This window comes from Acinetobacter sp. ANC_7512, from assembly GCF_056779935.1.
Map to the genome: position 1 here is coordinate 1 of NZ_JBWYIX010000010.1, position 115,343 is coordinate 115,343.

111 protein-coding genes, 1 tRNA gene and 1 riboswitch (1 of these 113 running past the window's edge) are annotated in these 115,343 nt (G+C 38.4%); of the genes, 48 read left to right on the forward strand and 64 right to left on the reverse strand.

The genetic code is table 11. The annotated features are described in order from the left end of the window. The 7 genes from AC1M9H_RS10180 to AC1M9H_RS10210 form a co-directional block, all read right to left on the reverse strand. Window positions 1-1,859: GA-like domain-containing protein (locus tag AC1M9H_RS10180; protein WP_481613309.1), on the reverse strand; the 1,859-nt coding region annotated here is incomplete at its 3' end. 677 nt (window positions 1,860-2,536) lie between these two features. After that, window positions 2,537-3,010 carry a peptidoglycan-binding protein LysM gene (gene lysM / locus AC1M9H_RS10185; RefSeq protein ID WP_481613310.1) on the reverse strand — a complete coding sequence of 158 codons (474 nt, stop codon included), beginning with the start codon at window positions 3,008-3,010 and terminating at the stop codon, window positions 2,537-2,539. Window positions 3,011-3,207: 197 nt separating this feature from the next. Next, window positions 3,208-3,444 carry an acyl carrier protein gene (gene acpP, locus AC1M9H_RS10190; protein WP_035269198.1) on the reverse strand — a complete coding sequence of 79 codons (237 nt, stop codon included), beginning with the start codon at window positions 3,442-3,444 and terminating at the stop codon, window positions 3,208-3,210. An 84-nt stretch (window positions 3,445-3,528) separates the two neighbouring features. Further along, window positions 3,529-4,263, reverse strand: coding sequence for a 3-oxoacyl-ACP reductase FabG (gene fabG, locus AC1M9H_RS10195; protein ID WP_481613311.1), 735 nt, complete (start codon window positions 4,261-4,263; stop codon window positions 3,529-3,531). Continuing rightward, window positions 4,260-5,246, reverse strand: coding sequence for an ACP S-malonyltransferase (gene fabD, locus AC1M9H_RS10200; protein WP_481613312.1), 987 nt, complete (start codon window positions 5,244-5,246; stop codon window positions 4,260-4,262). The genes fabG and fabD overlap by 4 nt, the downstream gene beginning before the upstream one ends. A 213-nt stretch (window positions 5,247-5,459) precedes the next feature. Continuing rightward, window positions 5,460-5,645, reverse strand: coding sequence for a 50S ribosomal protein L32 (gene rpmF, locus AC1M9H_RS10205; RefSeq protein WP_035269206.1), 186 nt, complete (start codon window positions 5,643-5,645; stop codon window positions 5,460-5,462). A 77-nt stretch (window positions 5,646-5,722) separates the two neighbouring features. Further along, window positions 5,723-6,280 carry a YceD family protein gene (locus AC1M9H_RS10210; protein WP_179999015.1) on the reverse strand — a complete coding sequence of 186 codons (558 nt, stop codon included), beginning with the start codon at window positions 6,278-6,280 and terminating at the stop codon, window positions 5,723-5,725. Between the two features lie 97 nt (window positions 6,281-6,377). Between AC1M9H_RS10210 and AC1M9H_RS10215 the strand changes: the two genes are divergently transcribed. After that, entirely contained in the window at window positions 6,378-7,040 is a 663-nt protein-coding gene (locus AC1M9H_RS10215; RefSeq protein ID WP_180028321.1) for an elongation factor P hydroxylase, read from the forward strand. Window positions 7,041-7,121: 81 nt separating this feature from the next. After that, window positions 7,122-7,739: an L-threonylcarbamoyladenylate synthase gene (locus AC1M9H_RS10220; RefSeq protein WP_035269212.1), complete on the forward strand. Its 618-nt coding sequence runs from the start codon at window positions 7,122-7,124 to the stop codon at window positions 7,737-7,739. 32 nt (window positions 7,740-7,771) lie between these two features. Here the strand turns inward: AC1M9H_RS10220 and AC1M9H_RS10225 are convergent, their stop codons facing one another. Next, window positions 7,772-8,215, reverse strand: a complete 444-nt coding sequence (locus tag AC1M9H_RS10225; RefSeq protein WP_481613384.1) for a GNAT family N-acetyltransferase — start codon at window positions 8,213-8,215, stop codon at window positions 7,772-7,774. 18 nt (window positions 8,216-8,233) lie between these two features. Beyond that, complete coding sequence (locus tag AC1M9H_RS10230; protein WP_481613313.1) at window positions 8,234-8,503, reverse strand: hypothetical protein; 270 nt, start codon at window positions 8,501-8,503, stop codon at window positions 8,234-8,236. Window positions 8,504-8,784: 281 nt separating this feature from the next. Between AC1M9H_RS10230 and AC1M9H_RS10235 the strand changes: the two genes are divergently transcribed. The 3 genes from AC1M9H_RS10235 to rluB are packed head-to-tail and all read left to right on the forward strand — an operon-like array spanning window position 8,785 to window position 11,371. Then, window positions 8,785-9,576: a segregation and condensation protein A gene (locus AC1M9H_RS10235; protein ID WP_481597909.1), complete on the forward strand. Its 792-nt coding sequence runs from the start codon at window positions 8,785-8,787 to the stop codon at window positions 9,574-9,576. Then, window positions 9,573-10,163 (forward strand): SMC-Scp complex subunit ScpB, encoded by a 591-nt coding sequence (gene scpB / locus AC1M9H_RS10240; protein WP_035269219.1) that lies wholly within the window; start codon window positions 9,573-9,575, stop codon window positions 10,161-10,163. Before AC1M9H_RS10235 ends, scpB begins: the two co-directional genes overlap by 4 nt. Window positions 10,164-10,204: 41 nt before the next feature. Beyond that, window positions 10,205-11,371 carry a 23S rRNA pseudouridine(2605) synthase RluB gene (rluB, locus tag AC1M9H_RS10245; RefSeq protein ID WP_081403293.1) on the forward strand — a complete coding sequence of 389 codons (1,167 nt, stop codon included), beginning with the start codon at window positions 10,205-10,207 and terminating at the stop codon, window positions 11,369-11,371. Window positions 11,372-11,418: 47 nt separating this feature from the next. Here the strand turns inward: rluB and bioD are convergent, their stop codons facing one another. From bioD to ftn, 6 genes are all read right to left on the reverse strand, one after another. Next, window positions 11,419-12,063 (reverse strand): dethiobiotin synthase, encoded by a 645-nt coding sequence (bioD, locus tag AC1M9H_RS10250; RefSeq protein WP_481613314.1) that lies wholly within the window; start codon window positions 12,061-12,063, stop codon window positions 11,419-11,421. Further along, window positions 12,060-12,851 (reverse strand): malonyl-ACP O-methyltransferase BioC, encoded by a 792-nt coding sequence (bioC, locus tag AC1M9H_RS10255; protein ID WP_481613315.1) that lies wholly within the window; start codon window positions 12,849-12,851, stop codon window positions 12,060-12,062. The genes bioD and bioC overlap by 4 nt, the downstream gene beginning before the upstream one ends. Further along, the gene (locus AC1M9H_RS10260) at window positions 12,848-14,005 is read right to left on the reverse strand and encodes an 8-amino-7-oxononanoate synthase (protein ID WP_481613316.1); all 1,158 of its coding nucleotides are present in this window, start codon (window positions 14,003-14,005) and stop codon (window positions 12,848-12,850) included. Before AC1M9H_RS10260 ends, bioC begins: the two co-directional genes overlap by 4 nt. Further along, window positions 14,002-15,285: an adenosylmethionine--8-amino-7-oxononanoate transaminase gene (gene bioA, locus AC1M9H_RS10265; RefSeq protein ID WP_481613317.1), complete on the reverse strand. Its 1,284-nt coding sequence runs from the start codon at window positions 15,283-15,285 to the stop codon at window positions 14,002-14,004. Before bioA ends, AC1M9H_RS10260 begins: the two co-directional genes overlap by 4 nt. Before the next feature lie 82 nt (window positions 15,286-15,367). Next, window positions 15,368-16,093, reverse strand: a complete 726-nt coding sequence (locus AC1M9H_RS10270) for an alpha/beta hydrolase family protein (protein WP_481597917.1) — start codon at window positions 16,091-16,093, stop codon at window positions 15,368-15,370. A 163-nt stretch (window positions 16,094-16,256) separates the two neighbouring features. Beyond that, window positions 16,257-16,721: a heteropolymeric bacterioferritin subunit Ftn gene (gene ftn / locus AC1M9H_RS10275; protein ID WP_481587223.1), complete on the reverse strand. Its 465-nt coding sequence runs from the start codon at window positions 16,719-16,721 to the stop codon at window positions 16,257-16,259. A 321-nt stretch (window positions 16,722-17,042) separates the two neighbouring features. On the opposite strand from ftn, the gene AC1M9H_RS10280 reads away from it, so the two are divergent. Then, a complete protein-coding gene (locus AC1M9H_RS10280) occupies window positions 17,043-18,107 on the forward strand; it encodes an SDR family oxidoreductase (protein WP_481613385.1) in 1,065 nt (354 codons plus the stop codon). Window positions 18,108-18,168: 61 nt separating this feature from the next. On the opposite strand, the gene ligA is transcribed toward AC1M9H_RS10280, so the two are convergent. The 5 genes from ligA to AC1M9H_RS10305 form a co-directional block, all read right to left on the reverse strand. Beyond that, entirely contained in the window at window positions 18,169-20,214 is a 2,046-nt protein-coding gene (gene ligA / locus AC1M9H_RS10285) for an NAD-dependent DNA ligase LigA (RefSeq protein ID WP_035269246.1), read from the reverse strand. A gap of 96 nt (window positions 20,215-20,310) precedes the next feature. After that, the gene (locus AC1M9H_RS10290) at window positions 20,311-21,414 is read right to left on the reverse strand and encodes a cell division protein ZipA C-terminal FtsZ-binding domain-containing protein (protein WP_481613318.1); all 1,104 of its coding nucleotides are present in this window, start codon (window positions 21,412-21,414) and stop codon (window positions 20,311-20,313) included. Window position 21,415: 1 nt separating this feature from the next. Beyond that, window positions 21,416-24,868: a chromosome segregation protein SMC gene (gene smc, locus AC1M9H_RS10295; protein ID WP_481613319.1), complete on the reverse strand. Its 3,453-nt coding sequence runs from the start codon at window positions 24,866-24,868 to the stop codon at window positions 21,416-21,418. A gap of 10 nt (window positions 24,869-24,878) precedes the next feature. Then, complete coding sequence (locus AC1M9H_RS10300; protein ID WP_035269253.1) at window positions 24,879-25,574, reverse strand: GntR family transcriptional regulator; 696 nt, start codon at window positions 25,572-25,574, stop codon at window positions 24,879-24,881. A 162-nt stretch (window positions 25,575-25,736) separates the two neighbouring features. Further along, entirely contained in the window at window positions 25,737-26,537 is an 801-nt protein-coding gene (locus AC1M9H_RS10305; protein ID WP_035269256.1) for a sulfite exporter TauE/SafE family protein, read from the reverse strand. 27 nt (window positions 26,538-26,564) lie between these two features. Between AC1M9H_RS10305 and AC1M9H_RS10310 the strand changes: the two genes are divergently transcribed. The 3 genes from AC1M9H_RS10310 to AC1M9H_RS10320 all read left to right on the forward strand — a co-directional run bounded on the left by AC1M9H_RS10310 (window position 26,565) and on the right by AC1M9H_RS10320 (window position 28,654). Then, on the forward strand, window positions 26,565-27,317 hold the full coding sequence (locus tag AC1M9H_RS10310) for a biotin--[acetyl-CoA-carboxylase] ligase (RefSeq protein ID WP_092767469.1): 753 nt from the start codon (window positions 26,565-26,567) through the stop codon (window positions 27,315-27,317). Window positions 27,318-27,343: 26 nt separating this feature from the next. After that, window positions 27,344-28,084 carry a type III pantothenate kinase gene (locus AC1M9H_RS10315; RefSeq protein WP_035269271.1) on the forward strand — a complete coding sequence of 247 codons (741 nt, stop codon included), beginning with the start codon at window positions 27,344-27,346 and terminating at the stop codon, window positions 28,082-28,084. A 102-nt stretch (window positions 28,085-28,186) separates the two neighbouring features. Further along, window positions 28,187-28,654 (forward strand): hotdog fold domain-containing protein, encoded by a 468-nt coding sequence (locus AC1M9H_RS10320; protein WP_481613320.1) that lies wholly within the window; start codon window positions 28,187-28,189, stop codon window positions 28,652-28,654. 30 nt (window positions 28,655-28,684) lie between these two features. Here AC1M9H_RS10320 and AC1M9H_RS10325 read toward each other — a convergent pair whose 3' ends face one another. After that, window positions 28,685-29,239 carry an RBBP9/YdeN family alpha/beta hydrolase gene (locus AC1M9H_RS10325; RefSeq protein WP_179999002.1) on the reverse strand — a complete coding sequence of 185 codons (555 nt, stop codon included), beginning with the start codon at window positions 29,237-29,239 and terminating at the stop codon, window positions 28,685-28,687. A 123-nt stretch (window positions 29,240-29,362) separates the two neighbouring features. Continuing rightward, window positions 29,363-30,769 carry a signal recognition particle protein gene (gene ffh / locus AC1M9H_RS10330; protein ID WP_035269264.1) on the reverse strand — a complete coding sequence of 469 codons (1,407 nt, stop codon included), beginning with the start codon at window positions 30,767-30,769 and terminating at the stop codon, window positions 29,363-29,365. Window positions 30,770-30,912: 143 nt separating this feature from the next. On the opposite strand from ffh, the gene AC1M9H_RS10335 reads away from it, so the two are divergent. From AC1M9H_RS10335 to AC1M9H_RS10365, 7 genes are all read left to right on the forward strand, one after another. Next, complete coding sequence (locus AC1M9H_RS10335; protein WP_092767475.1) at window positions 30,913-31,722, forward strand: cytochrome C assembly family protein; 810 nt, start codon at window positions 30,913-30,915, stop codon at window positions 31,720-31,722. Between the two features lie 360 nt (window positions 31,723-32,082). Continuing rightward, entirely contained in the window at window positions 32,083-32,496 is a 414-nt protein-coding gene (locus AC1M9H_RS10340; RefSeq protein ID WP_481613321.1) for a type IV pilin protein, read from the forward strand. 1 nt (window position 32,497) lies between these two features. Then, window positions 32,498-33,025 (forward strand): pilus assembly FimT family protein, encoded by a 528-nt coding sequence (locus AC1M9H_RS10345; RefSeq protein WP_092767479.1) that lies wholly within the window; start codon window positions 32,498-32,500, stop codon window positions 33,023-33,025. Beyond that, window positions 32,997-33,443, forward strand: a complete 447-nt coding sequence (locus AC1M9H_RS10350; RefSeq protein ID WP_481613322.1) for a PulJ/GspJ family protein — start codon at window positions 32,997-32,999, stop codon at window positions 33,441-33,443. Before AC1M9H_RS10345 ends, AC1M9H_RS10350 begins: the two co-directional genes overlap by 29 nt. 3 nt (window positions 33,444-33,446) lie before the next feature. Continuing rightward, a complete protein-coding gene (locus AC1M9H_RS10355; protein ID WP_092767483.1) occupies window positions 33,447-34,109 on the forward strand; it encodes a PilW family protein in 663 nt (220 codons plus the stop codon). 41 nt (window positions 34,110-34,150) lie between these two features. Continuing rightward, window positions 34,151-36,898: a bactofilin family protein gene (locus AC1M9H_RS10360; RefSeq protein WP_481613323.1), complete on the forward strand. Its 2,748-nt coding sequence runs from the start codon at window positions 34,151-34,153 to the stop codon at window positions 36,896-36,898. Window positions 36,899-37,012: 114 nt separating this feature from the next. Then, the gene (locus AC1M9H_RS10365) at window positions 37,013-37,963 is read left to right on the forward strand and encodes a tRNA-dihydrouridine synthase (RefSeq protein WP_481609090.1); all 951 of its coding nucleotides are present in this window, start codon (window positions 37,013-37,015) and stop codon (window positions 37,961-37,963) included. A 10-nt stretch (window positions 37,964-37,973) separates the two neighbouring features. Here AC1M9H_RS10365 and AC1M9H_RS10370 read toward each other — a convergent pair whose 3' ends face one another. The 11 genes from AC1M9H_RS10370 to acnD all read right to left on the reverse strand — a co-directional run bounded on the left by AC1M9H_RS10370 (window position 37,974) and on the right by acnD (window position 47,118). Next, window positions 37,974-38,378, reverse strand: a complete 405-nt coding sequence (locus AC1M9H_RS10370) for an NUDIX hydrolase (protein ID WP_481609089.1) — start codon at window positions 38,376-38,378, stop codon at window positions 37,974-37,976. A gap of 72 nt (window positions 38,379-38,450) precedes the next feature. After that, window positions 38,451-38,915 (reverse strand): YybH family protein, encoded by a 465-nt coding sequence (locus AC1M9H_RS10375; protein ID WP_179998993.1) that lies wholly within the window; start codon window positions 38,913-38,915, stop codon window positions 38,451-38,453. A 233-nt stretch (window positions 38,916-39,148) separates the two neighbouring features. Next, on the reverse strand, window positions 39,149-39,487 hold the full coding sequence (locus tag AC1M9H_RS10380; RefSeq protein WP_035269853.1) for a zinc ribbon domain-containing protein YjdM: 339 nt from the start codon (window positions 39,485-39,487) through the stop codon (window positions 39,149-39,151). A 143-nt stretch (window positions 39,488-39,630) separates the two neighbouring features. After that, entirely contained in the window at window positions 39,631-40,011 is a 381-nt protein-coding gene (locus AC1M9H_RS10385; RefSeq protein WP_481613324.1) for a ribonuclease E inhibitor RraB, read from the reverse strand. Between the two features lie 166 nt (window positions 40,012-40,177). Next, a complete protein-coding gene (locus AC1M9H_RS10390) occupies window positions 40,178-40,843 on the reverse strand; it encodes an RluA family pseudouridine synthase (RefSeq protein WP_035269858.1) in 666 nt (221 codons plus the stop codon). Window positions 40,844-41,404: 561 nt separating this feature from the next. Further along, window positions 41,405-41,665 carry a hypothetical protein gene (locus AC1M9H_RS10395; RefSeq protein WP_481587208.1) on the reverse strand — a complete coding sequence of 87 codons (261 nt, stop codon included), beginning with the start codon at window positions 41,663-41,665 and terminating at the stop codon, window positions 41,405-41,407. Between the two features lie 72 nt (window positions 41,666-41,737). Beyond that, window positions 41,738-42,469, reverse strand: coding sequence for a hypothetical protein (locus AC1M9H_RS10400; RefSeq protein WP_481613325.1), 732 nt, complete (start codon window positions 42,467-42,469; stop codon window positions 41,738-41,740). Window positions 42,470-42,617: 148 nt separating this feature from the next. Beyond that, complete coding sequence (locus tag AC1M9H_RS10405) at window positions 42,618-43,160, reverse strand: DUF4126 domain-containing protein (RefSeq protein ID WP_481613326.1); 543 nt, start codon at window positions 43,158-43,160, stop codon at window positions 42,618-42,620. A gap of 118 nt (window positions 43,161-43,278) precedes the next feature. Then, on the reverse strand, window positions 43,279-43,485 hold the full coding sequence (locus AC1M9H_RS10410; protein ID WP_257227605.1) for a zinc ribbon-containing protein: 207 nt from the start codon (window positions 43,483-43,485) through the stop codon (window positions 43,279-43,281). Between the two features lie 435 nt (window positions 43,486-43,920). Continuing rightward, the gene (locus AC1M9H_RS10415) at window positions 43,921-44,430 is read right to left on the reverse strand and encodes a hypothetical protein (RefSeq protein ID WP_481613327.1); all 510 of its coding nucleotides are present in this window, start codon (window positions 44,428-44,430) and stop codon (window positions 43,921-43,923) included. Between the two features lie 69 nt (window positions 44,431-44,499). Beyond that, the gene (acnD, locus tag AC1M9H_RS10420) at window positions 44,500-47,118 is read right to left on the reverse strand and encodes a Fe/S-dependent 2-methylisocitrate dehydratase AcnD (RefSeq protein WP_481613328.1); all 2,619 of its coding nucleotides are present in this window, start codon (window positions 47,116-47,118) and stop codon (window positions 44,500-44,502) included. 272 nt (window positions 47,119-47,390) lie between these two features. Between acnD and ygfZ the strand changes: the two genes are divergently transcribed. Then, the gene (ygfZ, locus tag AC1M9H_RS10425) at window positions 47,391-48,113 is read left to right on the forward strand and encodes a CAF17-like 4Fe-4S cluster assembly/insertion protein YgfZ (RefSeq protein ID WP_481609080.1); all 723 of its coding nucleotides are present in this window, start codon (window positions 47,391-47,393) and stop codon (window positions 48,111-48,113) included. Window positions 48,114-48,150: 37 nt separating this feature from the next. On the opposite strand, the gene AC1M9H_RS10430 is transcribed toward ygfZ, so the two are convergent. The 3 genes from AC1M9H_RS10430 to AC1M9H_RS10440 form a co-directional block, all read right to left on the reverse strand. After that, on the reverse strand, window positions 48,151-49,332 hold the full coding sequence (locus AC1M9H_RS10430; protein WP_481613329.1) for an MFS transporter: 1,182 nt from the start codon (window positions 49,330-49,332) through the stop codon (window positions 48,151-48,153). Between the two features lie 27 nt (window positions 49,333-49,359). Next, window positions 49,360-49,923, reverse strand: coding sequence for a TetR/AcrR family transcriptional regulator (locus tag AC1M9H_RS10435; RefSeq protein WP_092767505.1), 564 nt, complete (start codon window positions 49,921-49,923; stop codon window positions 49,360-49,362). A 168-nt stretch (window positions 49,924-50,091) separates the two neighbouring features. Beyond that, entirely contained in the window at window positions 50,092-50,337 is a 246-nt protein-coding gene (locus tag AC1M9H_RS10440) for a hypothetical protein (RefSeq protein ID WP_092767507.1), read from the reverse strand. Window positions 50,338-50,627: 290 nt separating this feature from the next. Here AC1M9H_RS10440 and AC1M9H_RS10445 point away from each other — a divergent pair, with 290 nt between their 5' ends. Then, window positions 50,628-51,428 carry a tetratricopeptide repeat protein gene (locus AC1M9H_RS10445; protein ID WP_481613330.1) on the forward strand — a complete coding sequence of 267 codons (801 nt, stop codon included), beginning with the start codon at window positions 50,628-50,630 and terminating at the stop codon, window positions 51,426-51,428. 108 nt (window positions 51,429-51,536) lie between these two features. On the opposite strand, the gene AC1M9H_RS10450 is transcribed toward AC1M9H_RS10445, so the two are convergent. Further along, the gene (locus AC1M9H_RS10450; RefSeq protein ID WP_481613331.1) at window positions 51,537-52,460 is read right to left on the reverse strand and encodes an AEC family transporter; all 924 of its coding nucleotides are present in this window, start codon (window positions 52,458-52,460) and stop codon (window positions 51,537-51,539) included. Between the two features lie 97 nt (window positions 52,461-52,557). Further along, window positions 52,558-53,676 (reverse strand): NADH:flavin oxidoreductase/NADH oxidase, encoded by a 1,119-nt coding sequence (locus tag AC1M9H_RS10455; protein WP_481613332.1) that lies wholly within the window; start codon window positions 53,674-53,676, stop codon window positions 52,558-52,560. A gap of 247 nt (window positions 53,677-53,923) precedes the next feature. On the opposite strand from AC1M9H_RS10455, the gene mutM reads away from it, so the two are divergent. Next, on the forward strand, window positions 53,924-54,778 hold the full coding sequence (gene mutM / locus AC1M9H_RS10460; RefSeq protein ID WP_481609076.1) for a bifunctional DNA-formamidopyrimidine glycosylase/DNA-(apurinic or apyrimidinic site) lyase: 855 nt from the start codon (window positions 53,924-53,926) through the stop codon (window positions 54,776-54,778). After that, window positions 54,775-55,059: a peptidylprolyl isomerase gene (locus tag AC1M9H_RS10465; protein ID WP_180028291.1), complete on the forward strand. Its 285-nt coding sequence runs from the start codon at window positions 54,775-54,777 to the stop codon at window positions 55,057-55,059. Before mutM ends, AC1M9H_RS10465 begins: the two co-directional genes overlap by 4 nt. Window positions 55,060-55,231: 172 nt before the next feature. On the opposite strand, the gene mscL is transcribed toward AC1M9H_RS10465, so the two are convergent. Then, window positions 55,232-55,666 carry a large conductance mechanosensitive channel protein MscL gene (mscL, locus tag AC1M9H_RS10470; RefSeq protein WP_035270698.1) on the reverse strand — a complete coding sequence of 145 codons (435 nt, stop codon included), beginning with the start codon at window positions 55,664-55,666 and terminating at the stop codon, window positions 55,232-55,234. A 233-nt stretch (window positions 55,667-55,899) separates the two neighbouring features. Continuing rightward, complete coding sequence (typA, locus tag AC1M9H_RS10475; protein WP_035270590.1) at window positions 55,900-57,732, reverse strand: translational GTPase TypA; 1,833 nt, start codon at window positions 57,730-57,732, stop codon at window positions 55,900-55,902. A gap of 178 nt (window positions 57,733-57,910) precedes the next feature. Here typA and AC1M9H_RS10480 point away from each other — a divergent pair, with 178 nt between their 5' ends. The 3 genes from AC1M9H_RS10480 (at window position 57,911) to AC1M9H_RS10490 (ending at window position 61,827) form a co-directional block, all read left to right on the forward strand. Further along, entirely contained in the window at window positions 57,911-59,275 is a 1,365-nt protein-coding gene (locus AC1M9H_RS10480) for a uracil-xanthine permease family protein (RefSeq protein WP_035270592.1), read from the forward strand. 61 nt (window positions 59,276-59,336) lie between these two features. Beyond that, window positions 59,337-60,362 carry a methyltransferase gene (locus AC1M9H_RS10485; protein WP_481613333.1) on the forward strand — a complete coding sequence of 342 codons (1,026 nt, stop codon included), beginning with the start codon at window positions 59,337-59,339 and terminating at the stop codon, window positions 60,360-60,362. A 10-nt stretch (window positions 60,363-60,372) separates the two neighbouring features. Next, window positions 60,373-61,827, forward strand: coding sequence for an amino acid permease (locus AC1M9H_RS10490; RefSeq protein ID WP_481613334.1), 1,455 nt, complete (start codon window positions 60,373-60,375; stop codon window positions 61,825-61,827). Window positions 61,828-61,875: 48 nt separating this feature from the next. On the opposite strand, the gene AC1M9H_RS10495 is transcribed toward AC1M9H_RS10490, so the two are convergent. Further along, window positions 61,876-62,334 carry an OmpA family protein gene (locus AC1M9H_RS10495; RefSeq protein WP_481613335.1) on the reverse strand — a complete coding sequence of 153 codons (459 nt, stop codon included), beginning with the start codon at window positions 62,332-62,334 and terminating at the stop codon, window positions 61,876-61,878. A 109-nt stretch (window positions 62,335-62,443) separates the two neighbouring features. Further along, entirely contained in the window at window positions 62,444-63,490 is a 1,047-nt protein-coding gene (omp38, locus tag AC1M9H_RS10500; protein WP_481613336.1) for an outer membrane protein Omp38, read from the reverse strand. Window positions 63,491-63,862: 372 nt separating this feature from the next. Between omp38 and AC1M9H_RS10505 the strand changes: the two genes are divergently transcribed. Both AC1M9H_RS10505 and AC1M9H_RS10510 read left to right on the forward strand, forming a co-directional pair. Next, window positions 63,863-64,393, forward strand: coding sequence for a GspH/FimT family pseudopilin (locus tag AC1M9H_RS10505; RefSeq protein WP_481607921.1), 531 nt, complete (start codon window positions 63,863-63,865; stop codon window positions 64,391-64,393). A gap of 101 nt (window positions 64,394-64,494) precedes the next feature. Beyond that, on the forward strand, window positions 64,495-65,670 hold the full coding sequence (locus AC1M9H_RS10510) for a thiolase family protein (protein WP_481596048.1): 1,176 nt from the start codon (window positions 64,495-64,497) through the stop codon (window positions 65,668-65,670). Between the two features lie 164 nt (window positions 65,671-65,834). Here the strand turns inward: AC1M9H_RS10510 and AC1M9H_RS10515 are convergent, their stop codons facing one another. From AC1M9H_RS10515 to AC1M9H_RS10545, 7 genes are all read right to left on the reverse strand, one after another. Continuing rightward, on the reverse strand, window positions 65,835-66,821 hold the full coding sequence (locus AC1M9H_RS10515) for a diaminopimelate dehydrogenase (RefSeq protein WP_481610146.1): 987 nt from the start codon (window positions 66,819-66,821) through the stop codon (window positions 65,835-65,837). 401 nt (window positions 66,822-67,222) lie between these two features. Beyond that, entirely contained in the window at window positions 67,223-67,708 is a 486-nt protein-coding gene (locus tag AC1M9H_RS10520) for a DUF934 domain-containing protein (RefSeq protein ID WP_481587188.1), read from the reverse strand. After that, window positions 67,701-69,344 carry a nitrite/sulfite reductase gene (locus AC1M9H_RS10525; RefSeq protein WP_481613337.1) on the reverse strand — a complete coding sequence of 548 codons (1,644 nt, stop codon included), beginning with the start codon at window positions 69,342-69,344 and terminating at the stop codon, window positions 67,701-67,703. The genes AC1M9H_RS10520 and AC1M9H_RS10525 overlap by 8 nt, the downstream gene beginning before the upstream one ends. Before the next feature lie 230 nt (window positions 69,345-69,574). Continuing rightward, window positions 69,575-70,087: a DUF1543 domain-containing protein gene (locus AC1M9H_RS10530; protein ID WP_481613338.1), complete on the reverse strand. Its 513-nt coding sequence runs from the start codon at window positions 70,085-70,087 to the stop codon at window positions 69,575-69,577. 14 nt (window positions 70,088-70,101) lie between these two features. Further along, a complete protein-coding gene (locus tag AC1M9H_RS10535) occupies window positions 70,102-71,076 on the reverse strand; it encodes an FRG domain-containing protein (protein WP_481613339.1) in 975 nt (324 codons plus the stop codon). Window positions 71,077-71,146: 70 nt separating this feature from the next. Beyond that, window positions 71,147-72,391, reverse strand: a complete 1,245-nt coding sequence (trpB, locus tag AC1M9H_RS10540; protein ID WP_035265544.1) for a tryptophan synthase subunit beta — start codon at window positions 72,389-72,391, stop codon at window positions 71,147-71,149. Beyond that, window positions 72,372-73,016, reverse strand: a complete 645-nt coding sequence (locus tag AC1M9H_RS10545; RefSeq protein ID WP_481613340.1) for a phosphoribosylanthranilate isomerase — start codon at window positions 73,014-73,016, stop codon at window positions 72,372-72,374. The genes trpB and AC1M9H_RS10545 overlap by 20 nt, the downstream gene beginning before the upstream one ends. Before the next feature lie 142 nt (window positions 73,017-73,158). Beyond that, window positions 73,159-73,374, forward strand: a riboswitch (cobalamin riboswitch). Window positions 73,375-73,411: 37 nt separating this feature from the next. Between AC1M9H_RS10545 and AC1M9H_RS10550 the strand changes: the two genes are divergently transcribed. From AC1M9H_RS10550 to AC1M9H_RS10585, 8 genes are all read left to right on the forward strand, one after another. After that, window positions 73,412-75,250, forward strand: a complete 1,839-nt coding sequence (locus AC1M9H_RS10550) for a TonB-dependent receptor plug domain-containing protein (protein WP_481613341.1) — start codon at window positions 73,412-73,414, stop codon at window positions 75,248-75,250. A 96-nt stretch (window positions 75,251-75,346) separates the two neighbouring features. Beyond that, window positions 75,347-75,931 carry a cob(I)yrinic acid a,c-diamide adenosyltransferase gene (locus tag AC1M9H_RS10555; protein WP_481591709.1) on the forward strand — a complete coding sequence of 195 codons (585 nt, stop codon included), beginning with the start codon at window positions 75,347-75,349 and terminating at the stop codon, window positions 75,929-75,931. A 139-nt stretch (window positions 75,932-76,070) separates the two neighbouring features. Further along, window positions 76,071-76,784, forward strand: coding sequence for a glycerophosphodiester phosphodiesterase (locus AC1M9H_RS10560; protein WP_180028285.1), 714 nt, complete (start codon window positions 76,071-76,073; stop codon window positions 76,782-76,784). A 230-nt stretch (window positions 76,785-77,014) separates the two neighbouring features. Then, window positions 77,015-78,181: an acyl-CoA desaturase gene (locus AC1M9H_RS10565; RefSeq protein ID WP_035265557.1), complete on the forward strand. Its 1,167-nt coding sequence runs from the start codon at window positions 77,015-77,017 to the stop codon at window positions 78,179-78,181. Between the two features lie 148 nt (window positions 78,182-78,329). Then, window positions 78,330-79,775, forward strand: coding sequence for a protein adenylyltransferase SelO (locus tag AC1M9H_RS10570; protein ID WP_481613342.1), 1,446 nt, complete (start codon window positions 78,330-78,332; stop codon window positions 79,773-79,775). A 69-nt stretch (window positions 79,776-79,844) separates the two neighbouring features. Continuing rightward, window positions 79,845-80,213, forward strand: coding sequence for an MmcQ/YjbR family DNA-binding protein (locus AC1M9H_RS10575; RefSeq protein WP_481613343.1), 369 nt, complete (start codon window positions 79,845-79,847; stop codon window positions 80,211-80,213). A 218-nt stretch (window positions 80,214-80,431) separates the two neighbouring features. Next, window positions 80,432-80,740: a DUF6988 family protein gene (locus AC1M9H_RS10580; RefSeq protein WP_481613344.1), complete on the forward strand. Its 309-nt coding sequence runs from the start codon at window positions 80,432-80,434 to the stop codon at window positions 80,738-80,740. 16 nt (window positions 80,741-80,756) lie between these two features. Then, window positions 80,757-81,020: a DUF6988 family protein gene (locus AC1M9H_RS10585; RefSeq protein WP_481613345.1), complete on the forward strand. Its 264-nt coding sequence runs from the start codon at window positions 80,757-80,759 to the stop codon at window positions 81,018-81,020. Window positions 81,021-81,167: 147 nt separating this feature from the next. Here the strand turns inward: AC1M9H_RS10585 and AC1M9H_RS10590 are convergent, their stop codons facing one another. Together AC1M9H_RS10590 and baeS are read right to left on the reverse strand one after the other, a co-directional pair. Continuing rightward, entirely contained in the window at window positions 81,168-81,854 is a 687-nt protein-coding gene (locus AC1M9H_RS10590; RefSeq protein WP_092767563.1) for a response regulator, read from the reverse strand. Between the two features lie 18 nt (window positions 81,855-81,872). After that, window positions 81,873-83,534, reverse strand: a complete 1,662-nt coding sequence (gene baeS / locus AC1M9H_RS10595; protein ID WP_035265564.1) for a sensor histidine kinase efflux regulator BaeS — start codon at window positions 83,532-83,534, stop codon at window positions 81,873-81,875. Between the two features lie 133 nt (window positions 83,535-83,667). Here baeS and AC1M9H_RS10600 point away from each other — a divergent pair, with 133 nt between their 5' ends. The 4 genes from AC1M9H_RS10600 to AC1M9H_RS10615 all read left to right on the forward strand — a co-directional run bounded on the left by AC1M9H_RS10600 (window position 83,668) and on the right by AC1M9H_RS10615 (window position 89,018). After that, window positions 83,668-84,294 carry a hypothetical protein gene (locus tag AC1M9H_RS10600; protein WP_481609070.1) on the forward strand — a complete coding sequence of 209 codons (627 nt, stop codon included), beginning with the start codon at window positions 83,668-83,670 and terminating at the stop codon, window positions 84,292-84,294. 310 nt (window positions 84,295-84,604) lie between these two features. After that, window positions 84,605-86,407, forward strand: coding sequence for an acyl-CoA dehydrogenase C-terminal domain-containing protein (locus tag AC1M9H_RS10605; RefSeq protein ID WP_180028280.1), 1,803 nt, complete (start codon window positions 84,605-84,607; stop codon window positions 86,405-86,407). A 170-nt stretch (window positions 86,408-86,577) separates the two neighbouring features. Continuing rightward, window positions 86,578-88,359 (forward strand): acyl-CoA dehydrogenase C-terminal domain-containing protein, encoded by a 1,782-nt coding sequence (locus AC1M9H_RS10610; RefSeq protein WP_092767569.1) that lies wholly within the window; start codon window positions 86,578-86,580, stop codon window positions 88,357-88,359. A 161-nt stretch (window positions 88,360-88,520) separates the two neighbouring features. Then, window positions 88,521-89,018 (forward strand): phosphate-starvation-inducible protein PsiE, encoded by a 498-nt coding sequence (locus AC1M9H_RS10615; protein WP_035265636.1) that lies wholly within the window; start codon window positions 88,521-88,523, stop codon window positions 89,016-89,018. A 33-nt stretch (window positions 89,019-89,051) separates the two neighbouring features. On the opposite strand, the gene AC1M9H_RS10620 is transcribed toward AC1M9H_RS10615, so the two are convergent. After that, on the reverse strand, window positions 89,052-89,519 hold the full coding sequence (locus AC1M9H_RS10620) for an RcnB family protein (protein ID WP_481613346.1): 468 nt from the start codon (window positions 89,517-89,519) through the stop codon (window positions 89,052-89,054). Between the two features lie 199 nt (window positions 89,520-89,718). On the opposite strand from AC1M9H_RS10620, the gene AC1M9H_RS10625 reads away from it, so the two are divergent. Further along, window positions 89,719-90,165, forward strand: coding sequence for a hypothetical protein (locus tag AC1M9H_RS10625; protein WP_092767573.1), 447 nt, complete (start codon window positions 89,719-89,721; stop codon window positions 90,163-90,165). Window positions 90,166-90,196: 31 nt separating this feature from the next. Here the strand turns inward: AC1M9H_RS10625 and AC1M9H_RS10630 are convergent, their stop codons facing one another. Beyond that, entirely contained in the window at window positions 90,197-91,660 is a 1,464-nt protein-coding gene (locus AC1M9H_RS10630) for a phospholipase D family protein (protein ID WP_481613347.1), read from the reverse strand. An 87-nt stretch (window positions 91,661-91,747) separates the two neighbouring features. Then, window positions 91,748-93,895, reverse strand: coding sequence for a zinc piracy TonB-dependent receptor ZnuD (gene znuD, locus AC1M9H_RS10635; RefSeq protein WP_481613348.1), 2,148 nt, complete (start codon window positions 93,893-93,895; stop codon window positions 91,748-91,750). A 180-nt stretch (window positions 93,896-94,075) separates the two neighbouring features. Between znuD and AC1M9H_RS10640 the strand changes: the two genes are divergently transcribed. The 3 genes from AC1M9H_RS10640 to AC1M9H_RS10650 all read left to right on the forward strand — a co-directional run bounded on the left by AC1M9H_RS10640 (window position 94,076) and on the right by AC1M9H_RS10650 (window position 97,101). Beyond that, window positions 94,076-94,846 (forward strand): DUF4184 family protein, encoded by a 771-nt coding sequence (locus AC1M9H_RS10640; protein WP_481613349.1) that lies wholly within the window; start codon window positions 94,076-94,078, stop codon window positions 94,844-94,846. Window positions 94,847-94,993: 147 nt separating this feature from the next. Beyond that, complete coding sequence (gene aspS / locus AC1M9H_RS10645; protein ID WP_035265578.1) at window positions 94,994-96,778, forward strand: aspartate--tRNA ligase; 1,785 nt, start codon at window positions 94,994-94,996, stop codon at window positions 96,776-96,778. Between the two features lie 107 nt (window positions 96,779-96,885). Then, on the forward strand, window positions 96,886-97,101 hold the full coding sequence (locus AC1M9H_RS10650) for a hypothetical protein (protein WP_035265580.1): 216 nt from the start codon (window positions 96,886-96,888) through the stop codon (window positions 97,099-97,101). A gap of 114 nt (window positions 97,102-97,215) precedes the next feature. Here the strand turns inward: AC1M9H_RS10650 and AC1M9H_RS10655 are convergent, their stop codons facing one another. The 6 genes from AC1M9H_RS10655 to AC1M9H_RS10680 form a co-directional block, all read right to left on the reverse strand. Next, window positions 97,216-98,127, reverse strand: a complete 912-nt coding sequence (locus AC1M9H_RS10655) for a hypothetical protein (protein WP_481613350.1) — start codon at window positions 98,125-98,127, stop codon at window positions 97,216-97,218. 11 nt (window positions 98,128-98,138) lie between these two features. Continuing rightward, window positions 98,139-98,930: a glycosyltransferase family 25 protein gene (locus AC1M9H_RS10660; RefSeq protein ID WP_092767583.1), complete on the reverse strand. Its 792-nt coding sequence runs from the start codon at window positions 98,928-98,930 to the stop codon at window positions 98,139-98,141. A gap of 7 nt (window positions 98,931-98,937) precedes the next feature. After that, complete coding sequence (locus AC1M9H_RS10665) at window positions 98,938-99,702, reverse strand: glycosyltransferase family 25 protein (protein WP_481613351.1); 765 nt, start codon at window positions 99,700-99,702, stop codon at window positions 98,938-98,940. Window positions 99,703-99,936: 234 nt separating this feature from the next. Beyond that, window positions 99,937-100,911 (reverse strand): glycosyltransferase, encoded by a 975-nt coding sequence (locus AC1M9H_RS10670; protein WP_481587165.1) that lies wholly within the window; start codon window positions 100,909-100,911, stop codon window positions 99,937-99,939. Next, entirely contained in the window at window positions 100,908-102,518 is a 1,611-nt protein-coding gene (locus AC1M9H_RS10675) for a glycosyltransferase family 2 protein (RefSeq protein ID WP_481613386.1), read from the reverse strand. Before AC1M9H_RS10675 ends, AC1M9H_RS10670 begins: the two co-directional genes overlap by 4 nt. An 11-nt stretch (window positions 102,519-102,529) precedes the next feature. After that, window positions 102,530-103,300: a glycosyltransferase gene (locus AC1M9H_RS10680; RefSeq protein WP_481613352.1), complete on the reverse strand. Its 771-nt coding sequence runs from the start codon at window positions 103,298-103,300 to the stop codon at window positions 102,530-102,532. A gap of 168 nt (window positions 103,301-103,468) precedes the next feature. Between AC1M9H_RS10680 and AC1M9H_RS10685 the strand changes: the two genes are divergently transcribed. Continuing rightward, window positions 103,469-104,638 carry a nucleotide sugar dehydrogenase gene (locus tag AC1M9H_RS10685; RefSeq protein ID WP_481613353.1) on the forward strand — a complete coding sequence of 390 codons (1,170 nt, stop codon included), beginning with the start codon at window positions 103,469-103,471 and terminating at the stop codon, window positions 104,636-104,638. A 37-nt stretch (window positions 104,639-104,675) separates the two neighbouring features. On the opposite strand, the gene AC1M9H_RS10690 is transcribed toward AC1M9H_RS10685, so the two are convergent. The 4 genes from AC1M9H_RS10690 to AC1M9H_RS10705 all read right to left on the reverse strand — a co-directional run bounded on the left by AC1M9H_RS10690 (window position 104,676) and on the right by AC1M9H_RS10705 (window position 110,169). Next, the gene (locus AC1M9H_RS10690) at window positions 104,676-105,602 is read right to left on the reverse strand and encodes a branched-chain amino acid transaminase (protein ID WP_035265589.1); all 927 of its coding nucleotides are present in this window, start codon (window positions 105,600-105,602) and stop codon (window positions 104,676-104,678) included. 34 nt (window positions 105,603-105,636) lie between these two features. Next, window positions 105,637-108,378: a bifunctional [glutamate--ammonia ligase]-adenylyl-L-tyrosine phosphorylase/[glutamate--ammonia-ligase] adenylyltransferase gene (glnE, locus tag AC1M9H_RS10695; protein ID WP_481613354.1), complete on the reverse strand. Its 2,742-nt coding sequence runs from the start codon at window positions 108,376-108,378 to the stop codon at window positions 105,637-105,639. Window positions 108,379-108,443: 65 nt separating this feature from the next. Beyond that, on the reverse strand, window positions 108,444-109,724 hold the full coding sequence (locus tag AC1M9H_RS10700; RefSeq protein WP_035265593.1) for a sensor histidine kinase: 1,281 nt from the start codon (window positions 109,722-109,724) through the stop codon (window positions 108,444-108,446). A 358-nt stretch (window positions 109,725-110,082) separates the two neighbouring features. Continuing rightward, window positions 110,083-110,169, reverse strand: a tRNA-Leu gene (locus AC1M9H_RS10705). Window positions 110,170-110,351: 182 nt separating this feature from the next. Here AC1M9H_RS10705 and queA point away from each other — a divergent pair. The 6 genes from queA to secD form a co-directional block, all read left to right on the forward strand. Next, on the forward strand, window positions 110,352-111,389 hold the full coding sequence (gene queA, locus AC1M9H_RS10710) for a tRNA preQ1(34) S-adenosylmethionine ribosyltransferase-isomerase QueA (RefSeq protein WP_481613355.1): 1,038 nt from the start codon (window positions 110,352-110,354) through the stop codon (window positions 111,387-111,389). A 10-nt stretch (window positions 111,390-111,399) separates the two neighbouring features. After that, window positions 111,400-112,434 carry a hypothetical protein gene (locus AC1M9H_RS10715; protein WP_481613356.1) on the forward strand — a complete coding sequence of 345 codons (1,035 nt, stop codon included), beginning with the start codon at window positions 111,400-111,402 and terminating at the stop codon, window positions 112,432-112,434. Window positions 112,435-112,458: 24 nt separating this feature from the next. Next, on the forward strand, window positions 112,459-113,028 hold the full coding sequence (locus tag AC1M9H_RS10720) for a LemA family protein (RefSeq protein ID WP_228143115.1): 570 nt from the start codon (window positions 112,459-112,461) through the stop codon (window positions 113,026-113,028). 285 nt (window positions 113,029-113,313) lie between these two features. Further along, on the forward strand, window positions 113,314-114,444 hold the full coding sequence (gene tgt, locus AC1M9H_RS10725; protein WP_035265598.1) for a tRNA guanosine(34) transglycosylase Tgt: 1,131 nt from the start codon (window positions 113,314-113,316) through the stop codon (window positions 114,442-114,444). Between the two features lie 97 nt (window positions 114,445-114,541). Continuing rightward, on the forward strand, window positions 114,542-114,871 hold the full coding sequence (gene yajC / locus AC1M9H_RS10730) for a preprotein translocase subunit YajC (RefSeq protein WP_035265599.1): 330 nt from the start codon (window positions 114,542-114,544) through the stop codon (window positions 114,869-114,871). A 53-nt stretch (window positions 114,872-114,924) separates the two neighbouring features. Beyond that, window positions 114,925-115,343, forward strand: partial view of a protein translocase subunit SecD gene (gene secD, locus AC1M9H_RS10735; protein ID WP_481613357.1) — the beginning only. Its footprint extends 1,483 nt past the window's final position; only the first 419 of its 1,902 coding nucleotides appear in the window; the start codon lies at window positions 114,925-114,927; its stop codon lies beyond the right edge, outside the window.

The window sequence follows — 115,343 nt, forward strand, 5'->3', positions numbered from 1 at the left end:
ACTTTCGCTTGTGCATCTTCTTTAGCAGCAAGTGCATCATCACGTGCTTGAGTCAGCTCAGTAAGTTCTGTTGGCGTGATTAAACCATCTGCTTCGGCATCTGCTAGTGCTTGCTCTGCCTCAGCATATGCTGCTTCAGCCGCCTCTACTGCCTCTGTCGCTTCTTCAAGTGTAATATCTTCGCCGTCTGGTACGCCATCACCATCTGCATCATTGACTTCAGGTAAGTCAATATTTACAAGAGCATCTAGACGATCTTGTAAACCATCTTTAATCGCTCCATTTGGCAATACATTTACCTTATCTTGAGCAACTTCTTTTGCATCAAGTGCAGCCTGTACTTTCTGTTCAAGAATACTGAGTTCAAGCGGGTTAATTAAGCCATCTTTTTGAGCCAAAGCTAAATTATTAAGAGCTTCAGCATATTTAGCTTCAGCTTCTTCTACAGCTGACTGCGCTTCCTTAATCGCTTCTGGTAAGCCATCTACAATGCCATCACCATCTGCGTCATTTACTTCAGGCAAACTTATGTCAGTCAGATCATCTAATCGATCTTGAAAGGCATCTTTCTGCTCCTGAACAGATTCAGGTAGAGCATTTACTTTACTTTGAGCAGTTGACTTAGCAATTTGTGCCTGCTCTAAAGCATTCTGTAAAGCATTAAGCTCTGTTGGATTAATTAATCCATCACGATTTGCAACAGTTAAAGCATTTTCAGCAGCTGCATACTTTGCTTCAGCCTCCGCAACAGCCAACTCTGCTTCAATGAGTGCTTCAGCGATATCATCTACGATACCATCATCATTTTCATCATTAATTTCAGGTAGGATGATATCCACTAAATCTTCAAGACGTTCCTGCAAAGCATCTTTTTGAGATTGAACTGATTCTGGTAATAAATTTGTTTTAGTTTCTGCTAAGGCTTTGGCACTCTCGAAAGCCTCTTTAGCTTGATCTAATTCCGCTCTTTCAGCAGGTGTAATCAGGCCGTTTTCATTCTTCTCTAAAATTAAATCTTTTAATGCTTCGTACGCTTGTTCAGCATTGGCTACAGCTTCTTCAGCATCTAGTAAAGCTTGCTCGAGATCATCTGGTACACCATCACCATTTTGATCATTAATTGCTGGCAACTCTTCATCAACCAAATCATCTAGTCGATCTTGTAAATCAGATTTTGCCTCGCCATCTACCAAGTTATCGACTTTATCTTGAGCAGCATCTTTAGCATCCTTCGCATCTTGTAATGCTTCCTCTAATTCAGCTTTTTCCTCGGGAGTAATTAACCCATCATTTAATTTATCTTCAATCAAATCTTTAAGATCTTGATAAGCTTTCTCTGCATCATTAACGAGCTGTTTTGCTTCTTCTAATTCATCGTTAATTGGTGGTTCTGGTTCCGGCGATACAGAATTAGATTTTTTATCAGAATCACTCATATTATTTGCAATAGCAACTACTCCAGCAGCTAATCCCCCTGCAATTAACCATGGAGTTAACCCTGTCAAAGCTGTACTTGAGTTTCCAGCGATAAGTGCTGAAATATCATCAATTGGATAATATTTAATAGTCGAAGCTATTTCATTGGCAGCATCTGTGAACTCAACCCAATAAAGCTGACCATTGTCATTAAATAAAATATTATGACTATTTAAGGGATCGTCAAAATAACTTTCTACAACTAATTGTTCGCCATTTTTAAAATTAATAACTAAAGAATTTCCTTCTTTCTGAAAGTTTAAGACCTCTTCGATTGATGCATCAATTTTCACAATTGAGTTCTGGTTTAATACGATTTTATTAGCAGTAGTCTTTTCTAAAACCGCCCCATCGTTTTTTGATAATATTTCTAAATTTTTCATGACGTCACCCAGTATTATTAAGATATTCTTTAACCCTCTATTTTTTTAACAGATAGAAAATCAAAGTAAACGTCATAAAATGTCAGTCAAAATTTAACTAAATTAACAAATTTTTGTATTTACTCTTAATTCTTTATAAATATTTACAAGTATATGTTTTAAAAAGAAATAATATTTAGTGTTTTGTTCACCAAAAAATTACATTTGTTTGATTCATATCACAAATATAATAAATATTGTCAATATATTCTCGCTTATTAAATTTTAAGAGACTTTATAATTAATACAAAATTACTATAGTTTTTATTTAAAATTACAAAATAAAACCCCATGCAACATAAGTTTAATATCTGAAATATAAATATTATTGTTAATTATCAACAATTTAATTTTATAAATTTAAATATATTTCATAAAAATCATAAGCTTACCAGTTAATTTAAATTTAGATCATAATTAAGATTATTTGATATATTTTTATACAATTTCAATTTTGTTTTGATAAAAAAAAACATTGTCTAATTTTTCTTCATCATTTTTTTAATTTTTCTCCAATAAAATTTAAAACGAATTATATTTTTAGCTTCATTTTTAATAATTAAATTAAACTTAGTAATAAATTTTGGATCAAAAAAAGACCGAGATTTAAATCTCGGTCTTTTAGATTCATTGATATTTTAGTTTGGAATTCTTAAAACCTGTCCAGGGAAAATATCATCAGCATTTTTAAGTAATGGTCGGTTTGCTTCAAAAATTTTGTTGTACTGATTTGCATCACCATAAAACTCTTTAGAAATTTTTGAAAGATTATCCCCTGATTTTACTGTATAGAATTTACTTTCAGGCTCTGGAGCTGAAACAGTAAGTTGGTCATCGACTTGAGCAACATGATCAATATTTCCCACAGCCAAGATGATCTTTTCACGATCTGCTTGAGTTTGCACTTGTCCTTTTACAGTCGCTAAATCACTGCTTGCATTATAAGTTACAGACAGTCCTGTTACTGGTAAGCCAAGTGATTTAATATGCCCCAATAATTTATTCGCAACTTCTTGAGCAGATGGCTCTGCTGGCGTTGCTGGTGTAGCTTGTTGCTCAGCTGGTGCGGTATTCTTTTTCCCAATACCTTTCACAAAATCAAAAAGACCCATTGTTATTCTCCTATTGTTATTTCAGTTTGGTGATCAAATAATTTAGATCCCTTAATTTTTATACAGAAGAACTATACCTAACGCCGTTATCTTTCTTAAACTTAAGGTAACTTAATGTAATATTGCAATTTAATCCTTAATAAAAAAAAGCCACCATAAAGGTAGCTTTTAAGTTCGAAAAGAACTGAATCTGATGATTAAGCTAATTTCTTAGTTACATAATCGATAGCAGATTGAACAGTTGTAATTTCGTTAGAGTCTTCATCAGGAATAGTAATGTCGAAATCATTTTCGAAAGACATTACAAGCTCAACTAGATCTAGAGAGTCAGCACCTAAGTCATCCATGAAAGATGCTTCGTTTTTAATCTCTTCAGCTTTTAAGCCAAGTTGTTCAGCTACTGCTTGTTTGATACGTTGTTCGATATCGCTCACAGGAATTCTCCTCATTGCTTGTGGCGGCGTATAATGCCTATAGTTTAATTGAATCTTGATATATTTGAAAGTTTATACATCGCATTACGCCATGTATAAACCGCCATTCACGTGTAATACCGTACCAGTAATGTAACTTGCTTTATCAGAAGCAAGGAAACTTACTGCATTTGCGATATCTTGAGGCTGACCAAAACGGTTCAATGCCACTTGATCACTCATTTTTTTCTGAATTTCATCACTTAACTGTTCAGTCATCTCAGTTGCAATAAATCCAGGCGCGATACTATTGACAGTAATTTGACGACTGCCCATTTCTTTAGCCAAACTGCGGCTAAAAGCTTCAATCCCAGCCTTCGCAGCGGAATAATTTGCTTGACCTGGATTTGCAAAATGCGCAACGACAGAACTAATATTGATAATTCGTCCAAATCTCGCTTTCGTCATACCTTTCAATACACGTTTAGAGAGACGGAATACTGCTTTAAGATGAATATTTTGGATATCATCCCAATCATCTTCAGACATACGAAGCAGTAGATTATCTTTTGTGATACCTGCATTATTCACAAGAACAAGTACAGGGCCAAAACTTTGTTCAATATCTGTAATGAGTGCATCAATTGCAGCTCCATCACGAACATCAAGTACTTTTCCTGCACCATGTTCAGCAAATTGTATAGATAATTTTTTAGCACCAGACTCAGATGTAGCTGTTCCTACGACAAAAAAACCATCTTCGATCAGCTGTTGTGCAATCGCAGCACCAATACCACGGCTTGCACCTGTCACTAACGCGACTTTACGTTCCTGCGTCATGCAATTTTCCCTTCTGCAACTAATACAGTATTTAAAGCATCTTCTAAACGAGATTTAGTATCTAAAGGCAATGCTTTTTCAACATGTTCTAAACGTTTTGCTAAATTTGTTAATACATTCCCAGGACCACATTCAACAACATAGCTCACATCTTGATCAGCCAATACTTGAAGTGTTTTAGTCCATTGGACAGACTCATAAAGTTGTGATGTCAACGCTGTACGCAATTCATCAACACTGTCAGCCACTTGTGCATTGACATTTTGAATCACTGGAATGCGAGGTAATTGAATATCAACATCTGCTAAAGCTTTGGCAAACTCTGCTGCTGCTGGCTTCATTAATGAACAATGTGATGGTACTGATACTGGTAACGCAATTGCTTTTGCACCTTGCTCTTTTACCAAAGCCATTAACGCTTCAACTCGTGCAGTATCACCTGCCACCACAACTTGACCCTGTGCATTATAGTTTGCAGCTTCCACCGAACCCTCACCTTGAGCGGTGACTTGAGCACACAGTTCTACAACCTTAGCATCATCAAGACCAAGAATCGCAGCCATAGCACCTTGACCCTGAGGGACAGCATCTTGCATCAACTTACCGCGTAAGTTCACCAATTTAACTGCATCTTTTAAGCTTAAAGATTCTGCAGCAACCAATGCACTGTATTCACCCAGTGAATGTCCCGCTAAATATTTAGGAACGACACCACCAAGCTCTAGCCATACACGCCATAAAGCAATGCTTGCTGTGAGCAGTACTGGTTGTGTAAATTCAGTTTGGTTTAACCCTTCACCACTTTGCGCAATGTGCCATAAATCAAAGCCGAGTGCTTCAGAAGCTTCAGCAAACGTTTCTTGCACACTACTAAACTGTTCTGCAAGCTCCGCTAACATTCCTGCTTTTTGAGAACCCTGTCCAGGAAAAACAAATGCAGTTTTGGTCGCAAGAACGGCTTGCTCGAGGCGTTTAGCAGACATATAAAAATCCTTTATTCAGAGCTTGACTATTCAATTTTGATTCATTTCGATCATCTTGAACATCAAACTCAAGTCTTAACTGATTTGATTGAGCGAAATTTATCATTAAAAAAAAGCTTTGGTAATTGCCAAATACAACAAAAAATAGAAATAAAAAAAGGGAGCTTACGCTCCCATTTTTTCTACTAAGCTTGACGCTTAATACATCACCAATTATTCAGCATCAGCTGCTTTAGCGAATAATTGACGACCACGGTAGACACCATCTTTAGTTACGTGGTGACGACGGTGAGTTTCACCAGTCGTTTGGTCTACTGTTAATGCATTCTCGGTTAAAGCGTCATGTGAACGGCGCATGTCACGGCGAGAGCGACTTTTACGGTTTTGCTGAACGGCCATGATGGCTCCTTACAAAGATCGAAAAAATGGATCAGAACAAATTCGATTGTCTTATACCTAAGAGTATAACACAAAAATTAGTTAAGTTTACCCTTCAAAGCTGCCAAAACACCAAACGGATTATCTCGTTTTTCTTCAACAACTTCTTCTTGGGCAGGTTGATGCTTATGCTCACAAGACTCATGTCTTGGTGACAAAGGAATCAACAATAACAATTCATCTTCTATGAGAGAAAGTAAATCAGCGGTTGCAGGTGCATCAAATGAACCTTTTGTCGTTGCTTCACTCTCACCTAAGACGATGAAATCAGCATCCTCATCCAAGCGCTCTATCAGTGACTCATCATCGACTAAAGCCAGATGAAAGTCCAATTCGAGAGGTAATTCAACAGTATCCAAACAACGTTGGCATTCCATTGGAACCTTCGTTTCAACACTACCATCAAGCCAAACGATACGATGATACGCATCCATTGATAGCTTACAGTCTATGTTGATCAATTGATTATCAATTGACCCAACAGCTTCACGGGATATACGAACAAAGCGCGACAATGGCAGTGTACCTGACCATGTGAAGCCCTGTTCAGCCCATTTAAACGGCTCAATCTGTGCCGGAAAGGTATTTGCTGACATAATTAAGGCGGCAATTCTACAAATTCATAAGTACTCTGTCAAAGATTAAGATACAATTTTGCACTTATTCAGACAGATCATTTGGGTTAATCAAGTCATGCATCAGTTGCAGCCGCAACCTGAAGTCACAACTTCATTACAGTTACACTATCCTTCGACCTCAAATTTGACCGATCACTTAGACCGCGTGCAACTCGCACCTTGGGTAAATCTGCAAACAGAAGCTCAACAGGTAGACTGGCTTATCTTACACTTTAATCATTGGTTTTCCCACTTAAATGTCACATTAGTCAAAGGCGACTTTGAACCTGAATACTTCCCTGCCTCAGACCAACAACCCGCTCGCATCCAATTCGCACATGGATTTTTCAATAGTGCTTTACATGAAATAAGTCATTGGACAATCGCAGGAGATCATCGTCGCACTCTTCCTGATCTTGGCTACTGGTATGCACCAGATGGTCGAACCGCTGAACAACAAGCCCTATTTGAACAAGTCGAAATTAAACCTCAAGCAATAGAATGGATGTTTGCCACAGCCTTTGGTCGAAAATTCCGCGTTTCTCTGGACAATTTAACGGGTGAAGGTGGTGATGGACAGTCTTTTAAAGACAATGTTTATGCTCAAGTACAGCGCTATTTTTCAGGTGACGCTCAGCTTCCAAGAGATGCTCAACACTTTATTCAGTGCATCTGTAAGTGTCTCAGAAGTGGCAAAACATTACATTTGGATGAATTTTCTCGTGCATCGCTAGATTAAGTCTAGTAAATATATATTCATGACATTGAAGTGAATGTCTATGCACGCAATAATACGAAAAAATAATCAGGAGAAAATAAAATGCTTCATTTAAGAGTACATCCTGACAATCCACAATCTCGACTTATTACTCAAGCAGTAGAAAGAATACGTGCAGGCGATGTCGTGGTTTATCCAACAGATGCGGCCTATGCCATCGGATGCCAAATTGGTAATAAGCAAGCAATGGAACGAATTGCTCAAATCCGTGATCTTGGTGCTAAGCATCAATATGCGATCTTATGTGCGGATCTCTCAGATATTGCAACGTATGCAAAAGTGGATAATGCAACTTATCGTCTGCTTAAAAATAATACACCTGCGATTACCACCTTTATTTTGCAAGCGACAAGTGAAGTCCCTCGTCGCTTGATGCACCCCAAAAAGAAAACCATTGGTTTACGTGTACCGAGCAACCCAGTCTGTCAAATGCTTCTTAAAGAGCTGGGTGAGCCTTTACTCACCAGCACCCTGATTCTTCCAGGTCAAACTGAGCCTTTGGATGATCCATATGAAATAGAACAACAATTAAGTAAAAGAATTGATGTTTTTATTGATAGTGGACTTGGCACATTAACAACAACAAGTATTGTTGATCTCTCAGGAAGTCAACCTGAAATTATCCGCCGTGGCGTGGGTGATGTGAGTGCTTTTGAGTAAAATGCCTCACCATTCATCTCGCTTTATTTAATTTACGCTGATTTTTCTTTATAAATTACTTGGAGGGTCTTTATTTGTTGACCCTCTTGCGTAAAGTTGCTTGGTTCAAGCCAAGCTAAATAACTTTCTTTTAAAGTCAGCCACTCTTCATCCAACATTGAAAACCAAAGCGTGTTTCGGTTTCTTCCGTTGACCACTTTATGTTGTCTAAACATTCCTTCATATTGAAAACCGAATCGTAGCGCGGCTTTTTTGGAAGCTAAGTTCAACTCATGACACTTCCACTCTATACGCCTAAATCCTAAAGTAAAACACTCATTCAACAGTAAAAATAATACTTCTGTAGCAGCTCTAGACCGTTTTAAATCTGCTGAGAAGTATACATTCCCAATTTCAACCACTCCATCATCCAACCCGATATTCATCAATGCGATCCACCCCACTGGTTTTTTCGCTATGCGAATAACATAATAAATATTCCCTTGTGTACCAAATTACGATGAGAGTTTATATGACAAATCTTCAATCGAAGTTGGCGCATCGTAAGGCAAATAGGTAAAGCTTGAAATAAACTCATCTGCAATCTTAATCGGGAATAGATTTCTCGCAAGCTCTTCAATATTTTGAATTAAATTTAAGGGATATAAATTTACATACGTTCCACTCAACGCTTTGAATGAGTCTATAGGGTGAGTATATGAGTGAACTTTTATGCCTACACTTTGTTCATATACATTTTGTTCTACTTTTTGAAAATTATTCATACTCTTTTACTTCTCGTCGAATACACGCTAACAATGAATACCAGTTTACATTTATTAGATAAAACACTAAATATATCTATATAACCTTAAAAAATACTACCTATTTATTTCAAATTTTTTATCGTAAAACTGCGGATAAAGATATATTCAGCACTCGATTTAATTTAGAATACCCATATTGTTTTTATGCTATTCGAATCACTGTCCTTTTACTGATTTCGATATGTGATCTCCTGAATCGCCCAACATGCTTTTGAAAATTCGCGTGGCTAATAATTGTAATGACTCAAGCTATCCATAATCCCATGGACGCACTTCCACACATCCGTGTTTTAGATGAGTGGCAAGATACGATTCCTGAAGATTTATATATACCGCCTGCAGCATTCGAAATTCTATTAGAACATTTCGAAGGACCACTCGACTTTTTAATTTACCTCATCCAAAAAAACGGTTTCGATCTACTTCAGCTCGATATAGCTCCGATTGCAACGCAATATTTGTCATATATTGACAGTATGAAGTCACTCAATATTGAGTTAACCGCAGATTATATGGTGATGGCGGCATTATTAGCAGATTTAAAATCACGCTTACTGCTTCCTAAACCTAAATCAATTCAAATTGAAAAAGATCCAAAACAAGAATTAATAGATCGCTTAGAGACATATTTAAGGATCAAGCAAGCTGCTGAGCGTCTCGGTCAAATGCCAATTTTAGACCGTGATACTTTTCTACCCAACGTTAGTCTTGGACAAATTAATACAGTAAATGAAGGTTATGAAGCCTCTCTTCTGCGCGATGCAATGTTTTGTATTTTTAATCGCCCAGAGCCTGTTACACACCAGATTACTCAAGAACCTGTTTTGCTTGAAGAACGTATTGCCTATATTGAACAGATGACAAAATCAGGTGAAGTTTTGAAATTTGATCAACTTTTAAAACCAAGTCAAGGCCGTATGGGGTTAGTGGTGACGTTTATGGCAATATTAGAGCTAACACGTCAGCAAAAAGTTCAAATTATTGCATCAGGTATTGAAGCCCCGCTGGCAATTCAAGGGCTGATGATATGACCATTGATCAATCAAACTCCTTTCAAGTTGATGAGTTACACCACGAAGTGCTCATGCAGCTCGAAGCTATTATTTTTGCCAGTGAAGCGCCTGTTTCTATTGCACGCTTGAAAGAGGCATTTCAAAACCAATTTTCCAAACAACAACTGCGCGCATATTTGCAACAGCTTGCAGTGTTACAACACGGTCGTTCAATTGAGCTGACTGAAACAGCTCAAGGTTTTCGCTTTCAAGTTCGTGCTAAGTATCGACAAGTGATTGCACAAACTTGGCCAGAACGTCCAACTAAATTATCACCATCATTGTTAGAAACTCTAGCAGTGATTGCTTATCATCAGCCCGTTACCCGAGCCGATATTGAGCAAATTCGAGGAGTCACGAATAACAGTCAGCAACTCAGAACGTTATTCGATTGGAACTGGATTAAAGAGTCTGGTTTCCGGGAACTTCCAGGAAGACCCGCGTTGTTGGTTACAACGCCACAATTTTTAAATGCTTTTGGTTTAAGTGATTTAAATCAACTGCCTCCCCTACAGGATGCCAAGGAAGCTTTTATGGCATTGGATGCTCACGCACCCAAGTCGTAAATAGGTGAACTGTTGATGATTATTTCTAAGGTTATGCTGTTATGAGTGAAAAATTGCAAAAGGTATTGGCACGTGTAGGTTTGGGCTCTCGCCGCTATATGGAAGAAGTCATTGCTGCCGGTCGTGTTAGTGTCAACGGTCAAGTTGCTCAAGTAGGTGAACGTATCGAACCAACCGATGAGCTTCGTATCGATGGTCGTAAAGTACAGTTCCAAATTGAAGATGAAATCCGTCGTCGTGTATTGATTTACTACAAACCTGAAGGTGAAATCTGTTCACGTAACGACCCTGAAAATCGCCCAACTGTATTTGATCAATTACCATCAATTCCGGGTGATCGTTGGGTCATGGTTGGTCGTTTAGATATCAACTCAACAGGATTATTACTTTTCACAAACGATGGCGAGCTTGCAAACCGCTTAATGCATCCATCTAGTGAAATTGAACGCGAATACGCTGTACGTGTGATGGGTGAAGTGACCCCTCAACTGAAAAAGAACATGACAGATGGTGTCATGCTCGATGATGGTCCAGCAAAATTTGAGTCATTCTCTGAAATTGGTGGTGAAGGGATTAACCGTTGGTATCAAGTGGTTGTAAAAGAAGGACGTAACCGTGAAGTACGCCGCATCTTTGAATCACAAGGCTTGAAAGTCAGCCGTCTATTACGTACACGTTATGGTACAGTCATTCTGCCACGAGAATTACGTACAGGTCGTTGGATTGAACTTGATAAAAATGACATTGATAACTTAACTAAGTCTGTTGAGCTCAAACCACGTCAAGGTACTGGTCTTTACGGTATGGCGAAACGCCGCAATGAACGTATGCAAGAGAAACCACTTGCAGCACGTCGTGGTGGTTATTTACGCCAACAACGCCGTGACGAAGGCGAGCATCAAGAACCACGCCGTGACTTCCGTCAAGGTGGTGCTGATCAAAGCCGCAGTGATAATCGATTTAACAATCGCGCACCGCGTCAAGAAGGCTCAGAAAACCGTTTCAATGCACGTGCGCCACGTCAAGAAGGCTTTGAGAATCGATTCAACAATCGTGCCCCTCGCACTGAAAATCAGGATTTCCGCAATAAGCGTCCTGAAAACAAAGGTGAAGTAAACGGCAATTCTGTTGATTACAAACCACGTAATGAAAATAAATTTGGTCAACGCAAACCTTTTGGTATTAACAAAGGCTTTAAGAAGTTCTAATTTTTTAAATCCCTAAAAAAACCGCTCAATAGAGCGGTTTTTTTCATTTATTCAATAAAAGGAATATCAATCCATTTAGCAGATGGAAAATGTTGCGATAAATAATTTTTTAAGTAGGCAGATGTATCACGTGAAATAAGCTCATCGTTAGATTCAGCATTCAAATTATATGCTAGAGCATATAACTCAAGCCCACGATGCTTCAGTGCCTCTAAGCTCAACAAAGTATGGTTGATGCTTCCCAAACGCCCCGAACTCACCAAAATTATGGGATATTTTTTATCCACCAAATAATCAATGGTTAAATATTGTGTTGTTAGAGGGACCATCAAGCCACCCGCCCCTTCAAGTAAAACAACTTCATATGAAGAGGACAACTGTTGAGTCGCTTGTTCAATTTTAGCGAAATCAATACTTCGCCCATCTATACGTGTCGCTAAGTGAGGCGATGCAGGATAACTGAAAATTTCAGGCATAGTGAGTTTTTGAGTATCTTCCTCTAACCAACCACATCCCATAATTTCACGATGTTTTTCAATGTCTTCAGAAACATCCACATTACCCGTTTGAATTAATTTCTGAGTAATGACATTCCGCCCTTGTTCACGCCAAATTTTTGCCAAATAACCAGTGACGTATGTTTTTCCAATTCCAGTATCAATACCGCTCACAAAGTAGATTTGAGCACTCATGACTTACTCCGTGCGATAAAAAATATAGGGTGATACGTTAAAGGATATACAAGATTCTCTTGCTCATCAGTCGCAATAAATTGTCGGTAACCTAGATAAAACTGATTCAAACTTTCCTTCGTCCAACGAAACCCCTGTGAGGTTGCCGTCACACCTGTGGCCTGTAAATGTTTTAGGACCAATTTTGGGTGCGCGAAGTGTAATTGAGCCAATTGTTGCTCACAGTGCATCACTTCAAATCCGTTCTGCTCTAGTAAGCTTTTAATTTGGCTTTGATCAAAATATTTTAATCCTTGTCCAGTTAAGGATTTAATTTCTTTTAAGTTCTGAGGCCCATAAGTTGAAAAGCAAAAATAACCATTGGGCTTTAAAGCCGAATAAATTTTCTGTATCAATCTTTCAAACTCAGACATCCACTGTAATGCAGAGCTTGAGGCACATAAATCAAGGTCTTTGGGTAACTCAATTTTTTCGACATCACCAATACGCCACTCGACAGGCTGATGATGACTGATGGTATGCTCAACATCAGCATATAAATCATTCAAAATGACTTGATCCATTTTAAAATGATGAAGCATCTCTTGAGTTAGATTTCCAGTTCCACATCCAATTTCAAATACTTTAGTAAGCTCAGAAGATGAAACATAAAGATGCATCAGCTCGCTTAAATGCTTCGCTACATTTTGTTGAATACGTGCCTGATCTGCATAAGTCCAATGCGATTTTGCAAATCGAGTAGCAATCATTTCTTTTTGAATAAATTTGTTCAACATAGAGTCATTCATAATTGTTCTTTCAACCGCTCCAATTCATCTTGATTCAGCTGGGAATTCATACAAATTCTCAGGCGTGAACTTCCTTGTGGAACCGTTGGTGGCCGAACCGGCAAAATATAAAAACCAGATTGTTGTAATTGTTGTGCGCGCTCAAGTGCACGCTGAGAATCACCTAAAATTAAAGGAATAATCTGCGAGCTTGAAGGACATTCGTAACCTTGCTCAAGAATATATTGACGCAGTTGCAGACTCAAATCACTTAAATGAGCACGTTGCTCCTGCATTTTTTTCATTTTATTCCAAATAAAATGCGTCCAAGCCATGTTGATGGGTGGTTGTGCGGTACTAAAAATCAAAGAGCGCATTTTGTTGATTAAATAATCTTTTAAGATTGGATGACACACAATGTATCCACCAACAGAAGCGAGTGCTTTCCCAAATGTTCCTACCAAGAAATCGATATCATCTATGACAGCATATTGTTCAGCGCAACCGAGTCCTTGCTTTCCCCGAACACCAATAGCATGTGCTTCATCTACATATAACATGATTTTACTGAACTGATATTTCAGACTCACCAACGCAGTTAAATCAGTTTCATCACCATCCATACTAAAAATTGATTCAGTTACCACAATGATTCTTTGATACAAGGGATCATCATGATATTGCTCGATCAATTGCTTTAAATGAAGCAGATCATTATGTCGATAACGTATCAGCTTCGCTTTACTTAAGCGAATCCCATCAATCATGCTGGCGTGAATCAATTTATCCGAAAGAATTAAAGTTTGACTATCAGCAATCGCAGGCAGAATACCAATATTCATGTGATAGCCACTGTTGAATAACAGAACTGCCCTTTGATTGAATGATTGACTCATGTCATATTCAAATTGCTCATATTCAGGATAATTTCCTGTGAGTAACCTTGAAGATGAAGAGCTCATTCTTTTTGAATCTGCTGAACAGTGATCAAAAAATGCTTCTCTTATTTGTAGATCTGACGCAATCCCTAAATAATCATTACTCGATAGATTCAACATTCTTTGTTGCTGAAGCTCAACCCATTTTCCATACTGAACGATGGATTTAAACTGCCGAAAATTTCCAGTTTGTTTTAATGAGTCTAACTGCTCTGCGTAGTAGTCCAACAGATTCATCTCATTTCCTCTGCAAGTTCCATCACAACACTCACCAACTGCGTTAGTAACTCAGTAAGTTCGACATCTGAAATCACAAAAGGTGGCATGACATAAACTAATTTTCCAAAAGGACGAATCCACACGCCTCGTTCTACGAAACGCTGTTGCAGCGTTTTCATATCAACATTTTGTTTAAGCTCAACAACACCGATAGCACCGAGCACACGAACATCTTGAATATGCGCTTGATCATCTAATCTATGTAAATAATGTTTTAGAATTTGCTCTATTCTTTGAATATTGGACTGCCAATCTTGTGACAATAAAAGCTCAGTACTCTTTAAGGCGACAGCACAAGCCAAGGGGTTCGCCATAAATGTAGGTCCATGCATAAATACGCCAGCTTCACCAGAGCTGATCACTTCAGCGACATGTCGTGTGGTCAGTGTTGCAGATAAAGTCATATACCCACCGGTCAGCGCCTTACCAATACACATGATGTCTGGTTCAACTTGAGCGTGTTCCCAAGCAAATAATTTACCTGTTCGCCCAAACCCCGTGGCAATTTCATCAAATATCATTAACACCTGATATTGATCGCATAGCCTCTTGGCTTCGCGTAAATATTCAGGATGATAGAAACGCATGCCTCCAGCACCTTGCACAATCGGCTCAATAATCATGGCAGCGATAGCGGCATGATGGTTTTTTAAAGTTTCTGCCAATACAAGAGTATCTACTGGATTCCAATCTTCATCAAATCGAGTCTGCGGTGCAGGAACAAAATAACGAGAAGGCAAGCTAGAACCAAAGACCTGATGCATCCCTGTGACGGGATCACAAACTGACATTGCATTCCATGTATCACCATGATAACCAGAACGCGTCGTGATAAAACTGGTTTTATCTTTCTTATCTTGTGCGGTCCAATATTGAACTGCCATTTTCAATGCGACTTCAACGGCGACAGAACCTGAGTCCGCATAGAATATTTTATCTAATTGAGGTGGTGTAATTTTTAATAATGCCTTCCCTAATTCAATCGCAGCATCATGAGTAAGCCCACCAAACATAATGTGTGACATGTGCTGCAATTGATCCGACACAGCTTGATTAAGTTGAGGATGGTTATACCCGTGAATGGCACACCACCAAGATGACATACCATCAATGAGTTGACGACCATCTTCAAGTTCAATCATCACCCCTGTAGCCTTTTTCACTTTATATGTCGGCAGTGGGTTTAACATCGAAGTATAAGGGTGCCATAAGTGTGATAAATCGAATTCGTCAACCATCCTGGAAGAGTGTCCTTATTAATCTAGACAGAGCATAACGCGAATTATTTTTGTTATGAATTGCCTGATTAGACAATATTCATCAGGATTTCTCATTCTTTCTTAGATATTGAACGATTTTGTCACTTAGTTGTGTAGCTCTAAAAATTGAAAAGCAGTGAGAACCTGGGATAATTTCGAATTTAAAAAACTTTGCATCTATCTTTCGGATATTATCTAGAACTTTGTTACTAACTAATCCATCATCATCAGCAAATACATGTAATTGTTTTCCGACATAATTTTTCAATATCTCGACAGTATTAAGATGATATAGTAAATCCAAGCCCTGCTTTTTTAAATCTAGCTCTTCACTCGTAATTGAATTTTGCAAAGATTGCCAATCTTGTTTAGCAGTTTGGCTGCCCTGTGAGACCAGATAACAAAATCGCTTTAAAGTGGTCATGGGGTCATTTTCAAAAGATTCTCTAAAACTTTGAAAAGTAGAAAGCGGCATACCTGTAGACCAGCGTTCATTGGCAACAAAGCAAGGATTCGATGCTAAAGTAATTAACGTTTTTGCCTGACCTGAAAGCTCGAAAACCTTTTGGGTGAGCAACGTTGCTAATTGCCCGCCTAAAGACCACCCTATAATGACATCGACTTTTTTAGCTAACTCTACATGTTTAGATAATTCCACAGGATCGAGTGCATTAAAGATATTAATCAGATCGATTTGAAATCCTGCCATATCCAAAGTAGTTTTTAAGTTTTCAAGTGGTTTTGTTCCGAGTCCCCAACCGGTAATTAATAAGATTTTACTCATGATTGCCAATCCTTAGCTGATCGTTTTCGGTCAGTATATAAAGCCAAGCACAATAACTCATTGAGCAAATCATTCAATTTCACTTTGATTTTTAGATAATTATTAAAAATGATTCAATTCAGACAAAACTCAGGTATAAAAAAACCCAGCCTTGCTGGGTTTTAACTTACATTTGAGACTGAATATAGTTTTGTAAACCGATCAGTTCAATTAAGCGAAGCTGTTTTTCTAACCAATAGGTATGATCTTCTTCGGTATCCGACATTTGTTGACGCAACATATCACGTGTCACGTAATCGCCTTTTTCCTCGCAAAGCTTTACACCTTGCGCTAATTTTTCACGCACTTCGTACTCAAGCTTTAAATCTGCTTTTAAACATGAAACGACGTCTTCACCTACTTCAATATCATCACGATTCATATTCGGTGTGCCTTCTAGGAATAAGACACGGCGAATAATAGCATCAGCATGTTGTGCTTCTTCTTGCATTTCATGATCGATACGCTCAAAAATCTTAGTGAGACCCCAATCTTCATACATACGTGAATGAATGAGATATTGATCACGAGCAGCCAGTTCACCACCGATCAACATATTTAAGTAATCTACGACTTCTGGATTGCCACGCATTTCAATCACTCCATTCTTTAATAGCAACATTATGAACAATCAGAGCTTATTTTGCAAAAAATATAATGTGTAAGTTTATGATTTTTATATAATTAAAATGAGAAACATACGCATTTGCAGTTTGAATCACTTATTTTTTACTTAAAAAATAACCCCTTGCATACAGTTAAAAAAATTCGAGAGCAGTTTTAAACAAATTTTAGCTCTATTTAATTTTGTAACCAATCGAAGTGACTATCATTACATTTGAGTTGATGTTGAAAATGATCAAGGACAAATCCTTTTTTTAATTTTAGAATGAATCTATTTGACCATCAGGCAATAACAATGATGACGACTACTGCCCCGATTTTGGTGACAGGTGCAACTGGCTATATTGCTGGTTGGGTAATTAAACAATTATTAGAACAAGGATACACCGTTCACGCCACTGTACGAGACTTAACTAAAAGTTCAAGTTTTCAACATTTAGAACAAATCGCATCTCAAACTTCAGGCGCTTTAAAGTTATTTCAAGCAAATCTCTTAGAAGAAGGTTCGTTTGATGAAGCAATGAAAGACTGTGAAATTGTGATCCATATGGCGTCACCTTTTTTAGTGACTAACTTTAAAGATCCAATCACAGACTTGATTGACCCTGCATTAAAAGGTACGACCAATGTACTGAACAGTGTCAATCGTACAGATACAGTAAAACGTGTCGTTGTCACATCTAGTATTGCTTCAACTTATGGCGATGCAGTGGATATTTTGAAAACTGAGCAGAACCAGTTTGAAGAAAGCCATTGGAATACCACCAGTAGTGCCGAACACCAACCTTATTTTTACTCTAAAGTCGCAGCAGAACGCAAAGCATGGGATATGCAAAAGGCACAATCTCGATGGAATTTAGTGTGCATCAATCCCTCATTGGTTGTTGGACCATCACTCACACCTTCTACACAATCTGGAAGTGTTGAAGTCATTCAACAATTTGGAAATGGCATGACATTATTTGGTGTTCCTCCAATGTGGAATGGTTTAGTCGATGTTCGAGATGTCGCTCATGCGCATATCCAAGCATCACTTCACCCTAAAGCACATGGACGATATATTATTAATGCTAAAACGATGACCCTACTCGAAATGGGTAAAACATTACGACAACATTATGGTGGACGCTATCCTTTCCCACGAATGATTGCTCCCAAGTTTTTATTCAAATTACTCGCTCCTCTGTTTGGCTATACGCGAAAATTCGTTGACTTGAATGTGGGTTACCCCATTTACTTCAATGCTGAGCGTAGTAAGCAAGAATTAGGCATGCAATATCGTGACGTTGAGACAAGTATCGTAGAACATTTTCAACAGCTACTTGACGATGGCATTATCAAAAAACGTGGTTAATATCTAATTACTCGAGAAAAAAGGGCATCTATTGATGCCCTTCGTTATGTGCAAGATACACTTAAGACTCAGGTTCAGTGAGCTGACCATGCTGAATCATAAATGCAATAAACTCAGCCTCATTCATCACCGGAATACCTAGTTTTTCTGCTTTTTCAAGTTTGGAACCCGCCTTTTCACCAGCAACCAAGCATTTCGTTTTACTGGATACACTACCACTCACACGTGCACCTAATGCCTGTAAGAGTTGAGTCGCTTCATCTCGCCCCATACTGCTTAAAGTACCAGTCACCACCCAGCTCTCACCATTTAAAGGTTGTCGAGTCGGTGCTATCGGTGCATCCCAATGAATTCCAGCCTCAATTAATCGATTTAATACTTCAATATTATGTTCAGCTTTGAAAAAGTCTAATATCCATTCTGCAGTAATATCACCTACATCAGGGGTTTTCTTCAGTGCTTCTAAATCAGCAGATTTCAGCGCATCTAAAGTCTGGAAAGTATTGGCTAACATTCGAGCCGTAGTCTCGCCTACTCCTCGAATGCCTAGTGCGTAAATAAATGCCGCTAATGTTGTTTTTTTACTACTTTCAATTGAGTCGATGAGATTTTGTACAGATTTCTCACCCATTTTTTCAATAGTCAATAATTTTTCACGATGCTCGTGCAAGTGGTAAATGTCTGCAACATCTTTGAGGAGTTCAAGATGTAATAAAGACTCAACCCAACGATCACCCAAACCTTCGATGTCCATTGCTTTACGTGATACAAAATGACGGATCGCCTCTATACGCTGTGCCGCACAATAAAGCCCCCCTGAACATCGTGCTAAAGCTTCGCCTTCGGGCATCACAACTGGAGAAGCACATACAGGACATTGTTCTGGCAATTGAATTTCAGTGGTTTCTAGAGGTCGAAATTCTGGCCAAACCTTTTCAACTTTAGGAATAACATCTCCGCTACGATAGACACTCACCGTATCTCCAACGCGCACGTCCAAGCGATGTATTTCACCAATATTATGTAAAGTCACGTTTGATACTGTGACTCCGCCAACCGATACAGGATTTAATCGCGCTACAGGCGTTAAAGTACCTGTACGCCCTACCTGCCAATCAATATTTTCAACTGTGGTTAGCGCAGCCACTGCAGGGAACTTATATGCTGTTGCCCATCGAGGTTCACGACTTAAAAAGCCTAATTGTTGTTGTTGCTTCAAATCATTGACTTTGATGACCATCCCGTCAATTTCAACTGACAGGTTTGGACGCTCCTGATTTACAGATTCATAAGCCGCTTGAACCTCTTCAATACTGTCACAAACAAAATGTTTTTCCCCAACAGCAAAGCCCAACTGTTCAAGCCAATTTAAGCTCTCTGACATCGTGCTCAGACCATGATGTGGCATGCATTGCGCAATTCCATAAGCATAGAATGCAAGTGGTCGTGATGCTGCTATGGTCGGATCAAGTTGACGCAAACTCCCAGCTGCTGCATTTCTTGGGTTAGCAAAAGTTTTCTCACCTTTGGCCTCATTTTCAGCATTTAACTTTACAAATCCAGCTTTAGGCATTAGTACTTCGCCACGAACTTCTAACAACGCTGGTGGTACACCTTGAGACATCATGAGTACTTTAGGCAAATTACGAATTGTTTTTACATTTTGGGTTATGACTTCTCCTGTTTCACCATCCCCACGTGTAACCGCTCGAATCAACACACCATGTTCATACCATAGTGAGATCGCAAGCCCATCAAATTTAAGTTCGACGTCGTATTGGATTTTCTGGTTAGGTAAACGCTCTTCAATTCTGCGTGCAAAGGCAAAAAGTTCATCCTGATTAAACACATTACCCAAAGACAACATTGGAACAGTATGTGTAATATTTTCAAACTTAGATAAAGGTTTATCACCGACTTTATTGGTCGGTGTATCCGTCTGTACTAAATCAGGATATTGTTCTTCTAAGTTTTTTAGTTGATAAAACAATTGATCATATTCACTGTCTTCAATTGTCGGCTGATCCATCACATAATAAGCATGGTTATGCCGAGCCAATAATTGAATGAGTTGGCGCATTTGCGCAACGACAGCGTTCTGATCCATATTTTCACCATATGAAAGGGCGGAAAATTCCGCCCAATAATTTCAACCTAAACAGTATAAATGACTTTACACAAATTCAGTAAGTCACCTAGGTGATTAAACAGCTTGACCTGATCTATAGTCGATCGCTTTATGGCGCCAGTGTTCTTTTAACTGCGGTGTAAATTCAAGATTATTTTCATCATAGACGGTACCATCTGTTTCACGTGCAATAAGCCCTGCAATACTCACCATACTGTCATAGCCTTTTTGAACATTATGATGCGGTAATGCTAAGAAGAATGCTAAACCTTGAACTTGTTCACCAGATAATGTTTCTAAATCGAAACCTGCAGGACCCTGATCTGTGATTCTGAGTACGGAAAACAGCAATGGGCTGACTGCATCAGGAGTTTCATAACGATGGAAACAGTTCATTTCGCCAAAGCGCAATCCATATTTCATTAACACTTTCAAAGCTTTATCACCAGAAAGTGCTTTTCGAGGGTTCGGATACATATTCAAACTAATAATGTATTCGGCATTTGCTAAAGCACTTTCATCATCAAAACGTTGCTGTTCATGTAAATGCACATCCAAGATGCTGCTTTCTTCTTCAAATTCTTTGATTTCAGCAGTTTGAATATTAGGATTTAATACAAAACTTGGCTCAACTTTTTTCACGTCTTCAGTTGTAGTTTCTACGATTGAATCTTTGGAAATAATATCTGCACTTTGAGTGTCGGTTACACCATCAATCGACTGAGCTTTACTCTCGACTGTTTCTGTATTTTTTTCTAGTGGGTCAGTCTCAGTGCTGTCCGAGTTTTTACTGGAGTCGAGCAGAGATTTACTTTCTTTCTCTGCAAGGTCTACCGAAGTATTCAATTGCACTGTATCTACCACTTCTACAGTTTCTTGAATATTTTCAGGCGTCTTTGTAGCTTGTTGAACAGCTGTTTGATCCAATTGAGCCACTTCACTCGCTTCAATGTCTTTCAAACTTGGTTCTACGCGCTCAGAAGAAGCCAATGGAGCAGCTTGCGCCTGTAAAAGACTACGAACATGACGCGGAATGACGGGTTGATTACATTGTTCATTTATATGTAATTCAGCATCTAATGACGGTGCTGCATCACTCGGCTTGCGCAGGATCATAAACAACCCTATGCAACAGATCACGATTGCGATCACAATTCCGATAATGGTACTGATTTCCATATTAAGACTCCGCAGCTAAACCGTATTCTTTCGCTTCTTCTAGATCAACAGTGACTAACTTCGATGTTCCTGGCTCAGGCATTGTTACACCAAGTAAGTCAGTAGCCATCGTCATCGCAACTTTATTGTGTGTAATGTAAATGAATTGGACCTGTTCAGAAAGCTCTTTTACTAAATTACAAAAACGTCCAACATTTGCATCATCTAACGGTGCATCAACCTCATCCAATACACAAAATGGTGCTGGATTCAGTCGAAATATAGCAAAAACTAATGCTAGTGCTGTTAGTGCTTTTTCACCGCCTGATAACAATGCTAAAGAGCTATTTCTCTTTCCTGGTGGTCGAGCCATTAGCTTTACACCAGATTGCCAATCATCTTCTAAACTTAAACTTGCTTCACCACCATTAAACACCTTTGGGAATAAGTTTTGCAATTCCGCATTTACTTGATCAAAGGTAGTCATGAATAATTTTTTAGTTTCTTGATCAATACTTTTCATCGCGTCTTTTAATTGTGCGACTGTTTTTTCAAGATCTTCAATTTGATGGCTTAAATCTTCATAGCGCTTTGATACTTCTTCATACTCTTCTGAAGCTGCTAAGTTCACAGCGCCTATTTTGTCAAACTGACGCTGTGCTTGCTCTAACTGCTGTTGGTGCTGACTCAGATCGATTTGCATATTTTCTAATAATTCAGCATTAAGCTCTTTTAATTGTTCAGCATAATGTTGTAAATCAGATTTAGCCACTTGCCATGCTAAACGCTTCTCTTCTAACTGGGTTCTAAAGTGCTCATCACTTTGCTGATGATTTAATCGTAGCTCCGTCAATTTTTGTTGCTTAGACTGTATTTCATTAAGTTCGACTTGCCATGAGGACCAAGTCTTTTGTAACTTTTCAGTCTGCTGCTTTTGAACCTCATATTGGCTTTGCAAAGTGGGTAATTCTAATTGAATCGGATCCACGAAATTTTTAGCTTGTGTAATTTGAGTGATGATCTGCTGATATTGCGTTTTTAGAAAACTTGCATCTTTTTCCAACAGCTCAATTTGTTGCTGATTTTGCGTATGAGTACGGCGGTTTGTTTCTAACTCTTGTTGTTTTTTGTAGACTAAGTCCTGAAGATGCTCAACCTGATCATTCAATTCTTCAACTTGAAACTCTAAGGTTTTGTAGTGTGGAAGATTGTGTTCAATTTTAAGCATCAATGCATGTAAATCGATTTCCAAATCATCTTTTTGCATCGCATCTTCTTCAAGCTGCGCATCAAGTTGAGCAATTTGTGACTCGATGTGTAGATTTTGCGACTCGAAAGCCTGCTGAGCCATTTGCTGTTTTGCAATCTTCACTTCAACTTGGTGAGCAAGGGCTTGATGATTTTTTAACGCTTTTTGCAACTCCGTACATTCACTATTTTTTTGTTCAAGCTTTAATTGCATCTCAGCGAGTTTGAGCGTCATTGACTCATGCGCTTTCACCATTTGTGTCAACTCTGAATCAATTTCATCTAATCGAATTCGGTGGCTAAGTGCTCCTTGAGCATCTTGACTCGACTCATCAAAGTACAGACCAATCATCCAGTCAGGACCAATATGATAGCCATCCAAACTTAAAATAGACTCACCTTGTTTTAATTGAGGCTGTAATTGAAGCGCCTGCTCAAAATCTTGAGCTATCGCAACGTTTAACCATAATGAGTTTTGGGGGAAATCAATCCAGCTCGCTAATGTGGGTAAACCAAGTACAGTCCCAGATACATCTTGCTGAATAACTTTTAATTGACGGGCAGATTCGGTCTGAAATAAATCTTCACTCTTTAACGTATTCGCATGCAGCCACTTTGACAGAAATTTTTCGACCAATGCTGCAAATGGTTTCGCCTGATCTTTTAGCTTCAAATTTTGCATTAAAGGGTCATTGCTCTTCGATGCATGTCGACTGACTTTCACCACAAGCTGTTGTAATTGTTTTTGTTCAGATTTCAAAATCTGGATGTGTGAATTCAAATCTGTGCATTTACTTTTTTGCTCAGTCAATGAGATTTGATCACGTTTCAATTGAGTTTCTAATTTCTCAATTCTTTCTTCTAGACGAACGATTTCAATCTGTACATCATGTTTTTCATGCAGGAGATTGTCAATATCATCCTGTTCATACTGTGCTTGATTTTGAGATTTTTGTTCGACCAAAGTTTGCTTTTGCTGCTCAATTCGAAGCACATTTTTAGCCAATTGATCACTCTGCGCCAACATTTGTGCACGTTGCTGTTGTTGCTTTTCAACCAATGCTTTTATTTCAGAAAATGATTTTTGCGCTTCAAGTTGCTTTGCCTTCAGCTCATTGAATTGTTGTAAATCAAGCTGTGCATTTGATTCAGTATCACTCAATGTTGTTGCTTGATGTTCTTGCTGGAGGATCAAATTTTCCAACTGAATATCAATCAGTTGCATCCGCTCTTTGGTTTGTATTTTTTGCTCTTCAAGCTGCTTTAAAGTTAAAGTATTTTGAGCAAACAATTGCTGTTTTTGATCCAAATTGGCTTGTAATTCAGCCAGCTTTTTTTCAGCTTGTTGCCATTCTTGCTGAAGTGGTGTGGATTGTTGCATTAATCGCTGAAATAACTCATTTGTTGCTGTTAAATCATGCTCAACAGTGGTGAGTTCAGAACGAACAAGCTTAAATTGCTCACCCAATTCAGTCATTTCAGTTGTATATTCTTGTTGAATTCGTTCACTTTGATGGCATTGAAATGAAAGTATCTCAACTTTCAAAGTTCGAATTTCAGTCTCTAAGGCTTTATATTGAAGTGCAGCTTCTGCTTGACGCTTTAGTGTCTTTAATTGGGATTTTAATTCAACAGCAATGTCATTTAGACGACTTAAATTTTGATGAGTATGTTCTAAATGTTGCATCGTCTCACGACGACGTGCTTGATAACGTGATACTCCAGCAGCTTCTTCGATATAAACGCGCATTTCATCTGGTTTTGCATCGACCAAACGGTTAATCATGCCTTGTTCAATAATCGCATACGAACGAGGACCTAAGCCTGTTCCTAAAAAAATATCTGTAATATCACGGCGGCGGCATTTTGTACCATTAAGAAAATATTCAGATTTACCATCGCGATTGACTTGGCGACGTACCGCCAACTCACTATAAGCGTTATATGCTCCACCTAGTTTTCCATAGGTGTTTTCGAAGCGTAATTCTACACTCGCCATTCCCACTGGTTTACGCTTTGCTGTCCCAGTAAAAATGACATCCTGCATACTTCCACCACGTAACTGGCGTGCGCTTGACTCTCCCATCACCCATCGGATTGCATCGATGACGTTGGATTTACCACAACCATTTGGTCCCACGACTGCGGTACGGTTGGCTTTAAATTGTAAGGTGCTGCTATCCGCAAAAGATTTAAAGCCAGAGAGTTTTAAGCTGCTTAATCGCATAGTGTCCTGATTATCTGCGCGATCTCCGCGCCCAAGCTAGTTCAATTTGTTTCATTCGTGTCAGTGACTCTAACACTAGATTGCGCAAGTGTCGGCAAAAATCTTCCATAAATAAAGTAGCTTGTTGTGATTTTCGGATCAAAATTGCATCGATCACGAGCTTAATTAATTCAAGTGCTTCTTGGAGCTCTCTACGCGAAGTATTTAAGGTTAAAAAATAACTACGACGTATAGATGGCAACAGTTCGCGATAAAACTTCATTAAGTATGGGTTGGCTACCATATCTTGTTGCTTAGCTAAAAATTGAAATACACCATCGTAAAATTTTTCAGTATTACTTTGTTTAACTTGTTCAATTAAATATTGCAAAAGTTGCTGAAGCGCCTCAGCTTCATGATTACGCCAAGTTTCACTCATACGCTGGACGATCTGCCCTAACATAAGAGCACTCGTATCAAATAAAGCTCGCACTTGTTGGGCAGACATTTCTGACACAATTGCGCCGCGTCTTGGATAAATTTCAATTAAATGCGTGCGTTCAAGTAATAATAAAGCTTCACGTACCGAACCTCGACTCACGTCTAATTCTTTAGCGATACGCAATTCTTGTATACGTTCACCTTCGACCAATTCGCCACTAATAATCTGTTCACTTATATGTCTGGCTATTTGCTCTGAAAGGCTGTCCACTTCTTCCAATTGCATAATATTCCTATTTATTTTTTTACTCACACTTCATCAAGCATGATGCTATTTTATTGTTTTTATACCAATAGCATCATACTGACTATGTCTTTGTCTGACAATTTATCAAATTTTTAAGTCAATACACATCACTATTTTTGAGAGTTATTTGGCATATTTTTCTCAAAATACGCCTTGATAAATAAAATAAATACCTACAGTTGTAAGCAAAGCTGCAAAACATTTTTTCAACATCGCTGCTGACAGTTTATGTGCAACTTTTGCTCCTACTTTTGCGGTGATAAAACTCATTACACTAATGCCAATGAATGCATAAACATGAACATATCCAATGGCATTTTCGATTTCAGCAGGTGCTTTTTGTCCGTAGAACATAAATCCAAATGCACCTGCTAAAGCAATCGGCAGTCCACATGCAGCAGATGTTGCAACAGCTTTTTGCATCACCACCCCATGATGATTTAAATAAGGTACGGTTAAACTTCCTCCACCGATCCCAAAAATTGCTGAAGCCACCCCAATTCCACTTCCCGCAGCCAATTGAGCAGGTACAGAAGGTAGTTGCTTAGATTGATCGACCACCACATTAGCACCACGGAACATACGGTATGCAACCCAAATTGCGAAACAACCGATAATCAATTGCAGCATTGGTCCAGAGATAATACTGGCCAATCCAGCACCAAAAAATGAACCCAGTACCAAACCTGGCGCTAAATTTTTAAATACTGACCATAGCACTGCACCTTTTTTATGATGTGCCATAACCGAGCTAATCGATGTGACCACAATCGTAGCCAATGATGTTCCAAGCGCCATGTGCATAATGACAGTTGGGTCATAACCCATTTGGGTAAATACAATAAATAAAATGGGTACGATGATTAATCCACCGCCCACGCCAAACAACCCTGCAGTAAAACCAGCGATTGCACCAATAGCTAAATATATGATTAACTCCATAAATCTTTTACTCTTCTCAGATTCAACATGGATTTAGAGACTCGCCACCTCAGTCAGCTTTTAACTGAAGCTCAACAACTTCCAGAAGTTTTACTGTTAAAACAGAGCACCACTTCAACCAATGATGAAGTACGCGCACTCATCAAAAAAGGTGTACAGGGTATTCTTGTATGCAGTGAGACTCAAACTCAGGGACGTGGACAACATCAACGACAATGGGTTTCCCCAGTCGGGAATATTTATTTAAGCACATTGCTAGAAACCAAAACACCCTTAGATGGTCGACTATCCCTTGAGATTGCACTTAATATTTTGCAAATTCCTTCATTTAAGTCATTGGATCATTTACAAATCAAATGGCCAAATGACCTTTATAGTGCGCAAGGCAAATGGGGTGGCATTTTGGTAGAGCCTGTAACCCCACATCAGGCGATTGTTGGTGTTGGTATTAATTTATTGCCTGTTTCTGATGCAGCAATCGAACAGCAAACCACATCAATCATGCAATTGGGTTTAGCTCATCCAAATCGAATTAAGATTATTTCAGAGCTTTATCTCGCAATCATGCAAGCTGGACAATGGTTTGAGCATGGAAGTTATAACCTCTCGGGACGTTTCAATCACTATGCTGCTTTTATGAATCAGACTGTAGAGTTTGAGCAAGTGAATAAAACAGTACAAGGTATCTTTAAAGGTATTGGAGATGATGGTCGAATTAATATTTTGACTGAACAAGGTTTAATCGGTTTGTATCAAGGGCGTTTACGCTTAAAAAAATAAAGAAAAGATAGGTCAGCGAATACATGATGAAACGTCTTTGGTTAGATATAGGCAATACGCGTTTAAAATATTGGATCACGGAAGGTGAGCAAATCTTGGAGCATGTGGCGGAGCTTCATCTACAATCTCCTGCGGACTTAATGTTGGGTCTCATCCAACACTTTAAATCTCAAAACCTATCAGAAGTCGGTATCTCATCTGTTCAAGACAAGAAAAATAACGATCGTATACTCAAAATTTTAAAACTGCTGGATATCCCAATTGTCGTTGCTAAAGTTCATCAAGAATATGCAGGACTCCAATGTGGATATACAGAACCGAATCAATTGGGTATCGATCGTTGGCTACAAGTTCTAGCGGTCGTCACCGATCCTCAAGAGAAATATTGCGTGATCAGTTGTGGAACGGCCTTAACAATTGATTTAGCAGATGGATTTACACATTTAGGGGGATATATCGTACCTAATCTCTATCTACAACGAGACTCACTTATTCAAAATACCAAAGGGATCAAAATCCCTGATGCTGCATTTGATGAGTTAAGTCCTGGGCAAAATACAATGGATGCTGTTCATCATGGTATTTTATTGGGATTGGTCAGTATGATCGAAAAAGTTTTAACAACATCTCCAAGAAAATTAATCCTTACAGGTGGAGATGCAGCACTTTTTGCTCAATATTTACAATCTTATGACCCGAAAATTGAAACCGATTTATTATTAAAAGGCTTACAACGCTATCTTGCTGTCACGCAACAAAAAACATAACTTGGTCATCAGGGCTGCTGAACTGAGTGTCTCTTAAAACAAAAAATTATTCACTCAGTGTCAGTACACACATCCAAAATACAAAAAAACAGGCTGAACAACATGAATAACAGGACGTTAAACGTTTGGAATATCGCGAAGAAACTGCCCTTTGGGAAAATACTTTTCAATCAAGTGATCCAACTCAAAGCACCTTATTTCAAGTCGATTCGCACGAAAATTATTGAATTGAGACCAGATTTTTGTCAGGTCCAGATGTCTAAAGAAAAAAGGGTTTTAAATCACCTTAATACTGTACATGCGATCGCATTGTGTAATTTGGCAGAGCTTACTGGTGGTCTAATGACAGAAGTCACTCTTCCACCAAGTCATCGATGGATACCCGACGGTATGCAAGTCAACTATATTAAAAAAGCAACGACCGATTTAACAGCAGTTGCTTATCCTCTGACACCAATTCAAGCGGGGCAATCCATACCAAATAGATTTGTAGCGTGTGTCGAAGTCCATGATCAAAACCAAGCGCTTGTCTTTAGAGCAGAAATCAATATGTGGGTGACATCATGTTAAACACGTCAGTGAGAGCTTATAGCTTCTGAATTAATCTCGAATAATCTCAGCCCAGACCTCAGGCAATGCCGTACAACCTTCTGAATCAATAAAATGGCCTTGATGTTCAGCAGCAACGACATGTGCATCAATACTTTCAGCTTGCTGGAAACTAAATTTAGGCAGAACGCGCTCATCACCTTCAGAATAAATGACCACGCGATCATGAACTTGGTCACGAATGAGTTCAAAATCTATATCAGCAGCATCAATAAATGGATTGACTTGCTCAAGACGCCCTAAACGTCCATTGAAACCAGCAACTAGAATTAATTTTTTGATTTTTTGGTTTAAAAGCACTTGGCTTAAGTAATGTAAAGTTGCAATACACCCGAGACTGTGAGCAACAAAAATTGTTTGATCATCAATTTGAGCTATTTGCTCTTTCATTTGTTGTTCCCACGTTCCTAATTGTGGCGTCTCAGAAGGATCTAATCTCAATACTTTTAATGGAATACCATACTGATCAGCTTGTTGTTGTATCCATGGAAACCAATTTTCTTCAGGGCTTGCCGTATATCCATGCACAACATAAACCTGTGTCATTTTCTTGCACTCTTGACTATATTCTCAACATCATGAATTGATTATTTTTTAAACTAAATAGTAAGTTTGCAAAATTATGTAGCATGAAAAAAGGCGCCAAAGCGCCTTTTTAAATTATGGGAGTTATTTTGGATCTTTGCCACCAAATAACGGACCAACGCCACCGCCGCCACCAAATTTCTTTTGCATACCGCTTAATGATTTCATCATTTTCGCCATACCCGATGGATTCGCAAATTTTTTCATCATTTTTGCCATTTGGGCATGTTGTTTGATCAGCTTATTGACTTCAGCAACATCCATACCACAACCTGCTGCGATACGTTTTTTACGGCTTGGATTCATCAAGTCAGGATTGCGACGCTCTTTGATGGTCATCGATTGAATAATCGCTTCCATTTTCTTCACTTGCTTTTCAGGATTTGCTTGAGCAATCGCATCCTGAATTCCTGAGTTACTCATGCCAGGCAACTTGTCTAAGAAGCCCATCATACCGCCCATTTTATTCATTTGTTCAAACTGCATCAGCATATCTTCAAAGTTGAAGCTGCCGCCTTTTTGCAGTTTTTTCGCCATTTTTTCAGCTTTTTCTTTGTCGACTTTGCGTTCAAGCTCTTCGACCAAAGAAAGAACATCACCCATACCTAAGATACGTTGTGCCACACGCTCAGGATGGAATGGTTCAAGGGCATCGAGTTTCTCCCCCATCCCCAAGAATTTAATAGGCTTACCAGTAATTGCACGAACAGAAAGTGCCGCACCACCACGCGCATCACCATCAGTTTTTGTAAGAATCACACCGGTTAAAGGCAATGCATCATTGAATGCTTTTGCTGTATTTGCAGCATCCTGACCGGTCATTGCATCTACAACGAACAGTGTTTCTGTAGGATTAATCGCTGCATGCAATTCTTTAATTTCGCCCATCATATCGTCATCGATATGTAAACGACCTGCAGTATCGACAATCAATACATCCGCAAATTGAATTTTGGCTTGTTCAATTGCTCGGTTTGCAATCGTAATTGGCTTTTCATCAGCACTTGATTCAAAGAAAATCGCGCCGACTTCACCTGCTACAGTCTGGAGCTGCTTAATCGCTGCAGGACGATAGACGTCGGCAGAAACCATTGCGACTTTTTTCTTTTGTCGCTCTTGTAAAAAACGAGCTAATTTTGCAGCAGTCGTCGTTTTACCTGCACCTTGTAAACCAGCCAATAAAACAACAACGGGAGGCTTTGCAGCAAGATCAAGACTTTCATTTGCCTCACCCATCATTTTGGTGAGTTCATCATGAACAATTTTGACGAATGCTTGGCCTGGAGATAACTGTGACATCACCTCTTGACCTAATGCCTCTTCCTTAACTTTCGCGATAAATTCACGAGTTACAGGAAGTGCAACATCGGCTTCAAGAAGTGCCATACGCACTTCACGTAACGTATCTTTAATATTGTCTTCGGTCAGTTGCCCAGAGCCAGTAACATTTCTTAAACTCTGCGTGAGTCGTTCTGTTAAGGTATCAAACATTGCAAAATCCGCTTAAAATGGTTGTTGCAAAAAAATCTTTCTTAAAATAGAAAATTTATGCATAAGATGCTATAGGATACTGTAGTTCGTTTGGAATTTATATCTTATTAGATGAATATTCAGCATCCATAAAAAGGTTTGACATGATTAGCCTCCCTTTGGTTTACACAATTTTAGCATTGATCGCCTATACCACTGCCTTTTGGTATTTATTTACCCATTTAATGACTAAACGTGTCCCTAATCATTGGTTTATCAGTCTCGTAGCTGGATTAGGCTTGATCTTGCATGCTGTCGTCTTATTGATAGATATGAAAACGCCTTTCGGCATTAACTATAACGTTTTTAATCTCCTTTCATTTACTTCAGCACTCATGCTGTTATTGAGCCTGCTTTATAGCACTTATCGACCTGTACTTGCGCTAAATCTGATTGGAATACCAGTAGCTGCATTGGGTTTAATTTTAGGCTATTCCCTGAGCCAGCCTATACTTACACTTAAACAGAACACGTTTGGACTTGATGTCCATATTATTTTGTCACTCTCAGCTTATGCAGTGCTATTAATGGCAACAATTCACGCAGTTTTGTTGTGGTTACAAGATCGTGAGTTAAAAAACAAACAGAAACATCGTGTTTGGGTAAATCTATTACCCTCCTATCAAGCAATGGAATCTCTGTTATTCGATATGCTTGTTACAGGTTTCATTTTATTAAGTACTGCACTTATCTTCGGCTTTTTTACGATTGATGATTTTTTTGCACAACATTTGGCACATAAAACAGCATTTAGTATTGTCTCTTGGTTTGTTTACGGTGCACTTTTATTTGGACATTATCGTTTTGGTTGGCGCGGTCAAAAAGCGAGACGCTTTACCATTATTGGTTTTATTTTACTTGCAATAGGCTTTATTGGATCAAAATTTGTATTAGAAATGATTCTAGGAAAATAACAATTATGTGATTTAAATCACAATAAATAATAATAATGAAATAAATATCACATCATATTAAATTTTATATATTTTAAATACATTTTAAATATATATAAATAAATTTTAAGTATAAATAAAATTTTCATATTGTAAATAGTAATAAAAATCAATTACTTAAAGTAAAAAACTACATTAAACCTTTATGATAATTTAATAAATAATAGTTAATATTATTTGAATTATTTAATTAATTAATATTAATAATCTGCTCATCGCTTAATACCCCCCATTAATCTCCTATAAGTTGTTATTATTTAGGTTAGTAACTAATGTTACAGTTAGTAAATGGATATTTTTGATGATTATTTTGGGGTATGTATGAAATTGCAAAAAGGTTTTACCTTAATCGAATTAATGATCGTCATCATTATTGTTGCAATCTTGGCCGCAATTGCAGTACCTAGTTATCAAAACTACGTCACCAAAGCAAAAATCAAAGAAGCTCAATCGAATTTAATCGCACTTTCATTAGGTGCTGAAAATGCATATCAAAGAACACTAAACTACCCTAAAGAAACCTTATCAAATACCAACGCAGTAAAAACTAAATTTATAACTTGGAATCCAAGTTCTGATTCATTTAATTTTACGTACACTTCATCAGATGGTGTGAATTATGCGGTTCAGGCAATAGGAACTGAAGCAAGAGTTTTAGGTTGTACATTAACACTCAAAAATGATGGAACTCGTACCGTGGCCGGTTGTGGTTCATATACTGACTGGGTGAAATAATATGCAAAATACTGGTTATAGAAAACAACTTGGTTTCACGCTGATCGAACTAATGATTACGATCGTTGTACTGGCTATTTTGTTATTTGTAGGTACTTCTTTAACCAGAGCTTGGGTAGATCAAAGTCATGTTGATGGAGCGCTAGCAGGTATTAAAAATGCGACTTATCAAGCCCGTTCTGCAGCAATTCGAAACACGAATAATCAAGAGTCTTCACTTGCAGCAGCATCTGTTTGTATAGATAAAACCCATCAAGAAATTAGAGTGATTCGAGTTGCTAAGGACAATACTGATGCGTGTTCAACAAGTGACGGCAACTCGCCTGACCAAAACTATATCCTTCAAAAAATCCCTTATGCATCGAATGTATTTTTCAAAGTAAATAATACAGAGTTTTATTGTCTATCTTTTAACTCGAATGGGATGTTGGTTGCTGCAAGTTCAGCATCAGCAACGTGCAATTCAAATTTAAATTTAACCGTTACAGTTGAGAAGAATAATGAATCAGCAAACATTCAAATCAACTAATCAACGTGGTTTCACATTGTTGGAGTCTCTTGTTGGTTTACTTATATTCTCGATTATTGTTTTTGGTAGCGGTTTAGCAATCAGCAAAATGTTGAACACGCAACGATATATGAACATTGACAATATAGTGATAAACGAACTGCAAAATCGCTTACAAACCATCACTATATCTACTGACTCAACTGATGTTTGTACTTCATTCAATAACCAATCTACCGAAAGTAAATCGTTCACATTAAATGGTAATACCTACTACATTTATTGCAATTTGAATTCTGAAAATATTAGTGAAACGAGCGGTGTCGCAGGTACAAAAATTACATGGCCTGTGTTAGCTGCGAGTACAAATCAATCTAATGCCAAAACCTGCGCTGAAGATAGTATGGAAGGCTTAGATTGTTATCGAGTCGGGAGATAAATCATGAGTCAAAAAGGATTTACGCTCGTTGAGTTGATGGTTGGATTAGTCATTGCAATGTTATGCATGCTAATGATGCTCATGCTTTTTAAACAGACGACTCAAATTGGTATTAGTTCTTCTCGTGATTCGGAATACGATGCTCAAATACGAACAGCATTATCAGTTGCACAGAAGCTCGTTCAAAATGCAGGCTATGGTTCAGGAAAAACATCAGATATTGCTGTAGGAGTGGACACTCAAAATTTACCTGCTGTTTTCTGGCGAATGAATCCAGATCCTGTAACAAGCTTAATGTCTGCAAATACAACGATTAATTACAACTGTGAAGCATTAACTCAAGAAAAAGAAGGTGATACATATCGCTTAATCTTTCTTAAAAAGAATAACTGTGGGTCTGAAGCAGTATTAAATATAGAAACTTTTAGCCAACCTGATGAAAAACAGCATATTGTTTCCTTTAAGACCTTAGAAACAGGCACCGTTTTTAACTTTGTATTAACACCGGGAAATTGTACACCTTTTGGAATTGATAAAAACAACTCCAAAGGTACGCGCCAACTGACGATTACTGCTAATCGTCAATACGCAGATGAAATGCAAAATTCAAACATTGGTCAAACAGTGAGTAATACCGTTTGTCTTAATAACATTGTTAACCTTTAAGAGCGAGATTAAAGATGAATAGTTTAAGAAAGCAGCAAGGCATGGCCACTATTCTTTTGGTCTTGCTCATCGGGCTTACAGTGATGATCATAACATCGACTGTTGCAAAATCACTGATCTCCAACAAAGAAGCAAATGTTGCTGCGCATGCACAAACCAACGTACAACTCATGGGATGGTCAGGTGTTAGCGCCTTTCGTGAATATTTATTAAAAAAATATAAGGATACCGATATTAATGACTTTCGCCAAAGCTTATTAAATACAGGTGAAATTCAGCTTTTAAATGATGATACCAACCAACGTTATGTCACGGTTGAAGTAAAAGATGTAAAAGGTTGCAATGGTTTAACCAATAACCCAGATGGTTCTACTGGAACCAAATGTATTGTCATCGCAAATATTCTGTCGAAAAGTGGGTCAGCTCAATCAGCTACTACGATACAAGCAATCTATGATCTTGCAGCAGACCTGATTAAGTACAAGAGTGTTATTAATTTCACTGGTCAAACATTTATGTCTGGCACTACTATTTCCGGCGAAGATCCAACTAAACCAGATGAATATGTCGAACTGAATGTCGATGGTGGTAGCCTGTCCTTACAAGCTGGTTTCAAAATTCAAAATATCAAAAACTTAACTATTAACGTTAAGAAAGACAAAGATGGTAAAGGTGGAAATGTCTATATTGATTGTTTAATTGATGCCTGTGGTACAAGAAATGGGGCTGTAATTAACATCAATGCTGAGGGCTATGTTCATATTATTAACGGCGGAAATTTTGGCAATATTTCATCTGGTGAGTGGGTTAAACTGTTAACCAATGTCAAAGCAGAAAATATTAAAGCAATTGGTGATGTCACACTTTCTCTTGGTTCTAAGGCTCAAAATATTTCCACTGACGGAAATATTAGTCTTACAGAAGGAGGCTATGCTGCAAACTTACATACCAATAAAGATGTAACACTACGCACGAATGTCGAAGTGTCTTCTATCACCACACACCAAGGGAATGTCAATATTTCCGTTTCTAGTAAAGTCAACGGAAATGTCATGGCAGGTGGCAACGTAACAATGATCGGAACTAGTGTTGTTACGGGTGATATTACCTCAGGCGGGAAAGTTAATATTTCTAGTAGTGACGTTAAAGGCAGTGTAAGAGCTAAAGAGTTTATCGATCTTGATACCCTCTCTAAAATTGAACAATCGGCCTATGCTCACAATCAGTCGCAACAAGGGGTTGGCGCGTACAAGGCTGGAGTCCGCTTAAGTACAAGTTGGATTGGTGGAAATGTGTATTCTAACGGTCCATTACGCTTACTAGATGGTCTTATTACTGAAGATGTAAAAGGTGATGTCTATCTTGCCAACTTTAGTGCTTCAAACCAGAATGGTGTAGTTGAAGGATTTAAGAATGCAATTAGTGGAAAAATTTATGAAAAACTCACAAGCATCCCTCAGCTCAGTACTTTTCCAGATATTCCTAAATACGATGTTTCTGAAACCATAGCCAGTATTCAAGAAGCAATTCAAAATATGACGTTTGAAACCAGAGTCGATGTTCGTCAATATCGAAATGATGCAAACTATATTTTCGTACGTGAATATGGCGCTGCTCGCGTATATTTAAATCATCTTCGCAATGAGAGCTCTAAAATCACTTACATGTATGAGTATGATGCTACTAATAATATTCACAAACAGTTTGCTGTAGATGCTTCAGGAAATAAAACTCAAATCATGAAAATTGACCCTGAGAACTCAAACTCAGGCTCACGAGGTTTCTATTTAGGGAAATACACCTTGAATAGCAAAGATTATGTGGGTGCTATTTGTGAAACTATTCATGAAGAACAGATCATGACCAATAGTTTAGGTCTACGTACTGACCATAAAAGCGGTTATTGTACAAGTCAAATTATTGGATATCTTCCACGTGTCAGTTTAGATTTTAATGGTCTTGATGGTAAAGACCGAACTATATTTGGTTGGCCTAAAGATTACGATTATACATTACCAGACACTTGGTATATTCGTTCAATGGATACATCTACATTCGATAACGCAAGTTTTGCTCCAGGTATTCTGTATTTCGAAGGTAAATTAATTATTTCTGGTAAAGCGAATCTTGCGGCGGATAGTACTGATTCTGTATTCACCAATACATTCCTTGCTGAAGGTGATATTGATGCGATTGCGATGTCTCCTCGCATTTATTCGCCTCGTAATATTACGCGAAATCCAAATGCAACAGATGCCTTAATTTGTTCTCGTAACTTAGGCACTACGTCTAATACTAAGTTTAGTGTTAGTCCACCTGCAACAACACCTGCAACTTTATCGAACAAATTCTTGACGCCAGTGAATTTGTGCCAAGATGCGAATACGATGTATAAAAACACCAATAGATTACCTAACGGTACACTTGATACAGTGACTATTGATAATAAAGAAATAACAAAGTTAGAACTTGGTTTAGTTGCCTTGATGTCTAATCAAGTTGTGCGTATTGGTGCATGTGCACAAATTTATGGTGACGTATTAGCAAGAAGTAATGTTGAAGGTAGTGCAGCATGTGGTATCGGTGAAAAAAATGGAATCTTTGGTAATATCAGCTCTCAAGGTGTCCCACCGTATACTAGTGTTCAACAACACAATACAATGGGTGCTGGTACAAATATTTATATTCCCAAAAATGAATATAAAAATTTAAATAAAGTTGACGATGTGAATGCAAATGATTTCATCGCCATTAAAAATGCAGACCTACAATGGGCTAAATATCAATAATTGGAAGCGAATAGCCCAAACATAAGTTTGGGCTTTTTTTTGTGTGAAATTTCTGACTAGACAAGCTATACAAAACACCGTATAACACCGTTTTTCCCATATTCAGGTGACCATGTGAAACTCGTTTTAGCACCCATGGAAGGTTTAACTGATCCCATCATGCGTGATGTTCTCACACATGTCGGCAGCTTCGACTGGTGTGTAACTGAGTTTATCCGTGTCACTGATTCTGTCCTTCCAGATCACATCTATCATTCTTACTGTCCCGAATTATTCAACGATGGCAAAACAGCAGCAGGAACACCCGTTCATGTTCAATTTTTAGGGAATAATCCAACCATGTTGGCTGCAAATGCCGTTCGAGCGGTGGAGTTAGGTGCACCTGCAATTGATATGAATTTTGGATGTCCAGCTAAAACAGTAAACAGGCATCGAGGTGGTTCTGTATTATTGGATGAACCTGAAACAGTGTATCAACTGGTTAAAGCTGTACGTGATGCAGTGCCTGCTGAAATACCAGTTTCAGCAAAAATGCGTTTAGGTTATATGGATCGTAATTTCACCCTGGAAAATGCACATGCTATAGAAGATGCTGGTGCCGCTTGGGTTACCGTTCATGCACGAACAAAAGCAGATGGCTATACCCCACCCGCCTTTTGGGATCAACTTCAACCCATTCGTCATGCGCTTAGAATTAATGTGATAGCCAATGGTGAAATCTGGAATAACCAAGATGCGCGCCAGTGTTTACTAGAGTCAGGTTGTGAAGATCTAATGATTGGTCGTGCAGCAGTGACAACACCCGATGTCACACAATGCATCCGACAAAATAAAGACGAAGCGATATTACAATGGAGCGATTTAATTACACTCCAAATTCGCTTCTTAAATGGTTCTTATAAAAAAGAAATGAATATGGTCGGACGTTATAAACAATGGCTAGGTATGATGTCTAAACATTATCCTGAAGCAAAACTGTTATGGGATGAAGTGAAACGTCTGAAACAAGTAGATGAAATCATTGCTAAGCTCAATCATTTTCAAAACATTACGCCAACTGTCTAATTTCTAAATTCTAGAATGAATAACTCCGAACTTCACCTTGAAAATTCAGACAGTCTTGAACGCGAGTGCGTTGAACCTCAGACAGTTGCTCTGGACTAAACCATGCATATTCCGTATGTTCCTCAGAGAGTTGAATTTGGGCATTATTTTCAATCACGCATCTAAAGATAAAGGTATGTGAGTTTACCTGTGCGTGATAGTAGACCCCGGATAAATATTGGATGCTTACATCACAACCTATTTCTTCTTTACACTCTCTGAGCAAAGCTTGATGTATGGTTTCACCTTGATCTAAACCACCACCTGGCAACCCCCAACTGTAATTGGAATAGTTTGCTTTCAGTAATAAGACTTGTCCCTCTGGGTTGGTGATCACCGCATGAGAACTCAAACGATAAAAATCATAAAATCCCATGACACGTCTCCAGAATTTAACTCATTCATGAAAGATAACACTGTTTAAGCCCATCTAAATGCTCAAGATAAGCTAAACCACAAGCCTTAATTTTGATTTATCCTTCAAGATGATAGCCTTTCCCGTTGCTAAGTCTACAGGCATAGAAATATGTTGGTGTACCATCACCCATTGTTCATTGGTTTTTTGTAGACATAATGTTGTACGACACCAAGGCATTTGCAGCTGACCTTTTAAGGCTTTATGTTCCACTTTAGAGTGACAGTGTAATACAACCAAATGATCACTCGCATGCACTTTTACATCACGGCGAGTGATTTGCATCCCATCAAAGAAATATGGGCTAAATTTTTGCCATTCTTTTCGATAAGCTTCAGCCCCTTCAAGTTGAGTGCTGACATCAAACATACTTACATTTTGTGCACATTTTTCGATTAACGCATCAACATTATTACCCACTAATGCTGAATCCCATTCTTTTAATTGCGCTAATACTTCATGAGCAGCAACAACATTACCCTCAATCTGAATAGACATGATGTGACCTTATTGTTATTAGTGTGATGAAGTTAACACTTTTAAAGAAAAAGTGTAATGTTATTTTGTGCCAAGCAAAGAAATTTTTATTCTAATTTGTATCTAAAATTCAATTTAAATTGATAAAAAACAACCATTATTTATTAAAACTTATCATTATGATCAGAAAACCAATGACGAGTTATTTTCGCATAAAAAATTGGCCCCAGTTTCACTGAAGCCATTATAAAAGCTTATGCTTTCTTTACATATTCGGACTTAAGTTTCATTGCGCCAAAACCATCTACTTTACAATCAATATCATGACCATCCGTTGCATCTGGCAACAAACGAATACTTTTTGCTTTAGTACCGACTTTGATTACGGATGATGAACCTTTAATTTTTAAATCTTTGATAACCGTTACGGTATCACCATCTGCAAGAAGATTGCCATTTGCATCTTTGATCTGAACCACTTCTTCGAGTGTCTCTCCTTCTTTCCATTCATGTGAACATTCTGGGCAGATCAAGAGGTCCCCATCTTCATAAGTATATTCAGAGGAACATTTTGGGCAATTTGGCAAAGACATAAAAAAATCCAAAAAATTAAAAAAATTTTGCTCAATATACCACTTTCATCTAGCGAATAGAAAAAAACCTTAAATTTTATAAGGTTTAAATAAAAAAAACCTAAGTTCAATCACTTAGGTTCTTTTATTGGCTCTAGCCTTGTTTAGCTTTGAAACTCATCTTCTATATCTTCATCATCATATACATATGCCATACATCCCCATCCATCATACTCACCGTCATAGTCATTGGCTATTTTGGTAAACCACTCTTCTAAATCCACAATATCTGAGTATTCTGGCTCCATATACACATAAATCGTGATAATCCATTCTGCGCATTCAGACTCTTCATCAATAAATAAACTGATCTTTTGTTCTTCCTGAAGCAAGAACAAGGCACATTTTTCAGCTTTGTCTTTAGAGCTAAAAGCAATTGAGTACTCAATCTCATGCGGCTCGCTTAAATCATCTCCATCCTGGAACATTTGCCACAGTACATCGCCATTATCATCATTTGGAAATTGTTCTAAATCACGGCTCATACGTTCATCCTTATTGTGGTTATTGCGTATACAATATCCTAGAGTAGCCTATATTTATTTCATTTTGGAGAAGAATTCATTAGAAATTGTTCTTAACTTTATATGATCGTAATTGTTAAATTTTAGTTAGGCACTCACAATACGTATTTTGCTTGAAGCGTTTCATTCAAAATGGAACTTCACTCACAATTTTAATTTCAATACCACTCAACGGTTGTTGAAACTCTAAATAACTCGCATGCAAAGCCATACGCCCTAAATCACTGAGTTTAGGGTTTGGATGATAGAGTTTATCACCTGTGATCGGATGACCTATGGCTTGCATATGTACGCGTAATTGATGTGAACGCCCCGTAATTGGCGTCAACAAGACACGACTAACATCTAAATGCGCATCATAAGCGACCAATTCAAACAGTGTTAAGGCTGATTTTCCAAGTTCAAAATGAACGATTTGTCTCGGTCTGTTTTCCCAGTCCGTAATTAAAGGCAAGTCTACTTGTCCCTGTTGTGCAATTTTACCTTGCACCAGTGCCACATAATTTTTTTTCACGGTGCGCGCTTGGAACATTTTGCTCACAGCCACTTCAGCATCGCGATGTTTTGCAAACATCAAAATTCCAGAGGTTGCCATATCTAGACGATGAGTAATTTTTGCATTTGGGTATTGAGCAATCACTCTTGAATACGCACTGTCATGATGTTCAGGCAAGCGTCCTGGCACAGACAATAATCCTGCTGGTTTATCAATGACCACCAAATCATCATCTTCATAGACGATGTTAAGCGGACCTTGAGGTGGCATATATACAAAATTATCGTCTAAAGGCATGTGAACAGAGCATTTCTTTGGGATGCGGAAAAATAGCAACTGATCAACTCAGTGTCAATTTATAAGATGAGCGATTTGAGAATTGAGAATTGAGAATTGAGAATTGAGAATTGAGAATTGAGAATTGAGAATTGAGAATTGAGAATTGAGAATTGAGAATTGAGAATTATAATTTTTTTTAAGAGAATTCTGAGGGTGTCAGGGAAAACATGTTGTTTACTTCAACTATTATAACTTTGTAAGTTATAACCCTATTGCCTATAAACTTCTGGTTTATAGCGTCCTAAGCCGAATCAAGACCTCTTGGGTAAGTACTACACGCACGCCGTACGCAACTGGTAGCAATCTACTCTTTTCGATCCCGTCACACCCTTGAAATATATAATAGCGAGACTGCGTCGGGATTAATTTCCTAAGATTAACGTATTTTAGCATCGAATAAAAAAATATTTCATTTCATCTTATAAATACAATATTTTTTCCCAAATAGGTTCACTGATACACTTTTTTTAGCGTTTTAGAGCTAAATATTGCAATTAAAATTCAAGTCGACTTTTGATTTTAGAGAGTGGCTTGAATCCAAGATGCAATGCTCCACCACAACATCATGGCAAACATTCCGCACATAAGATTAGCGAGTACTTTTTGTAGTTGAGATAATTCAGATTTGTAAATTTTGAGGTTAATCACATAAGCAACGATACCCAATACCGCTCCTACTGCACCACCAATGAGTAACAGTAAAATTGGCCAGCCTGCCATCAAATGAACTTTAACACCTAAAGACGTTTTTTCATTTTCAGCTATGCTGCTCATTTCCATGTAATTCTTCCTCTTGCAATCATTTTTACTGTAAATGATCAAGCAAAATTCGCACCAACCTTATTAAAAAAACTATTCAAAATTGAGCTCATCAAAGTCCTTGATTTTGGACAGATAGATTGGTGAATAATTCACTTTAGACCAGGTATGCTTAAATTTTTCCTGAAGACCCCGATCCGCCAAATTGATATTTTGTGAATGCTTTTTTTGATGACTGAGAAAATTAATACTTACTCTATAATCAGTATATGGGCCATGATTACTAGAAAGATCATAACCAATCAAACGCATATCCTGCTGCTCTAAACGAAACTTATAACTCCAATAGCCATAACGACCGTGTCCATAATGGATCCCCAGAATATTCTTGCGGATATCAACACAGAGTTCTGGCGGAAAATAAACACCTCCCTCTTCATTTTCCGATGAAAATGCAGTCAGATTCTGCATCAGTTTTTGATATGTGAATTGATTCTGTAATAGCACCAGAATGCCACGTCGGTTACGATCTAGCTTGCCCTGATCAAGATGGCTCACCCACCCTTTGGGATCAATTTTTTTTACAATCAGTACGGCATCCTTTTGGCCATCCTGATTCAAATCACCTTCTACGGCATCGAACAGAAAGTATTGGTCTGGAATAAAGTCCTTAAATTTTTTTGCCTGCTGTTGAAGTTTGATTTCTTCTGGGCTTAGTGTTTTCTGCTGTGGAGTGTTCGCCCATAACGGTACTGAAGCAATCGAACATGCCATAAGTATCGCGACTGATATACCATGATGCTTTAATATTTTTAGCACAGGCATCTGCTGAGCTCCTTTATAATTTTTATAATGTTTTTAGCCAATATAATTTTTAGATGAATTGGAATGGTAATCGTGATTCAACATATTTTTATGATGTTCCATTGAGATTTTAAAGGGGACTTTCGGCATTCTTTACCATGCGTCTTTTCTAACGAATCCAACGTACTGCCCAAACCACACCAATTAGTAAAACAATCACTACCAATACTGGTGTAAAGAATGACAATACGGAAATCGCCAATGCGCTGACCCACTCACCTGTAGAAACCACAGGATTTGCCACGCCACCCGTGGTTGCAGTCGATACGCCCCGTGCTGCCACTGTCCCAAGTTGCACTACTCCTGCTGTTCCACCACCGACGATGATTGCGGCAGCCCAACTTGCAAATTGCGACATTTCGCCAGAGCTTACAGCCATGGTCGTCAATGTTCCAGCCACCATCGCGGCAGGTGTTGCAATAGTGTCGAGTAAGTTGTCTACCCATGGGATGTAATAAGCACCTATTTCACACAGTGTGGCAAAGCCTAGTGCAATGCAGACCGATGGCATCGCCAACCATTCAAAACCTTTGATGGGTTCAAAAAGGCCCATAATGGCAGCAATACTCATCACCAATAATGGAACAAATACGCGGAAGCCACATGCAGCACTCAATCCTATACCAAGACATAAACCGAGTATTGTTTCCATAGCAAACCTTTTTATTTATATGTTTTTAATTTGCTTAAGGTAACAAAAAAGCCCTATGGTGTAATAGGGCTTTTGTTTAAAACAGTGGTGTCTGTTTTAGTGTGTTTGCTTGAGCGAATTATTTTTTAAATTGATTGCTTAAGCATTTGGTACACGGTGGTAAACGATCAGTACCAATTTCTAAGTAAGCACGATGCCCACATTGAACGCAAAAATAGAAACCTGTTCCCGGTTTAGAGCCAGCTGTAACCATTTTTGTTCTCCGTATAATTTTAGAAATGGTGGAATCACTATAACGGAGAATGAATGGCTTTTTATTGTCCATTTCGACAGATGATGATGACGATTGGGCAAAGCGATATTCACGATCGAAATTCTAATGGCTTTACACAGGTTTAGCGACCCAATTTTCGACGTTTAAAGCATTTACTCTTAAAAACTCTTTTTCATTATTGGTAAACATTAGCCCGTTATTAGCTCTTGCAAAAGCTGCAAGCAACAAATTATTTTTTCCAATAATCTAGCCTTTCTGCGTTAAGTCTTTACTAATCTTGCATAGTGCTATGAAAAACTTTCATCTATTTCAATTGCTTGAGTCATGGATGTTAACTCTTCAATTGCATGCAACGCTTTTGATTTGTCCTGACTTTTTCAGCACCACTTCACAGCTCGCCTAAGGTAGTCACCTAAATGATAATATTGACAAAGAGTAATGTTTTTCGAGATAAGAAATTCACATTTACTTATTTCCTAAAGGTATCTAATCATAAATATAGTCATATTTTTTTGTTTTATTATTATATCTATATGAATAACTTGCAGCCTCTTCACCATTAATCCAAATACTAACCTTAGCAAGAGGAGCTGGTTTTTGAAAATGCCATAAACTAAAAACTCCCTTGTAAGGATGTCCATTTGGTTGAATTAAAGTAGATCTTTTTCTATTTAAAGGATAATTATTGTAAATTTTATCTGGCTTACCATGTTCATGAAACAATCCTATTCCTTGACTCTTTATTTCCACACTATATGGAACAGGTCTAATCGACCCATTACTAAAAGAAAAGTGAACTAATTGTCCATTTTGTATACTTTTAATTAAATTTCTGTCTGTTTCGTATCCTACAACTATAGAATAAGATGAAAGCTCTTCTTCTAATTTCTTTTGCTTCTCATATTGCTCAGTAATAACTACAGATTGTTTGTATGTATATAATGCTGTGAAACCTGAAATTATTATTGCCAATATTGATAAAGTATTTGATAACATTTATTACTTCTTTTTTATAATTAATCCAACGAAAAGCCCATAAAATTTGGACTTTTCGCATTAAAAATATCAATCTACTTTCCCTTCTAAGAAATCTTGTGCAAAGCGTTGCAACACCCCGCCCGCTTCATAAACAGATACTTCTTCTTCGGTATCCAAACGACACGTTACAGGCACTTCAATTGTTTGATTTTTACCATCCGCCGTTGAACGCTCAATAACTAAAGTCAAGGTCGAACGAGGTGCAATATTCCCAATCACGCTATACAGCTCTGTACCATCCAAACCTAAAGTTTTACGGTCAGTTCCTGCCTTAAACTCAAGCGGTAACACACCCATACCGACCAAGTTGGTACGGTGAATACGTTCAAAACCTTCAGCTACAATGGCTTCTACACCTGCAAGGCGTACACCTTTCGCAGCCCAGTCACGGCTAGAACCTTGACCGTAGTCTTTACCTGCAACAATGATCAAAGGCTGTTTACGGTTCATGTAGGTTTCAATGGCTTCCCACATACGCATTACTTCGCCTTCAGGCTCTACACGCGCTTTTGAACCTTGCTTAATCGTACCGTCCGAACGTACCACCATTTCGTTATACAATTTCGGATTGGCAAAGGTCGCACGTTGTGCCGTTAAGTGGTCACCACGGTGCGTTGCGTATGAGTTAAAGTCTTCTTCAGGCACGCCCATTTTATGTAGATATTCACCTGCTGCCGAATCCATCATAATCGCATTCGATGGTGATAAATGATCCGTGGTGATGTTATCGCCTAAAATCGCAAGCGGACGCATATTGGCTAAAGTACGTGGTGCTGCAAGTGCGCCTTCCCAATATGGCGGACGACGGATATAGGTACTTTGCGGACGCCAGTCATATAATGGGCTTGCAGCTTGAACCTTCTCACCCAAATCAAACATTGGGATATACACTTTCTTAAATTGCTCAGGTTTTACTGCAACTTTCACCAGTGCATCAATTTCTTCATCCGATGGCCAAATGTCTTTTAAATAAATCGGGTTGCCGTCTTTGTCATGTCCTAAAGCATCCATTTCGATATCAAAACGAATCGTCCCTGCAATCGCATACGCCACAACTAAAGGTGGAGATGCCAAGAATGCTTGTTTTGCATAAGGATGGATACGACCATCAAAGTTACGGTTGCCTGATAAAACAGCCGTTGCGTAGAGGTCACGGTCAATAATTTCTTGCTGAATTTTTGGATCTAACGCACCTGACATCCCGTTACATGTGGTACATGCATACGCCACGATACCAAAACCGAGTTTTTCTAAATCACCGAGTACACCTGCTTCTTCTAAATACAATGCTGCGGCTTTAGAACCCGGTGCAAAAGATGATTTCACCCACGGCTTACGCACTAAGCCGAGTTCATTCGCTTTACGAGCAAGCAAGCCAGCTGCAACCGTATTACGTGGGTTTGATGTATTGGTACATGATGTAATCGCTGCGATGATGATTGCACCATCAGGCATTAAGCCTTCTGCTTCTTGCGCACGTGCTGCTTCTAAATTACCTGCAATACCTTTGGCTTTTAAATCGCTTGTTGATACACGCGCATGTGGGTTTGATGGACCTGCAATATTACGAGTTACGGTTGATAAATCAAAACGGAGTACACGTGGGTACTCGGCTTTAGTCATATCACTTGCCCACAGACCAATTTCTTTGGCATAGGTTTCTACAAGCTTCACTTGCTCAGGCTCACGACCTGTCAGTGTTAGATAATCAATGGTGTTTTGGTCGATATAGAACATCGCAGCCGTTGCACCGTATTCAGGGGTCATATTGGAGATGGTTGCACGGTCACCAATCGACATTGTGTCTGCACCTTCACCAAAGAACTCTAAATATGCGCCAACCACACGCTCTTTACGCAAGAACTCTGTTAAAGCCAATACGATATCAGTTGCCGTAATGCCCGGCTTACGCTGACCAACGAGCTCTACGCCAATAATGTCTGGCAGACGCATCCACGATGCACGGCCGAGCATCACGTTTTCAGCTTCTAAGCCACCGACACCAATTGAAATGACACCTAAAGCATCCGTATGCGGTGTATGTGAATCTGTGCCCACACACGTGTCAGGGAAAGCCACGCCACCACGGTTTTGAATCACTGGAGACATTTTCTCCAAGTTGATTTGATGCATGATGCCATTACCCGCAGGAATCACATCAACATTTTCAAAGGCAGTTTTGGTCCACTCAATAAAATGGAAACGGTCTTCATTACGACGATCTTCCACCGCACGGTTTTTCTCAAATGCATCAGGATCAAAACCACCGTACTCGACTGCGAGTGAGTGATCGACAATCAGCTGAGTTGGTACCACGGGATTGACTTTAGATGGGTCTCCACCTTGATCGGCAATCGCATCACGCAAACCTGCAAGGTCCACCAATGCTGTTTGACCTAAAATATCGTGGCAAACCACACGTGCTGGATACCAAGGGAAATCGTGGTCTTGTTTGTTAAAGATTAATTCTTTAAGAGACTGCTCTAAAATTGCAGGATCGCAACGGCGTACCAATTGCTCTGCAAGCACTTTAGAAGTATATGGGAGTTTTGCGTATGCGCCTGGCTGAATATCTTCAACGGCTTGACGCACATCATAATATTCGAGCTGGGTACCTTGCAGTGGTTTACGGTAGTTGTTATTCATCGCGTTCCTGCCTTGCCTTGAGCATCTTTTTTCTAAACTTTCTAAACATTTTGTTGTTGATGAGACTTCATCATTTGTGATGGCATAGTACACTGCTGAAAGTCCATTTCCCAAATCTTATATATTTCATGCACTTAGGTACAAAAAATAGGGTTTTTGAAATATTTTGTTTCAAATAATGCAGTTAAATTAGCAGTTATGTGCTTTTTTTTGAAAAATAGTGGAAAATTGGGATAATTCTTTAGTATTAGATTCAGATTCGAGCATAGAAAATGAACAATTTATCTTTCTCCTCATTTACGCTTAATGGCGTGGATGCTCAAAAATTTTTACAAGGTCAAGTGACGTTGCATGTTGAACGCCTTGAAGAAAATATCACGCGCTACACAGCAATTTGTGATTTAAAAGGTCGAATTCACTTTGGTTTATGGCTAACAAAGCTGAATCCTGAAAGTTTTGTCATTGTAACCACTCAAGATCAAGCTGAAGAATTTTCCAAACACATTAAAAAATTCGGTGCTTTTTCCAAAATGAAACTTGAAGAAGCTAGTCAGGTCTATCCTACGCTTCAAGGTGACACCACAACGTTCTCAGCAGAAGTAACAGATATTGCCGCTTGGCAAGTTCAGGCCATTCAACAGGGTCAAGCTTACATTGATCAAGCCATAGAACACGTGTTCCAACCCCAAGAACTCCGTTTACATCAACGTGAAGGCGTTCACTATGACAAGGGTTGTTACTTGGGTCAGGAAGTCATTGCACGCTTATGGTTTAAAGCCAAACCGAAAGCGTGGTTACATCTGATTCAAGGTACAGGTGCTGTGCCTGCAGAAGCGGAACAACTCGATAAAAGCGTACAAGTGGTCAATAGTGCTGCATTTGAAAATGGTTATATCGCTTTGGTGGTGGCACGCCCTGAAGCATTAGCAGAGTTAGACGTGACTGTTTTAGATTTGCCTGAGTATTTAAATGGTGATGTGGCTAGACCACAGTAAAATAATCTAAAAAAACCTCCATTTAGGAGGTTTTTTATTAACCATTAGGCTGAGGATTTGGAACATATTTCCGGTAAATAATCAGGTTTAATATGACCAATACCGCACAACACCAGTACATAAATTCAAAGCTCCATTGTGCGATAACTAATCCCATCACAACTGAACCAATCGCTAGACCAATATCAAAACAAATAAAGAATGTTGATATTGCATGCCCCATCCGATGTTTATCTACGGTTTGAATGGTGAGCGTTTGCAAACAAGGAAATACTGAACCATATCCAATTCCAATAAAAATTGCAGATAACCACAACATCCATTGATCATTGACCAATGTTACGACCATAAGCCCAATCGCAAAAAATATAAAAGAAGGAACAATAACAGCACTCGGACCTTGACGGTCATAAATTTTACCGACCCAAGGTCTTACAATTAACATCGACGCCGCAAACAATATAAAAAATACACTGGTGTACGCCATCAGTTGTTTGCTCTCACTATAAACCGTAATAAAACTGGTAATACTCGAGTAAGCAAAAGCTGTAAGTAAAGCAACACCACTTACAGCAAAAACTTTAGGCTCAAGAAAATCGTCTAGCTTAAAACCTTTTTTATTCATTTTATTTTGCTGAGGTATCTGATTCGCTGGAATATTTAATAGCCAGCTAAAAATTAGACCTAAACTGATGAGCACCGCGAGAGCACCGAATAAAATTTGGAAGCTATAAAATTGAATCATGGTGAGCGCAATTAACGGTCCAAATACCACACCTAGGTTAGTGGACATCACATAATAGCCCATGCCTTCACCTTTACGATGCTCAGGAATAAAGTCATTCGCGACTGGAACAGCCACAGTGGTCAACACACTAAACCATATCCCATGCAAAAATCGTATAAGCAACAATGACCACATGTTATCAATAAATAAATAAGCAAATGCAAAGACCGCAAAAAACGTGCTCGATCCACGCATAGTGAGTCGCTTACCCATTTTTTGAATGATCATACCTGAAAATGGTCGTACTGCTATTGATGAGGCGAGAAAAAGCGTTAACGCTAATCCTGCTTCTTCAACTGATCCCGCTAAGTCCTTCACAATGTAAATCGGAAGGACAGCCAACATGGCAAAGTAGTAAATAAAAACAAATAAATTATTTAATACACACAAGATAAATGAACGATTCCAAAGTCGTTCGGTGGTTACACTCATGAAAATCTACTCTTGTCGCATTAATGTTTAGGCGTGAGGACGTAATGGATCTAAACTCAGTTTGACCAATTGACGGATATAGTGCTCATCAGGCAAATGATTAAAAAAAATAATTTGGTAATGAATAGGACCATACAGTCGATCAAGTACCAAATCATAGTGATCATGTTCAATCAGCTCCCCCGCCTCAATCGCCTGTTGGATCAGTTGGTGCAGTTGAACTCGTTTAGGTAATAAATATTGCTTGAAGAATGTTGCAGCCAATTCACGATGATTCGCCATAACCACCAACATCGCTCGTCCTACTGGATGATCTAAAGCCTTAGCCAAACGAAGCAATTGTTGATTAAGATTTTGTTCAAGGTCGAGCTCTGGCTCAAACTCAAAAATTGAGAGTGTGAGCTCTTTAAAGGTGTCCAGAACCAATTCAGATTTATGTGACCACCATCGATAAATAGTCGACTTTCCCACCCCAGCACGTGAAGCAATGTCTTCTACTGTCAGTTGGTGATATTCCACTTCATTCAAAGCCTGTTTGACTGAAGCTAAAATACATGATCGGCGTCGTGCACTTTTGTCATCGACTGTCATGAAATCCTCACAAATAAAACGATACGTTTCGTATCGTTTTATAATAGAGTTTTTTTATTGATAAAGATATGAAAATAAGACCAAGGCGTTAGATGGAATAGATTTTAACTGTCAATCGATTGAGAGATGACTCATAAAAAACCTCCTATTTCGCTAGAAGGTTTTTTTCTAAAAGCCATGAAATAATTTATTCATATCCTTCACCACATAATCTTTAAAATGAAATGCTCTCGCGTGTTTAGCATCAAACTTTACGGTTAAATCACCTTTTTGGAATACATACACTCGATTCTCCTGACTCACCAAATACTGCTCGCCAAGTTTCAATAAGAGCGCATCTATCTTTTGTTCATCTGGGATTGAATCATCTTGAAAAACTTTATCGTAATTACGTTTAATGCCTTTTATAAACATCGTTGAACACCTCATTGCACAATGCGTATTTAAGCAAAACCATCGAAGAACTACTAGTGGATTAAAATTTTGGTTAAATCCATATATTCAAGGCTGAACAACATAAATCCAGTGTCGTTTATATGCTTATACTGCAATACACACACTTTATTCACAAAGCGAAGCTAAATTTGAAGGATGTATACATATTCTATATTTACATTCACATAATTCGGACTATGATGAAATGGTGTAAAACTCTATTTACATCAAATAAATAGGGTTGCTTTTAAGATAGGTATAAAACAATTATGAAAAAAATATTATGTGGTGCTTTACTCGCTGTTGCCACCTCATTTAGCTTCGCTGCCGCACCAGTCGATCCTGCATTCAGCAAAGTACAGGAACTGATTCAAGCAAAGAATTACAATGCGGCCTACCAAGAACTTGAACGCTTATCAAAAGCAGGGAATCCTCAAGCGACTTATAACTTGGCATATCTCACTCAAGCTGGTCAAGGAACCAAACAAGACAACCAAAAAGCAGTACAACTTTATGAACAAGCTGGCACTGCAGGCTATCCTCTAGCCAATTATGTATTGGCGCAAAACTATGCCACTGGTGGCTTGGGTCTGACCAAAAATGAAAAAAAATCTCGTGAATACCTAGACAAAGCTGCAGCTCAAGGTTTTGAAGATGCGATTGTTGAATCTGCGGTTCTGCTGTTCTCTGAAGGCAAAGAACAATCTGATAAGCTCGCGTTACAAAAACTTGATCCTTTAATTAAGAAAGGAAGTTATCCAGCCATTCATGCTCGTGCTTTATACGATATTTCATTAGGCTTCAAAACCAAAACTGAAGCGCCTGTGAAAAAAGGTTTAGCGAGCATTCAAGATTTAGGTAAAAAAGGATACATCCCTGCGCTTATGGCCATTGGTAACATGTTCGTAAACGGAAATATCGTTCCGCAAAACCTACCTGAGGCAAAAAAAATATTTAGTGCTTTAGCAGATGAAAATATTCCTCAAGCCAAAGAAAATCTAGCGATCGTGAACAAACTGATTGCTGAGAATGCAAAAAAACCTGCAGCAAATACGAAAGCTAAATCATAAGCATTAATTTAAATTTTAAACCGCTGCTCAAATACAAAAACCCTATCACGAGATAGGGTTTTCTTATATGAAAAGGATATTTATGATTACATTTTAGGTTTTACTCAATTACCACCATAAAATAATTAATCCAGCAGTCACAATAAATCCAATTACTGTACTCATCAATAAAGGTGTAATTGCACGATCATTGAGCCCATATGCTTGTCCCAACATTCCAAATAATGCAGGTGTAGGTAAAGCTGCAATCAATGTCCCTACATACACGATATCCATTGGTGCTTGAGCAATAAATCGTAGAGTCAAATACATGAGTATTGGAAAAATAAAGTTGGACGATAGAACAATATAAAGACTCTGCTGATTGACATATTTTAGGGTTAAACCTGCGATGCTTCCGCCAATCACAAATAACGCCAAAGGAGATGCCGTCTGACCAATCATTAAGAAAACTTGATCTATATAATGCGGCAGTTTAACCTGAAAAATAGCGCACACAATTCCGATTACCACACCAATAAACAATGGATTTTTACATAGGTTTATAAAGTTATTTTTTAATGTATTGAGTACAGCTTGCTGATTTTGAGCTTGCAAGCCCGCAATAAATAAAGCTGCTGGAACAAGAAAAACACTTTCGATAATTACGATTAAAGAAGTAAAGGCAAGCGCGATATGACCAATCAATAGACTTAAAATGGCTGTACCAAGTAATCCAGTATTAGACATTGAAGCTCCAATCGAGAGAATGGCAGCATCACTTAAATTGTTTTTAAAATGCTTTACCAAAACCCCTAAAGCGATTGCAAATACAAAGGCGGTCACCACAATATAACTGTAAAAAAGTTCAGGTTGCCATATCGCATCAAGATCTTTTGATGAAAGCGCTTGTAAAAATAGAGCAGGTAAAGCGACTCGAATGACGAATGTACCAACAATAGAGACTTGTTCCTTGCTAAGTAAATTCAGTTTAACCGAGGCATATCCCGAAAAAAGCAGTAAAAAAATCGGAATAATGACCGATAAAACCATGACTTAGCATCCCTAGCTATTGTATGAGTTAGTCAAATTATCATACAACAGCCGTAATTACCCAGGATGACTTTTTAAGTATACCTTTATGCCTATTTTATCTATCAGCATATGGCTTAAATAATGATTTCACATCATACGGTTGGCATCGTAAATATTGCGGACTAATTTCAACCTCTGCTTTTAATTGAGCAGCAGCATGCCATGGCCATCTTGGATTAAATAGTATTGCCCTTGCGAGCCCGATTGCATCAGCTTTGCCTTGTTGTAAGACATCTTCCGCCTGTTGAGGTTCAGTGATCAGCCCAACAGCAATCACTGGAATGTCTACGTGTTTCTTGATTGCTTCCGCAAATGGAACTTGGTAATTAGGACCAATCTGAATATTTTGATCGACATGTAATCCACCAGATGATGCATGGATATAAACTGCACCAAGTTTTTCTAATGCCTTTGATAACCCAATTGAGTCATCAATATTCCATCCCTTTTCTTGCTCCATCCAGTCTGTTGCAGACAAACGAACACCGATTGGATAGTTGTCTGGAACAGCATTTTTGATCGCCTGAAAAACCTCTAAAGTTAGACGAATTCGATTCTCAAAACTTCCACCATATTCATCTGTTCTTCGATTAGATAAAGGGGACATAAATTGATGTAATAGATAACCATGAGCCGCGTGGACTTCGATGAGATCAAAACCTGCATCTACAGATCTGACTGCTGCAGTTGCAAAGTCATCGATAATTTTTTTGATTTCCTCGATACTTAATTCATGAGGAGCCTGATCATCTGGATTAAATGGTAAATCACTTGCAGATACCGTTTGCCAGCCATGTTCATGATTCGATGAGAATTGACCACGTCCCAACCATGGTTTATCAGTTGAAGCTTTACGTCCCGCGTGCGCTAACTGAATGGCGATTGGCGTTGGAGCAATCGATTTTACCTTATCAATCAATGCTTTTAATTGTGCACGTTGTAAATCATTCCACAACCCTAAATCTGCAAAACTGATACGACCTACAGCTTGTACCGCAGTTGCTTCAATAATATATAATCCAGCACCCGACAATGCATAACTCGCCCATTGTTGTTCATGCCAAAAACTATGCTCCCCTGCTTCATTCGCAGAATACTGACACATGGGAGCAATAATAATTCTATTTTTGAGTGATAAATTTCCGAATTGAATTGGCTCAAATAATTTTGCCACACTGAATCTCCCTGATTTTAAATTGATTTATTTGTAGCAGTGTACAACGCATTTACGTGATAAATCATCTAAGTTCATTTCATCATTGAATGCTTTAAAAAACATTTTAAAACTTAACCATGAAGGCACTAGATGGATTGTGTATCATATTCTGTTCAAGCGTAATATCTTGTAGTTCACTCGATGCTGCTTGCAATATCCTCATTTAACCCAATATTTTTCTACTCGCCCATTTAACAGAGTTTCCATGCCTGAATTACCTGAAGTTGAAACCACTAAAACCAGCTTGCTCCCTTTGCTGAATCAAAAAGTACTTTCTGTTCAAGTCAATAATTCAAGTCTGAGATGGCCTATTCCAAATGATGTAAATCAATTGGTCGGTCAACGACTGATAGGGCTAACACGTCGATCCAAATATATTTTGGCACAATTTGAAAATGCGACCATGTTATGGCACTTGGGAATGTCAGGCAGCTTTCGTTTGAGTGATTCACGTGATGCATTGAGAAAGCATGATCATTTCATCATTCAATTCGATGATATCCAATTACGCTACCACGATCCTCGTCGTTTTGGTTGCATTTTATGGCTAGATGATCATGCTCAATCCAAACTTTTAGATACGCTTGGACCTGAACCTTTAAGTGAATCTTTCAATGCTGACTATCTAGAGCAGAAATTTAAAAATAAGAGTGTTGCAGTCAAAGTTGCAATTATGGATAACCACATTGTTGTGGGTGTTGGAAATATTTACGCAACTGAAAGTCTGTTTAATTTGGGCATTCATCCTGCACAACCCGCCTCTAGTCTTACACGGTCACAAATTGAAAAATTTGTCATTGAAATCAAACGAATCCTTAAACAAGCAATTGATTTAGGCGGATCTACTTTACGTGATTACACCAATGCCATGGGCGAAAATGGCTACTTTCAACAAACGCTATTGGCTTATGGGCGCGCTGGTGAAATGTGCATCAACTGTGAAACAACTTTAGAAAATATTAAGCTCGGGCAACGTGCTTCTGTTTTTTGCCCTGAGTGTCAACCGCTTAAGCGACCTCAAGCCTCAAATAATCCTGTATCAAAGGTAAAATCCAAATGAAATCAGCAATTGTTCGGCATATTTTAGTCAAAGATAAAGACCTGTGTATCCAACTTAAACAAAAGCTTAAAGACGGTGCTGATTTTGCTAAAATTGCTAAGCAACACTCAACTTGTCCCTCAGGAAAAAAAGGAGGGGAATTAGGTGAGGTAAAGAAAGGACAATTGGTTGGTCCTATCGATAAGGCAGTTTTTAGTTTGGCTGAACGTGAATTACATGGACCAATTAAGAGTCAATTCGGCTGGCATTTACTCGAAATTAAATTTCGTATGGATTTTTAAACTTCCTGGATTTCCCTCTCCTTTTAGGAGATGAGAAGCATCGCTTCGCAAGGGAGAGCTAAGAATCAATACCTACCAGCCTCCCTTTGACAAAGGGGGATTTCGAGCGATTTTAAAAAAATGATGAGATATAAAAAACGGCGCATTTAGCGCCGTTTTCATTGTATAAGCATTAACCTTTACGTTTTAATTCGTCACGAATTTCACGAAGTAATTCGATATCTTCTGGAGTAGCTTCAGGTGCTGGAGCTTCCTCCTCTTGCTTACGACGCATTTTATTCATCAATTTCACTAACCAGAATACCACCCATGCAAGCAGGATGAAGTTGATGAGAATCGTCAAGAAATTACCGTAAGCCAAAACATTTAAACCCGCTTCTTGAGCGGCAGCAAGCGTTGTAAGGTTATTTGGATTATCTCCTAATACAACAAACCAGTTTGAATAATCAACATCACCGCCTAAGATCCAACTGATAATTGGCATGATGACATCTTTCACCATTGAATCGATGATTTTACCAAACGCCCCACCAATGATCACACCGACCGCCAGATCCATTACATTGCCTTTCACGGCAAATTCTTTAAACTCTTTAATAATGCTCATTTTTTCTCCAAAATTTTTCTATGCATTAATGTGACATAATATACATTATTCTTAATGATATTTCCGTCTAAACTCGTTGGTTTTCCACCAAAATCATAAGTATCTCTGTTTAAATAAACAAGATCTTGTCCAAATCAACTACAACAATTCAACAACTTTTATTTCATATCTTAAATGATGTAGTCAAGATATAAAAAAACCGCTCTTTTGAGCGGTTTTTTTACTTAAATCAATTAAGATTTATTACGTTTACGTTCGTTTTCAGTCAACCAACGCTTACGAATACGAATTGATTTAGGTGTAACTTCAACAAGCTCATCATCTTGAATAAATTCAAGTGCTTGTTCTAACGTATATTCAATCGCAGGAACAAGTGTTAATGCATCATCAGTACCTGATGCACGAACGTTTGTTAATTGTTTCGCTTTAGTTGGGTTTACAACCATATCGTCAGAACGAGAGTTAATACCAATAATCATACCTTCGTAAACTTCTAACTGAGGTTTAGCAAATAGACGACCACGGTCTTGTAAACTGAACAATGCATAGCCCAAGCATGTACCTTGAACCATAGAAATCAACACACCGTTTTGACGTTTTGCAACAGAACCTTGTTTCATTGGTCCATAGTGCGAGAAACTTGAGGTCATGATACCAGTACCTGAAGTCATGGTCATGAATTCTGAACGGAAACCAATCAAGCCACGTGAAGGTACAGTTGCTTCAATACGAATACGACCTTTACCGTCGACTTCCATATTGGTCATTTCACCTTTACGGTTACCCATTTGTTCCATTACAGCACCTTGATGCTGTTCTTCTACGTCAAATGTCACGTTTTCGTATGGCTCTTGCATTTCGCCGTCAATCTCTTTCAAGATTACTTGCGGACGAGATACCCCCATCTCGAAGCCTTCACGACGCATGTTTTCGATCAATACCGAAAGGTGAAGTTCACCACGGCCCGACACTTTAAAACGGTCAGGACTGTCAGTATCTTCTACACGAAGTGCTACGTTGTGAATTAATTCGCGATCTAGACGTTCACGGATGTTACGTGAGGTCACAAACTTACCTTCTTTACCGGCGAATGGTGAGTTGTTAACTTGGAATGTCATCGATACTGTAGGCTCATCTACAGAAAGCGGTGGCAATGCTTCAACATGTTTAGGATCACAAATCGTGTCAGAGATATGAAGTTCGTCCATACCTGTTACACATACGATGTCACCTGCAGAAGCAGATTCAACGTCAATACGCTCCAAACCATGGTAACCCATGATTTTTAAGATACGACCGTTACGTGTTTTACCATCTTTGTCGATTACCGTTACAGGTGTGTTCAATTTCACTGAACCACGTTGGATACGACCAACACCAATAACACCAACGAAGCTGTTATAGTCAAGTGAAGACACTTGCATTTGGAATGGACCATCAACATCCACTGCTGGCGGCTCAACGATGTCTACGATTGTTTGGAACAACGGAGTCATGTCTTCAGCCAATTCTTCTGGTGAAGGACCTGCTACACCACGAAGACCAGAAGCATAAACCACAGGGAAGTCTAACTGTTCGTCAGTACCACCAAGGTTATCAAATAAATCGAATACTTGATCGATTACCCAGTCAGGACGCGCATTAGGCTTGTCAACTTTGTTGATAATTACGATTGGTTTCAAACCACGTGCGAACGCTTTTTGCGTTACGAAACGAGTTTGTGGCATTGGACCTTCTTGTGAGTCTACCAAAAGAAGTACACAGTCAACCATCGACATTACACGTTCAACTTCACCACCGAAGTCGGCGTGTCCCGGGGTATCCACGATGTTGATACGGTATTCAGTATCAGTACGTTTATCTAACCATTTGATTGCAGTATTTTTTGCAAGAATGGTAATACCACGTTCACTTTCAATAGCGCCTGAATCCATGACACGCTCGATCTCACCCGCGCGTTCACCCAAAGCACCTGATTGTTGTAAAAGTTTGTCGACAAGAGTCGTTTTACCATGGTCGACGTGTGCGATGATGGCAATATTACGGAGAGTTTTAATATCTGACATGTAAATTCGATACGCTTTAAATTTGAGGGCAAATTATACAGAAAAATCCTAAACTTTTATAGTGACTGTTTCTTTACAATTTCATTTTTTTTTGACGAATGGTTATGTTTCGGTTTTGTAAACCCATGTAACTCGATTAGAATGTCGACATTTTCGCTTAATCTAGATGGTATAGACCATGTCTGCTCCCGACCAATCTCAAGAACCGAAACTCGATCTTGTTTATGGTTTAGACGATAAACCAAAACCGTTCATCGCTTTTCTCGCTGCCATTCAGCATTTACTTGCCATTATTGTTCCGATTGTTACTCCTGGTCTATTGATCTGTTTGGCTTTAGGTGTTTCTAAAGAAGATACAAACATGATCCTCTCCATGTCATTGGTGATTTCAGGTATTGCGACATTCTTACAAAGTAAAAAGGTTGGTCCTTTTGGTGCAGGCTTACTAATTGTTCAAGGTACAAGTTTTAACTTTATCGGTCCTATTATTGGGATTGGCTCAGCAATGGTTGCCGCGGGAACTCCAGTTGAAACTGTTATGGGTTCAATTTTTGGTGTCGTGATTGCAGGCTCATTCATTGAAATGGGAGTTTCACGCATATTGCCATGGGTGAAAAAACTCATTACTCCACTTGTGACTGGTATTGTCGTACTTCTCATTGGCTTAACCTTGATTAAAGAAGGTTTAATCTCAATGGGTGGTGGTTACCAAGCGATGGGGAATAACACTTTTGCCAATACAGACAATCTCATTATGTCTTGTACAGTTTTGGCATTAATCATTCTCTTAAACCGCTTAAATGTTACATGGGTTAAGAGTAGTGCGATATTAATTGCACTGATTGTAGGTTATGCGCTAGCAGGCTTCATGGGCCATTTAGATTTTTCTGGCTTAGAAAATGCACCTTTGGTTCAAATCCCTACACCAATGCACTTTGGCTTAGACTTCTCTTGGAGTTTATTTATACCAATGGCATTTATTTATCTGGTTACTTCATTAGAAGCGATTGGTGATATCACCGCGACTTCTAAGTTATCTAATCAGCCTGTTGATGGTCCGAAATGGATGGAGCGCATTAAAGGTGGTGTACTCGTCAACGGTGCAAACTCCTTACTCGCTGGTTTATTTAATACTTTCCCGAGTTCTGTTTTTGCTCAAAACAACGGAGTAATCCAATTAACTGGTGTAGCTAGTCGCCACGTGGGTATATGGATCGCCGCGCTATTAGTTATTTTGGGTTTACTACCAGCAGTAGCTGCCATCATCCAAGCTGTTCCTCAAGCTGTACTGGGGGGCGCTGTCATGGTGATGTTTGGGGCTGTTGCAGCATCAGGGATTAATATCCTTTCTGGTATTCAGCTTGACCGCCGTGCATTGCTTATTATTGCAATTTCACTTGCTCTTGGTTTAGGTGTTGCTCAAGTTCCACAGATTCTTGAACATATGCCTGAACTCATTCGTAATATATTTAGCTCTGGTGTAGCAACTGGCGGCATTGCAGCCTTGATCTTGAACTTCGTTCTACCTGAAGCAAAGAAATAATTTAGATTGAATCAAAGACTGCCCAGCATTGTCTGGGCTCTTTTATTCTGTGGAGAGATATATGGTTCCTCAAAGTGAAGTTGTTATTCGTCAACATAACTTTCTGAAAGGTCGAATATTATTAGTCAATGCACCAACTGATGACTTAAGCACTCAGCTCGATAAAAACATTCAGGCTTCAGTATGGACATGGAATTATAACGACTTTCTATTTTTCCAAAATCAAAATATTCCTGTTCATTTTGGGACGGATATCCCTGAAGCAGAATATGATCAAGTCATTGTTTTTGTGCCTAAAGCCAAAGAGCTTTTGAATTACTTACTACACAGTGTGGTATTAAAACTCGGTTTTGGTGGATCAATTTTTCTCGTGGGTGAAAAGAAAGGTGGCGTTGAACGAGCAGCAAAACAACTCATTCCATTTGGCAAATGTGTCAAACTAGATAGCGCTCGTCATTGTCAAATGTGGCAATTAATTATCGATCAGACTCCTACGCCTCGAGCTTTAGAAAATTGGGCTCAACAATATACAATTCAAACACCGAATGGCGAATTACAGATTTATGCTTTACCTGGTGTATTTAGTCAAAACAAACTTGATATTGGTACAGCTGTATTTCTCCCCTACCTCAATCGAGTGAGTTCAGGTAAAATCGCTGACTTCGGTTGTGGTGCTGGCATTATCAGTGCATATTTAGCCAAATTGAATCCCAAAAATCGTATTTTTGCGCTTGATGTGGATGCTTTTGCGCTCGCCTCCACCCGCCTAACATTTGAAAAAAATAATTTGTCACCAGAACAGCTCGAAATCAAAGCTGTGACTGGCATTGAAGATGCGCCACTATTTTTACATGCCATCGTCAGTAACCCTCCTTTCCACCAGGGTATATACACTGATTACAATGCGAGTGAGAATCTTTGTAAGACATCACGTCGCCATCTAAAATCTGGTGGTGAACTTTGGATCGTGGCAAATCGTTTTTTAAACTACCCAACTCTCATTGAGCAAAATTTTGGTCAATGTGAAACTTTGACTGATCAACAAGGCTTTAAAGTACTGTTTGCAAGTACTCAAAAGAAATCATAAGGAACTTTCGATGAGCGAAACCGGTCAACTTAAGCGAAAGCTTGGAGCACGCCATCTTAATATGATCGCCATTGGTGGTTCTATCGGTACAGGACTATTCCTAGCTTCGGGTGCAACAATTGCCAATGCGGGCCCTGGTGGTGCATTACTTGCCTATTGTTTAATTGGCGTAATGATTTACTTCCTCATGACCAGCTTAGGCGAACTCGCAACACACAATCCAACATCAGGTGCTTTCTTCACCTATGGCACCAAATATGTCGAAGGTGGGTTTGGATTCGCACTAGGCTGGAACTATTGGTACAACTGGGCGATAACCGTCGCATTTGAACTTGTTGCAGTTCAATTCATCATGAAATTTTGGTTTCCTGATATCCCAGGTTTCTATTGGAGTGCCATTTTCCTTGCTATCGTTTTTGGTATTAACGCCTTAACAGTCAAAGGTTTTGGTGAGTCTGAGTTCTTTTTCTCACTCATTAAAGTTCTTGCCATCATTGCATTTATCATCATTGGTATTTTCATGATTGCCAAAATCATGATGACACCCAATGTTGCAACTTTCGCAAATTGGTCAAAGGGTGAAGCGCCATTTGTAGGTGGTTTGTCAGCATTAATTGGTGTCGCGATGATCGCAGGATTCTCATTTCAAGGTACTGAAATGGTTGGTGTTGCCGCTGGTGAGTCGAAAGATCCGAAGAAAACCATTCCTATTGCGATTAAACAGATCTTCTGGCGTATTCTCTTATTCTATATCGTTTGTATTTTTATTATCGGTACATTGATTGCGTATGATGATCCTCGTCTAATGCAAGCTGCTTCAGATGAGAATATTGCATTATCACCTTTTACTTTACTCTATGAACAAGCAGGCTTTGCTTTCGCTGCAAGTGTCATGAATGCAGTCATTCTTACGGCTATCCTTTCTGCCGGAAATTCAGGAATGTACTCTTCCACACGAATGCTGTTTGATATGGCAAAAAATGGAAGTGCACCCAAAGTTTTCTCCAAACTTGATGGTCGCGGTGTACCAATGAATGCACTTTATGCTACGACAGCAATCGCAGCACTATGCTTCTTGACGACATTTATTGGTGAAGAGGAAGTATTTAATTGGCTTCTGAATATGTCTGGTATGTGTGGCTTTATCGTATGGCTCGGTATCGCAATCTCTCATTACCGATTCAGGAAAGGCTATTTGGCTCAAGGATATAAGTTAGAAGATTTAGCATATCGTGCAAAATTTTTCCCTTTTGCACCATGGTTCGCTTTTGTTTTGTGTGCAATCGTGGTGTTAGGTCAAAATTATCAAGCCGTACTTGATGGGGAGTGGATCGCAGTAGTCTCCACATATATTGGGATCTTCTTATTCTTAGCAATATGGCTAATTTATAAGTTCAAGTACAAAACCAAGTTGATTCGATATCAAGATATGGATGTAAAACCAATTCAAGTCGAACAAGATTAATAAAAAACAGCTCAATTTGAGCTGTTTTTTTATTATTAGATTCTGATCTTATTGTATTTTTAAGGTTAAATTCACTCGACGATTCAATGCTCGACCCTCTTCTGTCTTGTTATCAGCGATTGGCTGATTTGGGCCATAACCTTGAGTCGAAATTTGTTTAGGATCAACATTATATTGCATCACCAACTCACTACGGACAGCATTTGCTCGCTCAAGTGATACTTTTTGATTCGCTGCTATAGACCCTCGATTATCTGTATGTCCATCTACTTGAAGTATAAAACTTTTATTCTGCGCCAGAATTTTTGAAGCTGCTGTTAAATAAGGTTCATATCGGGCATCAATTTGACGGGAATTGTGATTAAAATAGAGCGGTAGGCCTTGTTTTAATTCATTTAATATCTTTTGATCCAAGTCTTGTACACTATTAGTTGATTGCATCTTTGTCGTTGTACAAGCTGCCAAAGTTAAAGCAATGCATAAGCCTGATATTAAACTATATTTCATCTTTATTCTCATTGTGTTGTTGATTATATTTTGTGAAATATATCACATTTGTAAAAAAGGGGAAAAAAAAACAGCTCCTAAGAGCTGTTTTTTTAGAATCTAGTAAAGATTATTGAGCTGCTGCTTCAGGTTGAGCAACTACTGTACGGCTACCAGAAATCGTAGCGAATACACGACGGTTCATCGCACGACCTTCTTTAGTTGCGTTGTCAGCAATTGGTTGATCCCAAGCGAAACCTTGAGTCGCTAAACGAGAAGCATCAATGTTGTATTCGCTTACAAGAGCAGATTTCACAGAGTTAGCACGAGCTAAAGATAAACGTTCGTTCAACGCACGTGGACCAGTATTATCAGTGTGACCTTCAATACGAGCAGTTGCATTTGGATATTCGTTTAATTTTTCAGCTACTTTAGCAATTTCAGGCTTGTACTGATCTTTGATGTTAGACTTGTTCGTATCGAAGAATACGCGAAGTTCCATGTTAAGATCTTCAGTCAACTCTTGTGGAGCTGGTTGAACTGGAGCTGGAGCTGGTTGAACTGGAGCAACTTCTACTACTTCAGCAGCAGGCTTTAAGTGACCGCCTAAAACTACGTTAAGACCAGCAAGTGCTGTGTAGTTCCAGAAATCTTCGTCGATGTTATAAGTTGCACGAGCTTCTGTACGAAGAGATAGAGCATCATTTAAGCGCCAGAAAGCACCTACACCCGCATTACCTAAAGTACCTTCGTCGTCTTTAAGACCATTCATGCCTTCATATTCATACTTGTAATGACCAGCACCCAAAAGTACATATGGCTTGATCTTGCTGTCATAGTTTTTTGTAATCAAATCAGAAGTAGCGTAAAAGTTACCATTGATTTGAGTTTGCTTATATTCAGCATTAGTTGTAGGACCGAAATCAATATCACCTTTAACTTGGTTATATTCAGCTTCAAAACCTAACCATGGAGTAAGTTCAATACCAAGTGCAGCACCAACGAACAAATCATCTTGAAGTTCAGGAGCGCCTGTTAAATGATCTTCCCAGCTATTATTGTGCTGAGTGTCTTGGAATGTGTAACCCACTAATAGTGGAGTAACAGTTACACCAGCATTAGCAGCAGCGAATGGAGCAGCAACAAGCATAGCAAGTGCGATACGACTCAATTTCATGGATATCCTCCAGAGATAACAATTGTTTTTCAAGCTCAGCCTAAAATAATTATGGCTTCCTGAGATAGGCTTTTTTATACCCCAGTATTTTTTTTAAGCTACTCATGTTGAATCATACAAACACTTAAAGTGAATTCCAAGTGTTTGATTACTTTAATCAAGTAAATTATTGACAAAATTACTTACAATTTCCGTTGTAATTCGGTAATTTTTTACTCAATTTATCCGCATGAATAACTTATCTTTTCATTTTTGGTATATTAACAGTATTCAAAGGTGATAGTAATCATTTTTTAGCACTTCAGCTTATAATATAACTTCACCAAGATTATCTATAAATTCAAATAATTAACAAATACTAGAAGCTTTAAAATGTATTCCTATTGTAAATCTCTTGCTTTTACCCTTTTAGAACTCATTTTCACGATCGTCATTATTAGTATTCTTGTGATGATAGCACTCCCTCATTATCATGAATTTCGTGAAAATCAAGAAAGGGCGCAAATTCTTAGCACGGTACGGCAAGCCATCAGCCAAGCTAAAGCCAATGCTGTAAGTTACCGAAGCCCTGTGATGATCTGTGCTTCTCAAGATTTAAAATCGTGTAAGAACAGTCAATGGCATAAAGGGTTTATCATCTTTCTAGATCAGAATCACAATCAACAATTCGATCCTCACGAAAAGCTTATTCAAGCAACTTCGACAGATTACCAATATGGTGATTTCAGTTGGAAAGGTGGTGTTACCAGCAAGAATACGATCACCTTCCAACCAGACTCTGGTTTACCACGTGGATCAATGGGACATTTTAAATACTGTGCACATTCAAATAAATCAAATCTAATCGTTAGACTTTCAATGATGGGACAGACTCGTCTTGAAGAAACTAAGACATGTGAATGACAACTTATCAGTCACATTTTACACACTATAGCCAATATTAATTGGCCTGATATTACATATACTCAAGCTGTAAAACAAAGCTAAATAAATTGGAGAGAATAATGACTGATATCGTCATCCTTAATGGTGCACGTACGGCAATGGGCGGCTTTCAGGGAAGTTTATCAAGTGTGACTGCACCAGAACTGGGTGCAGTGACCATTAAAGAGGCTATCTCACGCTCGGGTTTGCAGCCAGCAGACATTGAAGAAGTCATTATGGGTTGCGTTTTGCCTGCAGGTTTAAAACAAGGCCCTGCTCGCCAAGCCATGCGCAAAGCTGGACTACCTGACTCGACAGGTGCAGTGACAATCAATAAATTATGTGGGTCAGGCATGAAAGCTGTGATGCAAGCAGCTGATATGATTAAAGCTGGTTCAGCAAATTTTGTGGTTGCAGGCGGTATGGAGTCTATGACCAACGCTCCTTACGTCTTACCTAAAGCACGTGGTGGTTACCGCATGGGTCACGGTGAAATCAAAGATCATATGTTCTTCGATGGTTTAGAAGATGCTGAAACTGGTCGTTTGATGGGCTCATTTGCTCAAGATATGGCCAACACTAAAGGCTATACCCGTGAGCAAATGGATGACTTTGCAATACGTTCATTAAAGCGTGCTCAAACTGCGATTACTGAAGGCTACTTCAACGATGAAATCGTCCCTGTTACTGTGTCAACTCGTAAAGGAGATGTCGTTGTAGATAAAGATGAGCAACCTTTTAACGCAAACATCGATAAAATACCAACACTTCGCCCAGCTTTTGCTAAAGATGGTACGATCACAGCTGCCAATGCCAGCTCGATCTCTGATGGTGCTTCAGCCTTGGTTATCAGTTCATCTGAACAAGCACATACAAAGGGTTTAAATCCTTTAGCCAAAATTGTGGCATATGCCTCTAATTCACAACATCCCTCTGAGTTTACGATTGCACCAGTCGGTGCAATCCAAAAGGTTCTCGATAAAACAGGTTGGAATGTCGCAGAAGTCGACCTTTGGGAAATCAACGAAGCTTTTGCAATGGTCACAATGTGTCCTATTGATGAGTTCAAACTCGACCCTGAAAAAGTAAATATCAACGGCGGAGCATGTGCTTTAGGACATCCAGTAGGATCTACAGGTTCACGGATTATTTTAACGTTAATCCATGCACTTAAACGCACAGGTGGTCAACGTGGTATTGCTGCGCTTTGTATCGGTGGTGGCGAAGCAACTGCAGTGGCGATTGAGTTAATCTAAAGCGTCTAAAGCCCCTATTTTTCAAAGAGGGGCTTGAGGGAGATTTAAATGATAAATCCTCCCCTAAACCCTTCTTGACTAAAGGAGGGTAAATAAAAAAGCCTCTACTTAGCTAGAGGCTTTTTTATAATCTCAATTCAAAGCATAGCTTTGAATTATTAGACTTAAAGAATTTCTTTACGTAGTTGCTCTGGAGATTTCATTGACAATAAGCCTGGTGCAACGTCAAATGCAGTTTTCGCGCCATATTGACCCATTTGATTCATGCGGTAGCATGCACGTGCATAAGCCACAAGTACACTTGCAGTAAACTCAGGATTGCTATCTAATTTCAACGAAAACTCCATTACTTGAGTCTGCTCTGCACTACTATTACCACTGCGAATGACAAATCCACCGTGGGGCATACGATTATGCTCGTTACGAAGCGTTTCTTCATCAATGAAGTTCACAGTCGTGTTGTACTCTGCAAAATAGTCTGGCATGGTCACAATCGCCTGCTTTACAGCTTCAGCGTCAGCACCATTTTCAAGCACAACATAACATTCACGAGTATGTTTTTCTTTAGTGGTTAATATAGGACGTGAACCACTACGAACTTTATCAATCGCATCTTGTGATGGAATAGTATATTGAACACCTGCTTTAACACCCGCCACACGGCGAATCGCATCTGAGTGACCTTGACTCAAACCCTTACCCCAGAAAGTATAGGTTTCACCATCTGGTAATAATGCCTCACCAAATAAACGATTAATTGAGAACATGCCTGGATCCCATCCAATCGAAATCATTGCCGTTTTTTTGTTAGCAAGTGCAGGCTCATTCACTGCTTCAAAAAACTCAGGAATACGTGCATGCGTATCAAAACTATCTACTGTGTTGAACTTACTTGCCAATTCTGGTGTTTGTTTTGGAAGATCATCTTTAGATCCACCACATAAGATCAACACATCAATTTTGTCTTGAAGGTCATTTAAGTCATCCATATGAAAAACTTTCGTGTCACTAAAGCAAGGAGACACTGATTCAGGTGCACGGCGTGTAAAAATTCCCACAAGCTCTAAATCTGGGTTCTTTTGAATTGACGTTTCAACGCCACGACCGAGGTTGCCATAACCGACAATACCAATACGAATCAAATTTTGCATAACAACTGCTTCACTATTTAAATGATGGCAAGATCACTAGACTGAGTACTAAACATATACCGCAAAACAGTCTGATTGAATGGAGAAAAACCCGCACCAAAAATGATCAAATGAATACTAACATACTACAATAAACTGCACTTTTTTGGAGCAAATTTATCATTTAAATCAGTGTTAATCGATCAATTGAATCATATAAAAAACCGCTGCACTAAAGGCTTTGTCGCTATATATTTCTGAATGAATTAAAAAAATCTGCTCTAAATAGACATATGATTAAACTTTGACCTTCTATGTGTCATTTTGAATAGCGCTTAGGCTGAACTATGAATACCTAAATCTTGTTTCCATTAAATAAAAAAAGCTGAACCTAAGTTCAGCTTTTTTATCACTTAATAAAATTAAGCACCCGTTTGATAATTTGGTTTTGGTACAGCAGTCGACGCTTGATAAGGTTGAGTAAAGTCGTTTAAACCTGCCGCTGCTTCTGCAATGTCTTTACCTTCTTTAATCACGAAAGTATCGAAACCAGCACGCTTCATGTAGTTCAACACGTCTTTGAATACATCACCTGTTGCACGAAGTTCGCCTTGGAAGCCTTGGCGACGTAACAATGCGGCAAATGAATACCCACGACCATCATTAAAACCTGCAAACTCAATAAAAATTGCATCAAGCTGATCAAGTGGGAATTCATTGTTTTCAGGTGAGGCATCTACGGTTAGGTAAAGTGCTTTTTTACCTGAAACATTGGCAAGCTGGTCTAACTGCTCCACCGTTAAAACCACATCACCTTGTGGCAATACGCCATCTTCACCAATCAGTTGATAAGTATTGTCTGCAATCGTGCCATCCTTAGAGAGCACTTGTAGTGCGGTATTAAGCATATGCACGCTCCTTAAATGGTTGAATTCCTACACGACGGTAAGTATCAATGAACTCTTCACCTTCTTGACGTAAATCAAGATAAGTGTTCAAAATTTCTTCCACCACATCTGGTACTTTTTCAGCAGCAAATGATGGTCCTAAGATGTCACCGATTGAGGCATCATGGTCTGCATTACCACCCAATGTAATTTGGTAGAATTCTGCGCCTTTCTTGTCGACACCTAAAATACCAATATTACCCACATGGTGATGACCACAGGCATTCATACAACCTGAGATGTTCAAGTCCAATTTACCTAAGTTGTAAATTGTATCTAGATCATCAAAACGGCGTGAAATCGCTTCAGAAATCGGAATAGATTTCGCATTTGCCAACGAACAGAAATCACCACCTGGACAGCAGATAATGTCAGTTAAGAAACCAATGTGCGCGCGAGCCAAGTTATTCTTTTCAAGAATCGTCCAAAGCTCAAATAAGTCTTTTTGCGGTACATCAACAAGGGCAATATTTTGCTCATGCGTGGTACGCAATTCACCAAAAGTGTACTTATCTGCAAGATCAGCAATCAAGTTCATTTCTTCAGTGGTCACGTCACCCGGTGCAACGCCTGCACGTTTCAATGAAATTGTTACGATGCGGTAACCTTTCACTTTGTGTGCATTGGTATTGATGTTAAACCATTGTTTGAATTTCGGATGTGTAGCAAACAGTTCTGAGAAGTCTTCATCTGCATAATCTTGGTACGCAAATGGTGTAAAGTTCTGGTCCATTTTAGCCAGAGTGTCTGCATCAACTTTTAAAGTTTTAATCGTATGTGCAAATTCAGCTTCAACTTTTTCAGCAAAAACCTCAGGTGTTAAAGCTTTTACCAAGATTTTGATACGAGCTTTATATTTGTTATCACGACGACCGTGTAAGTTATACACACGAAGCACTGCTTCTAAGTAAGCAATAAGGTCTTCACGTGGCAACCACTCTTTGATCACAGCACCAATGATCGGTGTACGACCTAAACCACCGCCAACCATGATTTTATAGCCCATTTCACCCGCCTCATTGCGAACGATATACACTCCGATATCATGAAATGCTGTTGCAGCGCGGTCGATTTCAGCAAGTGCAGAAACTGCGATCTTGAACTTACGTGGCAAGAATGCAAATTCTGGATGGAAAGTTGACCACTGACGAATCAATTCGCATGTCGGTCTTGGATCTTCAATTTCACCAGCAACGACACCTGCATATTGGTCTGTTGTTGTATTACGAATACAGTTACCAGATGTTTGAATCGCATGCATTTGAACTGATGCCAACTCTTGCAACATGTCTGGCACATTTTCTAATGCTGGCCAGTTAAATTGAAAGTTTTGACGAGTAGAAACGTGTGCATAACCACGGTCATACGCTTTAGCGAGTTCAGCAATTTTACGAAGCTGTTTAGAGTTCATCAAACCATAAGGTACAGCGACGCGAAGCATCGGCGCATAACGCTGAACATATAATCCATTTTGTAAACGTAATGGACGATATTCATCTTCAGTAAGCTTTCCAGCTAAATAACGTTCCGTTTGATCACGGAATTGTGCAACACGTTCATTGATCAGTTGCTGATCGAAATCAGTATATAAATACATGGCGTACAGCTAGTAGTTTAATTTTAACGAAGCACAGCATAGCTTTTATTCATCTATCAATAAAATGCGTTTTTTACATATTTAATAGCGGTTTTATTGATATGTAATCACTCAAATCACTGATATATAGACAAACTCTGGATTCTAGCACTTATTCCACATAAAGATTTTATTTGGCTTTTCTTAGCACATAAATTCATATAAATAGTAAATTTGTTCTTTATGAAAAATTATCCGATCGTGATGTATGTATTTTCCCAATACCCTTCTTGAAATTGACCCTCGATCAATTGAATATATCGACCATGAACTTGATCAATGGCAATACAATCATCAACGTCCAAAACCCGATCTGTATGCTGTTTTTGCCAATCTTTTCCAAAGAATGATTTACCACGTTCTTTAGCCGATGCACTATTTAAAGCGGGTACTAATACATAACGATGTAACTCTCCGAACTCATTAACGTGGTACCCACCTAAATTAATCAACCAGAGTTTCATTTCGTTTTCATTAGGAGCTGCATCTGTAAAATGGATTTGGAATTGCTGCTCATTATATTCCACTCCATTTACCTTCGCCCAAGCATCAATATGTAAGCCTTTCTTCTCACCAAACCATGCGGTTTTAAGCTGTGGGTAAGTTTCTTCCAATGTTTCACCTACAGCGAGCACGACATCGTGCACTTCGGTGTTGGCACGCTGATGTCGACCACCGAGCATGACGATAAATAGGCTAGGCATGAGAGGTCCTACTTTTATTGAATTTCTGATAGTTTAAGCTTAAAAGATTCTAAGGCAAAATTATCATTCGCATATTTTGCAGCACCTTCTGCCCCTCCATAAATTAAAGCAGACGTTACATCATAAGCTTCACAATACTTCAAAACTTTCTCTACGAACTTTACAGGCAAGGAAATTTTTAAGAGCATTTTTTCAACTCTTTTCTCAGCTATAAGCTCATCAAGTAATTTAATCTCTTGAAATCTTCTATTTTCTTCATTCCAAGTTAAACTTTGGCTGTTTCCAAGTTTTTGACGAATAAGTGTAAAACATCCATCTTGTGCAGAAATATTTCGATTCAGCCCTTTAGGAACTTCCACCATTTCAAAAATAGGTTCTGCACTACCTTGATTAAGTAAGCTCTTCTTGTCAGGGTTTAAAATCCATAAGGACATCCAGCCAGCGTAATTAAATTTCTCTTTATTTTTCTCACTTATAAAACTATCAAGGACTCCTTTAACCATAAAAAAGCTAGCAACTAACGGACTCTTTGACCAATCTAACAATTCGGTCGGTATTCCGTAATGCTGAGCAAATGCAAGAAACTCATATAAATCGTCAGGTGGAGCGTAGGCGCTATTTAAAAAAATCTTATCAATTAGACTCGAATCAATGTTGCGATTAAGCAATTCTTCTCTCAGGTGTTTTGAATCCGATGGAATTTGAATTCCATTTTGATCACAGCCTTTTATAAATGTCTTTATTCTTAACAATTGTGCATTGTATAAGTTATGAAAAGCGTCAGAATAAATTTCAAAAGTCTGATCATTCCGAAATAAACTAGGTTGTAATAACCAATTATGATCTTGTTGACCACGATATAAAAGGTTAGCTGAGCAACTATCAAGATAATCTTTCAAATTTTCTTTATCTGGCCGAATTAATTCAATAAATTCCTCATAAGACTCGATGAATACTTCAACATAACCCTGCTTTTTTTCTTGTCTCATTTCATTCCCCCATTTTCTTTTTATAAAAATAAAGCCCCTACCAAGGAGCTTTATTTAATGCTGTTTTACATCACATCTCTACCATTTCCACGCCATCAATGCGTGCAACTGTCATTAAGTCTTTATCACCACGACCTGAAACCGTCGCAATAATAATTTGATCTTTAGACATCGTTGGAGCCAACTTAGTCACATATGCCATCGCATGCGAACTTTCAAGTGCAGGAATAATACCTTCAATTTTAGTTAAGTCGCGGAAGCCTTGTAATGCTTCATTGTCATTAATTGGAACATACTCAACACGCTTCATATCTTTTAAGAAGCTATGCTCTGGGCCTACACCAGGATAATCCAAACCTGCTGAAATTGAGTGTGTTTCAATAATCTGACCTTGTGCATCCGACATAAGATAAGTGCGGTTACCATGCAGCACACCAACATGACCAGCATTTAATGGAGCAGAGTGTTTACCAGTTTCAATACCGTAACCAGCAGCTTCGACACCGTACATTTTCACATCTTGATCATTCAGGAATGGATAGAACAAGCCCATCGCATTTGAACCACCGCCGACACAAGCAACCAGTGCATCTGGTAGACGACCTGCTTGCTCTTGAATTTGACGGCGAGCTTCACGACCAATGATCGATTGGAAATCACGTACCAATTGAGGATATGGATGTGGACCTGCAACTGTACCAATCACGTAATAAGTAGAATCGACATTTGTTACCCAATCACGCATGGCTTCGTTCATGGCATCTTTTAATGTTTTAGAACCACTTTCGACAGGAACAACAGTCGCGCCCAATAAACGCATACGATATACATTCATCGCTTGGCGTTTCACATCATCTGCACCCATGTATACAACACATTCAAGCCCTAAACGCGCTGCGATGGTCGCTGTTGCCACACCATGTTGACCTGCACCAGTCTCAGCAATAATACGTTTTTTGCCTGATAACTTTGCCAGCAAAGCCTGACCAATCGTGTTATTTACTTTATGGGAGCCAGTATGGTTCAAGTCTTCTCGTTTTAGATAGATTTGTGCACCACCCAACTCCTTTGACCATCGCTCAGCATAATAAAGCGGACTTGGACGACCTACATAAAAAGCGAGGTCACGGTCGAATTCTGCCAAAAACTGTTCGTCATTTTTCATTCGGAAATACAGTTGCTCTAGATCTTCTAGTGCAGCCATTAGAGTTTCTGACACAAAACGTCCGCCATGGATACCGAAATGCCCTTTTGCATCAGGGTATTGGGTATAGTCAATCACTTGATCTTGTTGATTAACGGTTTGCTGATCCACGATGGACTCCTTGCATAAAGCGTTCTACGAGTTGTTGGTCTTTTATACCTTTTGCGGACTCTACACCGCCGCTCACATCCACAGCATATGCTTGTGTTGTAAGAATTGCTTGCTCGATATTGTCAGGGTTTAGTCCTCCTGCCAAGATCAATGGAATATTTAATTTTGGAAATGTTGTCCAATCAAAGCTGTGGCCTGTTCCGCCCTTTAAATCTGGATGCCATGCATCCAACAACACAGCACTCGCACCAAACTTTTGATATTTATTGATTTCTTCAACGATATCTAGTTCTGGTTTTACTTGAATTGCTTTATACCAGCGGCGACCCACTGCTTGAGCAATTTGTTTGCACTGTTCTGGACTTTCATCGCCATGAAACTGCAAAATATCTAAAGGGACTTTTTTAAGTATGTTTTGGATCTCTTTGGCTGAACTATTAACAAATAATCCAACTGATTGCACATAAGCAGGAATCGCTTGAACCAACAGTGATGCTTGCTCAACATCTACGTGTCTTGGACTTGGTGGAAAAAACACAAATCCTATGGCATCCGCACCAGCTTGCACAACAGCTTGGACATCTTCTAATCGGGTAATTCCGCATATTTTTGCACGAGTTCGCATCTATTCTAGCTCTAATCCACCCTCATCATAGCCGATCTATCATTTTTGGGCGCTTCATTGTAAAGCAATTTTTTCATCTTGCGTAAAGTTCACTCAGAATATTCGGTGTGAAGATTGTTTAAATGAGAAGCGCTCTTTATACTGCGCTCAAATTGCAACAAGTCAAAGCAATCGCTTTAGGGAAGTTGGTGAAAATCCAACACTGCCCCCGCAACGGTAAAAAATGAAAAGCATTTCTCAATAGATTTCTGATTTTTAGAGATCTACACCACTGCATGTCATATGTGGGAAGGTGGAAATGTAAGTAATCCAGTTACTACATTTGAGTCCGGATACCTGCTTGTTGTGTTCTTCCACTCAATCATTCACGGGGAAGTGAATGTATGGAGCACGTTATGTCTATTCAATGTCAACCAACAGCTTTGGTTGGTGCAATCGCTATTGCGATGGGTTTTACTACATCAGTTTTTGCTCAAGAACAAACAACTTCTAATGCAACTTTAGAAACTATTGTAATCACAGCTACTCGCTCAGAAGAAAAGCTTGAAAACGTACCTGCACGTATTTCAATTATCCAGCCACAGATTCTCGAACAGTCACCAATTAAAGCTCTGCCAGACCTACTTAAAACAGATCCTAGCATTAACGTGGTTCAATCTGGCGGTTACGGTCAACAAACTTCAATTTTTTTACGAGGCACGAATTCAAATCAAACTCTAGTGCTACGTGACGGCGTCCGCTTAAATACAGCGACAACTGGTGCTGCCTCGATTCCATTTTTAGACACCACCGATCTTAAACAAATTGAAGTTCTAAAAGGTCCAGCATCTGTACTTTATGGAACTGATGCAATTGGAGGGGTGGTTCAATTTGTCACGCGCACACCAGAAAAAACTACAGCTTTTATTACAGGTGAAATTGGTGAAAATAACACCTATAAATCGATTGTTGGCGCAGATTTAGCTGAAAATGGCATCTATGCACAAGTTCGAGGTCAAATATTAGAAACTGACGGTACGCCAGTATTTAATATGAATGATAAACGTAACTATAGCTTTGATCAAAAAGGTTATAGTGCCAAGTTTGGTATAGATCAAAAACGTTATGCTGCATCTTTAGATTTCAGTCAGAACTCAGGAAATGGGGAATACAACAACTGGGGTACATTCTCAAGTCAAGATTTTGAAAATGAAATCATAAATGCAAAGGGACGCATTAACCCAACTGATCAGCTTGAAGTTCATGCACGTTTATCCCAATTTAAAGATGATTTGGAGCAAGTAACTTCTAATAGTTTTGTACACAGTACGACTCAAGAGGCTGAGCTTTATAGCAAATGGAATTTTGTACCAGCCCAAAATATTCTAGTTGGTGTGACCCAACGTAATACTGAAGCTAAAACCGATGCATTAAACGAAGATATTAATTCAACAGGTTACTATATTCAGCATCAATATCAAGCCGATGGCTTGAGTACGCAAGCTGGCATCCGCTTAGAAGACAATGAAAAGTTTGGTTCACACACAGTCATGCAGGGTGCACTCAGATACCAATTGCTTCCTACAACAAGTATTTACACCAATATTGGCACTGCATTTAAAGCACCTACATTAAATGATCTATATGCCTATGGTGGTAATGAACAACTTAAGCCAGAAGAAAGCATTTCTTATGAAATTGGTATTGATCAAAAACTCCCACTTAATATTTCATTGGGTGCTTCTGCTTTCTATACCAAAGTTGATAATCTAATTAATTCAATCTGCGTCAGTACTTGTGATGGCGATTGGGTGAATACGTTCCCAACTTACCAAAACCAAAACGTTGATAAAGCACAAATGACAGGCGGTGAATTGACAGCACAGTGGACAAATGATCAGTACTTTATCAATGCAGGCTATACATATATCAAAACTGAAGATACTGAAAAAAATACTGAGTTATTACGTCGTCCTCGTCAATCAGTTACTGTTTCAGCAGGTTTACAAAATGCAAATTATGGTTTAAGTGCTTCGCTCGTTGCCAAATCAAAAGCAAAGGATTTTAGCCAAGATATTCCAGGATATGCTCGAGTAGACTTAAATGCATTCTGGAACCTTAACCCGCATGTAAAACTGTTTACCAATATTGAAAACGTTGGTGATGTGAACTATAAAACTGTTCACAGTGCTGGTGAGCAATATTATGTCAATGGTGGACGTTTAGCTTCTGCTGGTGTGACATTCAGATACTAAGCATTCTTTGACTCATAAATACTTTTGAGAATCATGTCATGCCTATGGCATGATTCTTTTCATATCTAGCACTTAAAAAAATTTAAAGGAAACCTCATGGGTCACCGTTTAAGTAAAATTTATACCCGCACGGGAGATACGGGCACTACCGGACTAGGCGATGGTTCACGTGTACCTAAAGATGATTTACGTATCGATGCGTTAGGTGATGTCGATGAACTCAATGCGACCATTGGTGTATTACGTTCGTACATTGCTTTAAGTAGCATTGAAGACAAAGCTCAATGGGATAAATCACTCAGTCTGATTCAACATTGGTTATTTGATTTAGGCGGCGAAGTCTGCATTCCTGGATTTAACTTGGTTCAACCAGTATGTATTGAATTTTTAGAAAATGATATTGATCGTATGAACGAAGCATTACCCATGCTAAAAGACTTTATTTTGCCAGCTGGTACATTAGTCTGCAGTTTTGCTCATCAAGCACGTGCTGTCTGCCGTAGAGCTGAACGTAGCGTGATGTCTGTTCATCAACGTGATCAAAATATCCAAGCCACATCATTACAACTTTTGAACCGCTTATCTGATTGGTTATTCGTCGCATCTCGTACCTTACAACGTGCTGAAGGTGGCTCAGAAGTGCTTTGGCAAAAGAATATCAATGAGACAATTGAGCCCTGACCTTAAAAGTGTAAAAAAGGTCTGCATGTTGATTGCCCCATCCACTTAAAATGCTTTTTTAATCAAAATTTTGATTAAAAATCGTCATATTTCATTCATGATTTAGCACTAAAATCACCCTGAAATTTCAGGGTGTTTTATGAAAATAATTGGTCATCGTGGTGCGCGTGGGGAAGCACCTGAAAACACCCTCGGTGGATTTCAATATATTCAAGATATTGGTATCCGCGCTGTAGAATTTGACGTTCGTCAACTCAAAGATAATGCGCTGATCGTGATGCATGATGATGACTTTATTCGTACTACAGGCCAAGCTAAACATTTATACGAATGTGATGAGCAAGATTTAGCGCAGTATAATCATGCCGTAACGTGGTCTGAATGGAATAAAGTCGAAGCTACGCCTCTACTCGATCAAACCCTCAAAATTATTCATAATTTTAATCATATTGAAGTTGAGGTCAAAGCTGTTGAATCGATGAAGGCCGCAGAAAAGATTGTCGAAGCCTTAGATCAACAATTAATAGGCTTTGAAGATTCCGCCATTATCACCAGTTTCGATCCTAAAATTCATCAAGCCCTTCAACAGCAAAAATCAAGGTTTAAGCGTGGATTACTGGTTGAAACCGATATAAAGCATGCAGCCATTGATCAAGCTTTGAAATTTGAATGTTGTCAAATTGGTTGGATGAACGAACTTGCTACAAATGAGATCATTGCCTCCACACTTTCCGCAAATTTAAATATTAGTATTTGGACAGTCAATCATATAGATCGTGCTAAACAGCTTAAGGATTTAGGAGTTCAAGGCTTAATTACTGATTATCCCAAGTTAATGATGTCTCACCTATAATATTTTCAAATTCAAAAACTTATTTGATTATTTTTTCTAATTTATTTTTAGAAATTCGTCCAAAGTCGAATTTATACAATGATGTATTCTGTTACGGTTTAAACAATACAACTGTACAATAATGCTAGTGAACACATGTTCGCCCATGTTAGTATTAACGAGTCTAACCTCACAAATTTGTGAGTGGATTTAGTTTTAACCTATTAAAGGTTCTAGGAGTGCTGTTGGAGATGAATGCTCCCCTACCCAAAGCCCCAATCAACTGGATTGCAGTATTTGCATTGGTGTTTTTACCTATTGTCGCCGTTATTGCGATTCCACTTTATGCTTATCATCATGATTTCTCGCTTGCTGCGTGGATCAGTATGTTTGCGCTGTTGGGTCTGAGCAGTCTTGGCATTACCGCAGGTTATCACCGCTTATGGGCACATCGTGCTTATGAAGCGACTGTACCACTCAAAATCATTTTAATGATTATGGGAACCTTTGCTGTACAAAACAGCATTTTGTATTGGGCCTCAGGTCACCGTACCCATCATCGTCATGTTGATGATGTAGAAAAAGATCCCTACTCAATTAACAATGGCTTCTGGTACGCGCACATCGGTTGGATGCTACGCAACTATCCAGCAGCTGAAGCAAATTACAAAAACGCCCCTGATTTATTGGCTGACAAAATTGTCATGTTCCAAGATAAATATTACATCCCTCTCGTGATTGTCGTTCATGCCGCTATTCTTCTTCCTATTGGATGGGCAGTTGGTGATGTCTGGGGAGTATTATTGTTGGGTGGTTTAATGCGCTTAATTTTAAGCCATCATGTGACTTTCTTTATCAACTCGCTATGCCATATGTGGGGCAAACGTCCGTACACAGATGAAAATACTGCACGTGACAACTTTGTTCTTGCTATTGCGACTTGGGGTGAGGGTTATCATAACTACCATCATATCTTCCAATACGACTATCGCAATGGCGTAAAATGGTGGCAGTATGACCCAACTAAATGGTTGATCTGGACGTGTTCAAAACTAGGGCTCGCAAAAAACTTACGACGTATTCCAAGTTTTAATATTAAAAAAGCTGAGCTTGCAATGAAGTTTAAATATGCCCAACAAGATCTCGCTGTTTACGGCCATAACGTGAATGATGATATCGTGACAGTTAAAACAAAAATTGCTCAAGAATATGAAGCATTTACGCAAACTTTAAATGATTGGGCGAAGCTTAAAGAGCAAGAAATTAATGCCAAAAAAGCAGCTGTTGCTGAAAAAATCCACCTAATGGATAGTAAACTGAAAGTTGAATTCCAATTGGTTGAACAACGTTTATCTCATCATAGAGAGACATTGAACTTATTGGTTCGTAATTTAAAGAAATCACCAGTATCTGAATAACTCATTCAAGAGACTCTTCAGTTACTCCAAAGCTCCGTTGATCGGGGCTTTTTTTATTTTTTCGATACCATTTCCAATGTAGCAGTCACAGTTTTATGTATCGAATTTTGCTATAGTCAAAGTTGTTCATCACATTTTGAAAAATTATATGCAGTTCAATTCTCGCTATAACACACTACCTGCTCGACTGTATCATCATCAACAACCTCTTCCGCTAAAAGGGGCTAAACCTGGTCATTTTAATGAAGCACTTGCAGATGAGTTACTGTGGACTCAAGAAGATAAGATGAACTGGGTAGAAATCTGTAGCGGGCAAAAAACTTTTGCTGAGTTTGAACCTTTGGCGATGGTATACGCGGGTCACCAATTTGGACAATGGGCTGGACAGCTTGGTGACGGTCGCGGTTTACTCATTGCTCAAATCCTGGATCAAAATAACAACACGGTCGATTTACATCTTAAAGGTGCTGGCTCTACCCCCTATTCTCGGAGAGGCGATGGTCGTGCAGTGTTACGTTCCGTTATTCGTGAATATTTGGCTGGACACGCCCTCAATGCCCTAGGTGTTCAATCCAGTAATGCGATTGGTTTTGTATCATCAGATCAAGGTGTACAACGAGAAAAACTTGAACGTGGCGCGATGATGTTGCGTACGTGTGATACACATATTCGCTTAGGTCACTTTGAGTGGATTAATCAATTTCAGCCAGATCTACTGCAAGAATTTACACAAAAGTGCATTGAATGGCACTACCCTGAATGTTTGGAGACAGAACAACCTGTTCTTTCTTTTGCAACTCAAGTCATTCAACGTACTGCGATCATGATCGCCAAGTGGCAACTGATTGGTTTTGCGCACGGGGTCATGAATACTGACAACCTGAATATTACCGGCTCAACTTTAGATTTCGGACCTTATGGTTTTATGGAGCGTTTCCGTCCTAATTGGATCAACAATCATTCTGATTACCAAGGACGCTATACGTATCAGAACCAGCCGAGTATCGGGCACTGGAATTTATGGACTTGGTTAAATAGCCTCATTCTTCTCTGTCCAGAAAATTATGATCGAGAGCAATGGAAACAAGACTTGTCTTCCTGTTTAGAACACTATGAACCAACGTTCCTGGAGCACTATAAACTTGGTTTAAGTCAAAAAATGGGATTACCAAGTTTTCATAAAGATAGCTTTGATTGTGCAATGGCTTTCCTACATATTTTACAAACAGAGCAACTTGATTACACCCAAAGTTTTATTCGTTTACAGAATAAAGCGTATGAACAAATCAAAGATGATTGCCTTGATCGTATCGCATTTGAGCGGTTTCTTCACCAATATCTCTCAATACGAGAAAATCAAGACACTGACGATCTCGATCAAGCGATGTTAACAGCCAATCCACACTACGTTCTACGAAACCATATGGCACAGAAAGCAATTGAACTTGCTGAACGTGATGATTTCTCTGAAGTTGATCGCTTGTTCAAACTTCTTCAAACACCATACACCAAACAAGAACGTCTTGAACAACCAGAAGACTTAGGCCCTTTAGCTAGTGATGTCCCTGAAATTCAAGTCAGTTGTTCATCATAAGTTATTCACAAACCTCTCTCATTCTGTGGATAATTTAATCATTATCCACAATACCCATTCGTTTTTAATATGCATTTACATCAATTGGCAGCATCACAAGCTTTAAAACTTCCTGAAGTCACTGTCAGTCAACCGTTTGGTGAGGGATGTGATGTTTATAAAATTATGGATAAAGTCTTTTTGCTCGCATTTCACTTACAAGGCAAAGCTGCGATTAATGTAAAAGTCGAACCAGATCATGGACATATGTTAAAAGATATTTATCCTTATATTCGATCTGGATGGCACATGAATAAACGACACTGGGTTTCAATCTATGATGAATCTGAATTGGATGAAGAGCTTATCGAAGATTTGATCTCCAATTCCTATAATCTTGTGGTATCGAAGCTTAAAAAAGCCGAACAAAAGCATATCGCTTTACTCAGAGTCATTTAAATAAAGTTAAAAATTGCTTTTCTATAACAATAATTACGCTAAATTAATAAATAGTAGTAATACGAAAAACTTATTCTATATTTGGGTTATATCATTACAACTCTATGAGTACGATATTCATTATGGATATAGAACAACTTTTTGGATTATCAACTCAGATGATCTTAGAGCTAAAACAATAAATTATTAATAGTGACATTATCGATTGTGGGCCGCGTTTGGACTTAGTTAAACAATGTATTTACATCTCATTTGAGCATGGGCTTGGAGTAAGTGGTTTATTATCTTCAAATCTACCAACACAAGCTATGATTTTACTTAGATCACAATTTGAAGCTGTAGTCAGAGCATATTGGTTATTATTTCTTGCAAGTAATCATCAAATATCAAAATTGCAATTTAGTTACACATTTGAAGAGCAATTTGAATCCGACACATGTCCAATGATTTCTGAAATGCTTGATAAGCTTGGTGCTGCAAACTTACCTGCTCAGCCAATAATTTTGGTGGCTATTCACCCTTTGTGATTTCAAAAAATATCATTTGAAGCAACTTAACTCCATAGTACATACTGTAAAACAGTCATTTACTAGAGATGTTATGGGATATGAAGATGAGATGCTGATCACCTTGATGCGCCAATCAAATAACTTAATAACCGTAGCTGCACAGATAATGTTAAAACACACAGTTCCTGATAAACAAAAATATATTAGTGTTTTGATCGAAAAATATAGATATTGCTTTTATATGGTTGATGATGTTGATCCTATAGTAAAAGCTAGAGTCGAAGCTTACTTTAAATAAAAATACGATAGCCACCTCTAATAAGCTCATATCCTAACAAAGTTACATGAAAGTTGCATATGAAATGGCCAATTGTAGAGACCCTAACCAAAACCAACGCACCAAAAAAAAGCGAACTTCTAGATTCGCTTTTTTTATCACAAAGAATCAATCTTCAGGATATTCGAAACGATATCCCACCCCATAAACAGCTTGAACCCATTCATGGCGATTACCTGTTTCCGCGGCATCCGAGATTTTACGGCGCAAGTTTTTGATATGGCTATCAATCACACGATCTGCCACTTCAAAACTGTCTGGGTTGATATGATCCAATAATTGCGCACGAGAGTACACCTGACCTACGTGTTCTAAAAATAATTCAAGAAGTCGAAATTCTGTAGGTGTCAAATTTAAAGATTTGTTTTGATACCAAATTCGTTGTTGACCTTTGTCCATACGGAATAAATTATTTTCTTCAGGTTCTGCTTTACGATCTAAACGTCGCAACACTGCTTGAACACGAGCAACTAACTCTTTAGGGCTAAATGGTTTACAAACATAATCATCCGCCCCCATATTCAAACCAAGTACACGATCAATCTCTTCCGTTCGTGCTGTCACCATGATAATAGGCAAATCAGACTGCTCACGGACTTTACGGGTGATCGTGAGACCATCCATACGAGGTACCATCAAATCTAAAACCATTAGACTTGGTTTACGTTGTAAAAAGCTATCATAAGCCTCTTGACCATCGTGAAACATACTGACTTCAAAGCCAGCTGCTTCAAGATAATCTCGCACCAATTGAGCAAGTTCTACTTCATCTTCAACCAGCATCACATGTTTCATATGTCACCCTTCTTCAATTTAAAACGATTTCTTTGGAAATGTAAGGATGCAGCGCAATCCACCCAATGGTGAGTGGTCAAACTTCAAGGAGCCCTTCATGCCTTGTGCAATTTTGCACGATAATGCTAGACCTAATCCAGTTCCGCCAGTACTACGTGTTCTAGAATCATCCGCTCGATAGAAACGCTCACCTAAATGAGCCAATTGCTCATCAGTAAGACCTAATGGGCTATCGTCAACAATCACCGACCAAGTCTTATCGTTTTCGATCGTATGCACATGAATTCTTCCACCGGCTTCCGTATAGCGAATAGTATTACCGAGTAAGTTGACCATAATTTGTTTAAAACGATCTACATCTAATTGTAATTTCGTTCCATGCCCCTCTGCGCTAATCGTGAGATCGGCTTGTTCAAATTTAGGTTTGAAATTTTCAATCTCATTTAACACGACACTCCAAGGGTCAATTTCATTGAAATCAAAATTGAGTTGTTGTGCTTCAGCTTGTGCTAACGCAGCCAAATCTTGTGTTAATTTTTTCAGACTCGAAACTTGTGCCAACATTGAAGCAAAATGTTCAGGCGTTGGTTTACGTATTCCATCTTGCATTGCTTCAATTTGTGCTTGCAAAACAGCCAGCGGCGTTTTTAACTCATGCGAAGTGTCTGCAACCCACTGCTTTCTAGAGTTTTCATGCTGATCTAGAATCACAGCTAACTGATTAATTTCAGTCGAAAGATCGCCAAGCTCATCGTTACGATTTACTTTCACCTGATGCTGAAAATTCCCTTTGGTTAATTCTCGTGTTGCATTTAATAAGCGTTGAATTGGCTTTCTAAAATAAGTTGCTAATAATAAGGCAGCAACCAAACTCGAAATAAATGTCAGAATATATATTAAAAATAAATAACGCTTTTGATTGCTAAAGAAATTAATACTTAAAGCATCATCTTGATCTAAAACAGGTCTTAGCCCGAGATACCCCACAATATTTCCATCAACTGTGATCGGTCGATACGACACCATATTCTCTGATGGTTCACCCAAGATAAACTGTTGTTTTGCATCATATAAGGAAAGTCTAGAACTTAAACCCAAGTGATCAGACATAGATATAAATAGTTTCTTGCCCTGCTGGTATTCAGAAGTTCTCAAACTAGAAAGCTTATTTTCATGTGATTTATCAGAACTGTTCGTGGTTCTTGTCTGATTCTGATTTGAACTTAATGGGAAACGCAATCCTTCAAATGGCTGAAATGCAGAAGGTAAATTTTCTTCTAAGACTTTCAGCTCTTCTGGACTAATAGTTTGCGTTCTTTGTGACTCAATTTCGCTAATTAATGTATGCTCTTTGAAATAACGCTGTTGCAATGCAATATCATATTGGCGACGTAACCACCAACGTGATAGTCGATCATAATCATCGGGTGCAGCTTCACCTTCAATTTGTAAAATCTGAGCTTGAACGGCATTGCCCCAATCTTGATAAACAGAGAATACGCCCGCTAAATTATCGATCAGATGATCAAGCTTTTGCATTTCTACATCAGCTACATATTTGGTGAAGTTTTTTTGCATCGTCCAATGCAGCACACTTAAGCTAACCGTCGTAATGAGCAATGTCGTTAACAGTACTGTAAAAAATAAGCGTAGTGCGATTGGTACGCGACGTATATTCAAATTGAACTCACATTATTTCTTCGTTTTTCAGTATTGTATCTAACACTGATTCAAAAAACTCTCCATTGTTTCTTCATCTTTATTATTTAATCTTTACCTATACCGAATCCAAACAACTTTGGGGATAAACATAATGAAAGCGATGAACAAAATTGTATTGGTGACCACTGGTTTAATCAGTATGGGCGCACTTACTGCATGTCAAACAACAACTCAAGCACCTCAAGAAGTTAAAAAGGGTCACTATGATAAAAAACATCATCATAAAGAACGTTTAACACCTGAACAACGCGAGCAATTCAAACAAGCGCGTGCTGACCGTAAAGCGATGATGCAGCAAATTCGTCAAGCATGCGACGGCAAAGTTGTAGGTCAAACTGTTCAAATCAAAACTGATAAACAAAATATTGATGGTACTTGTCATATCCGTTTCATAGCGGATCGTGCTGATATGAAAAAAATGCATGAGCAAGCACGTGCCCAATTTAAAGCTGAAAAGCCAACTTCGGCCCAAGCTAACCGTTCACAAAAAGGTGAACCGCTCACAGATGCCAAACGTGCTGAGCTTGTTCAAAAATTTGATCAACGTTTGATGCAACAGCAAGTTAGTCAAAATGCAAAACTTCAAGCATGCAATGGACAAACTGACGGTAAAAAAGTTCAAATCAAAGTGGGTGAACAGACTATCAACGGTGTATGTAAAGTTTATTTCAAACCAAATCAACCACTCGTTAAACCAGACTTAAAAAAATCCGCATAATTCAATTCAACTCACTACTAAGTGATTGAATATTAAAAAGGCGCATGTTGCGCCTTTTTTTATGTCATAACTTATTACGTTTTTGACTATTCTGTTCACATATAATTCACGAAAAAACTTTATACTCTAAACACTTAGCCAAAATTAATATTTTTTCTTTGACTTTACAGTCACACAGAATATGGCTATAAAACTTGTACCAAGCAATAACTTATTGCACGATGTAATAGAACAAAATAGGTGTCGTAGATGACACGACATTTTTTATTAGGATTATAAATCTGGTTTAACCAGTATTGAGGAACCCGATATGCCACAATACAAAGCGCCCTTACGTGATATGCAATTCGTTTTGCATGAATTATTAAATGCTGAAGAACACTTTTCAAAACTCCCTGCATTCCAAGAAAACGTAAGCCGTGAGTTGGTTGATCAATATTTAGAAGCTGCTGCAGATTTCTGTGAAAACGAATTATCTCCACTCAACCAAGTAGGTGACCGCGAAGGTTGTACTTGGAATGATGGTGTAGTTACTACTCCAACAGGCTTCAAAGAAGCATATAAAAAATATGTAGAATTAGGATTCCCATCTTTAGCTGCTGAAGAACAATATGGTGGTCAAGGTTTACCAAACTCTTTAGGCATTATCATTTCTGAAATGATCGGCTCTTCGAACTGGGCATGGGGTATGTACCCAGGTCTATCTCATGGTGCAGTTCGTACAATTGAGCACCATGGTACGGAAGAGCAAAAAAATACTTACTTACCAAAACTGATTTCAGGTGAGTGGACAGGTACCATGTGTTTAACAGAATCTCATGCGGGTTCTGACCTTGGTATTATCCGCACAAAAGCTGAACCTAATGCAGATGGTAGCTTTGCGATTTCAGGTGAGAAAATCTTTATTTCCGCTGGTGAGCATGACATGGCGGACAACATTGTTCACATCGTTCTTGCGCGTTTACCAGGTGCTCCTAAGGGAACAAAAGGGATCTCATTATTCATCGTACCTAAGTTTAACTTAACTGCTGATGGTGAAGTTGGCGAGCGCAACGCTGTTCGTTGTGGTTCGATTGAACATAAAATGGGTATCCATGGTAACGCAACATGTGTGATCAATTTTGATCGTGCAACAGGTTACTTGATTGGCCCTGAAAACCGCGGTCTGAATGCAATGTTCACCTTCATGAACACTGCACGTATTGGTACAGCTGTACAAGGTTTGTCTGCTGCTGAATCATCTTTCCAAGGTGCTTTGGCATATGCGAAAGATCGTTTAGCAATGCGTTCACTTTCTGGTCCTAAAGCACCTGAAAAAGAAGCAGATCCAATTATTGTGCATCCAGCAGTTCGCAACTTAATCTTAACGCAAAAAGCATTTGCTGAAGGTGGTCGAGCTCTAGTGTACTACCTTGCTCACTATGCTGATATCGTTGAGAAAGGCGCGACTGAAGAAGAACGTAAATTTGCAGATAATATTCTGTCATTATTAACGCCAATTGCTAAAGCATTCTTAACTGAAGTTGGTTATGAAGCTGCAAACAAAGGCGTACAAGTATTTGGTGGTCACGGCTTCATTTCAGAGCATGGTATGGAGCAAATTGTTCGTGATACACGTATTGCTTGCTTATATGAAGGTACCACTGAAATTCAGGCACTTGATTTGTTAGGTCGTAAAGTACTGCAAACTCAAGGTGCGATGTTGAAAGATTTCACCAAAATCATTCACAAATTCGCTGAAGCAAACAAAGATAATGCAGACTTGAAAGAGTTTGTTGAACCTTTGGCTGCACTCAACAAAGAATGGGGCGATTTAACCATGCAGATCGGTATGCGCGCGATGCAAAACCCTGATGAAGTCGGTGCTGCTGCAGTAGATTACCTATACTTCTCTGGTTATGTAACGCTAGCATTCTTATGGGCTCGCATGGCTCAAGTTGCTCAACAACAACTTGCAGCAGGTTCAACTGAAGTTGACTTCTACAATGCGAAAATCACAACAGCTCGCTTCTACTTCAAGAAGATCCTTCCACGCGTTCGCTCACATGTTGACGTAATTGCAGGTGGATTAGAACCATTAATGACTTTGGATGCTGAACATTTTGCATTCTAATGATCCATATTAAATATGTGTAAAAGAAAAAGGACAGTCATAGATTTGGCCGTCCTTTTTCTTTATAAATAAATTCGAGATATTAACCTTTAGTCGTCTAACAAGTCCTAATATGCTTCGATAGACTGCTAAGAACTAAAGATATTTAAACAAAAAAAAGGTGAACGAAAATGCCAATCTATAATGCGCCTCTTACAGATATGAAGTTCATTTTGAATGATGTATTTCAAGCTGAACAATTTTGGCAATCAAATGAGAATTTAGCTCATATTGATGCTGCGACAGCTGAAGCTATTTTAGAAGAGATGGCTAAATTCGCTCAAAACGTAACCCTTCCCCTAAATCGCACAGGTGATGAAGAAGGCGCAACTTATAATAATGGATCTGTTACCACACCAGCGGGCTTTAAAGAAGCGTTCCAACAATATGCAGAAGGTGGTTGGATTGGCTTAGGTGCTGACGAAGAATGGGGCGGTCAAGGCATGCCAAAAATGCTGACTGTGCTTGCAGATGAAATGCTTTTTGCAACCAACCCATCATTTATGCTTTACCCACTTCTTTCTGTGGGTGCGGGTATGGCATTAAATAGCTATGCTTCTCAAGAACAAAAAGAAACCTATCTTCCTAAAATCTATTCAGGTGAATGGTCAGGTACGATGTGTCTCACAGAGCCTCACGCAGGTACTGATTTAGGCATTATTAAAACTAAAGCTGAACGTAATGAAGATGGTACTTACAACATCACAGGTACTAAAATTTTTATTACCGGTGGTGACCATGATTTAGCTGAAAATATTATTCACCTTGTATTAGCAAAAACGCCTGATGCTCCTGCTGGTTCACGCGGTATTTCTCTGTTCATTGTACCTAAATTCTTAGTGAATGAAGATGGTACCTTGGGTGATCGTAACCCTGTAGGCCCTGGTTCTATTGAACACAAAATGGGGATCAAAGCCTCTGCAACATGTGTGATGAACTTTGACGGTGCAAAAGGCTATTTAGTCGGTAAAGAAAACGAAGGTCTTGCTGCAATGTTCGTGATGATGAACTATGAACGTTTGTCCATGGGTATCCAAGGTTTAGGCGCTTCAGAATTTGCTTATCAAAATGCTGCTCAATACGCCACTGATCGCTTACAAGGTCGTAGTGCAACAGGTGTGAAATCTCCGAATAAACCTGCTGATAGTATTCTTGTACACGGTGATGTACGTCGTATGCTCTTAAATGCTCGTGCGAACAATGAAGCATCACGTGCATTTGCAGTATATGTAGGTCAACAACTGGATATTACAAAGTTCTCGACGGATCCAGAAGCAGTTGCAAAAGCAAATAATCGTGTTGCTTTGCTCACACCAATCGCAAAAGCATATTTAACAGACACTGCTTTCAATGCGACACTAGATGCCCAAATGGTCTTTGGTGGTCACGGCTATATTCGTGAATGGGGTATGGAACAATGTATCCGTGATCTTCGTATCTCACAAATTTATGAAGGAACGAACGGCGTTCAATCACAAGATTTAATTGGTCGTAAAACGATTAAATGTAATGGACAATTCATCGCAGAATATATCGAAGAAATTCGTGACTTTGCAAATGCATTAGATGCGGACTTAAATTACATCAAAGATGCCACTCTTGATGCTGCAACTGAACTTGAATCGATTACTCAAGTTGTTCTTGAACGTGCTGCGGAAAATCCTGATTATGCGAATGCTGCTGCGGTGGATTATTTACATGCGGTAGGCTTACTCAGCTTTACCTATATGTTTGCTAAAATTGCTAAAGCTGCGAGTGAAAAATCAGGTGAGTTCTATGAGAACAAATTATCTTTGGTGAACTACTACATCCAACGCGTTTTACCTGAATTAAATACACGTTTAGCTCGCATCAAAGCTAGCTCTGAAATCGTGATGGGATTTAGCGAAGATTACTTCACAAATCAATCATAAGTTTTATCTTAAAAAAGCCTGATTCTTCAGGCTTTTTTTTATCTGAAATTTGCTTATTTTCAAAGCAACTCATAATAGTCTTCCCTGCTTAGGCATAAGATGAGCATGAATTTTGCATCACTCCAATGAAACCATCAGGTTTTTTCAAAGGAGGAGATGTCATGAGTAAAAAAGATATTAGCGTAGAAAAAATCGAATCCTTATTAGATCGTTTTGGAAATCTAGCAGTTGAGAGCTTCCACTATATTGCGCTCTTTATTATTGGCTGCATGGTAATTTGGTCTGCAGGACATACCGTGATTGATATTCTTACGGTAAAACAATATGCAACGATTGATGACATTCTGTTGTTATTTATCTATTTAGAGCTAGGTGCGATGGTAGGTATTTATTTTAAGACCAATCATATGCCCGTCAGATTTCTGATCTATATCGCCATCACTGCCCTGACACGTCTGTTAATTTCAGATATTCAACATGACCATAAAGCTGATATTGATTTAGTCATTATTACAGGATCAATTTTAATCCTAGCATTCGCTATATTGGTCGTGCGTTTTGCTTCTTGGAATTTTCCATCAGTGATCCGAGATAAACACCAAGATAAACCTTTACCACTTGGAAAAACACCACGCCCTGAAGATGATGAGTTGGCTTAGATAAAGATGGCTTAGACAAATTGGATTAAGCATCTAACGATCATTTGGCATCTGGATATATCGACCATTTTGGTATATCCAATGCATTCCAACTTGTGGTGCAGGAAGACCATAACGACGCCAATCTGAAATCAGCATATACTGACTCATTTCAATAGTACCACCCTGCCCATTTACGAAACTTGACTGCTTGCTAGAATATGTCGTCGTGGTCGGTAAAGACTGTTGATAGATCACTGTAATCCCATTCTGCTGCGGATACGCTGGATAAGGAGGATATCGTCGCTGTAATTGAGGTCTATTCTGAGCAAAACGTGGTTGTTGCAATGGGACTGGCTTACTTAGACGATCTGCATTACCAGTATATATTGGAGTCTGTGTTGGTTTTACAGGTCGAACCTTAGAACCTTGGTAATTAGCCCAACTATCTGCAAAAGTATGACTCGTTATTAAAAGAATCACTGAACCCAATAGAGTCTTAACCAATAATGTATTGTTCATCTCTATTACCTCATTCCAAATGTAAGATTACTTTTGTTTTCAACACTCATTCTAAAGCTTAAATATAGATCAATCATGTAGAAATCTTGAACATTATTTAAAATTTTAAATTTAATACTTTAGACCTTTTATTTATCTGCATGAGTCTGTTTGTAAATCTGCTAGACTAACCATTTTTAACTTTGCGAGATTATCCATCGTGCCTGAAATGAGTTTTGATCGCCTGCACCAATTTTTTTGTAAAGTTCCGAGTGTCCAAGAAAACTATATCGATTCTTATGGCACTGATGGTGAACATGCATGGTGGTTTAAATTTCAAATCAATATCGACCATGCCTTAGCTTGGCAAACGGTTCAAGAACTTGGTCATGTATTGAATTACATTTCTAAAAATGAACGCCTACCCACTCAGTTTTTACCAGTGTCTCCTCCACCCTATATGAATGGTGAGGCGAAACAATTCTTATCTTGGGTGATTCAGTGTAATCATCCTGATTTTACGCCAGATGTGGTTTGTGATTGGTTAGAAGCACGTTTACCTCAACCTGTTGAGGATGAGTCTAAGTGGAAAATTAAAACCGACATTAAAGAGCTCGATCAGATTGATGATAAGGAACTCGATAAATTAGTTCCACCGAATCCATAAATGAAAAAATCCCTCTTTAGAGGGATTTTTTTTAGAAGGTTGAGAGACCACTCCATTCCATGAATAGATAAATGGCATATTTCATTTTTGAATCTTCTGCGTATTCTGAGTAATCAACACTCATTTGCTTACCCTCTAAATTCATCCAAGCAGTATCAAAATACTGTACTGCATCTTTAAAAACTTGCTGATTTGAAGAGCCAATAACACGTAAATCAGTTTCTAAATTATAATTTTTCAAATTACGAGCAGTAAAATTAGCCGACCCCAAAATCAGTTCAACCTGATCTGAACTACGCTTAATAATCATTTTTGAATGGCACTGCTCACCTTGTGTATTACACCAGCGTACGTCTATTCCAGCTTTATAGAGCTCTGTCGCGACAGGACGATTTGGAATACCATTTTTAGTACGTCCAAATGCATTTTTGTTCGGGTCTAGTAAAACACGAATTTCAACACCGCGTTGATGAGCTTCAATTAAGGCTTCAATAATTTTTCGCTCTGATAAATAGAACATTGCCAAATCTATTTTTGCATCAGCACCTTGAGCAGATTCAATCAGTTTCAGCAGTTCATCATATATTGCCTTTTCTGTCAGTACTTGCACTTTCGGCAACAGTTTATCTTCTGGTACATCTCCCACAATAACCATTGGAATATTTGCTTTAGAAAATAAAGCCACTGATTGTTCAGTTTTTAAAATATCGACAGCTGTATGCCCTTCGACCACAAGTGCTACATTGGAATGGCGTGAGCTTCCATCATGTGGGTTCATCGAAGTCACTAGTGTTTTCCATCCCTCGGATGTATCTACTACGATGGTTTTACGATGGTTCGCTTTAAAATTAAAAAGATTTAAATAGCTTCGAATGGTAATTTTTTCTTCCCCGAAAGGATTATTTAACCAACCTTTCTCAGCATTATTACCTAAACTCTGACAACAAAAATACCAAATGCCCGACCACAGTGGATTCGATGCGCGTAATGGTGATAAATCTGTTTCTATGACATCAATTCCTGCTTGTCTGAGTTGTCGATAGTGCTCTGGGATTATTCCACCATAAACTGAATTTATAGGATCAGTGATTAATTTAATTTCAATATTCGGTGTTAGACGCTTTTTTTGAATGAGTGCTTGGGTCAGTTCTTGTGTTAAGGCGCGATGTTGATTTTGAGACCGACCAGTTTCAGGATTGAACAGAAACATATCTAACACAATTGTGGTTTGCGCTTGCTCAATAAGATTGAGAATTTCATCAAAAATCTGATGCTGCTGTCGCTGACCCGCCGTATCTATATAAGTTTGGTCTGCTAGGAATTTCACATTTGCATGCCGTAATTTACCGGAATAATTAAGCCCTTCTGGTAATGGTTTATAAATATGATATAGCGCTGAGGCTAAATAGCCGATGGTCAGCATACCGAGAATCAGACCAACATAACGTCGGTTTGACCAATTTAATTTTTGGTGAATTCGTTTAAATAGACGCATAACAAAAAACCTAGTCCGATACTTTCAGACTAGGTTTTAATTTACGTTTTTTCAAGCATTAAACTGTTTTTAACACGTTGAATTAAATTAGAACCCGTATTCAACGCCGACGGTAAAATTACGTCCAATTTGTGGAATATTCGATAAAAATGAATTGTGCGAATAAACCTGATCATCCAACAAGTTATTTGCTTTTAAATAAACCCGATAATCGTTGCGATTGTTTAACTGCCCAGCATAAGACACACCAACATTGACCATGTTATAACCTTGGGTTTCTTTTTCAAAGTCAGCAAATTTATCTTGCGTGAATACATGATAATACTCAGCTAAACCAGACCAACCATCAGCAAAATTGGTTTCCACCTTTGTACCAAGTCGTCCAGCAGGAACACGTGGAGCATTTTCCCCCTCTATCTTGCCTCTTACATAATCACCAAACACACTCACCTTGTAAGTATCATTAATTTGATAGCCTAGCTGAGCCTCAGTTCCATAAAAACGTGCCTTATCCTGCGTATATTTAAGTCCACGTAAATTGCCTTGTTGAGCTACAGTTGCACCATAAATATAGTCTTCAAACCAATTGTGATAAACATGAACATGATAATCGAGCTGATCACCTTCATAATGGACACCTAACTCTAGATTATTTGATGTTTCCTTATCAATATCTGGATTACCTAGCTCATATGTGTTTGTTGCAAAATGAAGACCATCTGCATATAACTCTTGAGCTAGCGGTAAACGTTGTTGATGAGACCCCACTAGAGACAACTTATAATTTGGCGCGAACTCCCAATTAGCTGCAGCTGATCCTGAAACAGCAGTCCCTGAGTAGTTCTTTTGATTGGAATCGACATCAATTTTTTGATGGTCTACACGAGCGCCCAATTCGACATGCACAGGACCAAGCTGTTTATGTTCTAGTGCAAATAAACTGTACTTATTGGTTTTTGTATCCGCCATCAGAACATCATGACTATGACCATGATGTTCATGATCGTGATCACTATGATCATGGTCACCATGATCAACTTCATCATGGTCATGTCCCTCAGGCGCATTAAGTTTTATTTTTTGCTGAGATGCTTGTACACCTACAACACCCTCCCAACCTAACAACGGGATATGAACCAACTCTAAACGACCATCATAGCCCTTACTTTTAAAGTTACTAATAACTTCATTTTCTTCTAGTTCATCATGCTCGTAATCTGTAAAACTTAAATGAGCTCGCAGCTTTTCAAACCCTTTTAATGGATCATTTAATTCAGTTCGTAGATCATAACGCTCAGATTTTAAGTCAACCCATGGACCTGCAGCATTTTCGTGTTCATGGTCGTGCGCTGAATTAGGTGGTGGACAATGGAAATGATCTCCATGCAATTCACATCCATGATATTCATGACTATGACCTGGTAATCCATATTTATCTTGTCGATTACTATATGACAGCCCCACAAAACCTCGATCATGGATCCATGAGCCGCCGACATTAACTGTTTGACCTTCTGAGAAGGTATTTTCTACACGTTTTGCACTTTCACGATGAGACTCTGTCTCACCCTCATGATGATGTTCAGTGAAGTAACCTTTGAAAGGGATATAATCATTGGCTTTATGCTTCGTGCCTTCAACACGAAGTGCAAAATTTTCACCTATAGCGGCCGTTACACCTGCACTTGCAAGTTTTTCATCACTCCCAGAGTTATAGCGGACGCCTACTTGCCCCTCTAGACCATTAGCTGGCATTTGTGTCGGTATTTTTTGATCAGTCACGTTGACTAAACCACCCACAGTTCCAGCTGCGTACAGTAATGTTGAAGGTCCTCGGATAACTTCCACTTGCTTCGCCAAAATAGGATCAACCGTTACGGCATGGTCAGGAGAAAGTGTTGATACATCTGCAGTTTCAGAAGCATGCTGTAAAACTTTTACACGCGGTCCATCTTGGCCACGAATCACAGGACGACTTGCACCTGTTCCATACTGATTAGAATAAACACCCAACTCATCGGCTAACGCATCACCTATGGTTGTTGGTCTTTCGGATAATTTTTTTTGATCAATCACATGATCTGCTACAGCGAAGTCAGCAGCTGTTTGAACCAATGGATGTGCGGTAGAAGAAATTGTATCTAATTGAACATTTTTTTGTTTTTGATCAGCATGTGCTGCGGATGCTATCACTGCCAAGACGGAGGCAGTAATGATATTTTTATGAAAGTTCATACGACAAGCTCAAAATTCGAGAATTTACAATTGTTGTTATAATATAACATTTCAACCAAACTTCAATCATATTTCATTCATTTACCCCAAATTAATTACCTTCATATAATTAAACCAATGGGTTACATATCAATGTTAATCTATAAAATTCTGATAGCATTTTTTTGATATATTTCAGCAATGCCCTTTACAATTTCACATGCTGTACTCGCACCAATTTTGCATAAAGCATCGAAAGGAACACTTCCTATTTCTGCTCTAGCAATTGGTTGCATGGTCCCTGACTTATTTCGTCTTTTTACAGACGAACATATCCAAATCTCACATCAATGGAGCGCATTGCTATATCCCAATTTATTGGTGGGAATGGCATTCTGTCTATTGTGGTATGCACTATTACGACCTACTTTTTTTAGATGGGTTGGTATTTACAATCCCTTAAAACTCTCGAACTTTAGATCTGTCTTTCAATTCTTGGTGCTGATCAATATTTCATTAATCTTGGGTATCAGCAGTCATATCCTTTGGGATGGTTTAACTCATGTTGATTACAGAACCTTTGCTTTTCATGATCTATTAGCTAAGCAAATCAATCTTTTCGGACAACACTACTCCCTCCATCGAATTTTACAGGTTGGTACCTCTATTATCGTTTTGCCCTTTATTTTATGGTTTGCAAAACAATATTTTTGTACTTACCGTCAACCATTCAGAGTAACTCGTTCTATCACTATTTTTGCTGTGGTATCCGTGCTAATTTCAATATTAGGTGGATTATTTGGATTTATTCATTTCAACTCTAATTACAATACAGCCATTTTAAATGACCTATATGGTTACATTGGCTTCTCAATTAATTATTTCTTTAGAGGCTTTCTATTGACGTTTGCGATTTGTGCGCTTGTTTTTCAAATCCTAGATCAATTGGAATTATTCGAAGGATCGTCTTAATTTTAAATTTGTATTAAATAATAGGGCTTTCATAATCTTCTCCTTGTGACTGTAGTCTCAAAGAGGCATAATTCACCCTTTGTATAAAGGCGTTACGCTGTTTACGTATACGCTTTCATTAACCCATATAGTTGGATTTTTAACGCTATGATGCGAACTCATTACTGCGGTTCATTAACCGAAGCTCAAATTGATCAAACCGTTACACTTTGCGGATGGGTACACCGTCGCCGTGACCACGGTGGTGTAATTTTCCTTGATATGCGTGACCGTGATGGTCTAGTTCAAGTCGTTATTGATCCTGATACACCAGAAGCTTTCGAAACAGCTGATAAAGCTCGTTCTGAATTTGTATTAAAAATTACTGGTCGCGTTCGCCGTCGTTATGCTGGTACTGAAAATGCCAACATGGTGAGTGGTCAAATCGAAGTATTAGGTAAAGAAATTGAAGTTCTAGCAGCGTCTGAAACTCCACCATTTCCATTAAATGATGATAATACTAATATTTCAGAAGAAATTCGTTTGAAATATCGTTTCTTGGACATTCGTCGTCCAGAAATGTTAGAGCGTTTACGTTTCCGTTCTAAATTAACAAACCTTATTCGTAACTATTTCGAAGAAAATGGATTCTTAGACGTTGAAACACCTATTTTGACACGTGCGACTCCTGAGGGTGCGCGTGACTATTTAGTTCCAAGCCGTGTATCAAATGGTAGTTTCTACGCTCTTCCGCAATCACCACAGTTGTTTAAACAATTGTTAATGGTGGGTGGTATTGATCGTTATTACCAAATTGCTAAATGTTTCCGTGACGAAGACTTACGTGCTGACCGTCAGCCTGAATTTACACAAATCGACGTTGAAACATCGTTCATGAGTGACGATGACATCATGGATTTAATGGAACGTTTAACAGTTAAGATGTTTAAAGAACTTCTTAATGTTCAATTTGATAAGTTCCCACGTATGACCTATGCAGATGCAATGCGCGACTATGCGTCTGACAAGCCTGACTTACGTATTCCACTTAAACTCGTTGACGTTGCAGATTTAATGCAAGACGTAGAGTTCAAAGTATTCGCTGGCCCTGCTAAAGATCCTAAAGGTCGTATTGTTGCATTACGTGTTCCAGGTGCAGGCTCTCTTCCACGTAGCCAAATCGACGAGTACACTAAATTTGTTGGCATCTACGGTGCAAAAGGTTTGGCGTACATCAAAGTTAACGAACTTGAAAAAGGTATCGAAGGCTTACAATCTCCTATCGTGAAATTCATCGAGCCAATCGTGCTTGATCTATTAAAACGTGTGGGTGCTGAAAATGGCGATATCGTATTCTTCGGTGCAGATAAAGCGAAAGTTGTAAACGATGCAATGGGTGCTTTACGTATCAAAGTCGGTCATGACATGAAGATGGCAACTTGCGAGTGGGCACCACTTTGGGTTGTTGATTTCCCAATGTTTGAAGAAACTGATGATGGTAAATGGACCTCTGTTCACCACCCATTCACATTGCCAAAATCTAGCGTTGAAGAAGTGAAGAATAACCCAGGTGCTGCATTGTCTGTTGCTTACGATATGGTACTTAACGGTACTGAAATCGGTGGTGGTTCGCTTCGTATTCATAACTTAGAAATGCAAAAAGCAATTTTTGAAGCATTAGGTATTGGTGAAGAAGAGGCAGAAGAGAAATTCAGCTTCTTATTGAACGCTTTACGTTATGGTGCACCTCCACACGGTGGTTTAGCATTCGGTTTAGATCGTCTTGTGATGTTAATGACAGGTGGTTCTTCTATTCGTGATGTGATTGCATTCCCGAAAACGAAAACTGCGGAATGTCCTTTAACACAAGCTCCTGCACCAGTTGAATCAACTCAACTTCGTGATCTTGGTATTCGCTTACGTGAAAAACCAAAAGCTGAATCACAAGAATAACGTTTTGTTGATCTAAATAAAAACCCTGCAACTGCAGGGTTTTTATTTCATTGAGATAAACGCTCAAAAATGGCATAATCTCAGAAAATATTTAAGAGTTCATTCATATGGCTATGCGTCCTGATGTTCGTCGTCATACAATCATTATTATTGTATTTTGCATCGTGCAATGGGCATTTATGCGTTATATCTTGAATGAACAATTATTTAACCTCACCACTTATCAGCGTATCGTGTTCTTTAGTACGAGTAGTTTTATTGCAGCTTTTGGTTCAATCGCCGCACTTATTTATATGGTGATTAAAGGAAATGCGGATAAATAAGCATTGAGCTTACTTCCCTCTTCATTCTTCTCTTGCTTAAATTAAGTCAGTATTCATCTGACAAGATTCACCTATTATCAATAAATTATTAATTTTTAAATATAAATTAAATACTTAAGGGTTTAAAATTTTTAATAAAAACTTATGTCGATCATATTGGTGCACTATAGGAATCACAGATTGATCTTTATTGACTATTTTGCCATCTAACAAAGATATCTCTTCTTGCGAAAATAACCCTAAAGTTATTATATTGGAATCATTGGGTTGGCAGAATTGAATATTGGGTATACGACCATCGAATATCAACTTATTATGCATGGCTTGATCATAAATTCGATTCGACATGATTTTATATGGAATATTACAAAACTCACTTATCATTAACTGAATATAAGCCAGCATTGACTCTCGATCACCATAGCTTACTCCTGAACATGAAATCTGCTGCATTCCCATTTGCTCTAAGACTTCTACACCGTATGCATCTTTAATCCAGTCAGCGTTATAAGCCTCATCCTTTAATTTAACCTTTTGTTTTTCCATCCCGACATACAATCCATGTACGATGCCATCAAGTGGTGGAGCTTGGAAAATTACATCCCGAATATCAGATAAAAGAATTTTTTTAGCATTTGGACGAAGTCGAATCGCTTTTTGATACTCAAAGAAACGACCTATATGAGGATAACTCGCATAGTTCAAAGCGATTTCTTTCCAACCTTGCATTGGAATTTTAGCTACAAATTGAAAAAACAGAGTGGCGCAACGTCGTGCCAACTTATGTTTGAGTAATCCAACATAATCATTACGATAGTGTAGCTTACCCATAGAACTAAATTGGTAATTAATAGTGTAGTGTTGAATATGCTTTAAGTGTTTTCTATATTCTTCTAATTGTTTACGATAAATGATTAAAACAAGTTCACCATCAAATCCAGTATGATCTAAAGAGTTTATGAACGCTAAAATTTGAGAAACACTGTAACCTGTAGCAGCAGCTAGAATAACCTTCTCATCACCCATCGATATTTTTCCTATTTAAACTTAATTGTTCGGTGCTGATATACATCCAACAGTTGCTGAATGAGTCTAAACCACTCCCGTACAACCTTTTGTTTAAACGTCAATTTCTGCTTGATATGCTGTACTTGAATATCAAAACGCTTACGACGATTCTGCTCTAAACTACTTTCAAAAATTTCTTTTTGTGTAGGCTTTAATATATCGCTTTGAATACACAACCCAGGACTTAATTGATATGGAGTATACTGAGTTGACTGATCAAATAATTCAAAAACTATATGATCAACAGCCACCATTTCATCAAGACTTCGAGCATATTGCAATAATTGTTCACAAGCCTTTCTAGATAAAATATAGCCAGCACAACCTAAGTGTATACCATTCAGCTGATACAACGCTCGTTTACCAGGTACTATAGCTTGCTTTTGATAACCCATTTTTATTTTTTTTGAGAAAACTTCAAGTTTGATTATATGTGTATCTTTTGGTATCCAATTATAATTCTCTAAAAGTAGATGACTCTCTTGACCCAGGTAAACATCATCTTCAAATATAGTAATAAAATCAAATTGCTCATCAACTGCTTTTTTCCACAAAGTGAGGTGACTCAATAAGCAAGCTATTTCACCTTCTGTAAGCTCTGTCTTTTGAAAATTTAGATCCAATAAGTTAATCGATTTCTGACTAGAATCAGGTGTAATCGCATTAAAAAACTCAAAACCAACATTTTGACGATTGAATTCAATGCTTATGTGTTCACGTCGGCTCTTAGCAGTCTCTAAGCTAATAACAAAATTTCTCATAATTCAGCTACTTAAACTCTACTTTTCTAGCAAACAAACATAGCCTCAACTTATGAATCAAACGAAGAAATTCTCGTTTGATTTTTTGATCAATGCTCAACATTTGTTTTGGTACTTTAAAATTGTTGCGGAAAGCATCTAGCGAACTAACGAGCGTAATTTCTTGCTTGAGAACTTTCTCTTGTATACAAATGGCAGGTTCCAACTGATAAACAATATAATCATTGTGTTTAAGCAAATCAGAGAATAGTATGTGATCCAATGGTTTCAACGTTGTTTGATGCTGAATATAGTTTAGAATATTCTTTATGGCTTTTTTCGAAAGTATATATCCCGCAGCCCCAAAGTGATCTGTTTTTAGCTCACTTATTACATGTTTTTCTTTACTTAATTTTGATTTTTTTAAAATTACTCTCTCGAAGAAAGTTTCAATCTTTAAAATATCTATATTTTGTTCTAACCAACTACTATCCTTTAAAAATAAAGATGCATTTTCAGTTAAAAAAATGTCATCTTCAAAGATCGCAACATAATCCAAACCATCATTCAGCGCTTTCTTCCAAACAGTAATATGGCTCAATGCACACGCCAATTCACCTTCACTAATTTTAGTCAGGTCAAAAAAATCAAAATCGGATTTTATAATTTCGTAGGCTAAATCGGGAGTTAGAGCATCAAAAAACTCAAAATCAATTTTTTTTGCATGAAATTCCTCAGTGATATGACTCCTTCGCTCATGAGCAGAAGGTAAACTTATAACAAAACTCTTCATATAAAATTGGGGATCTACTTTTTACTAAGCTTATAAAATAAAAAAAGTTAATACATTATGGTTGTTAATAAATTTCACATTCAACAGTTCTAGTATGAAAAAAACATATACATTATACTTTAATTTAGATTAATTAAAAAATATCTATCCATAAAAGTGAGTTTTTCTAGTTTGTCTAATTACACATTAGAACCTTTGCAATACATTTAAAAACTACATGAGAGTTTAGCATTTTTAATGCCAATCTAAATGAGTGCTATCTTTCAATAATGATGGAGCTTGATAATTAAATGCTTTACCCTCAACAGCCATTTGATATTTTTCTAAATATCCATACATCATTTTTTCAGCATTAAAATATTCTTTAACATGTTCGTGGCACTGTAAAGGATCATATTTCTGATTCAAAATAGCATCGACTAACTCATCGGTTTGAGGTGAAAGTTTTCCACAAAAATGAGGAACTAATTCTGGAATAGCCCCATAAGGCGTTGAAAAAACTGGACACCCGAAATACATACTTTCGATAATCGCTAAACCAAATGGTTCATGCCAACGCACTGGAAAAATCAAACCTTTTGAACCATTTAATAGTGCGAGTTTTTCTTGACCGCCCACCATACCATGAAAACGAATATTTGGAGAAAATGTTAAGCGTATGCCTCGTTTAAAATTAAAGCGGTCACCACCCAATACATCTAATTTTTGCTTCGCTTTTAAAGCAACATTGATCGCACCTTTGACATTCTTTAAACGCCAAGCCGCTTTACCTAAGAAATGATAATAATCACGCTTGGCTTTCCAATTCACATTACCATAATTTGACCAATCGAGGCCGTTATAAACAAAACTGTTCGACTGATGTCTCTCTGCATGATTTTTTGAAACAAAAATAGTATTTCTATCTAACAAATCACCCACTTGAGCATTACCATGTTCTGTCACAACATAAGGTATATCAATTTCAAGGTTTTTAGGTTGGAATTGAAAATGAACGATATCTGTATTTTCAGGAATTAATTGATTCCAAGATTTAAAAGGATCAATTTCAATAACTTCTGCAAAATCACAAGTTGAGCCCTTCGGGACGATAAATGTGACTTTATGACCGAACTCGACTAATTTTTTTGCTAAATCCCAAATAACTCGCTCCGTTCCACCGTAAGCAAAAACTGGAATCGTCGACATATTTGCGATTACAATATTCATTTATTCTTCTCTTGATTCATTTGCCAAAGCATCACGTATTTATTAAAGGTGTATCCCATCGAAGCGATTGCCAAAAATAATCCATATGCTCCACCAACAAAATCACCTCGGATAATATATTCTCGAATAAATGAAAATATTGATCGAAATATTAAGGCAATTAAACTGACTTTTTTTCCATTTTTAAACTTATCTTTTGCCCAATCATGACTATATCGAACATTTTTGAGCAAGAAATGATGTAAATCATCGTTGGTCAAATGAGCCAAATAACCTGGCAAACATTGTGCTGAAACCCCTTTTTGGTCTAAAGATTCATGCACTTCTAAATCTGAATACTTAAAATGCTCACGTGAATAAAGTCTTGCAAGTTTGTCGGTGTACCAGCCTCGTTTTTGAACTTCAACACCACAGAATAAATTCACTCGCGCCAAACTAAACACTCGATCATACTGTACTGGCTGCTTTAGAATTTCTGCAATCGAATCACGTAAAGGTTGATCCAATCGCTCATCTGGATCTAGAACCAACACATAATCTTGAGTGGCATAACTTTGAGCCAATTGACGTTGCTTACCAAAACCTTTCCAATCAGTATTCACAAACCATTTTGCACCGTAACGATCAGCAATTTCTCGAGTATTGTCCGTGCTTCCTGAATCTAGAATGACGATTTCATCCACGAGATCAACCACACTATCTAAGCAATCTGCCAAATGTCTTGACTCATTTTTTAAAATAATCACCAATGATAAAGTGGATCTTTTTTCTGTCCCAAGCTCGATTGAAGTTAGATTCTGCAATGCTTGATGTTCAGCAACAAACTTTCCTTCGGCATTGTTATGATGTAGATCATACAAAATTGCATATTTATTAAAAGTATATTGCGCAAATATTAACGAGTATAAAAAACCATAGCGGCCTTTCAAAAAACGACCATCTACAATATATTGTTTTATAAATGCCCAGAATGCATGCAGTAAAATTGCAAATGATGAAGTTGATTTTCCACGATTAAAACGATCAACTGCCCACGCTTTCGCGTATTGGAGTCTTTTGCTGAGTAAAAATTCTGGTGTAGGTGCAGTATGATGCAACATGAATCCATTCAATGTTTCTGTTCTAGCTTGATTCAAAACAATAGATTCATGCACTAAATTATCGTTATATTGAAATGATTTAGGATATAAACGCCAATGCGCTTTTATTGACCAATAACGATTGTCAATCTCATGTCCAAAAACACAATCAACGCGTTTAATTCCATAAACGATATTTGCAGGTTGGTTTTGGATAACTTTTAAAATGCTTTGCTTTAATTCTTCAGTAATTTCTTCATCAGCATCCAATGCTAGAATCCAATGACCAGTCGCATAGCTTTGCGCCAATTGACGCTGTTTACCAAAACCAGGCCAATCTGTATTCACAAACCATTGACCGCCAGCAGCTTCGACCAGTTCACGTCCGTGATCAGTACTTCCAGAATCAAGCACAATGATTTCATCTACCCAACCACGCAATGCAGGTAAACTAACTGCTAAATTCTCAGCCTCATTTTTTACCATCATCACAACAGATAAACGGTATGCTCTTTCTTGTCTATTCAACATTTCCATGTTTAGCGCCAAGCATCCTTAATCCATTGACTTGGCAACACATAGCGGTACCATTTACCACCGCCACCATTAACTGCATCAGGTGGATTAATCTCACCATGGAAAATAATAATTTTAGCACCTTCAGGTTTTACTGGTGGCTTAAAAAAAGCCATTGGGATTTTTTGTAAACAGTGATATTTATAACTTTTACACCAGCTATCTGGCCAATAAGTTTGCTTCGCATGTTTATCTACATACCATGACAAATAGGCTTGCTCATTACGGAATTTTTTTCGGATCTCATCAAAGTTCTCACGAAAATATGGTAATAATCCAGGGAAAGCGCCCAATTTAAAACGATATACTGAGCTATTACCTGTGATTCGCCATGGTCGTTTCCAGTCGTGAATAATTAAAAAATCACCTGGATAAGTGAAAAAATCATCCATGTTATCAACGATAACAACATCCAAATCTAAAAATAGCGCGTTACCCTTTAAGCCATATAAGTCAGGCTCAAAAGTTGAAAGTTTGTTCCAACCACGCTCAGGCGCGCCTTCAGGCAATGCTAACGGTGGAATAGGAAAGCATTTAACATTTGGATCAATTCCTTCTGTACGGTCAGTGAGACAAACCATCTGGAAATCAACAGTCGTGTGTCGTTTCACCATATTGTAAAGCCGATTCACATACTCAGAACCATATTTGGTTCCCCACTTCATACACAAAACAATGTTCTGTTCTTGTGCAATCTCTTCTTCTAATAAGACATTGTTTACATGTATTGACATGCCGTTTTATTCCACCGAATCAATAGCTGCATCATACCACAGAGTTAAAATATTCTTGAACGATAAGAATTCAAACTCGTCCAAATTGAAATCAAATCTTCATTAAATTGTCACGTCTTAGAAACCCTATTTTGTCAAATTAAATTTAATCTGGCTTGAACTAAAATAATGAAAATTACTATTGTCGGCACTGGGTACGTCGGTCTCTCAAATGCGATGATTTTAGCGCAACATCATGAAGTCACCGCCTTAGACATTGATCAAAACAAAGTAAATTTATTGAACAAGAAAATCTCACCTATACAAGACAGAGAAATCTCTGACTTTCTAAGTAATAAACCATTAAACTTTAAAGCAACAACTAATGCTGTGGATGCGTATTTTCAGGCAGACTATATTCTTATTGCGACGCCAACTGATTATGACCCTAAAACCAATTATTTTGACACTTCAAGTGTTGAATCTGTGATCACTGAGATTTTAAGTATCAATCCATTAGCGACGATCATTATCAAATCGACAGTTCCTGTAGGTTACACCCAACAACTAAAAAGTAAATTTGAAACACAGAATATTATATTTTCACCTGAGTTTCTCAGAGAAGGAAAAGCATTGCTAGATAACTTATATCCTTCAAGAATTATAATGGGTGAAAATTCTGAACGAGCACATCAATTTGCAAACATGCTCATAGAGGGTGCTTATAAAAAAGATTGTCCAGTCTTGTTCACTGACTCCACCGAGGCAGAAGCAATCAAACTTTTTGCAAACACCTATTTAGCTATGCGCGTTGCATTCTTCAATGAACTAGATACTTACGCTCAAATATACCGATTGGACACTCGCCAAATGATCGAGGGTGTTTGTTTAGATCCTCGAATTGGTAAATTTTATAACAATCCATCATTCGGTTACGGCGGATATTGTCTTCCTAAAGATACTAAACAATTACTCGCCAACTATGACCAAGTTCCAAGCAATTTAATTCAAGCCATTGTAGATGCGAATATTACTCGCAAAGATTTTATTGCACAGTCTATTTTGGAGAGATGCCCTAGCGTTGTTGGGATATATCGTTTGGTCATGAAAAGTGGTTCAGACAATTTTCGATCGTCAGCAATACAAGGTGTTATGCGTCGTCTCAAAGCACAAGGAATCAAGATCATTATTTACGAACCCACACTTTCATCGAAAAAATTTCAAAACTCAAAAATCATCAAAACACTGGAAGAATTTAAAAAAAGAGCAGATTTAATTATTAGTAATCGTCATTGCGATAAACTAAATGATGTTGCAGATAAAGTGTATACCAGAGATATTTTTGGTAAAGATGATTAAAAAAGGACTCAATTGAGTCCTTTTTTCAAAGCATTAATTACTTCACATATGTTAACCAGTGAGCATATTTAGGGTCTTTACCTTGTACGGCATCGAAGTATGCTTTTTGGATTTGTGTTGTGATTGGACCACGAACACCTTCACCGATTTGACGATCATCATATTCACGGATTGGCGTTACTTCTGCCGCTGTACCTGTAAAAAATGCCTCATCAGCGATATAGAATTCATCACGTGTGATACGGCGCTCTACAACGTCATATCCAAGGTCTTTCGCAATCGTAATAATGGTTTGACGAGTAATACCATCAAGAGCACCACCAGCGATATCAGGGGTATGAATCACGCCATCACGCACTAAGAATACGTTTTCACCTGAACCTTGACACACATAACCTTGTGGATCAAGTAACATTGCTTCGTCATAACCTGAGTGCGCAACTTCTTGGTGTGCCAAAATAGACAGCGTATAGTTTCCTGATGCTTTCGCCTTACACATCGTCACGTTAGGGTGATGGTGTGTAAAAGAAGAAGTTTTTACACGAATACCCTTCGCCATTGCTTCTTCACCAAGGTAAGCGCCCCAGCTCCACGCAGCAACCACTGCATGAATTGTATTATCCGTCGCTGCAATACCTAGCTTTTCCGAACCAATAAAGATAATTGGACGTAAATAGCAAGAAGCTAATTTATTTTCACGCACCACATCAATTTGAGCTTGTTCTAATGCCGCCTGATCAAACGGAACTTTCATTTGATAAATTTTGGCAGAGTTTAAAAGACGTTTAGTGTGTTCTTTTAAACGGAAAATTGCCGTTCCATTCGGAGTTTCGTAGGCACGGACACCCTCAAACACACCCATACTGTAGTGTAAAGTGTGTGTTAAGACGTGAGTTTTTGCTTCACGCCAATCAACTAATTGTCCATCTTGCCAAATAAAACCATCACGATCAGCCAAATTCATGACCTAAACTCCAAATTTTTATACACAGTCATTTCTATCCAACTACTGATGCAGTTGGATCTATTAATCTTTGCCATAGCTTGCAAACGACCTTACGGGTATCGAGCCAATTCGCAGCACTCACTTGCATGGATTGATTTGCAAGGGCTAAACGATGACTCTCGGCACGTTCACGGAGATAAGCTTGAATCAATGCTGTCGCATCGGCGCTGGATAAGCAGCCAGTTTTTGCGGCATCCTCAAGGATTCGTACATTGTCGGAGTAATGGGCGAGATCAGGATTCGTCCCACTCCATGCTAATACTGCATACTGTGCCATAAATTCGATATCAACGATACCACCTGCATCCTGTTTTAAATGAAAAATTCCATCTTTTTTTTGCTCATTTGATGAGCCTAAATGGTCTTTCATTTTTTGACGCATTTTTAGCACTTCTGCTCTCACCGTTTCTTCATTTCGAGGCAAAGTTAAAATACGACAGCGTAATTCCTCAAACTTTTCTCTTAAGCTTTGCTCACCCGCTATACTACGCGCACGAACAATCGCTTGATGCTCCCAAAGCCATGCATTTTTAAGTTGGTATTGCTCAAAAGCCTTAAGGCTTGTGACGAGAAGCCCAGCTTCTCCTGAAGGACGCAATCGTGTATCAATCTCATACACACGACCATCTAAAGTTTGGGTTGTCATCAGCGACATGAGCTTTTGCCCAACACGCATCGCAAATTCAAAACCACTAATTGGTTTCAAGCCATCTGTATCTGCCTGCTCATCCATATAGTGGATAAAGACTAAATCAAGGTCTGAACCATACCCAAGTTCAATACCGCCTAATTTCCCATACCCAATGACACTGAATGCCATATGATTTTTTGAACAACGCTGACCATCTGCATCTACTGGGTAACCATGTTTTTTTGCTGTAATTTGATATGCTAAATTCAAAGTTGCTTGAACTGAAACCTCAGCAATATCGGTGAGCGCATCAGACACACGCATCAGTGGACTTTCAGCCAATACATCACTTGCTGCTACAGTCAAAACATTCGATTTTTTGAATAAGCGCAATACGCGCATTTGATCTTCCACTTGATCAATTTCAATACGCAACAGCTGCTGTCTGAGTGAATCCTCCAAATCTTGGCGTTTAGGTAGCTCAAAATCCATTGATAAAAACTCATCGAGTAAAACTGGATAATGGGTTAGCTCTTCACAAATCCATGGGCTTACAGTCGCCATTTTAACGAGTCGCTGTAATGCTCCTTTGCTTTCAATTAACATCACTAGATAGACTGTTCGCCGCATCACAGATTCAACCAGTGGCATCAGCCTTACCAAAGCGACTTGTGGATTATCCGATTCAAGAACAGCTTGAATCAGATGAGGCCAAAACTCTTTTAAACGATTAACTGCTTTAGCGGGTAATTTTTTTATGGCATGTCCATACCAAAATTCACGAACCAAATTTTTAGCAGACTCATCTAAAACTTCATTCAATTGCTGCTCTATTTGGCTAAAGCTTTCAACCAATGGATCTACTTCTTTTTCTTTAATTAAATGCTCAAACTGATAAGTTACTATAGCGCGCTTATCATTGAGAACATTTAAGAAAGCATCCCAACTCTCAAATCCAAGTGTCTCTACGATGCGATTTCTTTGGTCAGGTTCTGTAGGCAGTGATTGAGTTTGTTGGTCGTTCAACGCTTGAATGGCATGTTCCACACGACGCAAGAATAAATAAGCATTTTCAAGCTCATCCACCACTTCAGGTTCAAGTAATCCAACAACCCCCAAATGATGTAGACTCACTAAACATTGACGGTCTTGTAGCTCAAGTTTTGAACCACCATAAATCAACTGGAAAACTTGAACGATAAACTCGACTTCACGAATACCACCTGCACCAAGTTTAATATCATCTTCAATATTTCTACGTTGAACTTCACGCTCAATCATCGCTTTCATTTCACGCATCGCTGCAAAAGCAGTGTAGTCCACATAACGGCGGAATACAAAAGGTCGAGTCATTTCCAGAAGCTCATCCCCTTCCTTTCCTCCTGTAACAATACGCGCCTTTATCCATGCATAACGCTCCCACTCACGCCCATGTTGACTGAGATACTTTTCAAGTGCCGCATGACTGATTGCTAGTGCTGAACCATCACCCCATGGTCGCAATCGCATATCCACTCGGAATACAAATCCATCTGCGGTGATATGTTCCAACAAATAAATAATTTTTTGCCCCCAAAGGATGCAAAATTGCTGAACATCAATACATTTACGACCATTGGTTTCACCTTGCTCATCGAAGGCAAATATAAGATCAATATCACTGGATAAATTAAGTTCCTGAGCCCCCAATTTACCCATTGCAATCACGATAAGGTCTTGAAGCTTACCGTTATAGCCGATCGGCTCTCCATGTTTGGCTTGCAATGGACGATAAGCGAAGCTTTTGGCTGCATCAATACTGGCATCGGCAAAGTCTGAAAGCTCACGAGTCAATGTAATAACTGAAATGAGGCGGTTCGCATCCTGCCAAATCCACCGAAACATTAACCGTGCTCGCAAAATTCGAATTTTTTGCATCCATTCTTTTTCATCCTGAATGTCAGCAAGTTCTTTTTGTACAATGTGATAGATTTGTTCAGTACTTAAAAATTTATTAAATTGATCAGATGAATAATCTTGTTCTAATAATGTTTGATGTAAATTATAAACTTGTTCCGCGTATTGACTGGCTCTAAGAGTTTTTTGCAACTGATCAGCATTCATTTGAAAAAAAGCCTGAATAAATCTAAAACTCTTTTATATCAGTCCTTACGCAATTTGTGGACTATTTAGTTCACTTTTTCCAAAGATGTTTGATTACTCGTATTTGGGGTGGCAGGTAACGCTGCATGAGTGTCTGCTTCAGGTAATATGACTTTAAAAGTCGTACCTTGACCTTGTTGAGAACTGACACAAATTTCACCATGATTCAAATCAACAAATCTTTTACATAACACCAAACCTAAACCAGCACCTTTTTCACCAGATGTACCACGAATAGATACCTTCAAATCCGGTTGAAAAAGCTTCTCAATTTGCTGTGGTGTCATACCTAAACCTGTATCTCGAATGGCAATTTCGACACCTTGATCGCATTTTGATGCTTCGATATAAACTTTTCCAGTTCCATCCACATGAGTAAACTTCAAAGCATTGGATACCAAGTTTTGAATCACTGATGTGATCATATTAATGTCGGCAAAGACTTTTAACTCTTGCGGCACACTTTCAATTAATTGAATATTTTTTTTCACAGCCAACGTGTTTAAAACATCAAAAACGATTTTTGTCACCTGTTTAAGCTCAAACTGAATAGGATGATAGACAAATCTCCCGCCTTCAGCCATTGCCCAATTTAATAGGCTTTCCAATAAGTTATAAGTCGATTGAGCGGTATCATGTAAATACTCAGCGATATTCTGTACACTGTCCTCATCCAAACTTTCACGCTCATTGGCCAATACATCAGAAAAACCTAATAAGCCATGAAATGGTGCGCGTAAATCGTGTGCAATGATTTGAAAGAATTTTGTTTTACTGAAATTAAGCGCCGATTGTTGTTCATATAATTCTTTGAGTTCCGCATAATCCGAATGAAGCTCTAATATACGAATTAAGCTCATTGAAAAATCATAAACCAGTTCTAAATTTTGATCATCAAAAGGTTGGTGCTGATTATCAAATAAAATCACTTGACCAATTGAAAAATCATCATTCACTTTTAAATCAATGGCTATAATTCGCTCGTGATCAACTCCGAGTTGATGAATATGTGCTGAAAAAGATGAATAATTAGGATGATCACGACTGATCGAAGTTTGACCCGCGAAATATGGTAATAATTTTGCTTTTTTATTGGCATTAAAAGCTTTAAATCCATTTGGAGAAGAATGCCACACATATGGTTCATCATGAAAAGCTAAGATTGCTGACTCCGCATTTAAAATGCCACGCGCAAATCTTAAAAAACTCTCAAGTTGATTTTTTGGCGTTGATACACCGAGTAAAAGAGACATTTTGCAGGCACTGAGCTGATCAGCTTGATCGACATCTATAAATTCTATTTTCATGTCTACATCCTGCCATGGAGTAAAGGGTAATAATGATCGATTACATTTTATTTTTTCATTTCACAGTAAAGAAATGAAACCTTATTTCATCAAGACTAATACATTATCAAATATTAAGAAAGTGCATTTTTGAGGACTGAATATCTAGCTAAAGCATGAGTCGTACTTTATAAAACGTAAGCGTCTAGTGAAGATCGATTGAATAAACCATAACTATTTATTATTAAAATAAAATTTACTCAATCCTTATCTTATATTATTCATCAAATCTTCATTTGAAATTTTAAAATTCCTTTATTTATTTAAAACAAATAAAAAGGCCCTCAAGTCTGAATATGCTTGAAGGCCTTTAAGTATTTGGTCCCGAGGGTCGGACTCGAACCGACACGTCATCTCTGACAGCGGATTTTGAGTCCGCCGCGTCTACCAATTTCACCACCTCGGGAAAGGTTGTGTTCGGTATAATATCGTTTTTCTTTTCTTTGTCAATGCATAACCTGACTCAAGCGCCTATTTTTAAATCAATAGCATGCATTATGCTTTTTTAACCACCAAACTCAGCTCGAACTGGGCAAAAAAAGCATATACTAATGCCAAAATTTTTGCTGATTCCATTTTTATATTCTTATGCAACTATCTGATTTTAGCTTTGAACTCCCAGACGAACTTATTGCCCGTTACCCTCTTGAAGAACGAAGTGCTTCTCGCCTGCTTCATCTTAAGGCGGATGGTCAGTATGATGATCACCAATTTACCGATATTTTAGACCTGTTTAATGAAGGTGATTTATTAGTTCTCAATGATACCAAGGTAATGAAAGCTCGCTTGAAAGGTAAGCGTGCTTCGGGTGGTGCGATTGAGGTTCTAGTTGAAAGAATGCTTGATCAATTTATTGCTCATTGCCATATCAAAGCAAGTAACTCACCAAAACCAGGTGCTGAGCTTTTTGTCGGATCAGATGAGGTTAAAGTTACGGTTCAAGGGCGCCATGAAAATCTCTATGTGGTGGAATTTTCCAAACCAATCTTAGATGTATTGGATCAGCATGGTGCATTGCCTATTCCACCTTACTTCAACCGAGAAGCAGAAGATATTGATACTGTTCGTTATCAAACCGTATTTAATGATCCTACAAAAATTGCTAGCGTTGCTGCTCCAACGGCGTCTCTACATTTTGATGAACAACTATTAAAAAAACTTGAAGATAAAGGTGTAAACAAAACATTTGTCACCTTACATGTGGGTGCAGGTACCTTCTTACCAGTACGCACCACTGATATCGAAAATCACATCATGCACAGTGAATGGTGCCAAGTCAGCGATGAAGCTATGGCATTGATTAAGGCGACTAAAGATCGAGGCAATAAAGTGATTGCCGTCGGAACGACTGCAACACGCGCAACAGAAAGCGCGGCTCAAGCCAATGGTGGACAACTGAAGGGCTGGACTGGTGATACTCAGATTTTTATTTATCCTGGTTATGAATTTAAAGTGGTAGATCGTTTGATTACTAACTTCCACCTTCCAGAATCAACATTATTAATGCTTGTTTCAGCCCTGTCCAATCGTGATTATATTTTGAATGCGTATCAACATGCTGTAAAAGAGCGCTATCGTTTCTTTAGTTATGGTGACGCAATGTTGATTGACCAAGCAAAAGATTAGGATCTGATCTATGCCGATTGATTCTGTTCAGCAACTGCTTCACCTTCGCACCCGAAAGAACAAGCAAATTATGGCCAGTGTTGATCGGCTTTGGGCTCTTGGACGTTCTGCTCAACATTATGATGACATCCTGCAAGGATTACATCCATGGGGTTCGAATACCCAACTTTTTTTTCACAATGGCATACCTAAATTTTTAGTTACGCTTGCCATCATATTAATTGTTTTTTCGCTCTTTCCTATTTTTGACACATTAAAATGGATGGCATATAGCTCAGCGGCGATACTTATCCTGATTGCATATATAATTTATGAACCAAATAAACCTATTCATGAAGTGATTTCATTTCTTGAAGAGCGAATGATTGGTTTTAAATTCGGTATAGAAGCTTATTCAACGCCATCACACCTTGGAACAAATAGACATAACACCTTGATCATAAGTCAGCTAAGGCAAAAATTTCCTTTGTTTAACCAAGGTAACCATGCCAATGATATTTTAAAGTTCGCCTCCACCACGTGGAAAAACGCGCAAAATCAAGATTTTCCTGTTATGCTTTTTCATTACCGATTTATTGATGAAATCAATCTGCCTGAGCAAAACAAAACACCACAAAAATTAAAAAAAATTGAACGTCATCGTTGGGGCGTATTTGTATTTGATATATCACCACTAGGATTAGCGACAACCAGTAGAAAGAAAGGGTTCATAGCACCATATACAGAGCACTGGGAGAGCAGCGATTTAGAGCTACGTAAAAAAGTTCAGATTTACGGTACAGATCGCTTACAACTCGCAAAGATCATGACGCCATCAACCACACTCAAACTGATTGAATTTTATCGACTTCACCAGGGCGACTTAATTTTCCACCCTCATGACCAAATCATGTGCTATTTGGGAGAGCGCGATTTATTTGAAGTCACGCACAAGCTTGAAATCAAAGACATTAAAAATATATCCGCTTTGCGCGGTTACTTAAGAAAATTAACCATGCCAAATTATCAACAACTCAAACAGAGCATGCTAAACTTAGTTACATAATAACGATCATATTAGGTAATGCGTGTGGGCTTATTCATTTTTCTTTCCATCTTCGTTTTGATTATTGTTTGGGGAATATGGGTTCGAAATAATATCGTTCGATATTTGAATGCTTCTCAGCGTGCTTGGTCAGATGTCGCAAATTTTGAACGTCAGAAAATTAAAACATTAGAGCATCTTGAGCAAAATTTATCTCAATACACTGAGTTTGAAAAATCAACACTAGAAAATATCACAGCCTTACGCCAACAAATCCTAAATCTCAATACACAATCTACTGATGTAGCTCAGCTTCAGCATATTGAAGCGCTAAGTCAGTCGTTAATTAAAAGTTTAAATGTGGTTGTTGAGAATTATCCAGATCTCAAAGCTGATCAGCTTTACAACCAAATGATGCATGACATTCAAGAGCAAAATGAAAATGTCAGCGCTGCAATTTCAATATTCAATCGAAATGTCGAAGAGTTTAATAACTTGATTCAAATTTTTCCAAATAACTTAATCAACAGTATCAGCCTCGCAAAGAAACCTATTCGCCCATTTACAGATCATCAAGCTCAACAAAATTTTGATTATCGCCCTAATTTCAAATAAGGATTCCACCTTAAAAAGTGGCAATATCTTAGAGAATCACGTTGTTTATCCATTACGATTTATTCATATTAAGAGACGCTAAAAACTGTATAGCTGGGCGAAAAATAAGCAGATATCTTCATTGTTTAGCAAGATCATGAATCTCTTGTAATTTTTCATAAACAAAAATCCAAGTCGTTAAGAATAATGTAATTTTTCTAGCATAAACTGCGCGAATCTAGGAAAATAGAGTGCTTTATCGCTATCAATCAGCGAACTGTTTTTTCGCCTCGATTTGGACAATTTATGAAGTTTGAAAAATTAGGTCAGTCTGGTCGCGCTCGACGCGGACGCTTAACCTTGGAACATGGTGTCGTTGAAACACCGATGTTTATGCCTGTCGGAACTTACGGCACTGTTAAAGGCATGCTCCCACGTGATATTGAAGAAATTAAATCACAGGTCATTTTAGGGAATACCTTTCATTTATATCTACGCCCTGGCCTAGATGTCATTCGTGAGCACGGTGGTCTACATGGTTTTATGAAATGGAATAAACCAATTTTGACTGACTCTGGTGGCTTCCAAGTATTTAGCTTAGGCGCAATGCGTAGTATCAAAGAAGACGGCGTAACATTCCGCTCTCCAATTGATGGCTCTAAAGTCTTTCTTTCTCCTGAAATTTCGATGGATATTCAACATACATTGAATTCAGATATCGTGATGATTTTTGATGAATGTACACCCTATCCAGCGACTCACGAAGAAGCTCAGAAATCTCTACAACTTTCATTGCGTTGGGCAAAGCGTTGTAAGACTCAACATCATGATGTGTTAAAAAACCGCAATGCTCTGTTTGGTATTATTCAAGGCGGCATGTATGAAGACCTCCGCCAAGAATCACTAAATGGATTAAAAGAAATCGGTTTTGATGGTTATGCGATTGGCGGTCTTTCTGTAGGCGAGCCAAAAGAAGAGATGATCAAAGTCCTTGATTATCTTCCAGAGCAAATGCCTGCGGATAAACCACGTTATTTAATGGGTGTTGGCAAACCAGAAGACATCGTTGAAGCTGTTCGTCGTGGTGTAGACATGTTTGACTGTGTAATGCCAACTCGTAACGCACGTAATGGACATTATTTTGTTACGGACGGTTTAGTGCGTATACGAAATGCGAAATACCGCCATGATCAAAGCCCACTTGATCCGCATTGCGATTGTTACACCTGTACCAACTTTACCCGTTCGTATCTATACCATTTAGAAAAATGTGGTGAGATGCTTGCATCAATGCTTGGCACAATTCATAACCTTCGTTATTACTTGCGTTTAGCAGAAATGATGCGTGATGCATTAGATAACGGAACATTTGATGATTTTGTTCACGATTTTTATGCACGCCGTGGGCTTGAAGTACCCCCTTGTCCGCAAGATTAATACATCAGTATTTGCGCTGAGCAAAAAGACAATGTAAATTGCTGAACAAGCCGATTTTTTATCATCTTTTTTGATATTTTTAGTTTAGGAAAATGAAATGAGCCTTTTTATTTCGACTGCACACGCAGCTGGTGAAGCTGCACAACAACCAAGCTTAGTTGCTAACTTATTGATGATTGCAGTATTCATTGCAATTTTCTACTTCTTAATTTGGCGTCCTCAAGCAAAACGTGCGAAAGAACATCGCACTTTGGTTGAGAGCTTAGGCGTTGGCAGCGAAATCGTTTTTGCAGGCGGTTTAATGGGCCGTATTACTAAACTCGAAGGTGATTTCGCTGTGGTTGAATTAAACCGTGGCAACGAAGTTAAAATTCAGCGTGCAAGTGTGATTTCAGTATTACCTGAAGGCACTCTAAATAACCTTTAATTATAAAATAGTCGTGCAGCTGCACGACTTTTTTCATTTTAAGAAGAAAGCGAATGCGTTACCCAGCATGGAAATATTTACTCATTCTAGTTGTACTAGTCGTGAGTACATTATATGCCCTGCCAAGTTTGTATCCTGATGAACCAGCTGTCCAAATTTCTGGTGCAAAAGCTGGTTCTGTCATTGATGACACAGTGATTCAAAAAGCAGAGCAACTATTAAAAAGCAACAATATCCAATCCCACAATAACAGCTTTACTCAAAATGCTGCCCTTCTACGTTTAGACAGTTCTGAAGCCCAATTAAAAGCAAAAGATATCCTACGTGAAGGTCTGGGTGAAAACTATGTTGTTGCATTAAACCTCGCACCAACAACACCTGAATGGTTACAGAAAATCGGTGCACGACCAATGAAACTTGGTCTTGATTTGCGCGGTGGTGTCCACTTCCTCCTTGAGGTGGATATGGACAA

Excerpts from the sequence above, each read along its gene's own strand:
- lysM (WP_481613310.1), bottom strand. The coding sequence starts at position 3,010 with ATGGGTCTTTTTGATTTTGTGAAAGGTATTGGGAAAAAGAATACCGCA.
- fabG (WP_481613311.1), bottom strand. The coding sequence starts at position 4,263 with ATGACGCAGGAACGTAAAGTCGCGTTAGTGACAGGTGCAAGCCGTGGT.
- fabD (WP_481613312.1), bottom strand. The coding sequence starts at position 5,246 with ATGTCTGCTAAACGCCTCGAGCAAGCCGTTCTTGCGACCAAAACTGCA.
- rpmF (WP_035269206.1), bottom strand. The coding sequence starts at position 5,645 with ATGGCCGTTCAGCAAAACCGTAAAAGTCGCTCTCGCCGTGACATGCGC.
- AC1M9H_RS10210 (WP_179999015.1), bottom strand. The coding sequence starts at position 6,280 with ATGTCAGCAAATACCTTTCCGGCACAGATTGAGCCGTTTAAATGGGCT.
- AC1M9H_RS10215 (WP_180028321.1), top strand. The coding sequence starts at position 6,378 with ATGCATCAGTTGCAGCCGCAACCTGAAGTCACAACTTCATTACAGTTA.
- AC1M9H_RS10220 (WP_035269212.1), top strand. The coding sequence starts at position 7,122 with ATGCTTCATTTAAGAGTACATCCTGACAATCCACAATCTCGACTTATT.
- AC1M9H_RS10230 (WP_481613313.1), bottom strand. The coding sequence starts at position 8,503 with ATGAATAATTTTCAAAAAGTAGAACAAAATGTATATGAACAAAGTGTA.
- AC1M9H_RS10235 (WP_481597909.1), top strand. The coding sequence starts at position 8,785 with ATGACTCAAGCTATCCATAATCCCATGGACGCACTTCCACACATCCGT.
- scpB (WP_035269219.1), top strand. The coding sequence starts at position 9,573 with ATGACCATTGATCAATCAAACTCCTTTCAAGTTGATGAGTTACACCAC.
- rluB (WP_081403293.1), top strand. The coding sequence starts at position 10,205 with ATGAGTGAAAAATTGCAAAAGGTATTGGCACGTGTAGGTTTGGGCTCT.
- bioD (WP_481613314.1), bottom strand. The coding sequence starts at position 12,063 with ATGAGTGCTCAAATCTACTTTGTGAGCGGTATTGATACTGGAATTGGA.
- bioC (WP_481613315.1), bottom strand. The coding sequence starts at position 12,851 with ATGAATGACTCTATGTTGAACAAATTTATTCAAAAAGAAATGATTGCT.
- AC1M9H_RS10260 (WP_481613316.1), bottom strand. The coding sequence starts at position 14,005 with ATGAATCTGTTGGACTACTACGCAGAGCAGTTAGACTCATTAAAACAA.
- bioA (WP_481613317.1), bottom strand. The coding sequence starts at position 15,285 with ATGGTTGACGAATTCGATTTATCACACTTATGGCACCCTTATACTTCG.
- ftn (WP_481587223.1), bottom strand. The coding sequence starts at position 16,721 with ATGCGTGGCAATCCAGAAGTCGTAGATTACTTAAATATGTTGATCGGT.
- ligA (WP_035269246.1), bottom strand. The coding sequence starts at position 20,214 with ATGGATCAGAACGCTGTCGTTGCGCAAATGCGCCAACTCATTCAATTA.
- AC1M9H_RS10290 (WP_481613318.1), bottom strand. The coding sequence starts at position 21,414 with ATGGAAATCAGTACCATTATCGGAATTGTGATCGCAATCGTGATCTGT.
- smc (WP_481613319.1), bottom strand. The coding sequence starts at position 24,868 with ATGCGATTAAGCAGCTTAAAACTCTCTGGCTTTAAATCTTTTGCGGAT.
- AC1M9H_RS10300 (WP_035269253.1), bottom strand. The coding sequence starts at position 25,574 with ATGCAATTGGAAGAAGTGGACAGCCTTTCAGAGCAAATAGCCAGACAT.
- AC1M9H_RS10305 (WP_035269256.1), bottom strand. The coding sequence starts at position 26,537 with ATGGAGTTAATCATATATTTAGCTATTGGTGCAATCGCTGGTTTTACT.
- AC1M9H_RS10310 (WP_092767469.1), top strand. The coding sequence starts at position 26,565 with ATGGATTTAGAGACTCGCCACCTCAGTCAGCTTTTAACTGAAGCTCAA.
- AC1M9H_RS10315 (WP_035269271.1), top strand. The coding sequence starts at position 27,344 with ATGAAACGTCTTTGGTTAGATATAGGCAATACGCGTTTAAAATATTGG.
- AC1M9H_RS10320 (WP_481613320.1), top strand. The coding sequence starts at position 28,187 with ATGAATAACAGGACGTTAAACGTTTGGAATATCGCGAAGAAACTGCCC.
- AC1M9H_RS10325 (WP_179999002.1), bottom strand. The coding sequence starts at position 29,239 with ATGACACAGGTTTATGTTGTGCATGGATATACGGCAAGCCCTGAAGAA.
- ffh (WP_035269264.1), bottom strand. The coding sequence starts at position 30,769 with ATGTTTGATACCTTAACAGAACGACTCACGCAGAGTTTAAGAAATGTT.
- AC1M9H_RS10335 (WP_092767475.1), top strand. The coding sequence starts at position 30,913 with ATGATTAGCCTCCCTTTGGTTTACACAATTTTAGCATTGATCGCCTAT.
- AC1M9H_RS10340 (WP_481613321.1), top strand. The coding sequence starts at position 32,083 with ATGAAATTGCAAAAAGGTTTTACCTTAATCGAATTAATGATCGTCATC.
- AC1M9H_RS10345 (WP_092767479.1), top strand. The coding sequence starts at position 32,498 with ATGCAAAATACTGGTTATAGAAAACAACTTGGTTTCACGCTGATCGAA.
- AC1M9H_RS10350 (WP_481613322.1), top strand. The coding sequence starts at position 32,997 with ATGAATCAGCAAACATTCAAATCAACTAATCAACGTGGTTTCACATTG.
- AC1M9H_RS10355 (WP_092767483.1), top strand. The coding sequence starts at position 33,447 with ATGAGTCAAAAAGGATTTACGCTCGTTGAGTTGATGGTTGGATTAGTC.
- AC1M9H_RS10360 (WP_481613323.1), top strand. The coding sequence starts at position 34,151 with ATGGCCACTATTCTTTTGGTCTTGCTCATCGGGCTTACAGTGATGATC.
- AC1M9H_RS10370 (WP_481609089.1), bottom strand. The coding sequence starts at position 38,378 with ATGGGATTTTATGATTTTTATCGTTTGAGTTCTCATGCGGTGATCACC.
- AC1M9H_RS10375 (WP_179998993.1), bottom strand. The coding sequence starts at position 38,915 with ATGTCTATTCAGATTGAGGGTAATGTTGTTGCTGCTCATGAAGTATTA.
- AC1M9H_RS10380 (WP_035269853.1), bottom strand. The coding sequence starts at position 39,487 with ATGTCTTTGCCAAATTGCCCAAAATGTTCCTCTGAATATACTTATGAA.
- AC1M9H_RS10385 (WP_481613324.1), bottom strand. The coding sequence starts at position 40,011 with ATGAGCCGTGATTTAGAACAATTTCCAAATGATGATAATGGCGATGTA.
- AC1M9H_RS10390 (WP_035269858.1), bottom strand. The coding sequence starts at position 40,843 with ATGCCTTTAGACGATAATTTTGTATATATGCCACCTCAAGGTCCGCTT.
- AC1M9H_RS10395 (WP_481587208.1), bottom strand. The coding sequence starts at position 41,665 with ATGGAAATGAGCAGCATAGCTGAAAATGAAAAAACGTCTTTAGGTGTT.
- AC1M9H_RS10400 (WP_481613325.1), bottom strand. The coding sequence starts at position 42,469 with ATGCCTGTGCTAAAAATATTAAAGCATCATGGTATATCAGTCGCGATA.
- AC1M9H_RS10405 (WP_481613326.1), bottom strand. The coding sequence starts at position 43,160 with ATGGAAACAATACTCGGTTTATGTCTTGGTATAGGATTGAGTGCTGCA.
- AC1M9H_RS10410 (WP_257227605.1), bottom strand. The coding sequence starts at position 43,485 with ATGGACAATAAAAAGCCATTCATTCTCCGTTATAGTGATTCCACCATT.
- AC1M9H_RS10415 (WP_481613327.1), bottom strand. The coding sequence starts at position 44,430 with ATGTTATCAAATACTTTATCAATATTGGCAATAATAATTTCAGGTTTC.
- acnD (WP_481613328.1), bottom strand. The coding sequence starts at position 47,118 with ATGAATAACAACTACCGTAAACCACTGCAAGGTACCCAGCTCGAATAT.
- ygfZ (WP_481609080.1), top strand. The coding sequence starts at position 47,391 with ATGAACAATTTATCTTTCTCCTCATTTACGCTTAATGGCGTGGATGCT.
- AC1M9H_RS10430 (WP_481613329.1), bottom strand. The coding sequence starts at position 49,332 with ATGAGTGTAACCACCGAACGACTTTGGAATCGTTCATTTATCTTGTGT.
- AC1M9H_RS10435 (WP_092767505.1), bottom strand. The coding sequence starts at position 49,923 with ATGACAGTCGATGACAAAAGTGCACGACGCCGATCATGTATTTTAGCT.
- AC1M9H_RS10440 (WP_092767507.1), bottom strand. The coding sequence starts at position 50,337 with ATGTTTATAAAAGGCATTAAACGTAATTACGATAAAGTTTTTCAAGAT.
- AC1M9H_RS10445 (WP_481613330.1), top strand. The coding sequence starts at position 50,628 with ATGAAAAAAATATTATGTGGTGCTTTACTCGCTGTTGCCACCTCATTT.
- AC1M9H_RS10450 (WP_481613331.1), bottom strand. The coding sequence starts at position 52,460 with ATGGTTTTATCGGTCATTATTCCGATTTTTTTACTGCTTTTTTCGGGA.
- mutM (WP_481609076.1), top strand. The coding sequence starts at position 53,924 with ATGCCTGAATTACCTGAAGTTGAAACCACTAAAACCAGCTTGCTCCCT.
- AC1M9H_RS10465 (WP_180028291.1), top strand. The coding sequence starts at position 54,775 with ATGAAATCAGCAATTGTTCGGCATATTTTAGTCAAAGATAAAGACCTG.
- mscL (WP_035270698.1), bottom strand. The coding sequence starts at position 55,666 with ATGAGCATTATTAAAGAGTTTAAAGAATTTGCCGTGAAAGGCAATGTA.
- typA (WP_035270590.1), bottom strand. The coding sequence starts at position 57,732 with ATGTCAGATATTAAAACTCTCCGTAATATTGCCATCATCGCACACGTC.
- AC1M9H_RS10480 (WP_035270592.1), top strand. The coding sequence starts at position 57,911 with ATGTCTGCTCCCGACCAATCTCAAGAACCGAAACTCGATCTTGTTTAT.
- AC1M9H_RS10485 (WP_481613333.1), top strand. The coding sequence starts at position 59,337 with ATGGTTCCTCAAAGTGAAGTTGTTATTCGTCAACATAACTTTCTGAAA.
- AC1M9H_RS10490 (WP_481613334.1), top strand. The coding sequence starts at position 60,373 with ATGAGCGAAACCGGTCAACTTAAGCGAAAGCTTGGAGCACGCCATCTT.
- AC1M9H_RS10495 (WP_481613335.1), bottom strand. The coding sequence starts at position 62,334 with ATGAAATATAGTTTAATATCAGGCTTATGCATTGCTTTAACTTTGGCA.
- omp38 (WP_481613336.1), bottom strand. The coding sequence starts at position 63,490 with ATGAAATTGAGTCGTATCGCACTTGCTATGCTTGTTGCTGCTCCATTC.
- AC1M9H_RS10505 (WP_481607921.1), top strand. The coding sequence starts at position 63,863 with ATGTATTCCTATTGTAAATCTCTTGCTTTTACCCTTTTAGAACTCATT.
- AC1M9H_RS10510 (WP_481596048.1), top strand. The coding sequence starts at position 64,495 with ATGACTGATATCGTCATCCTTAATGGTGCACGTACGGCAATGGGCGGC.
- AC1M9H_RS10515 (WP_481610146.1), bottom strand. The coding sequence starts at position 66,821 with ATGCAAAATTTGATTCGTATTGGTATTGTCGGTTATGGCAACCTCGGT.
- AC1M9H_RS10520 (WP_481587188.1), bottom strand. The coding sequence starts at position 67,708 with ATGCTTAATACCGCACTACAAGTGCTCTCTAAGGATGGCACGATTGCA.
- AC1M9H_RS10525 (WP_481613337.1), bottom strand. The coding sequence starts at position 69,344 with ATGTATTTATATACTGATTTCGATCAGCAACTGATCAATGAACGTGTT.
- AC1M9H_RS10530 (WP_481613338.1), bottom strand. The coding sequence starts at position 70,087 with ATGCCTAGCCTATTTATCGTCATGCTCGGTGGTCGACATCAGCGTGCC.
- AC1M9H_RS10535 (WP_481613339.1), bottom strand. The coding sequence starts at position 71,076 with ATGAGACAAGAAAAAAAGCAGGGTTATGTTGAAGTATTCATCGAGTCT.
- AC1M9H_RS10545 (WP_481613340.1), bottom strand. The coding sequence starts at position 73,016 with ATGCGAACTCGTGCAAAAATATGCGGAATTACCCGATTAGAAGATGTC.
- AC1M9H_RS10550 (WP_481613341.1), top strand. The coding sequence starts at position 73,412 with ATGTCTATTCAATGTCAACCAACAGCTTTGGTTGGTGCAATCGCTATT.
- AC1M9H_RS10555 (WP_481591709.1), top strand. The coding sequence starts at position 75,347 with ATGGGTCACCGTTTAAGTAAAATTTATACCCGCACGGGAGATACGGGC.
- AC1M9H_RS10560 (WP_180028285.1), top strand. The coding sequence starts at position 76,071 with ATGAAAATAATTGGTCATCGTGGTGCGCGTGGGGAAGCACCTGAAAAC.
- AC1M9H_RS10565 (WP_035265557.1), top strand. The coding sequence starts at position 77,015 with ATGAATGCTCCCCTACCCAAAGCCCCAATCAACTGGATTGCAGTATTT.
- AC1M9H_RS10570 (WP_481613342.1), top strand. The coding sequence starts at position 78,330 with ATGCAGTTCAATTCTCGCTATAACACACTACCTGCTCGACTGTATCAT.
- AC1M9H_RS10575 (WP_481613343.1), top strand. The coding sequence starts at position 79,845 with ATGCATTTACATCAATTGGCAGCATCACAAGCTTTAAAACTTCCTGAA.
- AC1M9H_RS10590 (WP_092767563.1), bottom strand. The coding sequence starts at position 81,854 with ATGAAACATGTGATGCTGGTTGAAGATGAAGTAGAACTTGCTCAATTG.
- AC1M9H_RS10600 (WP_481609070.1), top strand. The coding sequence starts at position 83,668 with ATGAAAGCGATGAACAAAATTGTATTGGTGACCACTGGTTTAATCAGT.
- AC1M9H_RS10605 (WP_180028280.1), top strand. The coding sequence starts at position 84,605 with ATGCCACAATACAAAGCGCCCTTACGTGATATGCAATTCGTTTTGCAT.
- AC1M9H_RS10610 (WP_092767569.1), top strand. The coding sequence starts at position 86,578 with ATGCCAATCTATAATGCGCCTCTTACAGATATGAAGTTCATTTTGAAT.
- AC1M9H_RS10615 (WP_035265636.1), top strand. The coding sequence starts at position 88,521 with ATGAGTAAAAAAGATATTAGCGTAGAAAAAATCGAATCCTTATTAGAT.
- AC1M9H_RS10620 (WP_481613346.1), bottom strand. The coding sequence starts at position 89,519 with ATGAACAATACATTATTGGTTAAGACTCTATTGGGTTCAGTGATTCTT.
- AC1M9H_RS10630 (WP_481613347.1), bottom strand. The coding sequence starts at position 91,660 with ATGCGTCTATTTAAACGAATTCACCAAAAATTAAATTGGTCAAACCGA.
- znuD (WP_481613348.1), bottom strand. The coding sequence starts at position 93,895 with ATGAACTTTCATAAAAATATCATTACTGCCTCCGTCTTGGCAGTGATA.
- AC1M9H_RS10640 (WP_481613349.1), top strand. The coding sequence starts at position 94,076 with ATGCCCTTTACAATTTCACATGCTGTACTCGCACCAATTTTGCATAAA.
- aspS (WP_035265578.1), top strand. The coding sequence starts at position 94,994 with ATGATGCGAACTCATTACTGCGGTTCATTAACCGAAGCTCAAATTGAT.
- AC1M9H_RS10650 (WP_035265580.1), top strand. The coding sequence starts at position 96,886 with ATGGCTATGCGTCCTGATGTTCGTCGTCATACAATCATTATTATTGTA.
- AC1M9H_RS10655 (WP_481613350.1), bottom strand. The coding sequence starts at position 98,127 with ATGGGTGATGAGAAGGTTATTCTAGCTGCTGCTACAGGTTACAGTGTT.
- AC1M9H_RS10660 (WP_092767583.1), bottom strand. The coding sequence starts at position 98,930 with ATGAGAAATTTTGTTATTAGCTTAGAGACTGCTAAGAGCCGACGTGAA.
- AC1M9H_RS10665 (WP_481613351.1), bottom strand. The coding sequence starts at position 99,702 with ATGAAGAGTTTTGTTATAAGTTTACCTTCTGCTCATGAGCGAAGGAGT.
- AC1M9H_RS10670 (WP_481587165.1), bottom strand. The coding sequence starts at position 100,911 with ATGAATATTGTAATCGCAAATATGTCGACGATTCCAGTTTTTGCTTAC.
- AC1M9H_RS10680 (WP_481613352.1), bottom strand. The coding sequence starts at position 103,300 with ATGTCAATACATGTAAACAATGTCTTATTAGAAGAAGAGATTGCACAA.
- AC1M9H_RS10685 (WP_481613353.1), top strand. The coding sequence starts at position 103,469 with ATGAAAATTACTATTGTCGGCACTGGGTACGTCGGTCTCTCAAATGCG.
- AC1M9H_RS10690 (WP_035265589.1), bottom strand. The coding sequence starts at position 105,602 with ATGAATTTGGCTGATCGTGATGGTTTTATTTGGCAAGATGGACAATTA.
- glnE (WP_481613354.1), bottom strand. The coding sequence starts at position 108,378 with ATGAATGCTGATCAGTTGCAAAAAACTCTTAGAGCCAGTCAATACGCG.
- AC1M9H_RS10700 (WP_035265593.1), bottom strand. The coding sequence starts at position 109,724 with ATGAAAATAGAATTTATAGATGTCGATCAAGCTGATCAGCTCAGTGCC.
- queA (WP_481613355.1), top strand. The coding sequence starts at position 110,352 with ATGCAACTATCTGATTTTAGCTTTGAACTCCCAGACGAACTTATTGCC.
- AC1M9H_RS10715 (WP_481613356.1), top strand. The coding sequence starts at position 111,400 with ATGCCGATTGATTCTGTTCAGCAACTGCTTCACCTTCGCACCCGAAAG.
- tgt (WP_035265598.1), top strand. The coding sequence starts at position 113,314 with ATGAAGTTTGAAAAATTAGGTCAGTCTGGTCGCGCTCGACGCGGACGC.
- yajC (WP_035265599.1), top strand. The coding sequence starts at position 114,542 with ATGAGCCTTTTTATTTCGACTGCACACGCAGCTGGTGAAGCTGCACAA.